The organism is Arthrobacter sp. V1I7, assembly GCF_030817015.1.
Lineage (GTDB): Bacteria > Actinomycetota > Actinomycetes > Actinomycetales > Micrococcaceae > Arthrobacter.
Genome location: NZ_JAUSYS010000002.1, coordinates 1 through 115037, shown reverse-complemented (window position 1 = coordinate 115037; position 115037 = coordinate 1). Strand labels below are relative to the sequence as shown.

Below are 115037 nucleotides of genomic sequence, written 5' to 3'. Positions count from 1 at the left end.
GCGACCCCGAGCGGTTCAAGGACACCTACTGGTCCCGCTTCGAGACCATGTACTTCGCCGGCGACGGCGCGAAGAAGGACGAGGACGGGGACATCTGGCTGCTGGGCCGGGTGGATGACGTGATGAACATTTCCGGCCACCGGCTCTCCACCGCCGAGATCGAGTCCGCACTGGTCAGCCACCCCGCCGTGGCGGAAGCCGCCGTCGTCGGAGCAGCGGATGAGACCACCGGCCAGGCCGTTGTCGCCTTCGTGATCCTTCGCGGGGATGCGGTGGACTCCGGCGACGAAATCGTCCAGGAGCTCCGCAACCACGTGGGCAAGGAAATCGGTCCGATCGCCAAGCCCAAGACCATCCTCGTGGTGCCCGAACTGCCCAAGACCCGCTCCGGCAAGATCATGCGCCGCCTGCTCAAGGACGTCGCCGAAGGCCGCGAGGTCGGCGACGCGACCACCCTGGCCGACAACACCGTCATGGCCCAAATCGCACAGTCGCTGAAGAAATAGCCCCCCGCAGGCCCGACGACGATGCCTCCCCAAGATTCCTGGAAGGAGATGGCGCTGCCGAGGACCCTGAACCGCGGCCAGGCGGCAAACCCGACGCGAACGAATGGTCGAGACGACGCCCCATGCCTTGGTTGCCTCTATGGTGCTTGCACCGGAGCTCGGAGATGACCCGAAATCGCGGTGCCACGGGATGCGCTAAGTTGACAGGCCGGTACCGTCATGCCCCGGTCTGGGACCAGCGCGGCCGTGTCGCCGGTGCGACCGCCCCAACTGTGCAGGGTGCCTTTCCAATTGACCCTTGCACAGTCTTTCCTTAGATCGCCCTAAATGACTGTGGTTGGGCGGCAGAGCATTTGGTCCATGATTAACCGGGTCATCGCTTCGAGAATATCGGCCTGATCCAAGCGACCGTCTGGCGAATACCACTCCACCACCCAGTTGATCATGCCCAGAATCGAAAGCCGAACAAGCGTTGGATCGCCGGCCGGGATCTCCTTCTCCTCCATCGCCCGCCGGACAATTTCGGTAAACAGGTGGTCATATCGGTCAATCCTGGACTGATGCAGGTCCCGATACTCCGGCTCCAGAAAGCGGCGTTCACGGAGAAAGACGGCGACTGCCTTCTGGTTATTAAGCACAAAATCCAAGTGGTTTTCCACGGCTCGGCGAAGCTTTGTCCTCGGATCCATCTCCGCCGCATCAATCTCTTCCAAGCGTGTCAGAAAGTTGGCCATACCTGTCTCAAGAACGCGGAACAGAAGCTCTGGCTTTCCGTTGTTGATGTGGTAGTAGAGGCTCGCGGTCGTCAGCCCCAGCGCCTGCGCCAGATCAGTCAGTGACGTACCGTAATAACCCTTCTCGGCGAACAACTCCGTCGCAACGGCGATGAAGGCCCGCTCGGTGGGCCGCGTGGACCGGCTCCCGACGTCTTGACTTTTTGGCATGACGTCAACCACTCCTAAGGTAACTTACTAACCGTCTAATAGAAATCGTAGCGCACTGTCCGCCCGCCGGTCTCGCACAACCCCGCCGATTTTTTGATGGGCCTTAACCTATGGGTGTCCGAGACTCCTGCGATGGCACCCCCAGGTCGGCGGCTTCCGAGGGGGACGCGAGTGCAGGGGCACTGTTCTGAAGATCTGCACGCAGCGCCAGGCCGTACTCCCGAGGATCGAGCTCCAGACCGTACCGGGGCTTATCCGGATACAGCGAAGCCATCCGGCGTTGTTCTGCCTGAAATGAGGCCCGCATCTTGTCTTCGCCGGGCAGCTCGATTCGTCCCTGGACGAGTGCGGCGAGCCACCTGCATTGGATGTCCATCATCCGGATATTGGCCCCACCGCTGACGTCGAACAGGCCGACGAAATAGAGCCCCTTCCAGTGGGGGTGAACCATCCTTCGGTAAAGGTCGATGCGGTGGCCGACCACCGGGGAGAGTTCGTCGGTGAGGAAGGGGAGGTCAACCTCATAACCGGTTGCAGCAATGATGGCGTCGTAGGAAGCCGAACTGCCGTCGGCGAAGCGCACTTCGTGGCCTTGGACTGCCGTGACGCCGGGACGCACGTCGATGCGGTTCCAAGCGATCTGGGAAATGATCGTCGGGTGGCTGGCCGGATGCGTTCGTATCTTGGGCGTTGAAAATCCCCATTGCTCCATCGATCCGTGGACGAGCCGGGTGACGAGTTCCCGAATTCTGCGCCTGAGCAGCCATGGAACCCACGGCCGCTCCACCTTAGCCAAGACCCGGGAAAGAGGCACACCGAGCACCATCCTCGGCATGATCAGTACGGGTGAGCGCGCCGAAATGGTTGTAGATTTTGTCACCGTGCAGACGTCAGCCGCAATATCAAGGCCGCTGTTTCCGGTGCCGATGACCAACACGTTCTTGCCCGTGAAGGGTTCAGGGGTGCGGTAGTTGAGGGAATGGAGGTACGTCCCGGTGAAATCCTTGGCGAACGGTGGGTCGGTCGGCACGGCCTGATGCCCGTTGGCAACGACTACTTGGTCGAAGACATCGCTCGAACCGTCATCCAGCGTGACCTGCCATGTCGGGTCTTCTGCAGCATCCATTGGCTCAATAGCCGTGACCTTCGAATTGAACCGGATACGGCTGGTCACACCAAAACGCTCGGCATAGGCTTCCAAGTACGCCCGGATTTCCTCGTGAGAGGGAAACAGAGCCGAATCCTTCGGCAAAGGGAAGTCCCGATAGCCGGTCACTTTGGCTTCGGAGTTGATATGAAGTGAACGGTAGGCCGGGCTTCGACCGCTGTCATTCTCATAGACCCACAGGCCGCCCACATGAGAGCCCAGCTCAAACACAGTGACATCCTGGTTGAGCGCAATGAGGTGTTTCGCGGCGCACAGCCCGGCCGCGCCGGCGCCGATTACAGCGATACGTTTGGGGTTAGAACCCATGTCATTTCCTGCCTTCAGATTGAATTGCGGAGCTTGCAGTTGCCAGGGCACGACGCAGGGCCGCCAGTCGGTTGCCACGGGCCGTCTTGGCCATATCGGCCCCCGGGGCGATCTGATCAAAGCCGTGATAGGCGCCGGGATACACGTGCAGCTCCAAGGGAACCCCACAATTTGCGAGCCGTTGCGCCAGTTGGATGTCCTCGTCGAAGAATAGGTCCAGGTCTCCTACATCCAGATACGTCGCGGGGAGGCCGGACAACTCCGTCTCTCGCGCCGGCGCAGCGTAGGGCGAGACATCAGAGCCGCCGACATCTTCGCCCAGCAGATGCCGCCAGGCTTCCAAATTCGCGGCGCGGTCCCAGACGCCCAAGTCCACAATTGCGTGCGAAGACGGTGTGGCGCTGCGGTCATCTAGCATCGGATAGATGAGCATTTGATACGTGAGCCGGGGTGTCCCGCGATCCCGGGCCAGCAGGGAGAGGCCGCAGGCAATTCCTCCTCCTGCACTGACGCCGAACACTGCCAGCCGGCCGACGTCCACGCCGATTTCCGAGGCTTGGGCCACTAGCCAGACGAGGGCGTCGTAGCAGTCTTCGACTGGTCCGGTGCCGGGATTTTCCGGGGCCAGGCCGTACCCAACGGACACCACTGTGCAGCCCACGTCCACGGCCAGAGCTGCTGCGTACGCGTCGTCCGCAGCGATGCTGCCCATCACCATGCCCCCGCCGTGGATGTAAAGGATCCCAGCCGACGGGGGCACCAAGGCCTGAGGCCGGTAGACCCGTACGTCCAGACCGGGCTTGCCGCTGCCCCGCGAAATGGTGAAGTCCTGCCGCTGCACCCGGGTTTCATCCGGGGCACGACCCGCCGCCATTTCCATAACCTCGGCATGGCGCTGCCTGCGAAGGTTCAAGTCTGGAATTCCCTGAAATCCGCCAGGCCCTATTGTGGCCAGCAGTCCTTCCAGCTGTGGGCGCATTTGGGGATCGATGCGCTCAATCGGTGCGGGCCATCCTGTCTGGTCCTCCACGGCCCTAGGCAACGGCACCTCCCTTCCGGAGCACCGCAATTCGCTGGGAACTTAGACCCGCCTCGGCGAGGATCTCGTCAGTGTGTTGACCCGGATCAGCGGCCGGCCGCCGGACGGACGCGGGAGTCCTGCTGAATCTCGGGGCTGGGGCGGGCTGGGTTATGCCGCCGATTTCAATAAAAGAGCCCCGGTGCACGTTGTGCGGATGGTGCGGGGCCTCCGACATGGTGAGTACGGGAGCGAAGCAGGCATCTGTACCTTCCAGGATTTCGCACCACTCGTCCCGAGTCTTAGTACGAAACAGCTCGCCGAGCCTTGCCTTCTCCGGCAACCACTGTGACTGGTCCCATTGCTCGGGAAGATCCTGTTGGTCCAGTCCAACACGAGTGATCAGTTCAGCGAAAAACTTGGGCTCCATTGCCGCAATTGAAACGTATTTTTCATCGGCCGTCTCGTAGACGTCGTAAAACGGAGCACCGCCATCGTTCATGTTGGCTTCCCGTTCCTCGTCCCACTGGCCGCGGCCCAACAGCTCGTACATCATCGTCATCAACAGTGCAGAGCCGTCCACCATGGCAGCATCAACCACCTGTCCATGCCCGGAGCCGCGTGCCTCGAACAATGCGGCCACCACCCCTAACGCAAACAACAATCCTCCGCCCCCGAAATCGCCCACCAAGGGCAGCGGCGGAACAGGCTTTTCCCCGCGACGGCCAATATGCGCAAGCACTCCGGACAACGCGATGTAGTTGATGTCATGGCCGGCGGTCTGGGCGTAAGGCCCCTCTTGGCCCCAGCCGGATATGCGGCCGTACACCAGCGCCGGGTTGCGCTTTTGGCAGATGTCCGGTCCCAAACCGAGCCGCTCCATCACCCCAGGCCTGAATCCTTCGAGGATCGCGTCGGCACTGGTGAGTAGATCAAGCAGAACCGCCTGACCTTCCGGGTTTTTTAGATCAACGCCGATCGAGCGGCGACCCCTCGCGAGGGTTCCCTGGGTCATGGCGGCGACAGGATCGGTCACCGGCTGCCCGACCATTGATGACCGATGCACCGTAATGACATCGGCGCCCATGTCGCTTAGAAGCATTGCACAGAAGGGCGCCGGGCCGATTCCGGCAAGTTCGATGATCTTTACGCCTGTCAGCGGTCCTGTACCGCGGCCAGCCCTCAGTCCACTTGTCATGTGATTGACTTCGATCCGATGCCGCCGGTGCGCTGGGCGGCGCTTGCCATGTACTCTTTCGCCAATGATTTCACTGTTTTGCGGGCAAGCTTGCCGGTATCGGTGCGTGGCAGTCCCTCTCGGGAAATAGCCATCCGGGCCGGAATCTTGAAGGATGCAATCCGGGAGCGGCAGTAGGCCTTCAGTGCGGCTTCATCAATCATGTCCGCGTCCGGGGCCAGAGTCACGAAGGCAACGGCGACCTCGCCCTTGAGGTCATCCGGAACGCCGACGACGGCCACTTCTCCCACGGCCGGATGCGTGCGGAGGAACTCTTCGACCTCGACCGGTGCGATGTTGATTCCACCTGTGCGGATCATTTCACTCGCCCTGCCGACCAGGTGCAAAAAGCCCTCCTCGTCAAAGAAACCAAGGTCCCCGGTACGGAATGCGCCGTCGTCGGTGAAGGCTGCTTGGTTCTGTTCCGGCGCTCCGAGATAGCCGCTCGTTACGTACCCGCGAACGGTGATTTCTCCGACCTCACCGACCGGCATGTCCTCACTGCTAAAGTGATCCCGGATGACCACGGTGTTGCCGCGAAGCGGAGGGCCCTGGCTGGCCATCTTCTTTTCAAGGTCCCAGTCCCAGGGTGTGACGGTACAGCCGCCGTAAAGCTCTGTCGAGCCGTAGGCGTTGCAGATGCCGGTGATGCCCAGGCCAACAGCTGCCGTCTCCACGTCCTTCGACGATCCGATGGTCATGCCCTTGGTCAGACTCCGTACCCGCTCGAGCGAAAATTCTTCGTGTTGGACCAGGGCAGCTGTGATATTCGGCAGCGTGTAGGCGACCGTGCACTGCTCCTTCTCAATGATGGCGAGGGCCTCCACTGGCTCGAAAACCTCCTGCAGGACCAAGGTCGCCCCTGCCGTGAGGCCGACCATCAACGCGTTGGCGCCACCATAGCTCCAGAAGAGCGGGACGGGAACCCAGATGCGGTCGTCCGCTGTCACCGCCATGCGTTCGGCTATGGCTTGGCCGTGGACAAGGGCTGTGCTGTGGTGGATGGGGACTGCCTTCGGCCGCGCTGTTGAACCGGAGGTGTACAGGACCAAGATCGGATCATCACCATTCTGGGGTTCCTGGTCCAGCGACTGGGCGTTGTCTGCCTCCGGGATGAGAAGGTCAGGGAATGAAAGCAGTCCTGGCGCCGGCTCGCTACCGTTGATCAGGACGATCTCGCGCAGACGGTGAAAGGCCGCCGACTTCCAGCCCCGCTGGCGTGCTTCCCACGCTTCGGGGACCAGCTCTTGTAAGAGCGGGTCTGTCCTGCCGGTCTTGAACCCGGAGAGGGCGATGAGCACTTCGCAGCCGCTCTCGGCCAGCAGGTGTTCAAGGTCCCACCTTTTGGCCCAGGTGTTGAACGCGGCAACCCGGCCCCCCGCCAGGATCGTTCCCAAGGCGGCGACGATCCATTCAGGGCGGTTGGTGCACATCAGGCCTACGGTGGTGCCGGGGCTGACGCCGATCCGGCGAAGTCCTGCCGCGAACTGGCGGGCCTGCCGGTGCAGTTCCTCGTAGCTCAATGTTCCGTGCGCCGAGACTATGGCGGCCTCGGGTCCGCGTGATAACGCGTGTCCGGCCAGCAGTCCCGGAATCCGGGAGATCGCTTCGTGGTTCACGAGCTCTTCACCTTGTCGTTCGCAATTGTCGAGTGAAATCATTTCGGTGCCATCCGGATTGCTCCATCTAGGCGGATTACTTCCCCGTTCAACATCGGGTTCAGAACAATATGTTCCAGCAGTGCCGCGTACTCTGCGGGTGCTCCCAGCCGGGCCGGGTGCGGCACCTGCGCCGCCACCGATAGCTTTGCCTTTTCCGGCATGGATGCCATCAGTGGGGTATCGAAGAGTCCGGGCGCCACCGTCATGACCCGGATGGCATGACCGGCGAGCTCCCTGGCCGCAGGCAACGTTAGGGAAACAACCGCGCCTTTGGAAGCAGCGTAGGCAACTTGCCCCACTTGCCCCTCATAGGCGGCAATGGATGCTGTGCAGATGACCACGCCGCGTTCCTGGTCTTCGGGTTCGTTGTAAGACATGGCGTGGCTCGCGTGGGACAGCAGGTTGTAGGTGCCTATGACGTTGACGTCGATAATGAGCTTCGCCTTGTCCCATCCGATCACGCCGTCTCGTCCAAAGAGGCGAACGGGCGGTCCGATTCCTGCCGCTGCCACGGCCACGCGCAGGGGAGCGAGGGCGACAGCCGTCTCGACTGCGCGTTCCACGTCCGCCGGTACGGTGACATCGCCAGCAACGAATTCGGCATTGTCCCCCAATTGTTGTGCCAATTCCTGGCCGGGGGAGCCAGGCAGATCCATGATCACCACTCGGGCGCCGGCGCCGTGAAGCTTGTCCACCGCGGCACGGCCCAGACCAGAGGCGCCACCCGTCACTACTGCCGAGCAGTTGGAAATGCGCACTATCTGCCCCTCCCAGTTGCCGAGGCGGTTGCTCGGACATGTCCTGCCGACTCAATGTTGTATTCGGCCACGTCTGCGTGGCGAAGCCTGTGCCAAAAGTCGACCACTTTGAACGGATTGTTCACCACTACACGGCCCCGTGAGTTCCGGTAGTAGACGTCCATGCCTGGGTGAGTCCAGACCATAGCATTGTGGGCTGCATCGACCTGTTCGTTGTACTTGTCGTGCACGTCCTGGCGGCATTCCACAGAGACATAGCCGTTTGCGAACATCTGCTTAAGCAGGTCCATGATGTAGTGCATTTGCAGCTCCATGAGGAAGAGCAGGCTTCCGCCGTGACCGAACTGCGTATTCGGGCCATAAAGGCAGAAGAAATTGGGGAACCCCGGGATGGCAAGGCCAAGGTACGCGCGGGCGTCATCGCCCTCCCACGTCTCGTCGAGGCTCTTCCCATTGCTTCCCGTGATCGCCATGGGGGCGAGGAAGCGCACGACATCGAATCCGGTCGCGAGAATGACGATGTCCACCTTGTGCTCGGTGCCGTCGGCAGTGACGACTCCTTCCGGCCGGACCTCGACGACGCGCTCCGTCACCGGCTTCACATTCTCCTTTGTCAGCGTCCGGAACCACCCGTTGTCGAGCAGCATGCGTTTTCCAAAGGGCGGGTATTTCGGCAAAACCGAATCCAAGAGGTCCTGGCGGTCGCCAAGTTCCGACACAATGTGCCTGGTGAAGTACCGCCGGTGCCCGTCATTTGCCTCGTTGATCGATCGCTCCGGGTGCGGCCAATCTGGGTCCTTCTGCAGCGATTCATGGATGCGGTCGTTGAAGACCCATGCAAGGCGCAGGCGGTACCACTCCTCATAGAGGGGCACAGCCAGGAAAAGCTGTCTCACCCGCTCCGGCACAGGAACCTTAAACTTTTCGAAAGGCGCAGCCCACTGCGGCGAACGCTGGAACACGACGAGAGACTCAACCGTGTCGGCAATGGCCGGAACGATCTGCATGGCGCTGGCGCCATTCCCGATCACGGCCACCTTCTTGCCGGCCAGCTCCAGGCTTTCCGGCCATCGGGCGGTATGGGCGACTGGACCATTGAAACTATCAAGACCCTTGATGTTCGGCATCTTGGGTTTGTTGAACGCCCCTACCGCACTGATCACGATGTTGGCGGTCAGTGTTTCGGTCGAGCCATCTTTCCTCCGGACTTCCAGTAGCCAGCTCGCTGCGTCGTCGTTGAATGCCGCTGAGGTTACCTCCAGGCCAAACCGTATGTTTTGTCGGACCCCGAAGTCGTCGGCCACCCGGTTGAAATACTCCCGCAGCTCCTCCTGGGCAGCGAAAAAACGCGTCCAGTCGTTCTTCGCAAAGGAGTACGAATAAAGGTGGCTGGGAGTGTCTACACCGGCTCCCGGATAGCGGTTTTCGAACCAGGTCCCCCCGACATCGTTGTTCCGCTCGATGATGACGTAGGGGATTCCGGCCTCCTGCAGTTTGACGGCTGCACAGATGCCTGACGCGCCTGCACCGATGATCACGGCGTTGAAGCCCTCCGGGACCGTCGTCGCAGTGGAGGCTGGGGTCAGCTCATTCGGTGGCCTCTCATCCAGCCCAAGCTCGTGGGCCATCATGTCGGCATACTCCAGCGGCACGTTCTCGCCTACCGAAACACCAAGCATGTCGACAAGCATCTGGCTTGAGGGAGCGGGAATTGCCAGGGGAGTGCCTCGGCGCCACGCCAGGATGGCCTCAAGCGCCCTCTGGCGGATCTCGGTCTGTACATGGCTGTCAAGGCCGCCGTCATCGTTGTCTCCCAAACCCCTGTTGCGGGTAGGGCGGTACGGGTCCTCCAGCCACCGCTGGTCGCCCGTCATCTGGACGAGGACCATGAGCAGCGTCGGGATATTGGCAATTTCGATAGCTTCGGCAATCTGCTGATCGCTCATGCCGGCTTGGCCGTCAAACATGGTTCTGCTCCTGGATAATGTGACTCAAGTACCCTACTTATTGATCGATTAGTAATTGAAATCGTATAGGGCTGTGCAGTCTCTGGTCAATAGAAATGCACAGTGGACAAGCACTTAGTGCTGTGCCCGGTCGGCGTATTTACTCCACCGCACCCGGACTTCCTGCTGGCAGCTGGTCAAGGCCTTTCAAGAGGGCTCCAAGAAAGGGTCTGGACCCGCCAAAGTTGCGCAGGATGCGTGCAGCGCCGCCAGCTTAAGGTTGTACCACACCAGGGCGCATGGACTGCGTGCCAGGTCAGCTGCGTGACGACTAGCGGCTTATCGGCCGAATGCATCAGCGCGTTCGCAGGCGCGACCCAACTCCACGTCTCCAAAAGCCTGTCGGGCAGGTGCGAGGCTGGCCTCTCTTCTACTACCCCGCCCCTGTGGTCCATGGGGCATGCGGGTATCCGCCGCTTGGCGAGCCTCCGGAGGGTCCGAGTGGGTATGCGTGGACGCGAAGCGACGCTTTGTACCGTTGATTTCAGGTGTTTGAATTTCATGTATGAGCAGAGGGAAGTTCGCGTAGCTGGGGAAGCCCTGTTCATGTTCATCGGCCGGCGCTTCCACGCCCGTCGGCAGAGCGGCGGTGGGCTGCGGCCATCGCCGAATGGAGCCCCTCCGACAGCGTCGGGTGGGGGTGCATGGTTGCGAGCACATCTTCAAGGCGGCTCGCGGTTTCGACTGCGAGGGCAGCCCCGGCAATGAGATCAGTCGCTCCAGGGCCGGCGAGGTGGACGCCGAGTATGATGTCTGTCTGGGGGTCGACGACAACTTTGACGAGGCCGGTCTCTTCGCCGAGGATGACTGCGCGGCCGTTGGACGAGAATCGGCTCCGGCCGACTCTGATTGAGCGCCCCTGCCGTTTTGCTTCCGCTTCTGTCAGTCCGACGGATGCCACTTCTGGGTCGGTGAATGCGATTAAGGCCGTCCGCGAGTCTGCTGCACTGGGCCGTCCGGCGAGCACTTCGGCAGCAACCCGTCCTTCTGCTAGTGCCCGATGCGCAAAGGGGAGTCCAGCAGTTACATCGCCCACCGCAAAGACGTGTGGCACCGATGACCTATTCTGCTCGTCAACCTCAATGTGGCCAGTCTCGCTTACCCGGACGTCGAGAAGGTCGAGCTGGAGGTCGTCTGTGAGCGGAACTCGGCCCACGTTTACCAGGAACTTTTCGGCGAGCACACGGTCGCTTGTTCCGTTGGATGCAACCAAGAGGTCGCCGTCCTCCATCCCAGTGGCCCTGGTGCTTAAACGTACATCGATACCAAGAGACCGGCCCTTCGCTATGACGAGCTGGGCGAGATCGCGGTCAAAGCCAGCAAGTATTGAGTCGCTCGATTCGATGATCGTCACCCGGGACCCGAACCGCGCAAACGCCATCGCCAGTTCCATCCCGGGGTAGTCACCGCCGACAATGCACAGGCTCTCCGGCACTTTCTGCAGGGCGAGCACACCGGTGGAATCAAGAACGCGCTCATTGTCGACTGTCAGGAAATCGAGCGTCGCGGGCGCAGAGCCTGTGGCGATGACGGCATGTTCGAAGCGCAGGTAGCTGGCGTGGGCACCGCTTTCGATGACGACACGGTTCCTGTCAAGAAACCGCGCCGTACCAGTTACGACCCGCACTTTGGACAGCATTGATCTCACTCCGCCCGCGAGTTGGGCGACGATCTCGGTACGTTGTGTCTGCAGCGCCGGCAGATCGATGCTCAGGTCGCTGCCCGACAGATAGGCCAGCGTGTTCGAACGCACGAGGTCGCGGGCTGCAGTTGTAAATACTTTCGAGGGGATGCAACCAGTGTTGAGGCAGACGCCGCCGAGATTACCCTGTTCGACAAGCGTGACATCCTTACCGAGCTCGGCGGCACGGGCGGCGGCACTGTAGCCGCCGGGTCCTCCTCCGATCACAAGAACGTCGATGGATTCAGCCATTTCACCAACGACCATGTCAGCGGCCTTCCACGAGTAGGTAGATGGGGTGTTCCAGCAGATCAATCACTGCTTGGCAAAACCCGATGGCAAGGTCACCGTCAACGATCCGGTGATCGGAAGAGTAGGAGATAGGCAGCATCATGCGCGCGACGATCTCGCCGTCACGCACCACTGGTTCCAGGGAAGCGCGTCCGAATCCGAGGATCCCGGACTCCGGTGTCCGAATAATTGGCGTACCGAATTTTCCGCCAAGGGGTCCGTGGTTTGTAATGGTGAACGTTCCATCACTCAAGTCCTCGAGAGCGATCCCGCGGACACGTGAGGCCGCGGCGAGTTCATTAAGCTCACGCGCTATAGCCAAGAGAGGTTTTTGATCGGCATCCTTGATGACGGGGATGACCAGTCCGTCCGGGGTATTGGTGGCGACGCCGATGTTCCGGCGGCCGCGTACGATGATTTCCTTCGCGTCGGCATCGAAGCTGGAATTAGCCATTGGGTAGCGGACGAGGGCGAGTGCCGTTGCCTTTATCAGGAACGGCGTGAGGGTGATGGGCGTGTCCGCTGCAACGTCCGATGCCTGCAGCGTCTTCCTCATTTCCAACAGGGAGCTGACATCAGCCGAAAGGAATGTGGTCGTGGCGGGAATCTGTTGGACAGCTTGAACCATCGCCTCGGCGGTTCGTCTCCTCACGCCACGGACCGGAATATGCTCATCCGCCCCGTGCCCGAATTTGGGGACCGCCCGTTCCGCTATAGCGTCGGCAGCGCCAAGGATGTGGGATTGGCCGGGAGATGCTGCCTTCGCACCGCTAGCGATGTCACTTTCAGCCGTACGACGAGCAGTCGCCCGGACGTCGTCGTCGGTAACTCGGCCGCCGGGGCCCGTACCTGGCACATCAACCAGCGTCACCTTGAGTTCCCGCGCGAGCCTTCGCGTTGCAGGGGTGGCTGCCGGCGATGGAGGCGCCTGCTCCGAAGTCGTGGCCGCTGGCAGTGGAGGCGCCTGCTCCGAAGGGGCTGTGGCGGGGGGCGCCGTCTTGGACTGCGTTGCATCGGTGGGGCCTTGCTCCTGGCTAACTCCACCGTCATCAATGATCAGGAACAGCTCGCCGACCTGCACTATGTTGCCTTCTTCGGCGCCGAACTGCGCAACTACGCCGCTGGCGGGCGCAGGCATAACGACGACGGCCTTGCCGGTCTCGATCTCAGCGACGGGCTGATCTTCTGCAACCGTGTCCCCGACGGCTACTAGCCATTTCACAATTTCGGCTTCAGCAATGCCCTCGCCTACATCGGGGAGGTTAAAAACGAATGGCATCTTGTGTGTCCTCAAAAATTTAGGGTGCTGCGAATTCCGCGCAGCACACGTTGGGCATCAGGAATGTAGTGGTCTTCGAGGTGGGGCACTGGGTACGGTGTGTCATAGCCGGATACCCGACACACGGGGGCCTTCAGGTAAAGGAATGCGTCGTTGGCTACTGATGCAGCAACTTCAGAGGCGAACCCTCCCGAGAGCGGTGATTCTTGGACGATCACCACCCGCCCGGTCTGCTTGACCGCATCACGGATCGTATCGGTGTCGAGGGGAACGAGTGATCGGAGGTCGATGACTTCGACGTCGGTCCCCTCTTCCGCGGCAAGTTTCGCCGCCTCGAGTGCAACTTGCACCATGGCACTCCAAGCTATGAGCGTGACATCCCTGCCCGCCCGTGCGATGCGCGCCTTTCCGAACGGCACTACGTGATCTCCGTCGGGAACCTCGTCACGTACGAGCCGGTATCCACGCAGCGGTTCGAGCATGAAAACAGGATCGGGATCCCTGATTGCAGCGGCCAACATCCCGCGCGCATCGGCCGCTGTTGCCGGGGCAATGAGCCGAAGGCCAGGACTGTGGGCGAAAAGGGCTTCGAACGCGTCAGAGTGGAGTTCCGGGGTGCGGACGCCGCCTCCGTACGGGGCGCGGATGGTGACCGGCATAGTCAAGGAACCCCTTGTCCGATACCGCATGCGGGCCAGTTGGTTGCCGACCTGGTGGAACGCCTGTTGTGTGAAGCCGAGAAACTGCATTTCGACAACCGGAATGAGGCCGGAGGCCGCCAGTCCGATGGAGGTGCCGATGATGCCGGCTTCGCTCACCGGCATATCGAATACTCGGCTCTTCCCATATTTCGCTTGCAGGCCGTCTGTCGCCCTGAACACCCCGCCCGACTGCCCGACGTCTTCACCGAGCACGATGACGCGCTCGTCCCTCGCCATCTCTTCGTCGAGCGTACGGCGTATGGATTCAACGACGGTCATTGTGCTCATAGCTTCTCCTGCATCTTCCTGAACTCGTCGCGCTGCCTGCGCAGACGCAGGTCGGGGTGCGCGACGACGTGGTCAAAGATTGTCTCGGGATCGGGGCGAGGAGTTGCATCAAAGGCGCGCACTGCCTCCTCGATCTGCTCGTCGCACCACTGGATGCAAAGCTGTTCCCGATCGTCGTCCCACAGTCCTCGTGATGCGAGCCATATACGGAAGCGCTTGATCGGATCCCGCCGCTCCGCCTCCGCAACATAGTCAGCCGGCACGTAGCGCGTGGGATCGTCAGCTGTGGAGTGGGCTCCCATTCGAGTGCAGCGGGCCTCGATAAGTGTTGGGCCCTCTCCTCGTTCAGCCCGGGCACGGGCTTGGGCTACCGCTGCGTAGACGGCGAATACATCGTTGCCGTCGACTGTGACTCCCGGAAAGCCATAGCCCGCGGCGCGCTGGGCCACGGATGTGGCTGCCGATTGCTTCTCCCAAGGGATGGAGATGGCCCACCCGTTGTTTTGGCAGACGAACACAACGGGCACGTTATGCACGCCGGCGATGTTGAGTGCCTCGTGGAAATCACCTTCATTGGAGGCGCCGTCGCCGAATTGGGTCAACACAACCCCCGGCTTCCCCTGCAACTGCAAACCCCAGGCTTGCCCGACGGCATGTGGCAGGTGCGCCGCGAGAGCGACCTGCTGGGGCCATAACCGTCCGTTTGCCGGAAGGTCCGCGCCGGCCGGATGTCCCATCCGATTGAGCAGGTAGGTGGAGAGCGGCAGGCCCCAATGGAACATCGCGAGTTGCTCGCGATACTGCGGAACAAAATAGTCGATGTCGAGGTTCATCGCGAACGCGCTGCCGACCGAGGCCGCTTCTTGGCCCGACAATGGAGGATATGTTCCCAGCTTGCCCCGACGCTGCAGGGCTATGGCCTTCTGATCGAGGCGTCGACCAAGGCACATCAGGCGAAACATGTCGGCAAGCCTGTCATCGGCGATCCCGGGGAGCTCGCCCACCAACTCTCCGGATTCGTTGAGTACCTGCGAAACCTTCAGTTCGTGCCGGCCAATTGGAGATACGGTACCGGTTTTCATGCCTTTTCCTCCTCGGCAGTAAGCGTTGGATTCCGCCGTATGTCGTCAGCCTGGCGGCTCCGTGTTTTCCTGCCCCTTCTTTGACGCGCCGCAACGGCATCGACGACCCCGACGAGGCCCTTCGGTGCGAACAACACGATAAGCACGAAGAACAGGCCAAGAATGAAGAAGGGCTCGGCAAGAACGTTGGCGACGCCCGTAGGTAGGCCGTCTAGAACGCCGGAGGTCGAAAGCTCAGGGAGCCGATACGTGATGATCACATACAGGAGTCCACCGATGGCCGCGCCCCACAACCGACCTTTCCCGCCAATAACCACCATCACAATCAGTGCAAGGCTGAACTGTACTGATGCGCTGGACGGGTTAGCGCCGCGCACAACAAGCAGGAAGACAGATCCGCCTATCGCGGCGAGAAAACCACTGAAGACGAACGCCATCAGTTTGTAACCATAGGGAACCATGCCCAGGGACTCGACACGCGATTCGTTTTCGCGGATGGCCTGCCAGACGCGTCCGGCGCGGGACCGTATGGCAATTAGCGCGAGCACGTAGGCGAAGACGGCGAAGAGCAAGGCCAGCCAGTAGAGCCACCGGGCGTCCCTCGCATTGGCCAATAGCCCCGGAACCTGCTTGAAGACCAACGGGAGCCCTTCATCGCCACCGGAAATATCGAATGAATCCGTCAGAAGCAAGATGAACAGCGCTTCGGCGAAAGCCAGCGTCACCATGGTGAAGGCCAAGCCTTTTACCCGAAGTGAGAGAGCCCCGAGACCTGCTGCGACGCCTGTCGACAACAGAACCGCCAACCCAGCCGCGATCCAGTAATTGAACCCTTGACCCATGACGATGTTGGTGCCGTACATCGAGATCGCGAACACCATCGCGTGCCCTGCGCTGAGGAGCCCCGTGTAACCAAAAACGACATCATACGAAATAGCCAGCCCAGCGTATACAAGCCCCACGGCAATGATGAGGAGAGAAGCCGGGCTGGATAATGGCCCAGGCAGCAGGATTGGCACGGTGACATTGAGTATTGGGAACACGGCAAAGAGCGCGAAGGCGGAGGCGCCGATGAGGATGGCAGGCGATGGGCGCTGTCCCTTGAGCAGAGACCTTGGCTTCAACGTTGGCGACGGACGCGACGTGTCAGCGATGATAGATGTGTTCATGCCGTCCTTCCGAACAGGCCTTGGGGCCGAATGAGCAGAACCGCAGCGAGCAATGCAACAACGGCAATGTCACCAAGGCCAGTGCTCAGGTAAAAATTCACCAGCTGTTGGATGAACGCCACAAGCACCGCGGCGACTGCAGTACCTGCGACCGAACCCAGACCGCCGATGATAACTACGATGAATGCGAAAATCAGCTGGCTCTGGCCCAGGCTCGGTGTAATACCGTTATAGAAAACGGAACCAAGAGCACCACCTATGGCAGCGACTAAAGCACCGATGCCAAAGACGACCGTAAACGTGCGTTCCACGCGGATACCCAGGGCACGTACCATCTGCCGGTTCTCAACTCCGGCGCGGATAACGAGACCGAACGGCGTGGAATTAAGGAACCAGAGCAGAGCGACCAGCACGATGAGGGCACCGCCAATGATCAGCAAGATGCTATTGGGAATTTCCGCGCCTGCGATGGAGACCACATCCCTAAACCACTCCGGCTGCTTCAGCTGCCGCGGGAAGTGTGTGAAGAGCCCGGCGAAGAGGCCTTGCAGTGCGAAGGCGAGCCCAAGCGTCACGAGGATCTGAGCGAGGTGATCACCATAGTTGCGGGCGATCATGATCTTCTCGATCAGCACTCCGCCCAGGAAACCTACCAGCGCAGCGGCGAGCACGGCAATGATGAAGCGCAATACAAGCGACGGAACCGGGAAATATTCCATTGTTGTCCAGGCGACGTACCCGCCGACACCGAAGAACGCACCGTGGGCGAGGTTGAGGACGTCCATCAGGCCGAAGATCAAAGAGAGCCCGGAGGAGACGAGGAAGTAGAGCCCGGCAACCCCGAGACTCGTGATGAGAATAACGACGGTAGTAGTCATGCGCTGTTATCCGTTCGAAAGATTCGTGGTTCGGACGTCGAGTTTGCTCACGCGTGTAGCGCCCGATACACCCAGATACAGGCGTGTCATTTCAGGATCGGCTACCAATTCGCTCATAGGCCCGGCAAATACGACCTTTCCGTGATCGAGCACGACGGCGTCGGTCGCCAGCCGCTGGGCGACTCTGACGTTCTGCTCGACAAGTAGAACAGTCGAGTCGGTTGCCGCATTTTCAAGGGCAGCGACCATGTCAGTCACGACGATCGGAGCAAGACCCTTGCTTGGCTCGTCGACTAGGAGCAGTCGGTTCCGATTCAGCATGGCCCGGGCAATCGCGATCATCTGCTGCTGGCCGCCCGAGAGGGATCCTGCGCGCTGTTGGCTGCGCTTGAGCAAGTCCGGAAACAGTTCATGAACTCGCCTAAGTCGTTCAGCTGATTCCGCTGACCGTGCCGCGAGTCTGAGGTTTTCGGCGACAGTGAGGCGAGTGAAAACTTCCCTGTCTTCGGGAACAAACCCAATACCCTCGCGGACGAGCATGTCGGTCGATCGGCCGATCGTCTCTTCACCGGCGATCCGGATACTTCCCTTCGCCTTAAGGATTCCAAGAATCGCGAGAAGGGTGGTGGTCTTTCCCGAACCGTTGCGCCCGAGCAGGGCCGTGACGCGGTTGGGTTTTACATCGAAAGAGACCCCGTGGAGCACATGAGCCTCACCACGGTAGACGTGCAGGTCCCGCACGCTGAGTAGCGGCTCCGTAGGCTCGGCTGACGCTTTCATAGTTCCGGCCCCAGATAGGCCGCTTGGACGCGTTCGTCAGCCATGACAACTGCAGGAATGTCGCAGACGAGTAATTGGCCGCTCTGCATTACCGCAACCCGATCGGAGACGTCGATCACCAGGTCCATTCGGTGTTCAACCATAATCACCGTAGTTCCTGAATCGTGCACGGCGCGGACGACATCGACCATTGAGTCGATGTCTTCCGCAGAAACACCGGCGGTCGGTTCGTCCAGAAGCAGGACGCTTGGCTGGCTGCACAACACAAGCGCGATCTCAAGCTTTCTCTTGTCGCCGTAAGGCAAATCGGATACTTGGTCTACCGCCCGGCGCCCGAGACCGACCCTTTCAAGACACTCACGCGCCTGGGAAGTAGCTCCATCGTTTGTCGATGGAGCCTTGAAGATATTCATGCTGCCCCTGATGTTTGCCTGCGCGGCTAACCTCGCGTTTTCCAGGACCGAAAGTCCTTCGAACAGACTCGACGTTTGGAACGTCCGGGCGATACCTCTCCGAACCCGGTGTGCGGCTCGAAGCTTCGTGACGTCATCGTCCTTGAGAAGGATCGAGCCGGCTGTCGGCCGGACTGCGCCCGATAAAAGGTTCACGAGGGTGCTTTTGCCCGCCCCATTGGGGCCGATCACCGAGAGAAACTCTCCCTCGCGTACATCAAGATCGACGCCATCAATGATCGTGAAGCCGCCGACGTGCCAGCTCAATTCGCGTGCGCTGAGCACAGTTGCCCGCTTCACCATGTCGGTGGACACCGCCGGCCCGTTCATTTCCTAATTTCGTTCTCGGGCGGTGCGATCTTGTCACCCGGAATGGTGTCTTTGACCGAGGCCGACTGGGTTCCTGAAGCGTTGTCCAGGGAGGCAAGGAACAGGTCTTGACCCATGGCATGATCTGAGGCGCGGATTGCCATCTTCCCCTTCGGGGCCTCGAAGGACCAACCCTCCAGCGCCCTAATCATGCCCGACACGTCGTCCGGTCCTGCTGTCTTAATGGCGTGGACGACCATCTGGGCTGTCACGAAGCCGTCGTGAGTCGAGAGGTCAGCCCCAGGTGCCTGTTCTGTGAGGCATTTGTTCAGCTCGCTGTCAGAAGCCCCCGGGAAGTAATGGCTCACGAAGGTAATGTCTTTTGCCGCCTCCCCGTAGACCGGCCAATTCTTCTTCTCGACGAGGAGCGTTGCCACCTTTGTAGAGGTGAGCACTTTTTGCTGGACGAGGGCTTGCCACATCGCCGCAGAGGTATCGCCGTAATACACGACGATCAGCAGGTCCGGCTTCGCTTCCACGACTCTGCGGGCATACGCGGTGAATTCATTAGCGTTGAGCGGAACAAGCACCGGAGTGACGGTCGCCTTGTCAAGGATCTTAGTCGCGGTCTTTACGTAGGTCTGCCCGAATGCATAGTCTTGGGCGAGAATGACTACGTTACCGGTGGCATTTGGGAGGACGCTGGCGAGGGCGGCCGTTTCTTGGTAGGCCTGCCGCGACGAGCGGAAAGCGTTCTCATTCAAGCCCGTCATTTCGTCCGTACCCGCCGCGCCTGAAATGAACAGCACGTTCTGCTCTTCGGCGAATTTCCCAATCTGCAGGGATATACCGGACGATGACGTACCGACGATTATGTTCTCGCCCCTGCCAACCATGCCGGTCGCGGAGGTGAGGGCCTTGGTGGCATCTCCGCCATCGTCCTGAACGTCGAACGAAACCGGATGTCCGTCGACGATGTTGGTTCCGTTCGTGCTGCAGAAAAGGCCTGCCTTGAGACCTTCCTGAATCATCTTCCCGTAGGTACCGAGTGGGCCGGTCAACGACGTCGGTACACCCACCACTATGGGTGTACCTCCGTCATTGACCGTTGTGCTGGTGCCTGACGCGCAAGCAGTGACCGCGACGAGCAGTGCCGACGTGCCAAGGGCACCCAGGATGCGGGTTTTGCGACTAATCATCTTTGACTTGTCCTTCTGTTGAGGGGCAGGCTTCCTGCGCTGGGCGGTGCCCGGACCGTGCTCGTCTTCAAAGGCGAAGACGCTGTTGCTGGAGTTCTTTGCTCATTCCGAATAGAACGACGCAGAAGTGTGCGCGATTGTCTGGCTTCCGTTCCCCGTCTGTGGTCGCGTTGCGCGATCCGCTGCTTGCTAAACGATCAATAAGTAACGTAATCGTGAGCCACACCACTGTCAAGACTTTCGCTCAAACGAGCATCTTTGTACCGGCAGGGCCCTTCACAATTGGGGGTCCGCTTGCCGAGGAAGGCTCGAACGTGTCTGCATAGCCCTCGGTATCGAACGGGGCATCTCGCAACTCGCTTGTCGCCTCGTCCTCCTTTGCCTGGACGAGACCAATTCGATTCACCAGGTCCATGCTTGCGCGGACGCTGTACTGGCACGCGTGCAGACCGTCGCAGCAAACTGATAGGCATACCGCGAGAGATCCTGAGGTTCCACTACCTCATCAAGCAATCCAGGGCGAGGGCCCGCTCCGCAGAAAGTTGAGACCGGACATGAGTAACCACGCGGAGGTCCGGCCAGATCAACCACCGTCCGGTCGATAGCAGGCTGTATACCAGCCCCAGCTTTCCCGGCCTAGTGGCGGAACGCGCTTCGTGTCAGCGAATCGCATGTCCCAGGCAAGGCCCAGTCCGGCCCCTACGCCTATGCAGGAACCATTGACCATTGCAATAGTCGGCTTTTCTCAGTGCCTCTAGGGCATCCTCGGCCTCGACCAATCCACTGGCTGTAATTGCGTGCGGCCATCGCGCTCACGCCCGAACTCGCCGACGTCGGCACCTGAGGCAAAGGAAATTTTCTCCGTCTCCCTGTACGACGACGACCTTCACCCACCCACGGATCCTCATTTAGGTTGGCCAAGATGTCCGGAAGTCAGGCATACATCCCACGGGGGGATCGAACTATGGCCCTTTGGCCTATTCAGTACGATGGTCGCTATTGCTCTTTGGCGCTCAATAACAATGTCATCCGTCACCTGGCTCCCCTTCTGGCGGCAGGGTTGCACAGACCAAGCAGCGCAGCTCTTTCCTTTGAGCGTGGCAGATAGAGGCGCTGGGGTCGCTTGGGCGATTATGGCGCATTCGGTGTTTTCGACTTGAGCCAAATTTCGTAGCCCTCAAACTTGTCTATCAGCACTCGGCTTTCCACTCCCTCGGGCGATAACCAAAGCATTCTCGAGTCGGCCGTTGCTATCTCCACACGTCCATCTCTTATAAATCGTCCATTTCTGCGTATCTCAACGTCTCTCGAGACCAGCCGACACCAATCTTCGACCCTGTAGAAACCCATTTACGCCCTTTCGAAAACTAGGAACGGAATCTGCAACTACGAATGGAAATTTCGTGGTCGCATTTCGAATAGCGGCAGATCACGACTCGCAGGTGCGGGCAAGAAGTGCCATCAATTTTAGGGCTGACAGTTGACAGGTTCACCCCAGAATTGGTTCTGTTGGATTTCCAGCCGCCCAGCGCTCATTTGTAAGAACGGGCATGCAATGCGTCGCCGGAGCAAGCGCTTGGTGGCTGGCGAACAAGATAGCGTCCACATCTCCCATGGGCGCACTCGCAGATCGCACATCAAACCGCGTATTTCGGACTTTCGTATTTTTTTCCGATATCTGTAGTCAATACGCTATTCAGGGAAGAGAACAAGGGATTTTCGAAAATACGAATCCGGAGGTGAGGGAGCACTTTTGCGGACGAAGCTGACCCCTGTGCTAACCGGTGTCCGCAACGCCGGGGTAGGCATCGCGCGTGCTGCTGCCCTTGGGCCTTGCTCCGCTGGTCACAGAACAGTTTTCGAAACCATCCGCGAAATCGGAAGGTCTGGCACCACCATGCTCCTGGTGGAAAAGAACGCCTCGCTTGAGCTGTCAACCGCGGAGTGAGGCTACGTCGTGGAACATGGCCATGTCTTGTTTCTTGGGTGATCGCGAGACTCTGAAGACTTTTCCAGCAGGGTGACGCGCGGTTTCAGCATGAGCGCACGGACGATGGCCGCCAGCTGCTGCTCGCGGCCGGACGGCGTCCCGGCCGCTTCGGCGGCGCTCTCCGAGCCCCGAAACAGCTCGCACTTCTGCAAGGGTCTGGGGTCCTGGTGGCTTTGGCCCGCCTCGACGTCCACCGACTAGAACGTTGCCTTCCACTGTCAGGATGCGAAAACCCGGCGGCCCGCGAGGCCCAGTGCTATCCCCCGCTCCGCAGAACCCTAGAGCTTTTTCACCCAACGCATGAGCCGCATCGGATGTGCCATCCGTGGGTGAGTAATCTTTCCGCTCCCAGAGCCAACGGTGGCGACCCGGTTCATCTAGGGAGCCGGCCAGTACCTGACGGGTTCTCCCTTGACAGAAGATCCCGACCGTGGCTAGCGTACTTATTGATCGATTAGCAAGTTGGTGAGGAGCGGCGAGATCCGAAAGGAGGAACGATGAAAGGTGACCGTCTGAAGCGGATCTTGAATGTACTGGAGCACCTGGCAGTAGACGGCCCTCAAACTGTCACTGGAGTCAGCACCTCCCTTTCTCTTCCCGTGAGCAGCACCCATGACCTGCTGAAAGCCATGGTTAAGGCTGGCATGGCCTCGCTTACCGAATCCGGGTACGTCATAGGCCCGGGAACTGCCCGACTGGCCATGAAGGTTCAGGCGCAATTCAGCATTGTCAATGTCGCTGGACCCGAATTGAAAAAACTTGTCGAGCGCATCGGATTCGACATCTACCTTGCAGTCCCGACCGGAACCCAGGTCGTTTATGCTGCCAGGTTCCGCGGACGCCAGGGGATCAACATCGACATTCCGCTCGGGATGCCCCTGTACCGTCATGCAACCGCCGTTGGCAAGTTGTTCGCAGCCTACGACAGGGAGATCCTCCAGGCTTTGCTCGCCGCCCCGCGGGCGGCCCATACCTCACGGACCAGGACCGACACGCAAGAGATCACCAAGGACCTGGCGGCCATCAGGAAACGCGGAATCAGCATCTCAAGGGAAGAAGCCGTAGTCGGAATCACCGGCATCGCTGTTCCTATCTGCAGCCCCGGCGGAAGGATCGTAGCTGCTGCCCACGTCTCGGCGCTCAAGGGCTCCCTGGCAGGCCCCCGCCTGAATGAAGTGTGTTCAGAATTAAGAAAATCTGCCGCGACGATCGAACAACCCCTCACCGGTGGGACGGCGGCTACCCCGCTGAAACGCCAATATTCAAACCAGCCGGGCCACCCATCCTAAGTGATGCCCTCGTCCAATACATCCACTGAAAGAAAGGGCCTATTGTGTCAAAACCAGCCCACCCAGAGGCGTCTCCCGGCCCCGCTATTGCTGTCGTTTCAGCATGCAGCACGGTCATAGAGCAGGAGACGACTCGCAGTCTCGAAGAAATGATCTTCGACACCACGACAAGGGCTCTGCAATCGGCCGGACTCGAAGCCCATGATCTGGACGGTATTGTCCTCAGCGGCAACGACGAGATCGATGGGCGAGTTATCTCCATCATGCCCTCCACAGGGCCTGCCGGCGGTGTGGATCGCGACACCACCATGATCGCCTCCTCCGGCGACCACGCCTTGATTTACGGATACCTCCGGCTGAAGGCGGGTCAGGGCAAGAACGTTCTGGTCGTCGGGTGGGCGAAGCCTAGCGAGTCCGTGGATCCGAACCGCGCCGAGCTCATGGCTGCGGAACCCTACCTTCTCCGGCAAGTTGGTATGAACAACACCATTGCAGCCGCCCTGCAGGCTTCCACCTGGGTTTCCCCCGCTGACGTACACATCTCCAATGCAACCACTGCATGGCCCCTGGAAAAAGAGGATCTGCCTGGCAGGGGAGACTCCGTGCATGCAGCCGTGTTGGCAGTGGACGGTGAGTTTACGGCCGGTGAGGAGCTCGCATGGATCGTCGACACAGGGTGGTCCACTGTCAGCTACGAAATCGGCACCCGGGATCTGGGCGATCTAAGCGCACTGCGCTTTGCCACTGAACAAATCGCGCGACGCAGCCCGGACGCAGCGCCAGAGCGATGGGACGCGGTCGAGATTGGCGGCGACAGCGAATACACGGTCCAGGCGGTCAGGCGTACGTTGTCGGTCCGTGAAAACGCAGAAATCAATGCCTCCGGCTCCCTTCAGGAACAGCTGACATCACCGCACGTTGCCGGGCTCGGGCGTATGTTGGCGGCCATCCGCGCCGTGGGAAAGTCTGCGGACAACGGCGACGGCGCACATGGCGGCCGCATCGTTGCGGGCGTTGGCTTCAACGGATATGCGGGACAGGGCGCGTCCGTGATGGTTTTCAGCAACTCCAAAGGAGCAACGGCATGATGAACGTCGGAATCGCTGGCTTCGGCCAGTCGAAATTTGTCACGACCCGGACGGACGTCACGTTTCCGGAACTCGTTAAGGAAGGCGCCGACCTGACGCTGGCTGATGCCGGTATCGGCATTGAAGACGTGGACGCGGTCGTCTACCCACTGGCCCCGGACGCGCTGATCGGCGTGAACAACGGGGAACGCTGGGTCATCGACGCCCTTGGTGCCACCGGCAAGCCGTTCATGCGTGTAAACAACGGCGGTGCCACCGGCATGAGCGCTGTTTTGGCGGCTTGGACACATATTGCCTCGGGCATGTTCGACGTAGTGCTGGTGGCCGGCGCGGACAGGGTCTCCGAATCCGGATCGGCGCAATCAGTCCTCAACAAGATGTGGGACATCGGTTACGAGCGGACCGTTCCGTTGAACACCATCACGATGTTGGCGCTGTCTGCCCAGCGGTACATGCACATGTATGACAGCGACGAAGTGGACATGGCCCGCGTGACAGTTAAGAACCGGACGCACGCCGCTCTAAACCCGCATGCACACCTGCGGACTCCCATCACAGTGGCCGAGGTCCTGGCCAGCCGAACACTGGCCTGGCCGATCAAGCTCGGCGACGCCTGCCCAGCCTCGACCGGCGCGGCGGGAGTTGTCTTGGTTTCCGAGCGCTACGCCAAAGCCAATGGGCTCGAGGTCGCGTGGATCCGCGGCATCGGTCAGAACAGTGAGACGTTCTGGATGGGTGACCGCGTTGGGCCCAAGACCCTGGGCGACCACGCGGACGCTGACGCGTTGGCATCGGCCTTCACTACGGCCTATAAGCAGGCGGGCATCACCAACCCGCTTGGACAGATCGACGTCGCCGAGGTCTATGCGCCGTTTTCCAGTGTGGAGCTGCACGTCATTGAGGCGGCTGGCCTGGCGGAGAAGGGCAAGTCCCCGGAAGCTCTTGCCGCCGGCCAATTCACCTTGGGCTCAGACGGCCCAATCGTGAACCCGTCAGGGGGCACACAGTGCACCAATCCAATCGCCGTGACCGGGACGATCCGCGTCGGCGAGGCGGCAAACCAGGTCCGCGGCCGGGCCGGGGCTCATCAGGTACCCGGTGCCCGCATTGCGGTGGCCAGTGCCATCGGTGGAGACCACCAGTTTTATTCAACCATGGTGCTCAGCACCGATTTGGAAGGGATCTAGCAATGACCAGCCAGGCTGTAAAGAACCAGTCATCACAGGAACAAGGTCCTCTGTTTTACGAGCAGACGTGGGACCTTTCCTACCGGCATGCATTGGGGGAAACAACTTCCCGGTTCCTCCACGGACTCACCGAAGGAAAGATTTTGGGCAGGCGGGCCACTGACGGGCGCGTCCTGGTGCCGGCTCGGTCCTACGACGACCGGACCCACACTGCCACAGGGGAGTGGGTAGAGGTGGGCACGACAGGCACGATTGAAATGTTCACCGTCGTTTACGAACCCTTCAAGGGGCTCCCGAAGCCCCCGTATGCCCTGGCCTACGTGCTTCTTGAAGGAGCGGACACGGCGCTGGTCGGCTACGTTCGCGGGCTGGACCTTGCGGACAAGGATGTCGCCGCGCGTTCCCTGGCTATCGGTACCAAGATGGACGTCCGATTTGCCGAGGAGCCCACCGGCACGGCAGCGGACTACTGGTTCGAGCCTTCCAGCTCAAGCATCAACTAGCTCCGAACGAGGGCCGGAACGGTAAAGCCGGGTCGAGAACTCAATATCCCCGGGACATGCTGGTCATGCACCTTGACGATTTTTGGGGGGCGGGTGCTTTTGCACCGCGTCGATCTGCAGTACCGGAACCGTCGGCCGGAGAATTTCTGGTCGGAGTGAAGGCCTCTGAAGTACGCAGGTGCGAAGCCTTGACCAGACAGGGATAGGTGGACGCCGGTTGCGGCGACGTCAACGGACATGAGACCGCCGGTGTAGTCGAGTCGGACGGCGTTCGGAGGGTGCGAGGAGTTTGTCCACGCCGACCCTCTGAACGCCGTCCGACAGCCACCACCGTTGATCTTATTGTGGCTGCCTTACTGTCCTCCTGCGTCGAAGCGAGCATCAGGACCCCCACGCCGCGATGCTCGGAATCGCTGCAATTTGATCCTGACTCGTCGACCTCTAGGAACTTCAAATGCTGGGTTCGACCACGCGAAGCGTGAGGGCTTGGCAGAACCCGTTGCTGCTCGAAGCCGGAAAACTTCCCCTCGTTGCAAAGACACTCAAGTTCAACGAGGGCCCTGGGCGCACGTTGCCCTTGAAATACGAACCCCGTTGGAAGAAGGGTAGGTAATTCCTTGAGCACTCTGACCAATGACCGCTACTCAGTCGGGCCGGTACCTTGGTCTCCAGGACAGATGCCTCCGGATTGTGCGACGCTGCCCGAACTTCTGGACTTCCAAGCGGCAGAGAACCCGGACGCGCCTGCCCTCGTGGCCGGAGACAGCCGATATTCCTACCGGCAGCTAGCGGACAAGTCCGCGACCTTCGCAGCTGTGCTAAGCGGACTGGGCGTGCGCAGCGATTCGCATGTCGCGCTGCTGGCGCCAAACATTGCAGAATGGGTCATCTCGGCATACGGAACACTCCGGCTCGGCGTGCGGCTAGATACTTTCAATACATGGGTGCGCTCCTGGGACCTGCAGCACCTGCTGGAGGCATCGGGAACAGAGGTGCTCATCATGGTGGGGGCAGTACGTTCCAGCGACATGTTGGGCGAGCTGCGTGAGCTAGTTCCCGAATTATGGTCAACAGAACCGGGCCAGCTCTCCTGCGCAAATTTTCCTTCTCTGAAGCACGTCATCGTCATAGGCGATGAATTGAAAGGCAGCACGTTCCCCTCGGGGGCACTCCGCTTCAACGAGCTGATGCAGCAGGCAGAAGGTGCCACACCGCCTCCGTGTGTAGCCGTGGGATCAGCGCCGGCACTGGTTCTTTACACGTCGGGAACAACGGAGCATCCCAAAGCTGTACCGCTCAAGCACCGGCACATGATCGAAAACGCGTTTGCCATCGGGACGCGCATGGGGCTGTCGTCGGAGGACCGCGTCTGGCTGAGTTCTCCTCTTTTTTGGAGCTTCGGCGGGGCGAACGCTGCGATGGCCACCATGACGCACGGCGCCTGCCTCGTACTGCAAGAGCGCTTTTCACCGCATGAGGCAGCAAAGGTGCTGGCCGCTGAACAATGCACAGCAGCATATCTCCTACCCAGCATCGCCCTTGCCCTGGTTGATGAGGCTGGATCAAGGGTCCGTGAAATATCTTCCCTTCGGACAGGCCTCATAATAGGCCGTCCCGAAGAGGTGGAGCGGGCCATGGTGGAACTCAACATCCCGGAACTGTGCAATATTTATGGATCCACCGAAGTGTATGGAAATTGTTGTGTCACGCCGCACACCCTGCCGCGCGCGGACCGTATCATCAGCCAAGGCCCTCCACTGCAGGGAGTCGAGATAAGGGTTGTTGACCTCCAAAAGGGCAACAGCTTGGCGCTTGGCATCCCGGGGGAGGTGCAAGTGCGCGGACGCGTGACGGACGGCTACCTTGGTAACCCGGAAGCGACTCGGGCAGCCCTGACGGAGGACGGCTGGTACCGGACCGGCGACACCGGACTGATCCGGCTCGACGGCACGATCCAATTCATTGGCCGCCACACGGACATGATCAAGACATCCGGAATCAATGTATCTCCATCCGAAGTGGAAGGCTTCATAGCCACTCATCCGGCGGTGGCCGAAGTCGCCGTGGTGGGAGCACCGCATCCTGCCCGCGGGGAAGTAGCGGTAGCCTTTGTCGTCCTGACTCCTGGGTTAAATACTTCCGGTGATGAACTGAGGGAATACTGCAAGAAGTCCCTGGCGGGGTTCAAGGTTCCATGGACCGTTCAGGTGATCGATGAGATTTCACGGACCCCGACGGGAAAAATGATGCGGAAGGATCTGCGGGAGCCTGCGGCCAAGGTCGTGGACTCCCTAATGAACGTGTAATCGAAATAGTTGGTGGACTTGGAGTCAGGTGTATGGCCATGAAAGACGTAGCAAGAAGAAACTGGGGACGCTGGGGAGCCGACGACGAACAAGGCGCACTAAATCTGGTAGACGCGAAGAAAGTGCTTGAGGCCGTCGATCTTGTGAGACAAGGTCGGATCGTTTCCCTTGCCCAACCGGTAGGGCCCAAAGCCGGCGCGCCGCCGCACCGGAACAGGGGTTCCCGCTTTATGGATCGGGACGCTGGCGACTATGCACTGGGAGCCCGCTCGCCGGGAGGATTCCGATTTGCGGAGGACACCGTACAGATGTCCACTCACAGCGGTACCCATGTGGACGCTTTGGCACACGTCTGGACTGGCGACAAACTGTACAACGGGCATCCCTCAACCCAGCTCCGCTCGACCACCGGTGCTCAGAAACTCGGGGCCGACAAGCTAAGACCGGTACTCACCCGAGGAATTCTCGTAGACCTTGTGGACGCGTTCGGCGGACCGCTGGAACCGTCGACGCCCATAGGATCGGCTGAATTAATTGAGGCCTGCAGCCGCTCCAACGTCACCCCGTTGCCCGGGGACGCCGTCCTCTTGCATACCGGCTGGTGGCAAAGCCAGGGAGGCAACGCCTCGTATTTTGATCTTGAACCGGGGCTATCGGACGATGGCGCCCGTTGGTTGGCCGACCATGACGTCGCCTTGGTCGGAGCTGACAACTACGCTGTCGAGGTCCAGCCGGATCCCGATGGCAAGAACTTCCCCGTTCACCTGAGGCTCCTCCATGGGGAAGGAATCCCGCTCATCGAAAACCTCGACCTGCACGAACTCGCCATGGCGGGAGCCCCGACTTTCCTTTTTGTGTTGTCCCCGATTCCACTCCAGGGATCGACCGGCAGTCCGGTAACGCCGTTGGCGGTCCTCTGAGACGTGGACCCGATGGCCCGGCAGCGCGTATTGAGACCGTTAGAGCGGGATTGTGGCGGCGGTGACCGAACGGCTCTGAGTAGCCTCGGAAGCGGGGTTTGAACGCGGTGCAGACGAGCAAGTAGCGGGAGTGGTCATGGAGGAAGTTCAGGGTCTCAGGGTCCGGCCCGTCGGCCCGACCCAGGGCATGAAGTCCGACCGCCAAGTCTCGTTGGGCGGGTGCGCCTCGAAGCGGTGCAGGGAGGCGCTATGTCGTTTCTTAGGTTCCGGATCGATGTGGCCTCCGGCGTGCAGGATCCGACCGGATGTTCGAGGTCGAGGACCGGGAGGCATTCGGGTTGAAGGTCCAGGCGATCGTGGACGGCCCGGCATCCAGCCCGCCGTGCGCCAGGACTTTGCGCAGGGCCAGGATCCCGCCGACAACGGATTCCGGGCGTGTCCGAGGTCGGTGAGCGGACGCCGAGAGTGGGGTTCGACCCCTGCCATTCCGTCAGCGAGGTAGCCCTTGAGCAGTTCGTGGACCCATTTCTGGCTGACCCCATGTCCCGACTCGCGTGTCAATCATGTCGTGAAGCTAGACAGTGCCTTCGGGCCTCCGTGCCATATCCGTACTCTGAATACCGGTCCGCAAAGGACCGTTTCCGCATGGTGCCGGAAGTTTCGCGGAAGTACCTTCTTTAAGGTCGTTCCTGATGGTCATGACTACTTCACCGAGTTATTCAGTGCATAGGGCGGGCGGCTCAGCCCGGGGATGATGCTTTCGGCGGGGTCGTTGCCGAGTTGAAGAAGCTTGTTGTGTTGGTCCACATGGACAATCTGGGGGCAGTAAGCTTTGGCCTCTTCTGTGGTCATGTTCGCGTAGGTGATGAGAATGACTGTGTCGTTTACATGGACTAGATGCGCGGCAGGGCCGTTGATACCGATCACACCGGAGCCTCGCTCACCAGCGATGGTGTAAGTCTCCAGGCGCGCGCCGTTTGTGACATCGACGATCGCCACGAGCTCGCCCGGCAGGATGTCGGCCGCCTCCAACAGGTCCAGGTCGACGGTGACAGAACCGACGTAGTGCAGGTCCGCATGTGTCACGGTAGCCCGGTGGATTTTGGACTTAAACATTATGCGAGTCATTGGGTGCATGGAGATTACATTCCCTAAAGGGTTCGTAGAGGTAGGTGGCGTGGCTGGATGATTTCGGTGGCGCAGAGGACACACCCCTAGAACAGGTAGACGGGGCGGGGACATCGGCGCCTGGACCTGACCTCGATTTATTGAGCGACTTCCGCGGTGGGTACGGATTCGTCTAGGGGCATCCTGATGTCGTGACCTTGCGATCGCAGGTAGACCAGATGACTTGCCGTTTCAGAGATAGCCAGACGGAGAGAGATACTACGCAGAGAGTCCCAACCCCGGGACCATGTCAGGCGCTGGGCGGTTTTCCAGATGCTGTCTGGATCGTGCGCCGCGAGGACTTGGACTACTTCGTCGGAGCGATGAGCATTATGCCGCAGGAGTTCGTTCACTCGCGTACGCATACCAATAAATCTGTATTCGTGTGCCGGGCATACTTCCATCTCGTCCTCAAACCCGATCAGATTCAGCGACTCGTAGTAGTCAGCCAACGGATTGGTCGGCCCTGGGACGTCGAAGGATATGTGCGGGGAGATGCGGGGCAGCACATGATCCCCGCTAAATATGAGGCCGCGGGCTTCATCTACAAGACAGATATGCCCGGGTGAATGACCAGGGGTGGTCACGACACGGAGCGGCCGTCCGGCCGCGGGCACCAGGCCGCCATCGACGAGACGAACGTCTGGTTCGGCGAGTTTCGACAGTACTGATAGGCGTTCCTCATTGAACGCGATTTCGTCGATTTGATCTGGCGGGACACCCCACAGGGCAAACCGGGCGCGATCGTCTGCGACTTGCGAAGGAGCGTTACCAGGGGCCACGACGGTGCGCACTTCATGTTCTCCCATGGCAACCCATGCGCCGGAAGCATCCCGCAGTCGTGCGGCCATGCCGAGGTGATCGGAATGGTAGTGAGTGGCCACAATTCCTGTGACGTCAGTGACCGCGATTCCAGCCGTTCGCAGGCCACCCTGGAGGTGCCTCCAGCCATCATCACTGTCCCAACCTGGATCTATAACGACGACATCATCATTTCCGATAAGCGCATAACTCAGCGTGTACCGCAGCGGATTGTTCGGGAACGGAATCGGGATGGACCAGACGCTGGCGCGGATGCGTTCAACGGGGGGCAGAATCTTGTCCCGCCAAGCAACTTTCTGTTGATGGCCGGTGACGATGATCGAGGGAGCGTTCATGGAACCTTTCCGGATGGGTGCGCTAGCAGACCTCCTGGTACTGCAAATTCATGCCCAATGACGACTTGGACAAACACGGCGTGGCCGGGCTGGCAGACACGAATACGTCCGTCCTTCTCCCGGGAAACAGGATTCCTCAAGGAAAGCGCCCCGACGGTGGACGCATATCAGGCATGTCTCAAGAAGGTGCCTACCGGAGGCCGCTCGGGGCGTGGAGGATCATTGCATCGCCTTGGCCGCCGCCGCCGCACAACGCTGCCACACCTACACCTGATCCGCGAAGTCCCAGCTGCAAAGCTATGTGCAGGACAACTCGAGCGCCGGAAGCTCCAATCGGATGTCCGAGCGCCAGCGCGCCACCGCTGCTGTTGACCTTGTCACTGCTTACGTTCAAGGCCCTTGTGCTGGCTAGTGCAACGGCGGCAAAGGCTTCATTGATTTCGATGAAGTCAAAGTCTGCAGGAGTCAATCCCTCACGTGCCGCGGCCTCCTCTATGGCACGGGCCGGCTGGTGCTGGAGTGCCGAGTCGGGGCCGGCCACGGAGGAAGAGGCGCCGATCTCCGCTATCCAGAAAAGGCCGAGTTCTTCGGCCTTTCGCCGGCTCATCAATATTACGACCGCTGCACCGTCCGATATGGGCGAAGCAGATCCCGCAGTGATTGTCCCATCCGGACCAAAAGCAGGCCGAAGTTTCGCCAGTGACTCCAAGTTGATGTCGTCACGGATCGCTTCGTCTTCGCTGACAGTCTCAGGTTCACCGCGCCTCTGGGGCACCTTCACAGCAGCGATCTCCCTGTCAAAAATGCCGTCCCTTCGTGCACGAACCGCCCTTTGATGGCTCATGAGGGCATATTCGTCCTGCTGCTGGCGAGTGTATCCCCCGAGCCGGGCGTTGGCCTCGTCGGTCAAAGCTCCCATCGACTGGTCCGTGTATGAATCCCAGAGACCGTCGTGCTTCATGGAGTCGACGGCAGCGAAGTCACCGTAACGGTTGCCGACCCGCGATGACGGTAGCAGGTGTGGGGCCTGTGACATGGACTCCATCCCACCGGCAATTACGATGTCTGCAGCCCCGGCGCGAATCATCCGGTCGGCGTCGGCGATAGCGGCGATTCCGGAGAGGCAGACCTTATTTATGTTCGTGGCAGGTACGTTCATGCTCAGTCCGCCGAAAGTGGCCGCTTGCCGGGCCGGGATCTGTCCGGCACCGGCGGTGAGCACCTGGCCCATGATGACGTGGTCCACTGCATCGGCCGGTACGTTACACCGCTCCAAGGCGGCTTGGATGGCAAACCCACCCAGCTCTGCAGCGGAAAACCCGGAGAGCGCACCCAGGAGCATACCGAATGGAGTTCGAGCGCCCCCGACTACAACTGTCCGCTCTGCGGCAGTGGGGGCGGTCCTTTGGTTTACGCTCATTGGTTTTGTTCCTATTCAATGAAATGCCGGGACGGGCGTTGATCCGGTGGAAATTTGTGGTGCCGAGTCTGCACGGACTGAGGCGGGTGCTCGTTTCCTGTCGCGATACCCGGCGGTTACTGGCGCTAGAGGGGATCGTCTTCAGCTCTTCAGGCTGCTCTCATAGGCTTCCAGTACCGTGCTGAATTCTGCCTCGGTCTTCTCGCGGATCTCCTCCACGGTGACGCCCGGGGCCAGTCGGGTGAGCGTGAGCTGGCGCCCGCCGCCTGGGCTCTTGTTCAGGTCAAACACGGCAAGGTCGCTGATGACGCGGTCAACGCAGCTCAGGCCGGTCAGCGGCAGGGTGCATTCCTTGACGATCTTGGCCGTGCCGTCCTTTGCGTTGTGCTCGGTGAGGACCACGACGCGCGGCGTGCCGGCTACAAGGTCCATGGCGCCGCCCATGCCCTTGACCATCTTGCCGGGGATGGTCCAGTTGGCGAGGTCACCGGCGCCGGAAACCTGCATGGCGCCGAGGATGGCGACCTTCACGTGGCCGCCGCGGATCATGCCGAACGACGTCGCGGAGTCGAAGATGCTGCCGCCGGGGAGGACCGTGACGGTCTGCTTGCCGGCGTTGATCAGGTCTGCATCTTCCTCGCCTTCGTAGGGGAACGGGCCCATGCCGAGCAGGCCGTTTTCGCTCTGCAGGACGACGCGGACGCCGTCGCGCAGGTTGTTGGCAACCAGCGTGGGGATGCCGATGCCAAGGTTGACGTAGTCGCCGTCGTTCAGTTCTTCGGCCGCGATGGCAGCCATTTCATTCCGGGTCCAGGCCATGATGATTCTCCTCAGGTGTGTGGCGGCGGCGGTTCGGGCCGGCGCAGTTCGGGAAGATGCGGTTCAGGCCGGCACGCCGGACGGCGCGGCCCCGGCGCGGGGGCGGACCGTGCGCTGTTCGATCTCCTTGACCCGGCCGGTGGCCTGGACCAGGCACTGGACGAACACGCCGGGGGTGATGACGTGGTTCGGGTCCAGCTGGCCCGGCTCGACGATCACCTCGGCTTCGGCGACCGTCACGGCGCCGGCCGTAGCCACCACCGGATTGAAGTTCTGGGCGGTGTACCGGTAGATCAGGTTGCCGTCGGTGTCGGCAGTGTGCGCGTGGACCAGAGCGACATCGGCCTTGATGGCGCGTTCCAGGACGAACGTCTCGCCGTCAAACTCCGCCAGCGGCTTGCCTTCGGCGACGAGGGTGCCCACACCGGCCTTCGTGTAGAAAGCCGGGATGCCGGCGCCGCCGGCGCGCAGCCGCTCGGCCAGCGTGCCCTGCGGGGTGAACTCCACCTCCAGCTGGCCGGCGAGGTACTGCTCGGCGAAGAGCTTGTTTTCCCCGACGTAGGACGCGATGACCTTGCGGACCTGACCGCCTTCGATCAGTATGCCGAGGCCCTTGCCGTCCACGCCCATGTTGTTGGAGACGATCGTCAGGTCCTTCACCCCGGAGTCCCGCACCGCCTCGATCAGGTCAGCGGGGATCCCGCTGAGGCCGAAACCGCCGACGGCGAGCGTCATACCGTCCCGCAATACGTCCTGCAGGGCGGCCGCCACGTTGGATTTAAGTTTGGACATTCGATCTCCTCATTGAGCTGAGCGTGTTCACTTTGTGGACACCTTCATTGAAGATTGAGCCTAGGGTGCCAAAAATGAAGACGTCAAGCCGCTATTGTTCCGGAAACGGCAGTTCGACCAGCATATGAACACCAAGATTTAGACTGTCCACAATATGGAGAAAACCTCAATGGAGCAAAATGAAAGCGAACACAATCCAGGGCACCCAAGTCGTCTCCCGAGTAGCAGCGCTGCTCAGGCTGGTCGCCAGGAAACCCTCGGGAAGTTCAATCACTGCCTTGGTCCGTGAATCAGGATTAACTCGCCCCACAGCCCACCGCCTTCTTAGCTCGCTTGGAGCAGAAGGTCTCCTCGACTACGACGCCGCCACCGGGCATTGGACGCTCGGACCGGAGGTACTCCTCATGGGATCAGTGGCCGCGGCGCGCTTTCCGCTTGAAGATATTGCCCGGCCCAGCCTGCGGCGACTTGCTGAAGAAACCGGTGAAAGCGCCTTTTTTTCGGTGCGCCGCGGTAACGAGACCGTCTGCCTCTTGCGCGAGGAAGGAAGTTTCCCGGTGCGCTCCTTCGTCTTGCACGAAGGTGTCCGCTTCCCTTTGGGCGTGGCGTCAGCCGGTACCGCAATCATGGCATTTCTTCCCGAGGAGGAACAGAAGGACCTTCTATCCAGCTGGGACATTCATGCCGGACCCTTCGCTGCCGGCCATACAGAGGCGGTAGCCCGCGCCAACTTAGAGCAGACCCGTTCCAAGGGGTACGCCATTAACCCCGGCCTGGTTTTGGAAGGCAGCTGGGGGATGGGTGCTGCAGTGTTCGATCCGGCCAAACGTCCGGCCTGGGCCTTGTCTCTGACCGGAATTGAGCCGCGCTTCCGGGAAGACCGGCAGGAGTTCCTGGGAAGGCTCCTGATGGAAGAAGCCCACCGAATTACCAGCCAGCTCCAATGAGCAACGCGGCGGTCCGGGTGTCCTGCTGCCCGAAGTGTCGCGAAGCTTCTTCGATCCGGCGGGCTCTGCGTTCCAAGAGCGGAGGCCGCGTTGTCGTACTCCGGGCAAGATAGGCGCGCGTCCGGCTTGATGCCCCTTGAGTGCCGGGGGAGTGTGGGCCGGTACCGGGGCGGGCGCTATCTGGTCAGCGCGTAAAGTACGACGGCGGTGGCTGCTGCGAGCAGTCCCAGCAGCAAATACGCGATGCCCCTGAGCCGGCGGGTGCGTCGTTGCTCTTTCGCGAAGTATCGGTAGCGCATTGGCTTTATTTCCATCATCCCCGTCCTTCCCGAGGATATTTTGATATCACCCTAAGGCTTCCCAAAGTTTGACAAATAGATAATAAAATAGACCGACTTGAAGGTGATTCATATCACAATCGAGCCGTCGCGCCCCGAAGGAAGTCCTGCTACCTTGATTCTGCGTCTTCGACATTTTTCCGCATTGGAGGCGTGCTGCGGAGGAAGGCCCGCTTTCGATCCCCCAAGTCGAGGACCGGGTCTTCCTCTGCGTTTGTCTGCACAGCACCATGTCGAGGCCCTGGGCGATACTTGGACGGGTACGGCCCTCGGCGGAGGTGGATTGGGCAATGGGTCTCGGGGGAAATTAAGCGTTTGAATTACTCATGAATTATCAAGACCATTACCGATGCAGATGCGCTGAAGTTGTTCCCTTGAGCGAAAGGACTTCTTCCTTTCATTCCGGTCTACGCTTATTGGGCAGCGTCAGAGTATTAACTTGAGAGGAATATTTCGGGTCGAAGGTCTCCCGCACGAATTTCATTCCACTGTCTCAATGCCGCCGAAATAGCGTATTTTGAACTGGAGGTTTGATGAAGATGCATTTTTGGATGAACGCGGTGCGGTCTCTCTACGGACGTGCCCGTCTGGCCTCTGACGACAGGCCGGGCCGGGGAGGCGCGCGGAGCACAGTGCTGGACCGGGAAGGGCTTGTGGCGGGGCTGGGTCCCCATGCTCTGCTCGACCACGCCCTGGATGCTCTTTCTGAGGGCTCACTCATGACCGACGCTCAGCGCATCGTCTACGCGAATGCTGCTTTCACAGCCGTCACAGGATACAGCGCGGAGGAGGTTTTGGGTCGCAACTGCCGTCTACTCCAGGGGACCGGATCCGACCCAGCTACGGTCGCGGCGCTGCGGACCACCCTCGCCCGCGGGGAAACTTTCCGGGGTGAGATCCTAAACCACCGCAAAGACGGGACACCCTTCTGGGATGCCCTCCCTGTCTCTCCGTTGAGGGATGACACCGGCGCGGTCACGCATATCCTTAGTGTTCAACGGGATGTAACGGCACAGAAGTCAAGGCAGGACCGACTCCGGTTCCTGGTTCTTCACGATCCGGTCACGGGTCTGCCGAACAGGACGGCGTTGGACCAGCATCTGTCCGGACTCGCCGAGCGCAGCGTCAACAGCGCGGGACAAGCCGCAATCGCGGTCATCGATCTTGCCGACTTCAAACTCGTCAATGACATCTTCGGACATGAGGCTGGCGACGCCCTCCTGGCCGAATTCGGCCGCCGGCTTCGAGGAAAGCTGCGCGGGACGGACTTTCTTGCGCGCCTCGGCGGAGACGAGTTCGTCCTGGTGATCGAGGACCTGGACGCGAACACCGCCGAGGAACAGATCGGGACTATCCTCACCAGCCTTCACCGGCTTGTGGACACCGCATTCGTCCTCGGCCCGACCGTCAGCGTCCCCATTGAAATGAGTGTCGGCGTGGCACTTTGCCTACCCGGCCGGGAGGACGGCAACGCTGTCCTTCGACGGGCAGATGCCGCCCTTTACCACCTCAAAGACCGCAAAGACGTCCGCAGCCAATGGTGGCACCTGGACAACACACCCGCCGCTGGGGTCCCCGATGGCCACGGCCCGCAGCCAGTGGCAGCAGGACCGGGCACATCCGGGCCGCGTCTGACCCGGTCCGTAGACGACGCACAGGCGTACCGGCACAGGCTCTTCACTGGTGGCCTGCGCATGTTCTTCCAGCCCGTGATCGACCTGAAAACCGGAAAGATCCATTTCCTTGAGGCCCTGGCCCGGCTCACCCTCGAGGACGGGACCATCATCCCGCCCGATGTCTTCCTGCCTCTGCTCACCGACGATGGCATTGTTCGGCTGTTCAAAGCAGGGCTTGAACAGGTTCTGAACCAGCTCGCGGTCTGGGACAGCCAGGGACACGGGCTGCGAGTGAGTATCAACCTCCCACCCACTGTCCTCCGGAACCCGGGCTGCACACGATGGGTCGCGTCCACCCTGAACCGCCACAACATCGCGCCGCACCGGCTGGTCCTCGAGCTCCTAGAGAACCACTTCGAGGACTGTGACATTCAGAGCCGGGCCTTCAACGACCTCCTGGCGCTTGGCGTGGGGATGGCCATGGATGATCTGGGCGGCGGCCACAGCAGCCTTCGACGGCTGACCGCACTGCCGTTCACCACCGTCAAAATAGACCACCGGATACTTGCCCAGCTCAGAACATCCCCGATCCGCACCCTGACGTTCCTCACCACGATGATTCAATTGGGCCAAGACATGGGATGGGATGTCATCGCAGAAGGCCTCGAAGACGCCGGAATCACCGAAGCCGCGTCCACCCTCGGAATCCCATACGGCCAAGGCTATTACCTTGCCCGTCCCCTGCCAGCCGAGAGCGTCCCGGCCTGGATCGCGGACTTCACAGCGCCATCCCGTCATGCGCCTTTCCACACATTCCCGGGCGCACTGGCCTACCACTGGCAGTTGGCCCGCCTCGAGTCCCCGCACCCGGGCCCGCTCGATGCCTGTCCGATGAATTCGTTCCTGTCCGCTGAGCCCTCCGCCGAGGCCGCGATAGAGTGGCACGAACAGCAGCACTCAGGCGATTTCGATCATCGCGAATCCGCCTCTGATCTCCTGAACTGGCTCACTAAACAAATCACCGGCAACGACCCCACCGGGGCTTGATACCATCAGTCGCCGGCCAGCTCGCAGGCGACTACACGCACCAAAACAAGCTGCACAGGGCCAGGTGGCCGACGCCGTCCTTGAAGAAGCGGCAGTCCTTTCCCGCCTTTTGGCCTCCGACTGAGTCCGCTGGCACAATGACGGGGGCACCTACTTTGTTTCTGCCTCCCGAGGTGTGCTGCACGGCGAAATGCCCTCCAGCGATCATCGTGGCAAAGCCCAGGACACCGACAAGGACGGCCGGAACGGCGCCCTGAAGTGTTGCACCCAGCACCACGAGCAGTATGCCGGCCGCGATGGAAGTCGGGCCGATGGCAAGGCGGAGGGCGGACCGCTTACGTGCCGGCTCCGGTTCCATTGCGTTGGCGAATATGGGGTCGTCCTCTTTGAACTGTTTCTCGAGCTGCTCAAGCAGACTCTTTTCGTGTTGCGAGAGGGGGCTGTGGGACATGGTGTGCCGATCGGTCAGGGTGAGTGGTCTGGGGCTAGAGGTCAGGAAAACGCAGGGATCCGTACAGTCGTCTTATCCAACGAGGTGGACAGCACCGACGACGGCGGCGGCGCCGCCGCAAGATTGCGGAGACGACACCGCCGCCGGAGTCGGGACAAACTTCTAGCGGGCCGGGCGCCCGTAGGTTTCGAGGAGCCGGAGCCAGACCTCGTTGACTGTGGGGTAGGCCGGTACGGCATGCCACAGGCGGTTGAGCGGGACTTCCGAGACGACCGCGACGGTCGCGGCGTGCAGCAGTTCGCTCACGTCGGGACCGACGAAGGTCACGCCGAGCACGACTTTGCGCTTCTCGTCCACGACCATCCGGGCGGTGCCGGTGTAGCCGTCGGCCCGCACGCTCGCGCCGGCGACGTGCCCGATCTCGTAGTCGACCACCCGGATGTCATAACCGCTCCTGCGCGCGGCCGCGGCGGTGAGGCCCACGGAGGCGATCTCGGGGTCGGTGAACGTGACCTGCGGGACGGCCTGATGGTCGGCGGTGGCGACGTGGGTTCCCCAGGGCGCGTCCGATACTGGTGCTCCGGCCGCGCGGGCGGCGATGACGTCACCGGCTGCGCGGGCCTGGTACTTTCCCTGGTGGGTGAGCAGCGCACGCTTTGTCACGTCGCCGGCGGCGTAGAGCCAGTCGAAGCCCGGAACCAGCATGGTGTCATCGGTCTCGATCCAGCCGCCGGGCGTGAGCCCGACCGCGTCCAGGCCGATATCCCCGGTGCGGGGGGTGCGGCCGGTGGCGACGAGGACTTCCTGGGCGGTGATGGTGCTGCCGTCCCCGGTCTCGAGGGTGACACCGTGTTCGTTCCGGGTGACGCGGGTGGTTTTCGTATCGAGCATCACGGTGACACCCTGCTCACGGAGGGCATCGGCGACCAGCTCCCCGGCGAACGGCTCCATGCCGGAGAGCAGCCCGCCGATGGAGATCAGGGTTACTGCCGTGCCAAAAGCTGCATAAACCGTTGCCATCTCGGCACCGACAACGCCGCCGCCGATGATGGCCAGGCTCTCAGGAACCGACCGGGCGCTGGTTGCCTCGCGGCTGGTCCACGGCCGGGCATCAGCGAGTCCGTCAATGTCGGGCAGGAGCGCGTCGGATCCGGTCGTGACGGCCACGGCATGGCGTGCGGTCAGCTTCGTGATGGTGCCGTCGTAGGCGGTGACGGTGACCTGCTTGGGTCCGGTGAGCCGGCCGTGGCCGCGGACCAGGGCAATGCCGGCGCTGTCGAGCCACCTCACCTGCCCCTTGTCGGACCAGTTGCCGGCGAAGGAATCCCGGCGTGCCAGCACTGCCTGCACGTCGAGGTCACCGGTCACGGCCTGCGCGGCGCCGGGGACCTGCCGGGCTGCGCGCAGCACCTGGGCCGAGCGCAGCAGCGCCTTTGAGGGCATGCATGCCCAGTAGGAGCACTCGCCACCGACGAGCTCGTTCTCGACAATCACTGCGGTCAGGCCGCCCTGCACCGCGCGGTCGGCAATGTTCTCTCCCACGGCACCGCCGCCGAGCACGATCAGGTCATATTCTGCTGAACCGTTCGGGTTGTTCATCGGCCGGGCGCCCGGGTGTTGATTTCCTGCAGGAACCAGGTGTTGCCGTCCGGGTCACTGAAGGTTGCAAAGGACTGGTAGTCGGCGCGTTCCGGGTGCGGGCCGGGAACGCGGTGCTGGTGGTCGAGGTGGAAGATGAATCCGTCCGCGTAGTGGAAGACCTCGGAGACATCGGCGCCCTTTGCAGCAAGGTCGGCCCGGGTCGCGACGATGTCCTTCACGGCGAAAATCGTGTTCTGGAGTGATCCGGGTGCGGCTGTGGTGACGCCCTTGCCGATGATGATGGATGCTTCCGACCCGGGAGGGGTCAAATGCGCCAGCCGGAACTCTTCGCTGGCGACGTAATCGACATCGAGGCGGAATCCGAGCGATTCGTAGAAGGCCTTGGCCCGATCGACGTCGGAAACGGGAACGAACAGTACTTCAAGCTTCAAATCCATGATGATAAATCCCTTTTGTTTGTTTAGTAGTTGGTTGTGCGCTCATCGCCCGGGTGCCCGGGTGTTGATTTCCTGGAGGAACCAGGTGTTGCCGTCCGGATCGCTTCTTCGTCACCGCTTCAACTGGTAACGATATTTGCACGCGATGTCGTCACCTGTCAAGGGGGTTACTCGGCTGCTCTGGCAGCTGGTGGATCCGGCATGCTCGGCGACGGCCACGCCAGAAGCGGCAGGGGGCCCTTGGCGGCCGGCAGCCTGGCACGCCGGCAGTAGGCCCCGGTCTTCTCACTACTAAAGCTTGGAAGTCAGAAACGTCGGGCGGGATCGGCAAAGCAAGCCCGGCGTCCCATGCGAACCAGCCCCCGCCATCGTGCCCGTGGCCTGCGATGTGCCGGCGGCGGGCATCGTCTCCACGCTGCAAGAACGAGGCGTGCATCCAGGGGCCCGAAACTGGCGGGCGCAGGGGTACCCTCTCGATGCAGCCGGACCGGCAGGGATCACGCCCCTGCACGTGTTGCTCAAATGACTTGGGGAGATCCCGTTGATTGCAGCAGGTGGCATTGTCACGGGGCAGATACGCTGGCTGCGGTTTCGCGGGAGAGGGCCCCCGCCCGGATCAGAATGGCCTCGTCAAGGTCTGCCGGCTGAAATTTGATGTCTCCGTCGACGATCCCGGATTCGCAAAACGAGGAGTCCAGGCTCTCCGGCGACGGGAACAGTTCGACAGGCGCCCCAAGCCGTGAGCCAAATGTGGAGGCGAAGTCGAGGGCCGCATTGCCGCAGACGAATGAATGTTTCGTGTCACCAGCTTGACAGGTGACTACTTGTAATGCGACGATCGTCACCTGCTTAACCAGTCACGCTTCCCAATCGGATCCCCGTGTCCCTATTACCCGTTCTACGAAAGGCAGCAAAATGCTTACCATCCAACTCGACGCACCGAACGACCTCAATCTCCGCGACCTGCCTACGCCAGTACCTGGCCCGGGCGAGGTACTCATCCGGTTCAAGGCATCGGCCATCAATCCTGCGGACTTGAAGATCCGCAACGGCGCTATCGTTCCGCTAAGCGGCGACTATCCCTTCATTTTGGGCTGGGACCTGGTCGGGCAGGTCGCGGGACTCGGCCCGGAAACGGTGGGCCCTGCCGAGGGCACTCGAGTGCTGGCCATGTCCAACATGGCGGTCACCGCCCGAGGCACTTGGTCGGAGTATGTCGTTCTGCCAGCTTCGTCCATAACCCCGGCCCCCGAGGGCATCGAGTCGGCCGTGCTGGCGCAGTTGCCCTTGGTCGGACTCACGGCACTCAAGGCTGTAGAGGACTTAGCCCCCGCTGCCGGAGATCGGATTCTGGTGGTCGGAGCGGCAGGGGCCGTGGGTTGGATTGTCGTTCAACTTCTCCTGAACCGGGGGCTTCAAGTTCACGCACTCGTGCTCAGCGAGTCGCAGGCGGAGCCGTTGCGCACCGCCGGGGTCAGCGAAGTCTATGTGGACGATGTGCCCTCGAATTCCTTCGACCGGATCGTTGACGCTGCCGGTATTGACATCGCCGAGGCGCTTCGCCCGGGCGGAACCTACGTGTCGGTCGTCCCAGGTACCGAACCAGGAGGGGACTCGATGGAAGGCAAGACCGGAACAGTGGTGCGGATCGAAGAATCCGGTGAACGCCTCGCCGTTCTGGCTGGCCACGTCGAATCCGGAACGCTGACCCTGCCGGCGCCAACCGTCTTCGGACTCAGGGACATCCACAAGGCGTTCGAATCCTACGAGACACGAGCCGGGGGCCGGACCGTTCTAGTCCTCTAGGCCCGATGCTGACAGCCTACAAGCTGCCCGCAGAGGTAGTAGAAGGAGACCGTCAATGACCCGCCCTGTCACCCGACGCAGGATGATGTCGTCCTCTACGAGGTCCTTGATAATGTCGCGCTAGTACTGCTGAACCGCCTGCGGTCCTTGAACGCGGTGAACGCCGCCCTCGGCCACAACTGGCGGCTGATCGCGACGTCCGGGTCGCGTGCTGACCGGTGCAAGCCGGGCCTTCTGCGCCGGGACGCACCCGAAGTCCTTCGCCAACGGGGAATCGGTGGAGCCCCAAGGTCATCCGGAGTGGGGTTTTGGAGGGTTTGCGCGCCACTTTGTCGGTGAGCTTCTTATCGCGGCAATCAATCGATTGGCCCTGGCCGGAGGTGCGGAACCGGCTTTAGCTTGGATCTCAAGCAACCCCCAGCAGGCACTCCAGGTGGTCTTGGACTTCTCGGAAGAATCTTGACCTTGCAAGCTCGCCGCACGGGCATGCGCGCTCGGTGGGGACAGTAATAAGATCGAACCCGGAGCCGGCGGCGACTACAACAAGCGCCGCGACCCAGAGCTCGGTGGTCCAGCTGGATGGCTTCCACGTAACCGCCGCCCCCACCGCCGTTCCCGAAGGAGCCTGAGATGCCCCGCCCTTACACCCTGTTCACCGGCCAGTGGGCCGACCTCCCGTTCGAGGAAGTTGCGCGCCTGGCCTCCGGCTGGGGCTACGACGGTCTGGAAATCGCCGTCTCCGGCGACCACCTGGACGCCTGGCGCTGGGACGAGCCCGGCTACGTCGAGTCCAAACTCGCCGTGCTGGAGAAATACAACCTCAAGGTCTGGGCCATCTCCAACCACCTCAAGGGCCAGGCCGTGTGCGACGACCCGATCGACTTCCGGCACGAGGCCATTGTGGGGGCCAAGGTGTGGGGCGACGGCGACCCCGAGGGCGTCCGCACACGCGCCGCGGAGGAAATGCAGCAGACCGCCCGGCTGGCCAAGGCCCTCGGCGTGGATACCGTTGTCGGGTTCACCGGCTCCTCCATCTGGCAGTACGTGACGATGTTCCCGCCCGTGCCCGCCGCGGTGATCGACGCCGGCTACCAAGACTTCGCGGACCGCTGGAACCCGATCCTGGACGTCTTCGACGAATGCGGCGTCCGCTTCGCGCACGAGGTCCACCCCTCCGAGATCGCCTACGACTACTGGACCACCGTCCGGACCCTCGAGGCGATCGGCCACCGTCCCGCGTTCGGCCTGAACTGGGACCCGTCCCACTTCATGTGGCAGGGCATCGACCCGGTCTCCTTCATCTGGGACTTCAAAGACCGGATCTACCACGTGGACTGCAAAGACACCAAGCTCCGCCCCACCGGCCGGAACACCGTCCTGGGCTCACACCTGCCCTGGGGCGACCCGCGCCGCGGCTGGCACTTCGTCTCGGCCGGCCGCGGGGACGTGCCGTGGGAATCCTCCTTCCGCGCCCTGGCCGCCATCGGCTACGACGGCCCCATCTCCATCGAATGGGAGGACGCCGGCATGGACCGCCTGCACGGAGCTCCGGAAGCCCTCGCCGCGCTCAAAAAGTACGACTTCCCCGTATCGCAGACCAGCTTCGATGCCGCCTTCCGCGCCAAGGACTAAGTTCTGATCGCCGGGCCAGGCTGAGCCGCTGTGGTCCGAAGATTGAGCCCGGACAGGGCGTCCCTGGTGGCCTGACGAGCATAAGTAGCTGCTTCAATGAACCCTGCCTCCGATGAGGGAGCCACGTTCTCCACACTCCCAAACGCCACGATTCCGTGGCTGGCCAGCTCCTCAGCGATTAGCCTGATGCGCCCGGCGATTGCCACGACGGGCAGCCCAAGGGCATGGGAGCGGTCCGCCACTCCCATCGGCGCTTTACCGAAGCGGGACTGCTCGTCCAGTGAGCCTTCCCCTGTGAGTACCAAGTCCGCCGACTCAATGGCTGCCTGGAGATCAAGTACTTCGGCCACTACGTCAAATCCCCGTTCGAGAGTGGCACCGGCCAGCGCCATGAACGCCGCCGGGAATCCGCCAGCGGCGCCGGCGCCGGGCGACTGGACGTCAATGCCTGTGCTGTCCCTGAGGAGATTGGCCCAGTGCCGCAGCCCTGCATCGAGGTCCGCGCGGACTCTCGTGTCGGCCCCTTTCTGGGCGCCAAAGACATGGGCGGCTCCGTCGGGACCATGGAGAGGGTTGTTCACGTCCACAGCCAGGCGGAGCGGGGTCCGGCGCAGCCGATGGTCCACCCCGTCAACGATGAGCGACGCGGCGGATGTAAGATGGGCGCCCCCCATCGGAATGTCAGTTCCGTGGATGTCCAACACCCGCAGGCCCAAAGCGCGAAGCGCCCCGGATCCGCCGTCCGTCATGGCCGATCCGCCCAGCCCCACCACTATCTCGGTTGCCCCCGCGTTAAGTGCTTCGACTATTAGCTGCCCGGTTCCGAAACTGTGCGAGTTACCGGCAGATTCCAACGTTGGGTAGATATGGGCCAACCCGCTCGCTCGGGCAGATTCGATCACGGCTGTACTACCGAGCAGCGCCCATTCAGCGATCACCGGCGCCCCCAGGGGATTTTGAACGCATGCGGTGTGTCTTATTCCGCCGCTCACAAGTACAGCCTCCAGCGTTCCTTCGCCGCCGTCGGCAACGGGCAGCTGCGTCAGCTGGGCACCGGGCAGAATGTCATGGACGCCGGCAGCCATCGCCTTCGCTGCCTCCATCCCGGAAAGTGAGCCTTTGAACTTATCAGGGGCAATGAGTACGCGCACAACGGTTCCTTACTAATGAGGGCCGGCAATGGGACTGCCCGGGCACTGTTGCAGCATGCGGTTCAGCATGCTCGTCGCGGCGTAAACGTGCTGCCCGCGGGGAAATGATGTGCAGTTCCTGGACACGTTCCAGTAAGGAAGGCCCGATCGGGGGTGGCAAGTCTGCATCTATGTCCGTGCTGCGAGGAGCCGGCCGCTGGATCCGCGCACGAGCAAGCTGGTCCTCAAGGTCGATTCCCCCCAGTGGCGTCACCGAGCCGGAAACTCCACCCGGCCCCGGAAAGGCCGCCAGCAGTTGTTCCAAGGCCGCTACGCTACAGACGCTGAACGGGGAAGCGATCGTCGTCAGCGCAGACGTGGTGAAGTCCGCGCCGAAGATGTTGTTGAATCTGACTACGCTGGAGTGGTCCGGTACCGTCACAGCTGCTGCCTGCAGTTCCCGCATGAGGCCATGGCCAGCAGGTCGTTGTAGCACATGGCGGCGGTGGCTCCGGACAAGATCAGGTCCCGGGCAGCGAGTCTTCCGCCCTCGGTTGTCGGTGCCGTGGTCGGTATCAGGTGCGCATCCCGTCCCGTCCATTCACAGGCCGAGCTCAAGCTGTCCCACCGGCGTGCGGACATCCACGACACGCCAGTCGGTGGAGGCTCTCCGCCAGGTGTACGTTCTTTCCAGCGCTGGTGCTGACGAACGCGGCCGGGCGCGTCACAGCACCGCCCTTCTGATCGGTCTGCCGGGCGACAGGCGACAGCGCAAGCGCAGAGGCGGTGAGGTGGAATTTCAGGCCTGGACGTCCTCAAAGCGGTTGCTTCCTGTCCTGGGTTCTACATGGTCGTACTTGCCGGCGAGGACATCGTCGATCAGAACCGGCTGTCCGATTGTGGCGGAAGCATACAGCGCACGCACTGTCGCCAACGCGGTGACAGCGTCACGGATGGTGACGCCGGCGGGCCGGTCTGCTTGGATCGCGTCGACGATGTCCCGGTATTGGCGGATGTGTCCCGCAGGGTACACGGTTGGATCGAGATTCTCGTCCTCCGGCTGGACGGGGAACTTTGCCAGTTCGTCAGGGGCTTGGTTGCCCCCGCCGAGCAGCCCCATGGTGCCGCCATCGACACCGGGTGCGGCATCGGAGGCATGGAAGTACTCCAGATGGTCATTGTCGATGACCGCCGAGCCTTTGCTCCCCATCACCTGCAGCCGCACGGTCAAGCCTGGGTACGCCGCTGTGGTGGCGTGCAGCACGGCAAGCGCACCGGACTCGAACGTCAGCGTCGCTACTGCCGTGTCTTCGACTTCGACGTCTTCATGGGCAAGGAGCGCAGTCTTGGCGCTGATTTCGACGGGGCGTCCGAGGAACCATAGGAGCAGATCCACGGTGTGGACGCCCTGGTTCATCACGGCGCCACCGCCGTCCATCGCCCAGGTGCCGCGCCAGGCGCCGGAATCGTAGTAGTCCTGGCTGCGCCACCAGCTCACCGACGCGATGGCGGATGTTAGGCGGCCGAAGCGGCCCTTGCGCCGGGCTTCGTCGACAACAATGCTGGCAGGGTCGAACCGGTGCTGGCTGATGACGCTCGCCACGAGGCCCTTGGCCTCAGCTGCCTTTGCTGCGGCAAGAATGTCGCATGAGCGGTCCATGGAGACGTCCAATGGTTTCTCGATTACGACGTGCTTGCCGGCATCGAGCACCTCCAGTGCCTGATGGATGTGAAGTCCGCTGGGGGTAGCCAGGATGACCACGTCGACCTCGGCGCCGGTGAACGCTTCTGTGAGGGTGCGGAAGGTGCCAGGACGGGCCGAGCCGTTGTCTTCGATTGATTGGGCCAGGGACTCCGCTGCCTCTGCGATGTCATCCACGAGCGCGGTCACGTGCAGTTCCGGGATCGCGTGGACTGCATTGGCGTGGGTGCGGCCGATGACGCCACAGCCGGCGATCGCCGCTTTAAGGATTGGCTGTTGCTGGTTTGGGGTCTTGGCTTCGGCAGCTGCGCTCATTTGGTTCCCACCCCTGCCGCAGCAACGACCTTGGCAAAGGCGCGGGCTGCCAGGCCGAACGCCGTCGGTCCGGAGTAGCCGCCCAGACCGTGGGCGCCGCTCAGGTGCGGCTCTAGGCTTGCGAAGCCGGTGTAGCCGTCGGCTTTGAGTGCCTCGACCGTACTGAGCAGGTCACCATCGCCTTCGCCGGAAGGAACGACGACGCCATCAGCAAACCGTGCATCCTTGACCTGAAGATACTCGAGGTGTGGACGCAGCTTGGGGTAGCCCTCCGCGAAGGGCTTGACGCCTACCTGGACAAAGTTGGCGGCATCCCAGGCGATCTTCAGTGCAGGAGACGCGACAGTTTCCATGATGTCCAAAACACGCTCCGGGATGTCCCCGAAGATGCCCTTTTCGTTTTCGTGCAGCAGGACGATCCCGCTCTGTTCGGCGACGGTAGCCAACACCCGCATGCGTTCCATGACGGCGTCTCGGATCGTCTCGACGGCCACGCCCTCTCCGTAGAAGAAAGAGAAGATGCGGATGTAGCGGGCGTCGAGGACCTTTGCAGCCCTGGCTGTCCGGCGCAGCCGCTCTACTTCGTGCTCCACGGGCAGTGTCACATCGACCTTGCCGATGGGTGAGGCAATGGCGGAGACCTTCATGCCGGCACTCTCAAGCAGTGCCTTCAACCGGGCGAGCTGGTCATCGTCGAGGTCCACGATGTTGGTGCCCCAGGCGCTGCGGACTTCAATGTAGTTGGCTCCCAATGCCTGCAGCACGGCGATCTGGACTACGGGGTCATCATCGATCTCGTCGCCGAAGCCGGACAGGATCCACTGAACGCTTGGTGCTATGGTCACTACTGTTTGACTCCTCCGGCGGTCGGACCGCCCGTTAGATACTGCTGCAAATAAGAAATGAAGGGATGGCATGGGGCATTGGCCACGCTGAGGTCGGCCACCGCCCGGCCCAAAGGTGGAGGGTGTGGCTGTGATGTTCACTTGTTGCCTCCAGTGTCGGCGTCGTCCAGACTGCCGCCGGGCGGGTTCGGTGATTCTTTCTTTCTGTTGTTCTTTTCGGACGGGAATGATGGGGGTCGACGTGTCATGACGTGTTCGGTTACCCGACCCCATCTTGCGCGTATGTATTTTCATTCGATGACGACCGGTTCCGCGGTGTCCAATGGGACCAGTCCGCAGGAAGCACGGAAGGTCGTCCCAAGAGGTAGCCTTGGCCGGCGTGAACTCCCAGTGCGGTAACGGTGGAGAGTTCTGCGTGGGTTTCGATGCCCTCGGCGACCAGGCTTGCCCCGATTTGTGACGCGAAGCTGAGCATCGCCGCGCACAGGGCTTTCTGGTTGGGCTCCTTGTCTATTCCCGCAATGAGTGTCCGGTCGAGTTTGACCAGCTCTGGGCTGAGCCTCAGGATGTGGCGCATGGAGGAAAACCCGGCGCCCACATCGTCTATAGATATGCGTATGCCTGCGCTTCTGAGCGGGTCGAGCGCTGCGGAGAGGCATCCGTAGTCTTCGACCGCTGAGCGTTCGGTCAGCTCCAGAACCATTCGTCGGTGCTTCAGACCGGAATCCCTCACTATGTCGTTCAGCCTCGGGTCAAGGCATGCTGCGGGGGAGAGATTGACGGCAACATAGAGGTGGGCAGGGAGATCCGCTGCAGCCAGCAAGGCCGTTTCCAATGCAAGAAATTCGAGTTCGGTGCCACGCCCGATTGAATCGGCCTCGACGAACCATCGGCCCGGAGGCGTCTCCGGCGAACTAACGAAGCGAGTCAGCGCCTCGGTGCCGACAATCTCGCCGGTTCCCAAATGACAGATCGGCTGAAAAGCTGTGAGCAACGTCCGGGTGGCGAACAGGTGGTCAAGACGCGCTGTGATTTCCTGGTTCGCCGGCACCTGCGCCATGCAGTCATCCATCGGACGCACGATGCCCTCCAGTCCCGGTCCCTGGCCGCCTCTGACCGAACTGCGTCTGCCGACGACCTTGAGGCTCAGGAGACTCTTGCAGCGGTGTCGGACGGATAACACACGCCTGGTAACGCTTGGGGTTCGCCGGGTCGCCGAACACGAAAGGCAGGAGTACTGAGGCCGCCGGGGAAACCTTGAGGGACAGGACGGTCAGCAACCGTCGACCGTCCTGTTTTGTCCGAACCTGGTCCGCATTAAGCGACGTGGAGACCTTACCCGCCGGCGGCCGCGAAGTGACGTTCCCAACGGCGGCAGGGCACTGCATCACTCGGGAGGGGGCGTATTGACGTAACGCCGCAGGCAACATGCGAGTCCTCTTCCATGTTTGGTTCGGTCTCGGGTCAGAATCGGCCGACTCCACCTGCCGCGGGCGGTGACGCTTCAGGCAATGTCCGGGGTCGCCCGTCCCCAATATCGGGATTGACGCTGCCATGGTCCTACCCGATCTCGCGTTCCAGAGTGGTTCCATAGGGGACGTCAGCGCTCAGAGCCACCGTGAACGAGTTCGGCCCGTGGCGCGTCACGAGGATCCCGCGCACGCCCTCCTTGAGGGCCTGCTCTTGGGCTAATTGCTCAGCGAGATCGAGGCTTTCGGCGATCTCCTGTGGGTCGCCCGCCGTGACGTGATAGATAGGCCCGGAGGCAAGAGTGATCATTGGTCTTTCCTGTTCTGGGTAACACTGATTTACGGTCATCCGGACAACCGACATCACGGGACCGGGACGATGCATACGAACGGACGGGCTCCTACGATTTGCAGGGCCCTGGATGCTTGAAAGGTGGTCCCCGTCCTGGTGAGGATCAAGCCGGCTGGTCGCTGTGGATCCCTAGTGGGAGGCTGGCGACGGACGGCGCTGGAAGCTCTTCCGAGGCAGCCGAGATTAGTTACCGATGCGGGCAGTGTGTACGGGCGATGGGAGCGAGCGGGCCCTCACGGGCGCGCTCCACCTGACGGCGTTGGCCAGGACCTGGCGGATCGGTTGACGGTAGTAGATGGGGTATTTCTGGTCGCCTGGGCTGAAGTAGAAGATTTTTCCGTAGCCGCGGGTGAAGGTGACGCCGGATCGGAAGACTTCCCCGCCTTCGAAGGAACTGAGGAAGACCAGCTCGTCGGGTGTGGGGATGTCGAAATATTCGCCGTAGGTTTCGTGCCGGTCGATGACGATGGGTACGTCGATGCCAGCGGCGATCGGGTGGTGGGGGGCCGTCGTCCAGACCAGTTCGCGGTCCCCGTCGTTACGCCATTGAAGAGAGCAGGTGGTGCCCATTAACCGGGTGAAAATCTTCGAGAAGTGTCCTGAATGCAGCACGATGAGACCCATGCCTGCGAGGACGTGGCGTTGAACACGATCGACCACATGGTCCGAGACCTGGTCGTGGGCGATGTGGCCCCACCACAGGAGGACGTCCGTGGAGGCAAGGACCTCTTCCGTCAGTCCGTGTTCGTCGTCTGACAGTGTCGCGGTCCGGATCGCGGCCTGGTCACCGAGGATCTCTTCGATGCCTCCGGCGATCGCTCCGTGGATGCCGTGCGGGTAGTGCGCGGCGATCTGCGGCTCTGAGCTTTCGTGTACGTTCTCGTTCCAGACTGTTACCCGGACGGGTGTCGCAGTGGATGTCATGCGGTCATTCTCCATCGATAAGTCGGGTCTGAAGGTCCAAGCACAGCGCGGCCGTCCAGCTGAAAATTCTGGTGCCATGGGGTTCGCCGGTGTGGGGGTCGACGTACTCGGGGAAGTCGTTGAGGACGGCGAGTTCGGCCATGGATGAAGCCAAGGCTCTGGCCTCAGCACCGGCTCCGCGGCCCGTCAGTGCTTCCACGAGCAGCCATGCGGTGTTGAACCAGGACGGTCCACGCCAGTACCGCGAGGAATCGAACGTCGGCGCAAGGAGGTCGTGGCTTGGCACGAGGCAGGAGGTGCCCAGCTCAAAGTGCGGGCCGCGCAAGAGCGCGTCCAGCTCATCCCCGCGGCGGATTTCCGGCAGGAGCAGCGGTATCAGGCCGGATACTGTCCGGTACTTCTGCAGGTCACCGGTGATGGCGTCGCGGGCCACGTAGGTGCCCAGCTCCTCGTCCCAGAGGGATTCCAGGGCTTCCGTGATGTCCCGGGACCGTTGCCGGTGGTCATATGCCGGAGCGATTCCCAGTTCTTCAGCGATGCCCGCCAGTGCGAGCTCGGATCGTGCCCAGATGGCGTTGAAGGCCGGATCCTCGACTCGGAACGGGCACGCTGCAGCCGAATCGTCGCAGTTGGCGTCACGGTATCTCGCTGCAAGGTACAGGTACTTGCCATATTCCCTGTTAGACGGGCGTTCTGTGGCGTCGGCGTGTTCCAGGTCCGGGCGCGGCACGTCATCTCCGAAGGACCCGGCCACATTTTCCAGCGGGCTGTCCCAGTAGGGTGAATTGTCCAACCCGCTCTCCCACGGATGCACGACGGCGGCAAGGCCGGTTTCAGGTGAACGGCGACGCGAATGCAGGTACTGATGCCACGCCACAAGACTGGGGTAGGCCCGGCCCAGAAAACGGCGGCGGCGGGATTCGGACGGGTTGGATTCGTGGACCAGCAGCGTAGCCCAGGCGTGGTTCGGCGGTTGCACCAGCCCGGCCGTGGAGACCGGAGGCGACCCGGGAATGCGGTCGCTTCGCCAAAACTTGGCGCCGGGTGAGTAATCATCCCGCGTCGGGTCGAAAACAATCTGCGGAAGCCGCCCGTCGGCCCACTGCGCGCTGAACAGGGAGTCCAGTTCCTGCTGGGCGCGGCGGGGAGAGAGGTGCCGCAGGCCGATGGCGATGAAGGCCGAGTCCCAACTCCACTGATGGGGGTAGAGCCCGCCGGCCGGAACCGTATGGCGGCCTCTCCAGTTTCTTACAAGTACAGCCGTCGCGGCGGACAACACTGCATCGTTCACAGGAACCTCCGCAGCAGTACGGGGCTCGCCGGCAGGACATCCTGCGCGGGGCCCGACAACCGGCTCTCCAGGGCGACCGGTCCGGTGTAACCGATGGCGCGGACCGTGGAACCGAACAGTGCCCAGTCAATGTGACCGGCGCCCGGTTCAAGGCGGTTGGAGTCGCTGGCCTGGACATGTCCGATGTAGGGGCCGGCGGCCAGCAGCGCCGCGGCCGGGTCTGCTTCCTCAATGTTCATGTGGTAGGTATCAGCAGCAACCTTCACCGAATCGAGCCCGATTTCCTTGATCAGGGAGACCGCGTCGTCGAGCCTGCGGACCATGTGATTCTCATACCGGTTCAGCGGCTCGAGATACAGTTCCACACCCAGGGTGGCGGCGTGCGCGCCCAGCTGGCCCAGCCCGTCGATGAGAACCGCGCGGTCCTCTTCGGTGCTGCGGGGAGCCACGAAGGGAGGGAGCCGGTCGGAGAACATTCCATAGGAGGCCGGTGTCATGGCTCCCCGCCCGCCGATCTCCGCCATGACATCGAGCAGCGATTTCATCTGCACAATCGCGTCCTGGCGCTGTGTGGCGTCAAACGCCCCGATGAAGTGCAGCATCTCGACGCACACAGTGGGCATCGGAATTCCGCGGGCTGCCGCTTTGCGCAGTTCGGGCAGCCGTTTGCGGAAGCCGAAGTCCCCCTTTCCGCGCAGCTCGATCCCGTCGAAGCCCCACTCCTGCGCGGTTTCCCACTTCTCCTCCATGGAGTTGCCCGGCAGGTGCTGTTCCTGCACGCAGATCATGTTCATTTTTTGCTCCAAGAATTGTTGTGTGCCGGCCTAGGGGCCCGGCGTGTCAGAAGTAGGGTCCGGAGGGTGGGCCTGCCGGTGGCAGTGCTGCACAGGCGGGTCATCATTCGCCGGCCTCTTTCCCGGATGCCTCGCAGCTCAAGACCACCTGGAGGGCATCCCGGGGATTCCCGTCCAGCATTTCGAACGCCCGGGCGGCTTCTTCCAGCGGAATGGTGTGGGAAATCAGCTCCGTGAGCCTGAGCCTGCCCGAAACAGCGAGATCAATGACGGTCCGGTTCAGCCGGTACCTGTCCCATCGGTGTTGCAGCGACGGTGCCGGCCCGGAAATCTGGGAGGAGACAACCTGGACCCGGTTCATGTGGAACTCCTCACCCAGGCGCAGTCCGTCGCCGTCGCCCTGCAGGAATCCCGCCGCGCAGACACGCGAGCTGTAGGCAACCGAGCGGATTGCCTCGTGCAGCGCACGGTAGTTTCCGGAAATCTCCAGGCAGACGTCTGCGCCGCGGCCACCGGTAAGCTCCCGGATTTTGGCGGCGACGTCGCCATCCGACGGGTCGAGGACGACGTCGGCGCCCAGGTCCTTGGCCAGCTGGCGGCGTTGTTCGATCCCGTCGACGGCGATGACGCGGGCGCCGTTGAGTCTGGCCAGCTGGGCGACGATCTGTCCGGGCACGCCCAGGCCGAAGACCGCGACTGTTTCGCCGATGTGGATGTCGGCGTCCAGGACGACGTTCAGTGCGACCGCTCCGATGTGGGAAAACATGCCGATCCGGGGGTCGGCGTCGCGGTCCAGGATGCGCGCCGCCGCGTATTCCTCGGTCTGGATAGTGGATGTCCGGTGGCCCCAGATGCCCCAGATGCGATCGCCTACAGCGACCTTCGTGACGTCGGCGCCGATCTCCACGACTTCGCCGACTTCCTCGTAGCCCACGCCGTCCAACGGGTAGCTGAGCGAGGAGGTGCCGTCGACGAAGAGCTTGTGCTCCTTGTTCCACTGTTTGCTCAGGTAGGGGTTGGTGCCGCGGTACGAGGCCAGCTCGGTACCTGCGGAGATGCCGGTGAACAGTGTCCGCAGCCGCACCTCCTGGCTTCCCAGGGGCGGGTCCGGCTCGCTGATTACCTCTGCAACCCGGGGCGAAGTGAAACTGACCATAAAACCCATATTGAAGATCTCCTTGCGATCGCTTTGAGCGAGTCGCCTTGTTTAGCGTTGGTGTACGAAAGAGCCAGCACCGGCCCTCCGGCGTCGTCAGCCCTTAACGGCACCGGAAATGAAGCCGGAGGCGACCTGGCGCTGCATGACCAGGAAGAGCACGATGACGGGCAGGATCGTGATCAGGGTGCCGGCCGCAAGCGGGCCGACGTCGATGGACCGGCCGCCGGTGAACTGGTACAGCCCGGTGGTGAGGGGCCGGAATTCCCCGCCCGGGAGGTAAAGCAGCGGGACCAGGAAGTTGTTCCAGTTCTGCAGGAACGTGAAGACACCGAGTGCCGACGCGCCCGAACCAACCAGCGGAAGCATGACCTTGAGGAAGATCTGCCACTCGGAGCACCCGTCCACCCGGGCTGCCTGCTCCAATTCCGTAGGCAGGTCCGAAAAGAACGCACGCATGAAGAACGTTCCGAAGGACACACCCGTGGACGTCAGGATCAGGATCGCGCCGGCGAGCGTGTCCAGCAGCGCGAGGCCGCGCAACTGGAAGTACAGCGGGATCATGTAGGTGAAGAACGGCACCAGAAGGCCCAGCACGACCAGGTAGAACGCCACCGACCGGCCGCGGAACGGCAGCCGGGCGAAGGTGTAGCCGGCCATCGTCGAGAGCACCACGACCAGAAGGGTGCTGGGAACGGTCAGCAGGAGGCTGTTGCCCAGGTACTCCCCGAAGTGTCCCTCCGTCCAGGCCGTCGTGATGTTCTCCAGAGAAAATGAGGAGAACAACGAGAACGGATCCACCCGCACGTCCGCTTCCGTCTTCAATGCCGTGGAGATGATCAGGATGACCGGGAACAGCGAAATGAGTGCCAGCGCGATCAGCAGTACATGCTTCCCGGCCAACGCTGTTTTCCGCCGCGGGCTCGCGGCATTCTCCTCCGTGGCCGCCGGCCGGTTCAGCGCCTCGGGCAGCTGCAGCCTGTCACGCTCGGATACTGTGATGTCGATCATGCGCCTGTTCCTTGAAGAGAGAGCCGTCGTTGCAGCCGGTTCAACAGCACCGCGCATGGCACCGAGAGCGCCGTGATCAGCAGGGCCAAGGTCGTTCCGTAGCTGATGTCGCTCACCTTGAAGGCACTGTTGTACGCGTAGGTGCCCATCACGTTGGTGGCGTTGGCGGGGCCGCCGCCGGTCATGATGAAGATGATGTCGAAGACACTGAAGCCGCCGACCAGGGTGATCGTTGTGACCATGAGGAACACCGGCATGATCTGGGGCAGGATGATGTGCCACAGCCGTTGCGCGGCGTTCGCGCCGTCCAGGCGGGATGCGTCGATCTGTTCGGTGTCAACGTTTCGCAGTGCTGACAGGAAAATGATCAGTATGAACCCGGTGGAGGCCCAGATCGCTGTCGCCAGGACGGCGTACAGGGCGCTGTCTGGTTCACCGAGCCAGCCGGTCGCCAGGTGTCCGAGGCCGAAGCTTTGGAGGGCCTTGTTCAACCATCCGTTGACGGGGTCGTAGATCCAGCCCCAGACAATGCCGATGGCGATGCCCGGCAATACGTAGGGCAGGAAGAACGCCAAGCGGTAGAACATGTTTCCTCGCTTGACGTTCCACAGGAGCAGTGCCAGAACAAGGCCGATCGCGAGCGGGGCCGCCGTGCCCAGGACGATCCATATTGCGTTGTTGCCCAGGGCGTGCCAGACCTCCGGATCGGTGAACATGCGGGTGTAGTTGTCCAGTCCGACGAACTCCGGGTTCGGATTGATGCCGTCAAAATCGACGAACGAATAGTAGATGGCGCTGCACATCGGCAGGACGAAGAACACTGCGACCAGGATCATCAGCGGTGTGATGAGGGCGATGCCCAGGCGGGTTTGGGCCCGCCTGGTCACCGCTGGCGTGGTCGAGGAGATACCGGAGCTCATGTTATTTGCCTTCTGCGGCAGACTTTTCAAAGGCAGTCTGCAAATCCTGGGAAACCTGCTCCGGAGATTTCTGCCCGGTCAGCACCCCCTGGAATCCGTCCCACAGCGCCGTGTTGAACACGTCGGTACTCAGGGTGTCGATGCTGTAGCCGAAGTCACCGCTGCCGTCTGCGATCTTGGCCGTGTCCTGGAGGACCTGCGCGAAAAGCGGTGAGGCGTTGGTGCCGGATGTTTCGACAGGGAACGCCGGAATGGCGTGCACTTCTTCGACCTGCCAGCGTCCGTGTTCCGGGGTCTGCAGGTAGTCAAGGAACTTCAGGGCCGACTCACTTTTCTTGGTCTGGGCCGACACAAAGGTGCCCGATCCCAACCCGGCGCTGAAAATTCCCTTGTCATTGGCGCCAGGGAACGGCATGAACCCAACGTCAAACGTCGCGCTCTTCTGGACGCCGGTGATGAGCCAGCTCCCTGTCGCGGTCATGGCGGCCTTGCCGGAGTAGAAGAGGGCATTGCCGTTGTCATAGGAGACAGCCGGCGGAGAGGGCGTCAAGTATGAATCCTTGTTCAGCTGGCTCCACGCGTCGAGTGCCGCGACGACGTCCGTGGAGGTCCACGGAGTCGTTCCATTGAGCAGATCGCTCATGCCCTTGGAGCCGGCCCGGCTGGCGAGGGACATGCTCAACAGGTGGCCGCCCTGCCAGCCCTCTTTATCGCTGACGGCAAGCGGAACGATTCCCGCGTCCTTGATGGTTTTCGCAGCAGCCTGGAGGTCGGCAAAGCTCTTGGGCTCAGAGATGCCCAGCCGGGAGAAGATCTCTTTGTTGTAGAAGACGCCCAGTTCCTGGATCAGGTCGGGAACGCCGACGGTCTTGCCATCGAAAGTCACCCGGTCTTTGGCGAAGTCGTAGATCTTCCAGTTGCGGGTCTTGTAGGCGTCGGTCAGGTCATACAGGAGGCCCGACTGGGCCAAGGCGCCGGCGAAGCCAGGGCCGGTGTCGTAGTTGAAGACGTCCGGGCCGTCGCCTGAACGGAGCTGGGTCTGCAGGACGGTGCGAAGCTGGTCGACCGGCAGGACATCGAGCTTGACCTTGATGCCTGACTGCTCCTCGAACTTCTTGATGTCACCCTTGAGTAGTTCCAAATCTTCCGGTGCCTCCGGCTGGCCGAGCAGATAACGGATCTGCTTTTCATCGGAGTTGCCGCCGGAGACGGGTGCGCCGCCGGTGCATCCGGTAAGGGCCAGCGCCAGAACTGCTGTGAGCGCGGCCGCCGCTTTGAACGGGAGTTTTATCACTGTGACTTCCTTGTCTTGTTTACTGAGAGAGAGAGCTGCTGCTCCGCTTAGTGCTGAACGTCAACCCATGAATTTTTTTGCGCGGAGGTGAGGACTGCATCCGTGATCACGGCAGCCCGAACACCGTCAGAGAAGGTCGGCATCCGCTCCTCGGATCGGCCGGCCACAGCTGCATAGACGTCCATCACGAAAGCCGCAAAACAGTCGTTGTATCCCTGGGCGTGCCCAGGGGGGAGGTTTGGCAGTGCAGCGGCCTCAGGAGAGAGGAACGCCGGATCCCTCAGGACGGTTTGGATGCCCGACCGGCTTCCAACCCACAGGCCCTCCGGCTGCTCCTGATCGAAGGAAATTCCTGACTCGGTACCGCTGATTTCAAACCAAAGGCGATTCTTGCGCCCCGGGGAAACCTGACTGACGACGACCGTTCCAACCGCGCCCTTGTCCGTCCGGAAGTTGACACATGCGATGTCCTCAGTCCGGGTCGGGTCCTGGGCGGTACCAGCAGCGATCCGGTCCCGTGGCACCGTCTGGGTCATGGCCTGGACTTCCGTGAGGCGGTGTCCGCTTACCCACTCGACGACGTCGCACCAGTGAGATCCGATGTCCGCGAAAGCCCGCGATGCTCCGCCCCGGGCTGCATCGACCCGCCAGTTGTGAGCCGCCGGATCGGACAGCCAGTCCTGGAGGTACGACCCGTGGATCAGCCGCACATCGCCGACGTTCCCGGTGCGGGTCCTGGAGCGTGCCTCGGCTACCAGCGGGTGATAGCGGTAGATGAAAGGGACGGCGGCGACGAGTCCGGAGCGGCCAGCCAGTTCGGTCATTCTCCGGGCGCCGGCAAGATCGAGGCTCAGGGGCTTCTCGCACACCACGTGTTTGCCAGCCTCCAAAACCCGGGTGGCAAACGCCTCATGAAGGTGGTTAGGCACGCACAGATGGACAACGCTCACCACCGGGTCGCTGAGCATCTCCTCGACCTGCATGGCCCGGCCTTCGGAGGCCCAAGCCTCCACCGCCGCCTGGGCGGAGTCCACTGAGGATCCACTGACGCCGATGATGAGGGCCCCGGAACGCCGGGCGGCGTCGGCATGAACTTGGCCGATCATGCCCGTGCCGATGATGCCTACACCCAAACGTCCCATTGCAATTGCCCCTGCCGAATGCCTGATTTCTTACCCTTTCGATGCTAAGTCCCCTAGCTTATGCACGCAATATAAAAAAGTTATGTTTTTTTTATCAGAAGTATGAGAGGCTGGAGGCATGAGCATCGGCAGAGAGGTTTCCGAACGGAAACACATCCCCTCCAGTAACGACCGCCTGTCCAGCGTGCTTCTGGAAGCGATCGCCCGCACCCCGGGCTGCACCAGAAGCTTCCTGGTGGACGTGTCGGGACAGTCGCGCGGGACAGTGTCCCAGCGGTTGGACGGAATGATCGAAGCCGGACTGGTTCTGGAAGAGATCGGAGCTTCGACGGGCGGTCGGCCAGCCGGGCAACTCAGGCTGAACAACGAAGCAGGGGTGCTCCTGGCAGCTGATCTGGGTGCCACCCAGTGCTCAGTGGCAGTGACGGACCTTGCGGCCTCAGTGCTCGCATCCAGGACGTACGACCTGCGCATCGCGGACGGACCACACGCGATCCTGAGCGGAATGGACGAGGTGTTCAGGGAACTGTTGGTGGAAGCAGGCAAGTCGCCCTCAGATGTACGCGCCATCGGCATCGGTGTCCCCGGTCCGGTGGAGCACTCAACCGGCACCGTCGTCCGGCCGCCGATCATGCCGGGGTGGGACGGCTACCCGATTCCTGCCTTTTTCGCCCAGCGCTATTCAGCGAACACGCTCGTGGACAATGACGTCAACCTTGCAGCTCTGGGCGAATATTGGGCCCGCGCCGAGGGCGACAGCCACATGTTGTTCGTCAAAATCAGCACGGGAATCGGCTGCGGCATCGTCAGCAACGGCAAGCTGCACCGGGGAGAACAAGGTGCCGCGGGGGACATCGGCCACATCCAAGTGCCCGAAAGCGAAGGGGCGATTTGCTCCTGCGGAAACTCGGGGTGTCTCGAAGCCGTGGCGGGAGGCGAGGCCTTAGCCCGGAATCTCAGAGAGCTTGGAGTAACCGAAGCCCTGACCGCGCGTGACGTGAGGCGTCTTGCCGCGGACGGAAACATCTATGCCCGCCGGGAAGTCCGCGAAGCATCCAGATGCATCGGAAAAGTTCTGGCTGCGGTCGTCAGTTTCTATAACCCCACTACTATCGTCATCGGTGGTCCCTTTGCGGACCTCAATGACGCATTCCTGGCCGGCATCCGCTCCGAGATTTACCAGCGCGTCCTTCCCTTGGCCACCCGCACGCTACGCGTGGAGAGCAGTCGGCAACACGAGCGTGCCGGCATCCTCGGTGCCGCAGTCCTGGCTCTGCAATTCATCCTGTCCCCCGAGGGGGCGGCGTTTCTGCTCAAGCGTCCCGACACCGACAGCAACCCATCAGTTCGGAGGGCTGAACTTCCAGGCTAAGAGCGAAGTTTCGAGTTAAGGCCGAAATCGCCAACACTATTCCCAAGGAGATCGTCGTGGTTCGCCCGTTCACCCTGTTCACCGGCCCGTGGGCCGATCTGCCCTTCGAGGAAGTCGCCCGCCTGGCCTCCGGCTGGGGCTACGACGGCCTGGAAATCGCCGTCTCCGGCGACCACCTGGACGCCTGGCGCTGGGACGAGCCCGGCTACGTCGAGTCCAAGCGCGCCGTGCTGGAGAAGTACAACCTCAAGGTCTGGGCCATCTCCAACCACCTCAAGGGCCAGGCCGTGTCCGATGACCCGATCGACTTCCGCCACGAATCCATCGTCGGGACGCGCGTCTGGGGCGACGGCGACCCCGAAGGCGTCCGCACCCGCGGCGCGGAGGAAATGCAACACACCGCCCGGCTCGCCAAAGCCCTTGGCGTCGATACGGTGGTGGGGTTCACCGGGTCCTCCATCTGGCAGTACGTGGCGGTGTCCCCGTCCGTCCCGGAAAAGGTCATCGAGGCCGGCTACCAGGACTTCGCCGACCGCTGGAACCCCATCCTGGACGTCTTCGACGAATGCGGCGTCCGCTTCGCCCACCAAGTCCGGCCCTCCGAGATCGCCTACGACTACTGGACCACCGTCCGCACCCTCGAGGCGATCGGCCACCGCGAAGCGTTCGGCCTGAACTGGGACCCGTCCCACTTCATGTGGCAGGGCATCGACCCGGTCTCCTTCATCTGGGACTTCAAGGACCGGATCTACCACGTGGACTGCAAGGACACCAAGCTCCGCCCCACCGGCCGGAACACCGTGTCGGGCTCACACCTGCCCGGGGCGACCCGCGCCTGGGGCTGGGACTTCGTCTCCGCCGGCCGCGGCGACGTGCCGTGGGAATCGTCCTTCCGCGCCCTGGCCGCGATCGGCTACGACGGCCCCATCTCCATCGAATGGGAAGACGCCGGCATGGACCGCCTGCACGGAGCACCGGCAGCCCTCGCCGCCCTCAAAAAGTTCGACTTCCCGGCGTCGAACGACCCCTCCCCCTCCGACGCCCGCCTTCAAGCACCACACCGACTGATCCTGGCTGAGTGACCGTAAGCCAGCGAGGAAACGCCCGTCGTGCCGACGCGACGACCATAACCAAGACCAGGACGCGCCTACGACCGCCTTTGCCCTCAATCTCTCAGACCAATTTGAGGCTCGATGACATGGCTCAGCCACGCGCTTGGCGGCCGTAGGTTTCGAGGAGTCTTAGCCAGATTTCGTTGACGGTTGGGTAGGCGGGAACGGCGTGCCAGAGCCGGTCCAAGGGGACTTGGGCGGTGACGGCGATCGTCGCGGCCTGGAGCAGTTCGCTGACATCGGGGCCGACGAAGGTCATGCCGAGAATGACCTTGCGTTCCTCGTCGACGATCATCCGTGCGGTGCCGGCGTAGCCGGCAGCCCGCACGCTCGCGCCGGCGACGTATCCGATCTCGTAGTCCACGACCCGGACGTCGTAGCCCGAGGCGCGGGCCGCCCGGGCGGTGAGTCCAACGGACGCAACTTCGGGATCAGTGAAGGTGACCTGCGGAACGGACTCATGGTCCGCCGTCGCGACGTGATCACCCCACGGGGCATCGGAGAGTGGCGACCCGTTGGCGCGCGCCGCGATGGCATCTCCCGCGGCGCGGGCCTGGTACTTGCCCTGGTGGGTGAGCAGTGCCCGGTTGGTTACGTCACCGACCGCGTAGAGCCAGTCGAAACCGGGCACGAGCATCGTATCGTCGGTCCCGATCCAGTCCCCGGGCGTCAGCCCGACCGTCTCGAGGCCGAGGTCGGCGGTACGCGGCGTCCGGCCGGTCGCGGCGAGCACCTCCTCTGCGTTGATTTCGGTGCCGTCAGCGGTCTGGACAACAACGCCGTCCGCCGAGCGGGTGACCCGCTTGGTTTTCGTGTCAAGCAGAACGGACACGCCCTGCTCCCGTAACGCCTCGGCAACGAGCTCCCCCGCGAACGGTTCCAGAGCGGTGAGCAGCCCGCTGCGCGCGATCAGCGTGACCTCCGTCCCGAAGGCTGCGTACGCCGTCGCCAGCTCCGCCGCGACCACGCCGCCGCCGAGGATGGCCAGGCTCGCCGGAACCGACCGGGCGCTGGTTGCCTCGCGGCTGGTCCACGGGCGGGCCTCGCGCAGCCCCTCGATATTGGGGATATACGCGTCGGAGCCGGTCGCGACGGCCACGGCATGGCGTGCGGTCAGGTCCGTGGTGGTGCTGTCGTGGGCGATGACGGTGACCTGCTTGGGTCCGGTGATGCGGCCGTGGCCCCGGACCAGTCCAATGTTGGCCTTCTTCAGCCACTTCACCTGCCCCTTGTCGGACCAATAGCTGGCGAACGAATCCCGGCGGTCCAGTACGGCCTGGACATCGAGCTCGCCCCTTGCGGCCTGCGCCGCACCGGGGACCTGGCGCGCGGCGCGCAGCACCTGGGCCGAGCGCAGCAACGCCTTTGAGGGCATGCAAGCCCAGTAGGAGCACTCGCCACCGACGAGTTCGTTCTCGACCAGGACGGTGCGCAGGCCGCCCTGTACGGTACGGTCGGCCACGTTTTCACCAGCAGCCCCGCCGCCTAGAACGATCACGTCATACTCCGTCGACGGTGTCTGTTCCTCGGTAGACGGTCCAAAGATGCCATGGGGTGCGCCTGATTCTGGTGGATGGTTGACGATGTAGGTTAGGCGCTTCCGGGCTTAGTCCTGTTTACGGCTGATCTGGTAGCCGCTCTCGGCCATGGCGCGGGCCATGTGTTCGGCGTACCACTGGGGCCATTCTTCGTCGCGCACCCCGTTCAGCACTTCCGTCTCGTAGACGCCGTGCGCCGTCTCGGCACGCGCCATCAAATCGCGGAGGATCTCAATCGTGCCCGCCGTGTCCAGGCTGCCCTGCCCCGGCGTGTCCGTAGTCATCGTCCCGGGCCCTTGGTGAGGACTTCCTGCAGGAACCCCCTGCCGCCGTCCGGGGCGCCGACGGAGGCAAAGTCAATGCCGGAGACGTACAGGGTCAGAGCTTCGAACTTCATATCCATGAGGACAGTTCCTTTTCTTGCTTGGTGCTTGGTGGGTTGGTTGCTAACACTGCGGATAAGGCAGCCGCCGAAACCGGCTGGTCGTACGGGTGGAAGGCGGTTTCGGCAGTCCCGCATTCTCAACCCACAGTCGAAGCGGAAAACCCTTGGTCCGTCAGTATCGATTGCAACCGTTTTTTTCGATAGGGCGTGCTGGCACGTACGCATTGGGCATGCTCGTCATGGCTGGCCTGTGTGTGCAGAAACTCCCTCCCTTCTCGCCCTGCGAATTGGGAATCGTCACCGTCCGGGTTGGCGTTCGGTGACCTCCTGCAGCAACCACACGTTGCCGTCTGGGTCGCTGAACGAGGCATATGACCCGTAGCTGGTACGGTCTGGGGCATGGCCATAGACCCGTTCCGGAGTGCCGGTGTCATAGAGGTTGTGGAATACTTCGGTCACGTCAGCGCCTCTGCTGATCAGGTCGGCGCGGGCGCGTTCAATGTCGGAGACCACGAGGTAATTGCCTTGCGCGGATCCCGGCGCCGATGAAGTGATACCGCGGCCGATATGAATAGAGCATGGCGAGCCCGGTGGCGTCAGTTGAACGATGCGAAATTCCGGGCCGGCCTCGAAATCTGCGTCGATCCGCCACCCCAGACCCTGGTAAAAGCCTAAGGAACGGCCTACGTCGCTTACTGGTAAAACGAGGACCTCGAGCTTCATTGGCTGCAGCTCTTCGGTTGTCTCAGACATATCTGTCTCCCTGCCGTCGACATTTATTCTGCTCTCTGGTGGCGATCGCGAGCGTCGCTTTACCGGCTCAACGGGCGGGTCGTAGCTTGGCGATCGGCAAACCGGTACGCGGGGGATGACGCTTTGCTGGCGTTTCATCACCTGAATTGGAGACGAGGCTGGCAACTAAGGTCCAACCTCAATAAGGGAGAATCAAATCACCCAGAACAGAAATTTACCACTCCGATAACCACTTGCACAGGCTAATCTGGAGCAGCATCCGACTGCCCCGGACGCCGTCCCGGCCCCACAACAGTCCGGCTAGATGGAAGATCGGAATCACGACACGCCCCTGGAGTTAAGGGCGGGGCCATCAGCCTAAATTGCAGTCGCGCGTCGCCCTTCTCGGGACGTCTCAACCGAGACAACGAGGGACATCACATCTCAGCGCACAAGCTGTTCAGCAAGACACCCCTCAATTCCCGCACTCCTCTGGCAGGGGCTCACGCCCTCCTCTACGGCGCGCCTTATGAATAGACGAGGTATCTGCCAAAAGCCTGGAAACAGTCCGCTGACACCCCCGCAAGCCGCCACAAACAGGGTCCACTGCACTTGACCAAATTCGTCGCTACGCCGGCCGTGGCGGCCGCCCAGTTGCTCCCTCGGTCGTTCTTTCTGGCTAGCCGGGCGGATCGCTCGTCGAGATGCCTGCGACCGGATCTCTAGGGGTCCTCCGCAGCGCTTTTCCGCTCAGGCCGGTCCGGGGACCCGGGTGGTCCCGGCCACGACCCGTTGCAACAAGTTCCTCTCGCCTTCAGACACCGCAAAAGCCCCAAGTTGATTACAGCCCACATGCAGCGCCAACGACGTGCAGCGCGTTCTGAATTTGATTGTGGTCTGGATTCTTCCCGCAAAAGGTCGTGGAGACTCTTAGGGACGACCGGCGCCGGACAAACCCCACGGAAATTACTCAATGGCACGTCCGGTTCCGGCACACTGAGACTAGAATTGCTCACACCGGTTCCCCCACGGCGACAACGCCGTTGGGGCGGCTCCGGCCCTCCGATGACGTGCGAAACGATTAGCGGGGAGTGCACATGAAGAGCTTTAAGTGCTGCCCAATTCGAAGAATCTCGGTGCCCGCCGCCGGCGCCGGCGCGAACGATGCCGCACCACTCCCTGGGGCCATACGGCCGGCCATGAGGTCTTTGCGATGAGCACGCTGCCCATCTCGGACTACGCGCTCCTCTCCGACAGGCACTCTGCGGCGCTGGTCAGCAGCGCCGGGTCAATCGATTGGCTGTGTTTTCCCCGGTTCGACAGTCCGTCAGTTTTCGCAAAGATTCTGGGAGATAGTGCAGGTCACTGGTCACTCCAGGCTAGACGCTGCACCCGGACGGACCGGGCCTACGTGGAGGACGGCATGGTCCTCCAGACCATGATCCACACGGAATCTGGCATGGCTGTTCTGACAGACGCTATGGAAGTTGGCGACTCCGAGGATCCCCACCGGCTGGGAGAGTGGGCGCCGCACACGGTTCTGCGGGGCGTCACCTGCACCAGCGGCCGGGTGACGCTTGAAATGTGCTTCCGTCCCCGGCCCGAGTACGGCGTCGTCACCCCCTTGATGAACCAGATCGACTCCGGCATCGTGGCCGCGGGAGGATCCGGGCGGCTTCTCCTCAGCGCTCCAGGACCGGTGTCTATTGCTCACAGCGAAGCCACGGCCGTCTTCGAGATGGCAGAGGGCGAAAGCATCTACCTCGCGTTGCAGCACTCCAAGCTGGGCACTCCGCTGCCAAAACCGTATAGCCAAAAGCAGATCAAGACAGCCCTCCGCACCACCGAAAATGCCTGGCGGCATTGGTCAGACATCCACCAAAGCTACAACGGACCGTGGCGGGAGCTAGTACATCACTCCGGTTGCGTTTTGGAAGCGCTCAGTTACCAGCCCACCGGAGCCATCGTTGCAGCCCCCACGACCTCTCTTCCCGAAGAGATCGGCGGTGAACGCAACTGGGACTACAGATTCTCGTGGGTCCGTGACGCCAGCTTCACCATGCAGGCGCTCTGGGTCGCGGCCTGCCCCGACGAAGCCCATGAGTTCTTCGGCTTCATGACCGCGGCAGCGGCTCATTCCCGACCGGAGCGTCCCCTCCAGATCATGTTCGGCATACGAGGCGAGCACGACCTGTCCGAACGCGTCCTTCCCCAGCTCAGCGGGTGGAAAGGCAGCCGCCCTGTCCGGGCCGGAAACGGCGCATGGGACCAGCCCCAACTAGACGTCTATGGCGAAATTCTCGACGCAGCCTTCTGTCTCCGCCGGCAGCTTCGAGACCTCGACCAGGGCGCCTGTGATTTTCTTGCCGATCTTGCCGATGCGGCAGCCCACCAATGGAGCCTGAAGGACAACGGCATCTGGGAGATCCGGGGCGAGCCGCAGCACTTCCTTTACTCCAAGCTGATGTGCTGGGTTGCCCTGGACCGCGCCGTAAAACTGGCTCGCCAGATTCATGCAGCGGACCGTGCTCCGGAATGGGAAGCCGCGGCGCGGGACATCCGCGAAGCAATACTGGAACACGGCTGGAACGAGGAAGTCGGGGCATTTACACAGCACTTTGACTCGGCGGACCTTGATGCCGCGGCCCTGATGCTTCCTATCGTGGGGTTCCTTCCCGCCTCGGATCCCCGGGTGCTCGCCACCCTGGACGCCATTGAGGAGCATCTTATGGACTCACGCGGCCTGCTGCTGCGCTACCGGACCGACACCGGCATCGACGGCCTGGGTGGCGATGAGGGAAGCTTCCTGCTGTGCACATTCTGGCTCGCCCAAGTCTTCGCCCTGGCCGGCCGGACCGACCACGCGCGAGAGGTGTTCGAACGCGCCACAAGCTATGCCAATGATGTGGGACTGCTTAGCGAGGAAGTGGACTCCACCAGCGGCGAACTGCTTGGCAACTTCCCCCAGGCCTTCAGTCACATAGGGCTCGTCAACGCCGCGTGGGCCATCCACCAGGCGGAAAGACGCGCAAGACGCAAATCATAGGAGCCCTACCAGCGATCGCGGCGTAGGAACTTTGACGAACTCCGCGAACGGCAATGCGGGACGAACCCCCCGAACGGTCCGCTCCCCTTCGCCTTGTTCTGCACTATCCGCTGCAAACAGCTCAGAAGTCGGAGCAAAGGGTGGGGCCAACTCGCACATAACAAGGCCGAGGGGGGAGTGAAACATTCCCGTTGAGAGTTGAAATAGGGAGAGAACGCATCTGCCCCCGCTTTGCGTGCGGTCGAGAATTCTCCCTCCAGGACGCTGACCACTCGCCAAGTCGCATCCGACGCTGCTTCGACGTCATCTGAGCAGACAGAGGGACCGGCAATCGGTAGCGTTCGTGGGCTGCACGTACGACACTTAGGTCCTCTCTACCACCTGCGCGACCAGGATCGAAGCGGCTAGGAGCTCCTCCCTGCGGGAGGCCGGAGGCCGCTTCAACTCTCAGACCGTACATTGCGGCAATGACGTACCGCGACAGCGCGGCGCAGTCGGTGCCGGCCGGCAATCGCCGCCTGCCACGGCCTAGTCGAACCGATCCAGACCGGCCCGCCTCATCTCCTCGCGGGCCACCGCGAAGAGATCGACTATTTCATGGTGCGGCTCTCCGGATGCCAATCCCGCCTGAACTGTCATGCAGCCGGCGGGCTGCACCGGGGCGGTAAACACCTCAACCAACCCCGTCAGGAAGGTCTAACACAGCCTGGTGAGCAGCTGGCTGCGCCTCCTCCCGGCGTCTGGGAGTCAAGCGAATGTGTGGGCACCGCCGCGGTTTCAGTCAGCTGCGGTCTCGCAATACCAGCCGGCCCATGGCGTATGGGTCAGCTCGCAATCCCCGTGCTCAAGGTGAGCAGTCACGACGGCGCCTTGAGGGGCGGCTGTGGCGTGGGTTTCCGTCGCCATGGCGACTCCTTTGTTGACTTGCTTGCCTAGGTAGGTGAAGGCGGGGCCCTCGGTGATGGTGAGGGGCCTAGGGCTGATGTCGGCCAGGCTGTCCAGGTGGAAGGGTCCGGCGAGCATGGTGTGCATAGTGATCTGCTTTCTGTGAGCGGCATTCCCGGCGGTTCGGGCCGATGGTGTCGTGTTGTGTTCGCGGGGGAGTGGTGGCCGGGAGGGTGCGGGGTGTCGGGACCGCTGCACCTCCCGGCGTTTGGTGGATCAGGCGAAGACGTCCTGCTGGAGCGCGCATCGGCCGCGAGCTGGGCAAACCCATGTCAACCGGCCACGTCATCGCTGCCGGTCCGCTCGCGGTAGACGGTCGAATGCCTATAGGTGTGGGGAACAAGTGCTTGGAGGCAGGGCACTCAGATGCGATGCAGTCGGCCGTTGCGTTGGTGTGGTCGTTCGGCCGGCGTGGTGTCTTCTCCGCACGATGGGAGAAGACACCGTGCTAACCCAGCGGGCGTCTAGTTGGAGGGGCGCCCGTAGGTTTCGAGGAGCCGGAGCCAGACCTCGTTGACTGTGGGGTAGGCCGGTACGGCATGCCACAGGCGGTTGAGCGGGACTTCCGAGACGACCGCGATGGTCGCGGCGTGCAGGAGTTCGCTTACGTCGGGGCCGACGAAGGTCACGCCGAGCACGACTTTGCGCTTCTCGTCCACGACCATCCGGGCGGTGCCGGTGTAGCCGTCGGCCCGCACGCTCGCGCCGGCGACGTGCCCGATCTCGTAGTCGACCACCCGGATGTCATAACCGCTCCTGCGCGCGGCCGCGGCGGTGAGGCCCACGGAGGCGATCTCGGGGTCGGTGAAGGTGACCTGCGGGACGGCCTGATGGTCGGCGGTGGCGACGTGGGTTCCCCAGGGCGCGTCCGATACTGGTGCTCCGGCCGCGCGGGCGGCGATGACGTCACCGGCTGCGCGGGCCTGGTACTTTCCCTGGTGGGTGAGCAGCGCACGCTTTGTCACGTCGCCGGCGGCGTAGAGCCAGTCGAAGCCCGGAACCAGCATGGTGTCATCGGTTTCGATCCAGCCGCCGGGCGTGAGCCCGACCGCGTCCAGGCCGATATCCCCGGTGCGGGGGGTGCGGCCGGTGGCGACGAGGACTTCCTGGGCGGTGATGGTGCTGCCGTCCCCGGTCTCGAGGGTGACACCGTGTTCGTTCCGGGTGACGCGGGTGGTTTTCGTATCGAGCATCACGGTGACACCCTGCTCACGGAGGGCATCGGCGACCAGCTCCCCGGCGAACGGCTCCATGCCGGAGAGCAGCCCGCCGATGGAGATCAGGGTTACTGCCGTGCCAAAAGCTGCATAAACCGTTGCCATCTCGGCACCGACAACGCCGCCGCCGATGATGGCCAGGCTCTCAGGAACCGACCGGGCGCTGGTTGCCTCGCGGCTGGTCCACGGCCGGGCATCAGCGAGTCCGTCAATGTCGGGCAGGAGCGCGTCGGATCCGGTCGTGACGGCCACGGCATGGCGTGCGGTCAGCTTCGTGATGGTGCCGTCGTAGGCGGTGACGGTGACCTGCTTGGGTCCGGTGAGCCGGCCGTGGCCGCGGACCAGGGCAATGCCGGCGCTGTCGAGCCACCTCACCTGCCCCTTGTCGGACCAGTTGCCGGCGAAGGAATCCCGGCGTGCCAGCACTGCCTGCACGTCGAGGTCACCGGTCACGGCCTGCGCGGCGCCGGGGACCTGCCGGGCTGCGCGCAGCACCTGGGCCGAGCGCAGCAGCGCCTTTGAGGGCATGCATGCCCAGTAGGAGCACTCGCCACCGACGAGCTCGTTCTCGACAATCACTGCGGTCAGGCCGCCCTGCACCGCGCGGTCGGCAATGTTCTCTCCCACGGCACCGCCGCCGAGCACGATCAGGTCATATTCTGCTGAACCGTTCGGGTTGTTCATCGGCCGGGCGCCCGGGTGTTGATTTCCTGCAGGAACCAGGTGTTGCCGTCCGGGTCACTGAAGGTTGCAAAGGACTGGTAGTCGGCGCGTTCCGGGTGCGGGCCGGGAACGCGGTGCTGGTGGTCGAGGTGGAAGATGAATCCGTCCGCGTAGTGGAAGACCTCGGAGACATCAGCGCCCTTTGCAGCAAGGTCGGCCCGGGTCGCGACGATGTCCTTCACGGCGAAAATCGTGTTCTGGAGTGATCCGGGTGCGGCTGTGGTGACGCCCTTGCCGATGATGATGGATGCTTCCGACCCGGGAGGGGTCAAATGCGCCAGCCGGAACTCTTCGCTGGCGACGTAATCGACATCGAGGCGGAATCCGAGCGATTCGTAGAAGGCCTTGGCCCGATCGACGTCGGAAACGGGAACGAACAGTACTTCAAGCTTCAAATCCATGATGATAAATCCCTTTTGTTTGTTTAGTAGTTGGTTGTGCGCTCATCGCCCGGGTGCCCGGGTGTTGATTTCCTGGAGGAACCAGGTGTTGCCGTCCGGATCGCTTCTTCGTCACCGCTTCAACTGGTAACGATATTTGCACGCGATGTCGTCACCTGTCAAGGGGGTTACTCGGGTGCTCTGGCAGCTGGTGGATCCGGCATGCTCGGCGACGGCCACGCCAGAAGCGGCAGGGGGCCCTTGGCGGCCGGCAGCCTGGCACGCCGGCAGTAGGCCCCGGTCTTCTCACTACTAAAGCTTGGAAGTCAGAAACGTCGGGCGGGATCGGCAAAGCAAGCCCGGCGTCCCATGCGAACCAGCCCCCGCCATCGTGCCCGTGGCCTGCGATGTGCCGGCGGCGGGCATCGTCTCCACGCTGCAAGAATGAGGCGTGTCAGTGACCGCGACGGTGGTCTCGCGCGCCGAAGCGAAGCTGGCGATGGCCGCAGGGGCGGACGTGCTCTGCATCCAGGGCCCAAAAGTGGCGGGCAGGGGTGCCGTCGATGAAACCGGACCGGCCGGGAGGACGCTCCCGCACGTGCTGCTCAATGACTTGTCCGACCTGGGAATCCCGTTCATTGCAGCGAGCGGCATTATCGCAGGGCAGATACGCGGGCCGCGGTGTCGCAGGGTGCGGCGGCAGTCCAGGCCGGCACGGCGTTTCTGCGGGCAGACGAAGCCAGCATCGGAGCGGCGCATCGGGCCGCCCTCTCCTTTGCTGGATTTACGTCGGCGGCCGACACGAAGGCTGGACACCGAAGATATCGGCGTTCAGTTCTCCGGGAGGTATGCGCGGGGCCTGTACGACGACTTCACGACCCAGCCCGCCTCGCGGTGCCCTTCGGATATCCGGAAATTCATCACCTGACCCGTCCCCCGAGGGCCGCCGCGGCCGGGGCCGGTGATCCCGGCCGGACCAACCTCTGGGCGGGCACCGGATTTAATCCAACCTCGCCCCACCCACCACCCGGGCGCAGGAAGCTCCGCTGAAGCGTGGCGGCTATTTGCCGGCCGCCGGGAGCTTCTCTTCTCGTTTGCGGGCACGGTAGGCGGCCGCTTTCATCATGTTGCCGCACGGGTCCATGGCGCACCACTCCCGGCGTTTGCCCCGGGACCGATCGATGTAGACCCGGGTGCACTCGTGCCTCGCGCACTCCTTGAGCAGCGGCGCATCGGAACCGCCGAGGACCTCGATAGCGTGACGTGCCACGGCCGACAGCGCCTGGGCCGGGGTTGCTTCGGTCACTCGACCATCCCGCGTGAGCTGCAAAACGATGGGCGGCGTGCGGGCCGCGTCGTTCACGATGGAGAGGGCATCGCCGTCGAAGGCGTCCCCGGCTATCCTGGCGTGCACGAGTGAGTAGATGGCATCCCGGACCACGATGGCCTGCTCAAGGTCTGCCGGTTGAAATTTGGTGTCCCCGTCGACGATCCCGGATTCGCGGAACCAGGAGTCCAGGCTCTCCGGCGACGGGAACATTTCGACAGGCACCCCAAGCCGTGAGCCAAACGTGGAGGCGAAGTCGAGGGCCGGATTGCCGCAGACGAATGAATGTTTCATGTCACCAGCTTGACAGGTGACGGCGGTTAAAGCAATCGTCACCTGCTAAACCAGCCACGGTACCCACCGACAAAGAGCGGACGCCGGACGCATCCGCGAAGCAATGCTGGAACACGGCTGGAGCGAGGAAGTCGGGGCATTTACCCAGCACTTTGACTCGGCCGACCTTGATGCCGCGGCCCTGATGCTTCCCATTGTGGGGTTCTCCCCCCCGGATCCCCGGGTGCTCTCCACCCTGGACGCCATCGAGAAGCATCTTATGGACTCACGGGGCCTGCTGCTGCGCTACCGGACCGACACCGGCATCGACGGCCTGGGCGGCGATGAGGGAAGCTTCCTGCTGTGCACATTCTGGCTCGCCCAAGTCTCCGCCCTGGCCGGCCGGACCGGACACGCACGAGAAGTGTTCGAACGCGCCATAAGCTACGCCAATGACGTGGGACTGCTCAGCGAGGAAGTGGACTCCACCAGCGGCGAACTGCTTGGCAACTTCCCCCAGGCTTTCAGTCATATAGGGCTTCTCAACGCGGCGTGGGCCATCCACCAGGCGGAAAGACGCGCAAAACGCAAATCATAGGAGCCCTACCAGCGATCGCCGCGTAAGAACTTTGACGAACTCCGCGAAACGGCAATACGGGACCAATCCACCGAACGCTCCGCTCCGGCCATGCGGCCCCCTGCCGCTTCTGGCGTGGCCGTCGCCGAGCATGCCGGATCCACCAATGGTCGAGCACGCATCGTCACCCACTTGACAGGTAACGATTGGGTATGCAAATATCGTTACCAGTTGAACCGGTGACGCAAAAGCGGCTACCGCACTCCTCAGCTCTTCCCTGACAATCCCGCCAGCTCTCGCCTGGCGGCGCAAGCACCTAGACCGTCGAAACCAACCGATAAGGAACCACAAATGGCGCAGTCCACCACCGAGAAGCCGACAGACGCACTGAAGCACGCCCCGAACGGTTCGGCGGAATATGACCTGATCGTGCTCGGCGGCGGTGCCGTGGGAGAGAACATTGCCGACCGCGCGGTGCAGGGCGGCCTGACCGCAGTGATTGTCGAGAACGAGCTCGTCGGTGGCGAATGCTCCTACTGGGCATGCATGCCCTCAAAGGCGCTGCTGCGCTCGGCCCAGGTGCTGCGCGCAGCCCGGCAGGTCCCCGGCGCCGCGCAGGCCGTGACCGGTGACCTGGACGTGCAGGCAGTGCTGGCACGCCGGGACTCCTTCGCCGGCAACTGGTCCGACAAGGGGCAGGTGAGGTGGCTCGACAGCACCGGCATTGCCCTGGTCCGCGGCCACGGCCGGCTCACCGGACCCAAGCAGGTCACCGTCACCGCCTACGACGGCACCATCACGAAGCTGACCGCACGCCATGCCGTGGCCGTCACGACCGGATCCGACGCGCTCCTGCCCGACATTGACGGACTCGCTGATGCCCGGCCGTGGACCAGCCGCGAGGCAACCAGCGCCCGGTCGGTTCCTGAGAGCCTGGCCATCATCGGCGGCGGCGTTGTCGGTGCCGAGATGGCAACGGTTTATGCAGCTTTTGGCACGGCAGTAACCCTGATCTCCATCGGCGGGCTGCTCTCCGGCATGGAGCCGTTCGCCGGGGAGCTGGTCGCGGAAGCCCTCCGTGAGCAGGGTGTCACCGTCATGCTCGATACGAAAACCACCCGCGTCACCCGGAACGAACACGGTGTCACCCTCGAGACCGGGGACGGCAGCACCATCACCGCCCAGGAAGTCCTCGTCGCCACCGGCCGCACCCCCCGCACCGGGGATATCGGCCTGGACGCGGTCGGGCTCACGCCCGGCGGCTGGATCGAAACCGATGACACCATGCTGGTTCCGGGCTTCGACTGGCTCTACGCCGCCGGCGACGTGACAAAGCGTGCGCTGCTCACCCACCAGGGAAAGTACCAGGCCCGCGCAGCCGGTGACGTCATCGCCGCCCGCGCGGCCGGAGCACCAGTATCGGACGCGCCCTGGGGAACCCACGTCGCCACCGCCGACCATCAGGCCGTCCCGCAGGTCACCTTCACCGACCCCGAGATCGCCTCCGTGGGCCTCACCGCCGCGGCCGCGCGCAGGAGCGGTTATGACATCCGGGTGGTCGACTACGAGATCGGGCACGTCGCCGGCGCGAGCGTGCGGGCCGACGGCTACACCGGCACCGCCCGGATGGTCGTGGACGAGAAGCGCAAAGTCGTGCTCGGCGTGACCTTCGTCGGCCCCGACGTAAGCGAACTCCTGCACGCCGCGACCATCGCGGTCGTCTCGGAAGTCCCGCTCAACCGCCTGTGGCATGCCGTACCGGCCTACCCCACAGTCAACGAGGTCTGGCTCCGGCTCCTCGAAACCTACGGGCGCCCCTCCAACTAGACGCCCGCTGGGTTAGCACGGTGTCTTCTCCCATCGTGCGGAGAAGACACCACGCCGGCCGAATGGCCCCAGGGTCGGAGGGGCACATGGGCATCGCAGCGGCCTCATCAGCCTGAGCCCCGGAACTCACGGAGACACCACTCTGCGGGGAGCCTCCCGCGTGGTCATGCCCCTGCCTCCAGTCATAACTGCGGCCGAGATCGCCGGGCATGCCGTAGCCGGCCTTTCCCGTTCCGGGGATACATCCGTAGAGCACCTAACGCTTCACTTCTGAATTCTTCCTGCTACCAACAAGTAGGGGTAACAGGAACCCGTGTCAGTTCGAACAACAAGCCCTCCACATTCCAGGCAGACGTTCTCCAGAACGACCGGCCTGTCCACGTGGACTTCTGGGCACCGTGGGCCCCCATGTCGTGCGGTTGGTCCCGGGCTCGGCAAGTCCAGTCCCTATGAATAGGCCTACGCAGTGGCGGTCTCGATCAAACTGCACGCTTTTGAAAGGAAAAAATACATCTTGTTCTCTCCCATGACCCTGTGCCAGCTCGAGGACGATCCCGCTGTCCAGTCCAGACCCGAATTGGCAAAGCAGATGGCAGAGCTATGTGCTGAAGCCGACATGCCTGAACCTCGGAAGGAAGGCCTGCTAGCAAAGGCGGCCGGGGCGATGACGGCTGGGCTGGCGACGAGTGCTGGACTACAGATCATTCCTGCCCTGCAGAAGTTCATTCACACCATCATCGGTGGCTGACTCAGCTGGTCCTCAGCAGCCTCGGCGGAGCACCTCAGCTGGTTTTCGGCTCAGCCGGGGAATTCCTACACGAACAACTGCTGCTCATCCATGCCCGTCACATCGGGGGCAGAAGCGCCACATGGTGCGTGGGACGGTACTTCCACCCCGAAGCCGACTCCCCAGCTAGCTGCCCGATTTCTGAGAAGGCCAGCGGCTTGGTGGGCATGCGCTAGTCCTGCACTCAGTAATAGGTACGCCCACCCACTTAGGGCGGTCGGAAATACTTTTTGATAAAGAGAATCCACATTATGGATGATCGAGGAGAAAATGAACCAGATGCCCGTTCAGGGAGTCGTGAGCCGCGTCGCCGAACTGTTGCGCATTGTGGGCCGACGCCCCGAAGGAAGCTCCCTTGGGAAAGCCGTGCGCGAATCCGGGCTCACCCGGCCCACGGTCCACCGGCTCCTCACCTCACTGGCTGCCGAAGGACTACTGGACCGTGACGCCAAGACCGGCAAATGGGTCCTCGGCCCGGAGATCCTGCTGGTGGGATCGGTGGCCTCGGCGCGTTTTCCTGTGGAGGAAATCGCCAGGCCCAGCCTGCGCCGGCTGGCCGATGCAACCGGCGAAAGCGCATTCTTCTCCATCCGCAGGGAAGCCGAGACCGTCTGCCTGCTTCGCGAGGAAGGCAGCTACCCGGTGCGCTCGTTTGTGCTGCATGAGGGCGTCAGGTTTCCCCTCGGCGTAGCCTCTGCAGGCACCGCCATCGTGGCATTCCTGCCGCAGGGTGAACAGGAGCAGATCCTGGCCGACTGGCCCGCCCACGCCGGCACGTTTGCGCAGGGGCACAGTGAGGCCGTGGTCCGGGCCAACCTGCAACGAACCCGTGAGACGGGGTACTCCGTCAATCCCGGGCTGGTGCTGGAAGGCAGCTGGGGGATGAGCGCTGCGGTGTTCGACCCGGCCGGACGCCCGGCCTGGGCTTTGTCCCTGACCGGAATTGAGCCGCGCTTCCGCGAAGACCGGCAGGAGTTCCTGGGCAGGCTCCTGACGGAGGAAGCCCACCGGATTACCCACCAGCTCCAACAGTTGGATGAGGATACCTTGCATGGCACTGCCTGGAAGGCGGGGCTTGTTTGATTTCCCGAAGGTATGCCCGCGGGTTCAGCTCTGGAGCCGCCGCCAGTTGACCTTTCGGGAGCGAGTCGGATTGATGGGTCTCGCGGCGGCTAGTAGTGCGATCCCTGATCCAAATCTGTATGTCAACCTTCGAGCAAGAACCCTCAAATTCCGCGATCAGAGTAGCCTGCTCAGCGGCAAGGACTGCAATCTCTGCTCGAGTCAGGGCGCGGGGGCAGACTCGGTCCTTGGCGGATCTGAAGCGAGTGTGGCTGCCCCCTCGAGTCCGTCATGTTCGCTCCGCCTCAGGTTCATCTTGACATAGGGGACGGTATGGACGGAGATCCATGCGACACGGGGTGGGGGAGACCGCGTACCGCTAGCTCGAGCTCGACGATCCCTGGCACCCTGCCACCAAGGTTCATCTTGCCGTACGTACTGAGGTAACTCCTCCGGAAAAATCGCCGCCAAACGGGCCTTACTTCAGGATCCTTCTGATCGAATGCGCGTTTCGCTCTGATAATGAGAGCAGATAGCAGACGCCGATAACGGGCGTTATGTAAACCTACGGCTGAAAGTGAGCCGAAAGGGTCCGGGCATTGCTAGCCACACCGTCCCACGGCCCAATTAACGATTTTGGCCGGAAGGTCCGGGGTTCCTTGCCTCAGCCGACAGCACCAGCCGGACCGTCCAGAACACCAGCCGGACCCCGCCCGCTGCGACCAGCAGGACGTCCGGCAAGCTGAATGCTCGGTCCGCAAGCCGGGACACGGCCGGGAAGATAACAGTTACGGTTACGAAGATGTCCAACCAGCCGGCGAGCCGCGTTCCGTAACGTTCGTTCGGCGGCTCCGCCAGCAGTCCCGGATCAATCGTTCCCGGACGTTTCGGCAATCGAGCCATGTCAGGGACGGTTCGGTGTGGGGGGGCCGGCACGTTGATAGCCCTGCGGGGCTGCCGGCCGGGCCGAACCACTTTTTATCGTCCCCATACTCCCGGGGTGACAGGGCGAACCTGTCCGACGGGAGCCGTGGCGGTCACGAACACCGCCTCCCCGTTCGCCCACTGTCCTGTCCGGGGATCGATGGTCCGGGGGTGGAGGCAATGGTGCAGCGGGGAAGAACCGTCCTGGGTCCGGTGGAGTGCAGCTCGTGGCCCGCGGTGAGGTTGCCGACCACGGTAATACCGGTTCCGCCGCTCATGCGGGGCACCTTTGGGGGGAGCCAACTTCCATTCCGATGACTCGGGCGATTTTGTCCGGGTTTAGCCCGGGCCAGTGGGCTTGGCTGTTGTCCTTGTCATAGACCATTGAGTGATCGTCTGCACCCTTACGAGGGCTATCTCGCCAAGAGATTAGAAAAAATTCCTCGGATGAAGCCTTGGTTTCGCTGCAAATTAGCCGAATTTGAGGCTTCCTCTTCCGCTGAAAGGACTGCACGAAGCGCCACTTCAGCGCTAAGTTCTTCGACTGCTGCGGCAGCTCGCAACTTTGCCTCTTCAGCGGCCTCCGTCAATCGGGCCAGCTCACCCAGGACCACTGATTTCCCGAGTCCAAGGCCTAGTGACAGGCTGAGATATAGGATGAAACAGAGGCCGAGAGTGATTAGGCACTGTCCGAGCTTCAACGAGGGCTGATTAACAGTGCCCTCTACGGCAAGTAGTGCCCCAACAGTAAACACTTCCCCTCCCCGGATGAGACCGAGCGGCAAAACAAGTCCACGAGAGGGGGCCAACAGCTGAGCGCGCCGCCGCATTTTCAGCGTAAAAAGTTGACACAGCACTACCAACCCGCCAAGAGACAACAAGGGTGTCCAAAAAAGGTAATCAATACCTTGATGGCTGTAGTAAAGCTTCTGCCACTCCGCCTCGCCCAGAGTAATCAGCGTCAACAATGACAGTGCAAACTTTAGAGCTACTAGGACAACGGTGAAAAATATAGGGCCCGCCATGTACGTTTCGGATGATTCAAGCTTTTTGGGAAGCCGCGCTTGCAGGCGGTCAGGTAGAGAGTCACGGAAATTGTCTAGGGCAGTCCGAGACTCGAGGTACAGAATCTGAGCTACCCCGGCCTCCATTTCAAGGGTTCCCAACCGCCCAGCGATCCGCACATCCGAGGCGGCTAGCGTTACGAGTGCGACGGCAAGAAGAACGAGGCCCAAACCTATCTCAGTCGGAAACCTTGTTCCCGCTACGACCAAGGCTGTGACTCCCGCGAGAGGGGCCAAAATCTCCATCTTCCGTTGCCAGCGGGCCAAGTCCATTTCGCCACGCAAATCTCCAGAACGGCCGATTCTTGCGGCAAAGACCGCTACATTTATGGTTAAGACAACTGCCGCCAAACCGCCGACGATAGCTGATGCATCAGCATGATCGATACCCAGTTTGGTGTCCCAGACTCCAGGATTCCCGATCCCCCATCCATGAGCCAAGTTGAGGCCGACTTGAAGCAGGGCGTATAGAAAAAGTGCGAAGCCTGCGTGTCGCCGCAGTCGCCGACTCGAAGCCCTGGAATTCTTACGTCCGGCGTCCAACCACGCACGTGTCGCTGGACCAGGTGAGAGCAAGGTCATGGTTGAGAATAACGGATACAAGCAATTTCGGAACCCACTTGCTAGTTTTTCGCCGCCGACGACACGGCATGCAGAGGAGTACCAAGCAGGAATGACACACCCGCACTCCTGTAAGCAGCTATTCCAGATCCGCGACAGCTCCTCCAGCTAGGGCAGGAGTACCGTTGGGCCGTATCCTAGCCGGGCCGCTGCGGCAAATGCACCCAAGTGCCGTCCGGCAGTCCCTATTGGTCTTGCGGTGCCGGGTCCTCCGGTTCGGCCCATTCCAGTGCTGCGAAGAGGTGCCCTTCGTCGGGGAGAGCTTGTTGTTCGGCCGGTGGGAGTTTGTCGTAGGTGTAGGCGGCGACGGCCATGGGTGAGGTCGAGCGTCCCAGGCTGTACCGGACGCTGCGGTCGTTCTTGGTGCCGCAGATGAGGATGCCGATGGTTTCGTTGTGGCGGTCGCGCCGCAGCACGTCGTCGACGAGTGCGACGTAGAAGTTGAGTTTGCCGGCGTATTCGGGCTGGAACTTGCCTGTCTTGAGTTCGATGACGACGTAGCGGGATTGTTCAATGTGGAAGAAGAGCAGGTCCACGTAAAAGTCATCCCCGTCCACATCAAAGTGGACCTGGCGCCCCACGAAGGAGAATCCGGGGCCGAGTTCTCGGAGGGTTTCGGTGATTCTGCTGGTCAGAGCGTTCTCGAGGTCGCGTTCGGCGACCTCACCGGAGAGACCCAGGAATTCGAAGTTGTAGGGATCCTTGGCGATCTGCTGGGCCAGCTCTGAATCCGGTGCAACAAGCTGTTGCACAAAGTTCGAGGGCGCCGCGCCCGTCCGTTCCAAAGTCTTGTTCATCATCATGTTCATGAGTACGTTCCGGGACCAGCCATACTCGACGGCGGCAGAGGCATACCAAGACCGCTGTTCCGGGGTGTCGGCCTTGTCCAAAAGCACGGTGATGTGGCCCCAGGGCAATTGTGCAACAGGCTGTTGCACAATTGGTTCCGGCCACGATGCGGCGAAACCACGCATGTAGAAGAGGTTGCGCCGGGACAAACCCTTCATCTCCGGGAACTCCATCCGCAGGTCATCTGCCAGCCTGCCAATGACCCCGCTCCCCCAGTCCTCCACGTCCTGGCGCTCCAAAATGGTCGTGCCGATGGACCAGTACAGATCGATTAACTGAGTGTTGACCGTCCGCAGCGCCGTGGTGCGCGCGGCCCTCACTCGGTCCTTGAGCTCACCGAGGAGGTCGGTGTATCCGGTCGGGAGGGCGAGGTCGCGCGGTCCTGTCATGGGTTCCATCCTAAAGAGCCCCATGGACAGGCGATCACTTGCTCCTCCTTGCGTGCGGCAAACCCTTAGCGTTCGAGTCCGCCGCGTTCCAGAATTTTGCCGTTGCCGCCCTGCTTGGCGATCTTCGAGGTCTTGGCAAGCGAGGGCTTGTTGGCCAAGGCCGCCGTCGCCGGCACCCCTTGGTGCTTATCTGCCAGGAGCCGAGAGTTGACCGCCTCGCGGTCGCCCTTGCCTTCGAGGCTTTCTGCCAGTTGCTGACGCCGCTCAGCGGAGTCGAAGGCAGGTTCTTCCTGTGCTTTTTTAGTGACCGTATCCTGCGTGTTGGCGCCGGCGACGGCGGCTCCAACTACCACTTCATCCGTGCGTGCGGCGGAGGCTTTGGTCCGTTCGTTTTCTGCTTCATGGCGGGCCTGCTGGGCCCGGGTGAGGGCTTCGGAAACGGAACGTTCGTCGGCGCCGGTGTTGTTTACGTCGATGCCGTACCGGGCCTGCACCTGGTCCCGGATCCGCTCTGATGCCTGGGAAGCCTCGGGGTCATAGGCTTTCCACGCCGTAGCTGTCTCATGGACTCGTTCGATCATTACGGGGGTGGCTTTGTCCCACCAGTCATCCCGGGTGGCCGGTGCGAGGTGGGCGCGGGCCGCTGCCCGCTGGGCGTCGAAGCGCTCCTGCAGCTGCCGGGCTCGTTGTTCCTCGGAGGCGGCGATGGTGCGCTGGTCTTCTTCCCGCATTCTGGCCAGCTGTTCGCCGATGCGGCTGGCGACCATCAGCCCGGTACGCATTGCGCCGTCTACTGCTTCGTCCATTCCGTCTGCTTCGCTCATGCTCTTTCCCCTATCGCTCGATGCCTAGATTCGGTTTGTGGTCCCGGGTGGGTTCTTGCGGACGGCTTGGCCCGGCTCGCTGCAATGTCTTCTCCGGGCGCGTGAGTGTCGTAGGGACGGGCGAGCCGCCTCGTGAGCGTTCGGCGATGAGCCGTGCCTGGAGGGCTTCTTCACTGGCTCCTGGGTGCTGTTCGCGCAACGCTTCCATCGTCACCGGATGTGCCCTGATGGTGTGCGCTGTGGCGCTGGCTTCCACGGCTTTGCTGGCGGCGGTGACGGCGGCTGCGAGGCCTCGGACGCGGCGGAGGTCATCGGTGGCTTTGTGCATGTCGTGGATGGCGCGGGCGGTCTGGGCGAGCTGCCGGAACATCAGTGCGTAGGCGGCGCGTTCGCTCTTGGACGTCGCCGCAAGCAGGATCATGGTGGCACCGCGTGCAGACGGCAGGGCAACCGCAGACCGCGACGGGTAGCGGCGGAGCTGGGCGGATTTGGACAGTTCCCTGGCGGCATCGGCCAGGGGCCCGGGCGTGGCTTCGATGCGTTTGGACCATGCACCGAACGCGGCCGATGTTTCCCGGGCTGCCTGTGCCCAGGCGGCATGGTCAGCGTGCGGGGTGGTAGCCAGTTTCTCGCGGAGGGCGCTGACGTCTTGGGTGTACTTGTTCCATAGCTCGGCCGAGGGCTGCAGCGTTTCCCGGCCGGGGTTTACCGGCCTGCGGTTTCGTGCTGCGGCGTTCCATTCCTCGACGGCGGCCGTTGCTGACTCCGGGGTGCTTTCCCAGTCGCTGCGGAGCTTGGGCAGGGCGAGGTCACGGCCCAGGGAGTTTCCGCCGAACCAGACGGCACGCTCCCCCTTGCGGGGACGTTCGGCCACGGAGTATCCGGTCACGACGTTGGTACGGCCAGCGGCATAGCGAGGGCGCACCAGCAGGCCTTCCTGGCGTGCGCGGCGGACGAACTCTGCTTCATCCGTCGAAGCCGTTGCGCAGGTGCGTATCGTCCGTGCGAGGCTGTGGCGCTCGACTTCGGGCAGTCCCTGGCGGACGGCCTTGGCCTGTTCCGCGGGCGTGTATCCGCGTTCGGCACGGAGATCCCCGAGTTCGTTGAGGCCGTACTTTTTCTCCAGGGCCCGGGCGACCTGTTGGGACTTGTATTTGCTCTTCCAGCTGTTCCATTTGGTGCCGTCGTCGCGGACCATGCTGGCCACGATGTGGATGTGGTCGTTGCCGTTCTTGCTCAGCCCGTGCCGGACGGCAACCCACCGGGCCGGCGCCTTCCCGCCGTCCTCGGTGAAATCCATGTCCTTCATGAAGTCATTCGCGATGGCGCCCCACTGCGCGTCGGTGAGCTGGCCTTCTTCTGCGGACAGGCTCAGTGAGCAGTGGAAGACGTGACCGCCGTCCACCTCGGTCTTGTAGAACTGCTGGGCGCGGTCCAGGGCGTTGGCGATATCCAGGGCCGCGTCCCGATTCAGTTCGTTGTCGTCGTGCCAGGCCATGAGTGCGGAGTCGCCGGCGACAAGGTGGGGTTCCTCGTGTTCGTTGGCCCGTCCCGGGCCAGCGAGGTACATCATCAGGCCCGCCATGCGGTCGCCCTGGGTGATGTTCGGAATCACGGCAGGTTCACCGGCCGGCCATGTCGGCGAGCTGCCGGTCGATCCGGACGATCACGGACTTCGCGTGGGCGATCGTTGCTGCCGCTTCGGGCGGCACTTCCCCTGTCGAGTTGGCGTGCCGGGCGATCTGGTTGACGTTGTTCGCGACGGAACCGATGAGGCGCTGCAGGTTCGACAGCTGCATGAACTGGTCCCGCCGCTCCGAGGGGCTTTCACTGTCTTCATTGAGCGCCGCTTCGATCAGAAGTCTCGGTATCGTGACGCGGTGTTTTTCCGCGAGGGCGAGAAGCTGAGCTTCTTCTTCTGGGCTGACCTTGACCTCGTGACGGTGCATCCTGCCGCCGTCGACGTTGGCCCGGCGGCGGCGGGACTTCCACCCGGCGAAGCCGTTGCTTTCACTCACGTGTCCCGCCTTCCGTTTTTGCCAGCGCAGCGACCCGGAAATCCGGGACCAGACTTCAGTCTGCCGCTGACCGGATGCAAATCCGTGGAGCGACACGAACTTAGCCCGGCTAAGTTCCCAGCTTGCTCCGCTCTTTCTGCTTTCCGCCCGTCGGTTTTCCGTAGGCGGAAGTTCTGCAAAGCAGCCGTCAGCGGCATGCAGGGTCGCTGCCCCGAATCGTCGTACCGGCGGGCTAGGCTGGTCGCATGGCAACCATCGACATTGAACAGACTCGTAACCAGGCCAAAGCACTCCTGAACTCACGCATCGATTCCGTGACCGAACTGGTCAAGACCCGTCAGCGGATCACCGACCTGCGGGAACAGCTCGCCGAGGCAGAACGTGAAGACAAGCGCGCCTACGTCCGCGCCACCAAGGACGGATGGAGCCCGGAGGAGCTGAAAAAGCTGGGCCTCGAATCCGGCGCTGCAGGGCGTCGCCGTAAGGCCGCGAACCGCGCCACCGGCGACAGCGCCGCGGCCACTACGGAGGACGAAAGTCACGGCGCCCAGTAGCGTTGCCCCTCGCCCGCATGGGCACGGCAAAAGCCCAATCGCTCCGCTGCTTTTCCCGCACACATGTGGACGACGGGACCCGGCTGACCGGCTGCACACAACCGCCAGGTATCCTTGGGACTCGTCACTCACCACGGTGTCCGGCGATCATGCACAGCCTGGACATTGCCCGGTCACCAGCGGCCACGTTTCCCATGGACCAAGACACGCCGCTCCCGCCGCCGGTGGACGCTGCGGCTGGCTCTTTTCAGCCATAGACCACAAGAGGCTCCGGTGGGCAGATACGACGAAGGCCGGCACCTTTTCGAGGTGCCGGCCTTCGTCGTATCCGTGTTCTCTTTAGTCTTCCGCGGTGACGTCATCATCCTTGATCTGACCGGCCGCGATGCGCTCCGCGGTCTTCGCGAACGCAGCTTCGATGTAGGCCGATAGATCGCTTTCCCGGACCCGCCACACACCCCGTCCACCGAACTGCCCGGCGGGAAGCTCGCCGCTGCGAACGAGCGAATAGACCAGTGCGCTTTTGACGTTCAGAATCTCCTGAATCTGCTCCAGAGTCAGCATCCTGGGGAACATGGGTCCCGTTGTCGGCGCAGGTACCTCGCTCAAGTTCTCTGTCCGTTTCGGCATTCTCAATCCACCTCGTTCCGGTGTTGCAGCTCGTCCCTGGTGCGCTGTCCGCGGCGGAGGGATCCGGCCGGCGCCGGTTCCCATTTTCTGCCTTGGTTGTGTTTTCGTTCGAGTCGTTTCACTTCGCGCATCGTCGCTCGAACGATGAAGTCCGATACGCTCGCGTCCCTCTCCAAATGCCCGGCGGCAAGGAACGCAGCCCGGACCCGGCCGGCCTCGTCCTCCGTGAAGTAGGGAGTGAAAGCAGCGATCTTTTTAGACGGCACGAAGGCTCCGTGGCCACGGGTGGAGGCTGTCGAGGTATCCGGGGCGAAGCGTCATGCTTCCGTCGTCGTTCTCGTGGATATCGGAGTGCTGGTGGCTGCCGCCGGCGTGGGCAATCGCGGCGAGAACCAGATCAAGGTTCTGCCGGTCCAAGCCTGGAACGACTTCGCTCAGGACGACAGGCACGTTCTCCGCCAGGGACGCCGCAAGCAGCAGGAATCGCCGCTCCCCGCCGGAGTAGGGTCCGTTGTTGGCGTGCTCTCCGAGGGCTTCGAAATCAATCCAGGCGTTCTCGATGTATCCCTCGGTGGATGTGCCGCTGGCATGGACCCAGGGGTTGCCGACGGCTGCGTAGCGGCCGCCGAAGGCGCGCAGCAGCAGCTCAGTTCCGGCCTCGGAAGTGTAGGAGCCTTTTGCCCAGCTGCGGAGATCATCTTCATGCGTCATAGCGGTTTCCTTGGTGTCTCGTAGGGCGCGGTGCATCGATTCCTGGAGTCAGCGTAGCCGCTGGCTCTGACTGTGGTCAGTACGCCGGTTCGGGGTCCTGGGGGCGGGTGCTAATGCGCCCGGCGGGGTTGGCATCCATGCCAAACCACAGGTCGTCGTCGGTGTACCCGCGGGCGCTGAGGCTGAAGTGACCAACGGGGTGGATTTCCTCACTGCGGCTTTCTTCTTCCGCCGCATCTGCGGATGCGCGGGATGAGCCGTGCACGGCCGCTGCCGCGTATCGCAGGGACGGCCCAATCTCTTCGACTTCGAGTTCGAGCACGGTGCGCTTCTCCCCCGTCCTTGTCTCGTAGCTGCGGGACTTCAATTCACCCGTTGCGATCACGCGCGTGCCCTTGGTCAGGGACCCTGCGGCGTTCTCGGCCGCTCCCCGCCAGATATGCGCAGGCAGAAACTGAGTCTCCCCGTCCACCCACTCGTTGCGCTCGTTATCGAACGCCCTGGGCGTGGATGCGATGGTGAAGTTCGCGACGGCCGTGCCGGCTGTGGTGAACCGCAGCTCGGGGTCGGCAGTAAGGTTGCCGGCCACTGTGATGCTGGTATCGCCTGACATTGATTACTCTCCCCCGCCCGTTCCCCAGGCTTCGCGGACGGCGGATTCGATGGCGATGATTTGCTCGATTCCGCCCGGGTTCAGACCGGACCAGTGGTTCTCGGTGCCGTCCTTGTCGTACACGACTACGGGGACCCGGGAGTAGCCGAGCTCTTCGGTGATGTACTCGAAAGCTGCCGGGTTGCTGGTGACGTCGACCTCGTGGAAGTCGATCCCGGCCTCGGCGAATTTCTGCTTGGTCTTAGCGCAGCCAAAGCATCCGGCGGGCTTGGTGTAGATGGTGAGAGTCATTTTCAGTCCTCGGTTTCGTATCACGTTAGTTAGGTTCGACTGCTTAGTTGCTACTCCCATTTTACCAATCATTCAACTGAATGAATAGGTGTTTTTCCGCTATTTCTGGGGGTTTCTTCGGGCAAGTTTGGTGAGCATAGCGGGAGTCTCGTCCGTCAGCAGACGGTGCTACCTGTCACTTTCAGAAGCTAACTGCACAAAATGTCCAAAGTCGTCTGCACAGCCACTACGTGCCCGGAAGGGGATCCCCGAACGACACGATTCGCTGCGTGAATAGATCAGGCCCTACGCTCTACCCATGATCGACGTAACGGTGGTTATCCGACCTGCTGGCGCTCGGACCGAGATTCAAAATCTGCCGTACGAGGGCAAGGGCGCTGGCTACACGATCCTGGGTGACATGTTCAACGCATCACGCAGGGGCCAGGTGGAGTACAACCGTGGAGTCTGGTCCGTATCGCGACCTCACACGAATGAGGTCACTCTAGGGCTGGTTGAGCGCTACGGGCGGGTCAAGGTCATCCAGCACGGCGGCGTCGACAAGTGCGTCAAGCAGTGCTGGGACCGCGGCAATCCGGAGAATGTATGGCTATGTGAATGCGCCTGCGCAGGCAGGAATCACGGATCCGGCGTGCCATACGCGCACACGGTGGGCGGCAACGGACCGGGTGGAGCGCTCTCGGTACAAGCCAGTGAACCTCGTGAGTTTTACGTGCCCTAATGGGCTCCGTCTAGATACGCCTGCCCTCTTGCCTGCACTGTCTACTGGTAGTCCGGGTCCGCTCACCTCTCGCTATCTCTCGAAGCTGCTGTCGCGTGAGTGGTCGTGAGCGGGTCCGCTGGGTCCTTGCGGCGTCGGGTGTGTCTGAGTCGGGCGGGTGTTCCTGGGGGCTACCGGGAAGCTTGCGGCTTGCAGTCTGCGCAGTCGCGCAACGGCCGGGTCCACGTCCGCCTCGGGGGCCGAAGCCGCGGTTTCCGGCGCTGGCTTGGGAGGTTCGATGGAGGCTTTTAGTTTTTCGTCCAGTTCCGCGCACTTCGCACGTGCGGTGACGAGTTTGTCCTCGTACTTGAACGGTTTTCCGGCCTGGCTCTCGACGTCGGAAAGCACCGCCTGTTTTTCCGTGATGGTTTGGCGCAGCTGGGCCTCGTAGTCAGGAAGGCCTGCCACTTTGTTCTCCAGCCGGGTGATGATGCCGACGCTTCCTTCCAGCAGCTCCAGTCGGGTAAAGACAAGCGGTGGTGCGGGCACGTCTTTGATGGTGACGGCGAGGTCCTGGTAGGAGCCGAGGCGGGAGTCGTCGGCCGCGTTGCGGACCTGCAGCTCGTGGCCGCCGAGGGTAGCCATCGTGCCGTGGTCCTGTTTTTGGCGGTAGTAGTTTCCGTATTCCGGTGTGTGGGTACGGACCCATTCAGAGATGGCCGCGACGGCTTCCGGGCGTTTGGTGTAGCTCTTGCCGTCGATGGTGGCGGTGAAGGCCTCCCCTGCGGTCGGGGTGATGCGCGGGAGTGCCGCCTGCAATGCGGGCAGCTTGCTTTCGGCTTTGGTGATGCTGGTTTCGGCCGCGGCTCTGGTCCAGGAGAGGGTGCTCTGTCCTTTCTCGTGGGCGCGTTTGAGTCGTTCGAGTTTGGTCCGGGCGGCGTCGGCCTCGATCTTGTCCATCACCAGTGGGTTGCCGCTGGTCGCTGCTTTGATCTGTGCGGCGTTGAGGGCAAGGTCTCCAACGTCCTCGATCTCGCGGATGTCGAGGCGTCCGCGGAGAACCTGCTGGATCATGGTGGCCTTGCGCTGGATCCCGTCCCAGACGGCACTGTCGTAGCTGCCGACGGTGGCGTACTGGAAGTTGTGGACCTCCGCGTTGGCGTTGCCTTGGCGGATGATGCGTCCGTCGCGCTGGGTCAGGTCAGCCGGTCGCCAGGGACACGTGACGTGGTGGATCGCTTTGGCGCGGAGCTGGACGTTGGTGCCGGTTCCCATCATGGCGGTGGAGCCGATCAGCACGTCTACTTCCCCGGTGCGGCATTGGGCGAAGAGCTGGGCTTTCTGCTCGGGCTTGGGTGAGTCCTGGATGAACCGGATCTGCTCCGCCTGGATGCCGCCGGCGACGAGCTGGTCCTTGATCTGCTGGTAGGCCGTCCAGACCGGTTTGCCGTCGGGTCCGGTGTTCTTCGAAGGCGTGCTGAGGTCACAGAAGATGATCTGCAGGGCGCCCTTGTTGGCCGAGAGGGTGCCGGATTCGAAGCTGGTTTCGTATTCGTTCTCCCGGTTCTCTTCCCAGACTTTCAGGGTCTTGGCGACAACCTGGTCCAGTTTGGTCGCGGATTCGGGTTCGATGCCGACCATGCGCAGGTCCAGCGCGGCTTTGCGTCCGTCGTTGTAGACACTGAGGGCATTGTCCGCGCCCTTCTCTGCCCAGCCGGAGAGGGAGTCCAGCCGGTCCGCGAGGCCCTTCATGTATTCGGCCAGTTCGGGCGGCTGCGGGATCAGTACCAGTTCCGGCTGCCGTTCCCCGTCGCCGGGCCGGCGGGCGAGGTCCGGGGTTTTCAGATTCAGGTCTTCGGAGAGCTTCACGTCCGCGAAGACGTGGAAGGACCGCAGCATCTCTGGGACGTTCTTGAACTTCGCAAAGCGCGGCTTGTTCTTCAGCCGGCCTCCGGCGTCCATCTCGATGGCGGTGACGGTTTCCCCGAACGTTGCCCCCCAGACGTCGAAGTTCTCCACACCCGCGGCCTGGAGCAGGTCCGGGCGCAGGTAGCGCTGCATGACGTGGGCTTCGGTGATGGAGTTGGCAATCGGTGTGCCGGTGGCCATCGTGACGACGCGTTCCCCGTGGGTGCTGCGCAGGTATTCGAGCTTCAGGTGCATGTCGGTGGCCCGGATGGACCCGGCAATTTCTGCGCCCTTGATATTGGTGACTGTGCGGAGGTTCTTGTAGTCGTGCGCTTCGTCCACGAACAGGTAGTCCACCCCGGTGTCCTCGAATGTCAGTCCAAGGTCCGGTGCGGTGTCCATGAGCTTCTTCATGCGCTCTTCTTCGGCCTGGAGCTTGGTTTCAAGCTTCTTCACCGTGGTCCGGTCTTCGCCTTCGGCCTGGGCGTTGACGATGGTCTGCCGGACGTCGGCGATGATCGACTCCTGGTAGGCCTCAATGGTTTCGGCTTTCACGCCGATGCTCTTGAAGGCTTGCTGGGTCATGATGATGCCGTCCCAGTCGTTCGCCGCGGCGCGGGCGACGAACTGCCGGCGCGCGGTCAGGTCTCCGCTGTTGGTCTTGATGTCATCACTGCCGGCCGAGAGCAGGCGGGCCTGCGGGTACAGTTCCAGCCACTCGCGGGTGAACTGCTCCAGCATGTGGTTCGGGACGACAACCATGGGCTTGGAGGCCATGCCCAGGCGTTTGAGTTCCATCGCTCCAATCACCATTTCGGCAGTCTTGCCGGCCCCGACTTCGTGGAAGAGGCCCACGGCCGGTTCGGAGATGATGCGCGCCACGGCGGTGCGCTGGTGCGGGTGCGGGGTGAAGGACTTAGCGAGCCCCGGAAGGGTCAGGCGGCCGCCTTCCTTGGTGTAGTCGCGCAGGGCCAGGGAGTTGAAGCGGCGGTTGTATTCGTCAATGAGCCGGCTGGCACGTTCGGGGTCTTCCCAGACCCACTCGGCGAAGCGTTCCTGCAGGGCCTCGGCCTTTTCCTGGGCCGCTTCGGTTTCTTCGAGGTTGGCGACGGGTTTGCCGTCCTCGTTCTTGTCCTCGACCTGAATGCTCTTTTGTTCCAGGATGCTTTGCAGCAGATCCGGGGCGGGCCGGCGGCCCGTCCCCCACTCGTTCGTGGAACGGACTGTCCCACGGTTGGCTTTGACCCGCCAGATGCCGCTGCCGACGCTGGTCACGCTGGCGTTGGGATCGGCCAGGATGTCCTGGACGAAGCGTTGGTGTTCCTCGGGGGAAATCCAGACCGCACCGATGCGCGCCTCGACGTCTTCCATGCCGACCCGCGGCGGCTGGACTTCCTCCAGTGCGGTGACGTTCACGCTCAGGCGCTCGTCCTCGGCCGCCGCAGCGCGGGCGGCGTCGAGCTTGGTCCGGACGTTCCCGGACAGGTATTCCGGTGCGGTAACGAGCTTGCCGGTTTCCGGGTCATCGAACACGAGCGTGCCCAGCTGCTCGCGGGCTTCCCCTTCCGTGACGCCCAGCAGGTCCGCGATCTGTTCCAGCTCCGGGGCACCGTAGGTGTCCAGGGCGATGGCGAGGGCTTCGTCAACGGTGTCCGCGCCCATGAGCGGTTTGCGGGCCACTACCTGCCGGTGCTGAAGCAGAGCCGCGGGTGCCGCGGTCTGCGTCTCCTCGTTGAACCTCTCCAGGGCCGGCGGCAGAGTGCCGAAAGGGTCCGTCTGGCGCAGGATCCGCACGGCGGGTGCTGCACGGCGGGTGATGATGTTCTCGCCCGTTTCTTTGTCCGTGCGGACAGATTCCGTGAAGCGGTTGAGCGGTCCATATTTGGCGGCATATGCCGTGTACTGGTCAGCCAGGGCGGTTCGGTGAGCCGACATCGCAGGGGTGTCTTCGCTGTCGGAAGCTTCCATCTCCAACAGGGCGCGTGCTCCGTCGCGCATTCCCAGCAGGTCGCTTAGCTCCGCTGCGTGTGCTTTGGGTACAGGGAACGGGACCTGTTCCCCTGCACGGGCAACGGTGAAGGTTCCGTCTTGTTGGGCGGTGATGGTGCCGTCCCATTGCTGCCCCGTGGACGGCAGGAGTGCGGCTGGGGTTTTCCCCGGGGCCGGCTCGGCAGGGGCGTGGTTCAGGCCGCGGTCCAGTGCTTCCTGCACGACGGCGTCGAGCCGCCGGGCGAGTAGCTGCGGGACGGCGGCGAGGTCGTCGGCTTTGACGCTGACGGTTTCCTCGCCGTACATGCCGTTCCCGACGGTGATCTGCCCGAGGACGTTTTGCGGGTTCAGGTCAAAGTAGTTGTTGATCTTCACGTTGCGGCCGTCGATGATGACGGGGCCGACCTTTTCCCAGTCCGTGTAGGCAGGCTCCCGGCCCGGCTCGCGCTTGCGCAGCAGCAGCAGGTCGGTAAGTGCTTCGGTGCCCGCTGCGCGGCGGTGGGCGCCGGTGGGCAGGCGCACGGCTCCCACCAGATCCGCCATGGCGCTCATTTCCCGCCTCGAGGTGGGGTTGGTTGCGTCCATGGTGAAGCTGGAGGTCAGCACGGCGACGTAGCCGCCGGGTTTCACAGCGGTCAGGCTCTTGAGGATGAAGTGGTTGTGCATGGAGTGCCGGGAGTCGGCGTTGTGGGTCTTGTCATAAAGCGTGTTCTTGCTGAACGGGACGTTGCCGACGGCGAGGTCAAAGGAGTTGGTCTTGATCGGGGTGTCGGCGAAAGACTCGCTGCGGATCGTCGCGTCGGGGTAGAGGCCACGGGAAATTGAGGCTGTCAGCGGATCAAGCTCTACGCCGGTCATCCGGGCGCCTTCCGGGGCGAAACCAATGAACGTTCCCGCGCCGGATCCGGGTTCCAGCACCTCTCCCCCGGTGAAGCCGAGCCGGTCGACGGCGGACCAGATTTCTTTTACCAGGGCGGCGTCGGTGTAATACGCGTTCGTCGTGGTCCGCGACGCTGCGGCATACTCGCGGTCGCTCAGGACTTCCTGCAGCTGGGCGCGCTCGGCCGCCCATTCGGCCTTGTCGAACAGCTGAGGCACCGCTCCCCAGCTGGACCACCGCGCCAGGGAACGCTGTTCTGCCTCGGTGGCCGGCCTCTGCTGGTCCTCCAGCTCCCGGACGATGCGGATTGCTTCTACGTTTGCTGCGAAGCGGGCTTTCTGTCCCGAGGGGGCAAGGTCAGTCTGGGATGCAGGGCGGAACCGTCCGGCCACCGCAACCGCTGCCGGCTCAGGCTGAGGTTCGGCCTCTAGTTCTCCTCGTCCTCCTGGGCCCCGTAGGTCGGCTCCATCTCCTCCGGCTCCGCGGGAAGGCTGGCGTAGATCATCTCCTGGTACACCATCTCGCGTGCCTGGAGCTTGGCCATGTTCGCCAGCCCGATGTACTCCAGCGGCGGTTCCGATCCCCTGGTTGGTGTCAGCTGTTCGCTGAGGTCCCAGATCGCCTGCTGGATCTCCTCCCCCAAAGTCGAAAAGTGTGTCTCGGGGTCCGCTATCTGCGCGAAGCTCTCCGGGTCGTGATTCTTCATAGTTTCCATGGCGTGTCTGCCGTGCTCGTTCATTGACTACCTCTTCCGGTTCGGCCCACAAGGACTCCAGACTCAGCTGACCCTCAATGTGGTTCTTAGATTTCCTCGGTGCCATGTGTGTGCGCCGTCCCCCTCCGTTTGCCTCCACGCTAGCGAAGGCACCGATGGATTAACAGCCGCACCCTTACTCCTCCGGTGCGCGGAGCGTTTCCGCTGTGGTGCGAGGTCCCGGCCGGCTGTTGCTTCTTCGTCCGTTTCGTACCATGCATCCGGTAGGCGGGAGCAGTATCCGCTGTTCCCTAACAGACATAATCGGTTTCAGATGGGCTTTCCTCCGACACCAACAACGCCCTAGACGGCGTACAGTTTTACGATTTCCAAAGGAATTCGGAATCCCTTCGCCCGTTGGTAGCTGCTGATGCTCATGTCGTAAATTGGCTCCAGCAATTCCTCCGCATCTTCCGGAAGTTCACCCGAATCACGAAGTGCCTGGGTCGCCCGGTTAGTGGGACGCGTGAACCCCTTGAGACTCCGGCTCTCGTCGTAGGCGCCGAGTTCGTAGACGTCTTCTCGACTGACTGCTCCACCATGCTCAATGGCGAACTTCACAACCTTAATCTGCACGTTCGCCCTAGAACCGGCGAGCAGTTCAAAGGCCTTCTCAACGAGTTCCTTGGTCCATCCCGTAATTTCGATCTCCTCATCCGACGCGGTGTCGATGTCGACCTCGAGCGACTTGATCGCATCCATCAGCCGGTCGATGCGACCATGCGACCACCCAGTGACATTCGTGACGACATGCAGCTCAGCGCTGGTACTCTTCAGTTCTCTCATAGCAACTTCTTTCAGTGTGGCTGGGCCTAGTCGTACTCCTAGGCGGTTCGGAATTTAGTTTCAAACTGTACACGTTACAGATGCAACTGTAACAGCAGGAGTTGCGATGTGCTCCGCGTCAGCCAAAGTAAGAATCCCGACGCGGCGTCTCGGCAAAGGATCCTTTATCAAGACAGGAGGGCCGGCTCATCTTAGGCTGGTCGAAAACCCGGTAATCCCGGAGTGTGACTGTTGGTTCTGATTGGGATTTTTCGCAGCTCGGTTTGGCGGTTTAGCTGATTCCTATGACGAGGGTGGAGCGTCCGGCTTCAATTACGTCGTGATCCAGGACCACAGGGACGGACTGATCCAAGACCGCCCACGGTCTCATCGGAATCGTCCGGTGAGGGATCCTCAATCGGAACCCGCAATCACACGGTGCTGAACGCAACTCGGCACCGCTCGCGCATCGACCGTTGTCGGCAAGGGGCGATCAAGCCCTCATTTTGTAGACTGTGCAGATGAAGGATGATGACCTCACGCCCTACGAGCAGGCGGGACGCAACCTCGGTGAGCCCGCTGGATGGCAGTTGGCTGAGGATGAGGGGCGTCTAGAGGCCCAGGACGTCCTGCAGCGACTCGCCAGCATGGCGTTGTATGAATTCGGCGAGAACAAAGACGACTGGCCAACGGCCTTCGACGAAGAGGGATTCCTCACCTCTTTAACTGCGGAGGGGAAGAGTTTCGATGGTGGCATCAGCATTCGCGTGTGGCCGAATGACCATCCGCCGCCACATGTGCACATCCTGAAGAAATCTGAGCCGGACAGCGAGTACGTGAAGATCAACCTCGAGACTGGCGAATCCGAGGGCGCCCTTCCGTCCTGGGCAAACCAGAAGCAGCTCAAGAACATCAAAGCGCTCATCGTCAAGCACCATGAGCTTTTCGTGGGCTGGTGGCAGAAGAATCATGGAGACACCGTCACAATCCTCGACTAGAGCTTCGGTTCGTCGTCTTGTACGAAGGGGCATCCCTCTACGGGATGGAAGTCGGCCCGCCGACCGGGTAGAGGCTATCCAGCCGGCTCACGATGAGCAGAGTGAAAGCGACAGTGAACGGGCGGGGCCAATAGTGGGCCTGACCGTTCCCAAAGATTGACGCGGCTTGTAGCCTCAGCACATGAGCGAGGCTAACGGGTCCAAGAGGTTGCAACCCAAGATGACCCGTGGCGGCTTTCGGGTTCAGTTTGTCTTGTGGTCGCTCTGGACCGCCTTGCAGTTGGTGATGGTTGTCGGGAATCTGGTCATGGGAACTGTTTGGGATCTGGGGGATTACCTTTCACTTGCAGGGTTGATCCTGGGCGCGGCGTTCCTTGGTTTCCTTGTGTACGTTCGTCGTCATGACGGCCATTTCTGGGAAGAGGAAGAGGCCAAAAGAGCTGATTGGGACCGGCGGGGGCGGGCACTCTGACCCAGGTTAACCGCAGCGATCGACTGACCCTCGCTCGCCGCTATCTCTTTGAGATCCCGGGGTCCAAATAGCCAAACGCTCTGCGGGACACACTCAAGCGCAACGTCGCTACTCGTGCGACGACTAGCCTGAAGGGATGAAGAAGCTGGCTGTCATCACGGGTGCCAATCGAGGACTGGGGCGTTCCCTGGTGCAAGAGTTCTCGGCGTCCAGTTGGAACGTCATGGCCATCACGCGTTCACCCGAGGTCCTGAAAGCCCGAGCCGGGTCTACGGACGTCGTAACGGTCCAGCAGGATGTGCGGTCCGAACCCGGCCCTGAGTTGGCTGAAGCTCTGAACGGCCGCCCAGTGGACTTGCTCATAAACAATGCCGTGCAGGGAGCGCCTCATGCGGAGCTGGGAACTATCCGGGCTGAAGGGGTCCTCAACGCCGTCGATGTGAACGTCGCTGGTCCGCTGCGCCTGGTGCAGTTCCTGTTGCCGAATCTGCTTGAGGCACCTGATCCGATCATCATCAACGTGTCGTCGCGACTAGGGTCTCTGGCTGCCCAGGCAAACCGTGATTTCTCCGGTCTCTCGACGAGTTACGCGTACAAAATTTCGAAAGCCGCTCAGAACATGCTGACCGTCTCCCTAGCCCAGGACCTTCATGGCCGTATCCCGCTGCTGGGCAGTTCACCCCGGCAAACTGGCAACAGCCATGGGTCAAACTGACGCGTCCAAGGATCCGCGATCGGCCGCTCGCCAGATGCGCGAGCTCGTTGACTCAGGGGATCGGGCGTCGCCGCGCTTCTGTTCCCTTGGGGAGCAGGACCTCCACTGGTAGCAACATAAGGAAGCGGTCCCTGATCAGGGCCCGCTCAGGGATCCTCGAACGGACCGGCCTACGGACGAGGTTCCTAGAGTTTCTGACAAACTGGCCGCATGACCACGATCTTCACGCATAAGCCGACAATCGAGGGCCAACGCGTCAAACTGCGACCGATTCAGGCTCAGGACGCACCTACAGTGCATCGGATGCTCCAGGACGCAGAAGCTGCAATTCTGACCGGAACAGTGCACTCCAGCAGCCAGACAACGCTGCCGTGGACTGTTGATGACCTCCGCGAGACGTACGAACGCTGGAGCTCCGCCGATGACCGTCTCGTCCTCGCCGTGATCGATCAGGCGACGAACGCGATGGTTGGAGAAGTCGTGCTCAACGACTGGAACGAGTTGAATCGCTCATGCGGCTTCCGTGCTTTCCTTGGCGCCGAAGGCCGCGGCCGGGGGCTTGGCAGTGAGGCGACCGAGCTGATTGTCAGGCACGGCATACACGAGCTTGGTCTTCACCGAATAGCTCTTGAGGTTTACGCCTTCAACCCGCGCGCCCGGCATGTCTACGAGAAAGTAGGGTTCCGCTACGAAGGAACGGGCCGGGACGCGCTGTGGTTCGACGAGCAATGGATTGACGTCCACTACATGTCGATCCTTGAAGCCGACGTACCACTGAGTCAGTAGAGGATCGGCTTGCGGGACGCAGCCAGGACGCGAAGCACCGCGAAAACGACGACATTGAGCGGAGCTGTCCACAGCAAACCCTTTTGTAAAGGACACAGATTACAATGGCGTCGAGCAGCTACAACCCGAACAGGTAGGACTCCCGGCATGGCCCACATCAGCGTCCCCGCCTTCGGCACCGTCATGATTTTTCGGGTTCCCGAGGATGCCGACATGAGCGGATTCAGTTTCGCCGGCTTCCGGAACCGTGCCGATGCTCAACAGCAACTCAACACCTACCTCGAGGGCCTGGGCTACGACGTGAGCCAATCCTATTTGTGGTGATCGTGCCGGATGACGGTAGGGGTTCCGGACGCACGAGACCCCGGCCGCCGCTCTCTCCCCTTCAGCAGCACCTGTCGAGGGTGTCTCCTCGGCCGATCGGCTTACGGACGGTCAAGGCATTCTTCGTCCCAGTTGGTGGCAGACTAGCGTGGTGCATGTCACTGAAAAATACGTTTCAAAAATGCGAAATCTGGCCGTCTCGGATGTCGATCTAGAAGTAGACGCTCGTTTCGTCGACATGCTCATCCCCCGCGGAGCGCGAGTGCTTGACCTAGGCTGCGGTATCGGCTCTGCCGTCAAAGCGCTGAGGCAGCGTGGGCACGAGGCCTATGGAATTGATCCATCGGAGCCTGCACTTCAGGTCGCCGCCGACCTGTTCGATGCAAGTTGGTACCGCCAACTGAGGGCCGAAGATGCCTCCAGGTCTTCCTTGGAAGAACTTGGGCTGCCGCTCAGCTACGAGTGCGTCCTCATGGCCGGAAACGTACCAGCCTTCCTGACTTCCACTGAGTTGCAAGCGGCCTTCCACAACACGGCCAGCATCCTCACTCCTGCGGGCCTTCTAGTAACCGGTACCTCAACCAACTCACGCGGCGGTCCTCGTGATCAGGACGAAGCCGCAGACGCTTCGGGCCTAGCCCTTCACAGCCGGTATTCGAACTGGCACGTGAGCCCATTCACCGACGACCCCTGGTGCGTGAGCATCTACAAGGCTCCGGGAATCCCTGCAACATCTGAGGGGCCGGATGGCATGTTCATCCTGCGTTCCTGGAACCCTTAAAAGCCGTACCTCTGAGGGATCCCTCAGCGGACATATGTGAGGGCGTTCCTGGCATCGGACCCAGGCGAGGAGGCCACGCCAGGCCTACTTCGCCCTGAAACGGAGGAAGAGTGGGGATACGACGCCGTAGATGATCTTGGCGTTATCAACAATTGAGTTGAGGGCCACGGTCGTGCGACCCGTCGCGTGATCCACCTCCTCGGCTTTCTCGGCCAGGACTTGGGCGACCTTGACGACATCGATTCGGAATCGTTGCTTCATGCTTACTCTCTTTTCTCCTGAGGGGACCCTCGGCACTCGCGAATCGAGGGAACGGCTGGTAGATTACACAGTACACAAGGTAATTGTGCTGTGAAATCGAAGATACACGATGCGCTAGGAGTTGTCAGGTGAAATCCGGTTCGAGTTCCGCAATAGCTTTCGGGACCGTGTTGCAGGTTGTGAGGAAAGGCTTGCCGAGGAACCAATCCGATGTGGCTGCTTCTTTCATCCCCAAGTTATCCGTTGCTGCTGTCTCAATGGCCGAGAGTGGAAACCGTCCGCCCAAGACCGAGGCGGTGATCCGCGGCTACGCTGATGCGCTGGAACTCGATGCCGATGCACTGCTTGAACTCTGGTGGGCCTTGCAGGGGATGGTTGAGGACCCGACGGACGAGCGCCCGATCCGCCGATGGTGGCGCGAGCTGGAGGCAAGTCCTCAGCTCCAGTTCGACTATCAGGACGCGAAAGATTTGGCTGAGGACGAATCGCGTTGGATCGGCGAGAAGTGCGCTCCTATGGTGGACTCCCTTGTGCTCGCCGACCGGATCTGCACAATCCTTAGGGGCCTGGTGGGTGACACTTGGCTGGTTGACTACAAAATTCAATTTGGCCTCAGCGACCCTATCGACGCCTGGCCGGCGACAGTCAAGATCGAACTGCGGTCGGTTCCGAATGAGGGCGACTTGGGGAGGGGCCAAGAACTGGTCGGCACCTTCTCATGTCCGGAACCCGTGACGCGACCTGTCACGCCGGATGTGACGATACGACCCAATTCCGAGACCATCTCGCCAGACGTGGCATGGATACTCTCATCGGTCGAGGCAATGCCTGTCCGGGAACGAGCAGCTGTCGCCGGATTCATCCACGGACTGCGGCAGGGAGCTAGCCTCTACCCCGAGGCCCCGATGCCCCCTCACCCTGCCCGATAGACGGTCCGTTAGAGGAACCTCATCCGGGACGCTGCAACGTTCCGGTAGCGGATCTTTTTACGCGACGTTACCAGCAGCTGGGCCGGGACCTTTGTCAGCTATCCGCTAGTGGAATCGGGATGGGTGTGATGTCGCCTTTGATCACAATGCCCATGTTGGCCGCCTCGGCCCGGAGCCACTTGTGGCCTTCGTCGCCAAGGTACCGGAGGTCATCTCGGACTTCGATGGCGCCACGACGCCCTGGTCGGATTACCCAGCCGACCACGTCTTGGCCGCCCCGCGGGTACCCGGCTCTGAGTGCGGCTCGATGGATGTCCTTCGCGGTGGCTCCTGTGCCGAGTTCAGCGTTCAGCCGGGCAACCGCGCCTAGGAAGGCAACCGTGACCATCTTGTCCTCACCTTCCGAGCCTCCGTGTTGCTTGAGCCGAGGAGTGATCGGTGGTTCGTCCAGGAGCGGGTCGTACTCCGTTTGTGAACCGGCACCCGATGCGAAGACCTGCTGCGTCGACGCTTGCGCTGATCGGTCGACCTCGTGGCGGTCATCCAGCACGTGCAGAAAGGCGCGAGCGGCCGCAGCCAGCGCATTGGTAAGACGGGCTATTTCATTCATATCGAAATCCTCGTTTCTCAGGAGGCTCCAGACGTCCTCCTAGGACACTGTAGAAGGCTCTAGAGTCACTGTCAATGCCTTGGGCTTGGTACGGCCCGTAAGCCGGCCCTCGACCGGTGGCACACACCGCTGAACTGCATCATTGCGAGCTGGGGCCCACCAACGTCCCGTAAGACCCGTCCGGTGAAGCGACCGGTGACGGGGGGGGTGAAAAGAACGCCGGCGAGGCCCGATGCGCTGGCCAGGGGCGGTGCCGGCCGCTGTTTGTGCAGGCGGTTCTATTGCGACTTCAGGAGCTTCGCGCCGTCGGGCCGCAGCTCCCCGCTCGGGGAGACGTGGCGGTAGAGGGTTTGGCGGGTGACACCCAGTTCCGTGCAGAGGGCACCGACCTTGGTTTCCTTGTGCCCCATGGCGGCCATGGCCAGGCGCACCTTGGCCGGGGTCATCTTGTACGGGCGGCCTCCGGTGCGTCCGCGGGCCCGTGCCGACGCCAGGCCGGCGACGGTGCGCTCGGAGATGAGGGAGCGTTCGAACTCGGCCAGGGCGGCGAAGATCCCGAACACGAGCTTTCCCGAGGCCGTGGTGGTGTCGATGGCAGCGCCCTCGCCGGTGAGGATCTTTAGCCCGATGCCGCGTTCGGTCAGGTTGTGGACGGTATTCACCAGGTGGCGCAGGTCCCGGCCCAACCGGTCCAGCTTCCACACCAAAAGGGTGTCGCCGGCATTCATGCCCTTCAGGCAGGCCGCCAGTTGGGGGCGGTCGTCCTTCTTCCCCGAGGCTTGGTCCTCGTAGAGCTTCAACGGGTCGACGCCCGCGGCCAGCAGTGCGTCGCGCTGCAGGTCGGTGCTCTGCGACCCGTCTGCCTTCGACACCCGCATGTAGCCGATCAACATGGCTTGGACCCCCTGTCATTTATACGTTCGTTTAAATGACACCACTCCCCCAATCCACGGAAGTCGGCGTCAATGTCACTTTACCCGTCATCTTATCTACGTCTTGTAGACGTGACCGCGACGAAGATTGAGTGACACGACAATAGCCGCCCACAGAACATGCATAAAGGGTCGTTTTTGCTGACGTTCCGATAACGTCTTCCGCGGCCGGCATCAGGCTTGGCTGCTAAGGAGGCTCCAGGGATGTTAGCTACAAACCGCTCCATGACGATGAGCCCGTGGCTCGAGCATCCTGGTCGAACAAACGAGTTGAGGGGATGTCGTGATTGAACCGACAGAGGATTTGGTCCGGCCAGCCTAGGGTGTTGCGGACGGTTTGGGCTCTGCCTTCTCCTCGGGAAGGTCAAACGTTGCAGTGTAGCCAGCTCCATCCCATTTCGCGGCCAACGTCACTGACCGGCAGACAGCGTCCGGGAGCGTGATGGCAGTTACGCTGGCACCAGCTACGCCCAGTACGAGTGCGTCCACATGTTGGTCACAACCCACCACCTTCTTGTAGAGGGCTGCGCCGGCAGGACTCTTAGGCGCATATATCTGAATTTTGTCGTGTGTCGTCACTGCAACGGGCGAGGAAGGCACTCCGCGCGGTTGAAGGGCTGCCGCGTAGGTGACTATCCCGATTGCAGTCGCTGCCCCAAATAGGGTCATCAGAAAGGCAGTGACCGCGAAGTTCCGCCGCAGACGTTGAAAACTCGCTACCTCGATAAGCGAGTGCAACCGGGCGTCGTACCAGGTCGCCTTTCTATTCGCAGCTTTGTACTTAGCGTATGCGGCCGAATCGTCTGGTGCGGCAGCAGCGGCGTCGGCTTTATCTCGCTCGTCCTTCAGCGCCAGGTCAACGGCGGCGCTAAACGACGCTAGGTCGTCAAACCCGGCGAGATAACCGTTGGACTTAGCACCAACAGTTTTATACGCATCCATAAATCCAGGGCGGAGCAGCCCTCGCCACCACCGTCCCTTCTTGTTATCAAGCGATAGCATCTCGTCCATTGACACAGCAGACGAGGAAGAAAGGCGCATCGCAAGCGCGAGCATCACGACCACGCCCAACGTTGCAGTCAATGCTCCCTTAACAGCGACAGCAAAATTCGGTGATTCTGGGTCCAATGTGCTCAAAGCGGTGAGGCTTAGCCCGGCAACAACGGTCACAGCGACCGCCCCAAGAGATGCCACGAAGACTCGGGCCGTCGAACGAAGTCGCTCAGAAGCTTCTCTCCAAGGAGACGCCGGAAAAGCGGCCTCCGGCTTCGGCTCCTTTTCGTCAGACATCTCGGTTTGGCTCACCCAAGGCCCCGACACCACCGTGCCGTACCGGGGGACGATCATCGACATCTCCAGCATTGGTGCCCGTACCACTGGTCCAAGTCGGTTCGGATGGCTTGATTGGCCGGAGGACAAGGACAAACTTGTCGCCCGGTCTCACCTCCGCATCCAGTGTGTCAGCCATTTGCAGTCTGGCCACACCGGACTCCGTGACATCAACAGTCAGCGTCGTATCACGGTCCACACTGACTTGAAAACTGTTTTCCGCCATGAAGACCCCTGTCCCTCCGCATTTCCTCGCGGTGAACCTCTAACAGTGTTCACTGTTTCTAACAGTGTTTCACTGTTATGGCACAGTTAGGGGCATCCACAATACTTATTTCCTAGATTAGGGATCCGAGGGCAAGTAGCCACTCGGCGAAGTGTCCGCTTGCGGGCTGCATTAAGCGCCAAATAGCGCAGTGAAAAGCAGGCCCTTTTTATCGGGAAAGTGACACTTTCAGTGGAGGCGGAAACAAGGAAGCAAGGGCAAGCCCGTCGGGAGCTTCTCGAGCTTGCTGACGATCTCCGAGACCTATTCCATTAGTGTCCGCGGGGCTATCCACCGGTAGTCCCTACTGCAAACGGTCGTTATTGACTACCGCCGAATTGGTGTCCGAGCAGCCGGTGAACAACGCCCTCAATCAGCCACTCCCCCCCATTGCGCCAAACCCGCCCCAGAAACCGTCGTTTCTGACTCGACCACCCCTTGCTCTATATTCGAGGAATACCCTCCATAGTGCGGCTCTTGCCAGCTCTAGCCGCTTGCGCAGGGTGTTCCACCCAGCAGTTCGCAACTGAGAGTGGTGGAGAGCAGGGCGCTCCGAGTTAAAAGAACGATGGCGTGATGGAGGATCCGCGTGGCGCTCGAGTCTCAATGATGACCAGGCGGGTCAGCAAGGATTTGCGGCATGATGCCTGTCACCCTGGTACCTGGACTCTCACTTCATCAGCGGCCGCCACTCCCGGCCGTGCACTACGAAGATTTCATTTGGGGATTCGATTGCCGGCGCCTTCGGGTTTCCTCCGCAGGAACAGTGACGCTGCTCGAGTTGAACGCTTCTTTTGGAGTGCTCATTGGAACAGGAGTTTCCCAGCCGGATGCAGGCTGATCGAGGTCTCTCCGCGACACCTGCCTTCTACTGCTCGAACTTTGATGCGGGACATTACATGATGCATTTAGATTGCCCATCGGCTGCGGCTGAGTTTGATCCACGGATTCGCTAAGGAGTCTTATGGGTAACGAACGAGGACATAGTCAGTGGACGATTGCCGTAGTGACTGCGGTCATTGGGCTAGGTGGAGCATTCGGCGGGGCTTGGGTCGGAGGCCAGGCGGCTAGTACTGCTGCAACAAATCAAATCGAGGCGGCCAACGCAGAGCGTTACAGGGAAAGCCGCGCCGAAGCTTATATGGAGCTGATCGATGTACTCGTGGACCTTCGGTCAAGCTGGACGTCTTGGTCCCGAATTTATCCAGCCACGACACCAGACGAGTCCTACACCCAGACATACCTTGTTCCTGTCAACCGCGAACTCACAGCGAACATAAACAAGTTCACTAAAGCAGTTACCCGAATCGAAGCCTTTGGATCAGCCCGCGCCACAGTACTCGCTGGAGACATGAGCAGCTGTGTAAATCGTTTGGCCGATCAGGGCAGAGGCTATGGTCCGTGGGGTGGGCCGAAGCCTCCGACCGCAGATGAGCTGGAAGCGCATAGCAGCTGCCTGTTCAACGGAGCGGTCGAACTAGCCAAGATCGCGGAACAAGAGCTTTCACCCAAAGAGAATCCGGACCTTTCCGTAAACCCGGAGTAGCCACACTCACAGAAACGAAGGGGCAGTGGGCTTAAAGCCTTGCCCGTTCCGGAACGGGTCGTTTTTGATCATGCCGCTTCAATTGAGGAAAAGGGGCGGCGGGGCGGAGCGATATAGAGCTAAACCGTCGGACAGTCGACGTACACTAGCGCCTATGGAAAACGCAGTGATTCAGGGCGATGTCCTTGAGTGGGCGTTAAACGACGCGGGGGTAGATAGAGAAAAGGTCCTCGCATCCCTCGACGCCAAAGAAGTCCTGGGTGCGCGGCTCTCTGGCCCCATTCCTATCTCGTTCGAAGACCTTCAGCGAATTGCGCAGGCGACTCGGCGTTCGGCCTACTTCTTCGCCCTTCCGAAGCCCCCGCGGCGGGAAAAAGAATCAGTTGGCGCAAATTTTCGGGCTCCGGCATCCAATGGTGGCAAGCCAAGACCCCTGAACCCCGACGAACGGGCTGCTGTCCGTCAGGCAAAGCGACGCCAAGACATAGCCGCAAAACTGTCTACAAGTCTTGAATTTTCCCCCGTCCAACTCATGGGACTGCGGCCAAATGAATCACCCCAGCACGCCGCGGCGCGCGCAGCCGAGTGGCTTGGTTGGGACCGCAGAACGCAGTACACACTGCTGAAGAGCAAAACCAAGGTCTTCGTCGCCCTCCGAGAAGCGCTGGAAGCGCGCGGTGTCCTCACAAATCTAATCAAGGTAGAGGGCGACTCTTTCCGAGGTTTCACACTCCATCACTCGCACGCCCCCTTGATCTTCGTCAACGCAACAGTCAAGAGTCCAGCAGCCCGTTCATTTACACTTCTCCACGAACTAGCCCATCTCCTGCAAGGCGTCGACAAAGCCTGCGGTAAACATGATCTGCAATCCCGTACCAGCTCCGAGGCTTGGTGCAACCGCTTTGCCGCTTCGTTCCTCATGCCTCAAGCCGATCTAAAGCGGTACATGAACAAGCAACTCAAAAAGGACTGGGTTGAAGCAGGAGATGAATATTCGTTGGGGCGTATCTCCAACTACTTCAAGGCCAGTTGGTTCTGCGTGGCGATCCGCCTCAAGGAAGAGGGCTTCGCCGATGACTCTCTGGTCAAGTACGTTTCTGGGGACTTTCAGGAGCAGGAAAAACCAGGACGCGCTCCCGGAAAAACCCGTGCTCAGAAACGACTCGCTGAATTTGGTTACGGTTTCGCCCGACTGGTGGATGCCGGGCTTTCCAGCTCCCGCGTTTCTGAGATGGAGGCGCGTAAGCTCTTCCGCCTGAACGGGGCGGAACTTCGCTCCTTGCTGGCCCTCGGTCAGGGGTCCGACTAGACATGGGCGAAGTCTACGTATTGGATAGCTCCGCCATGGAGACGCTTAATTCCTTGGTCACGGCCGGTCATTCGATCTTCGACAAGTTGGACGAGCTCAATGAGGACGAGTCCATCCTGTTTTGCGACACCGTCAAGGATGAGTGTCGAACGCTGTTTCAGGGCGAAAAAATTGCTATTTGGGTCAACCCCGTCTGGCGTACTTTTCGTGGCCGTGGAGCTGTTGCCTATACGGACTGCCAGGAGGTACTTGCCGAGGTTGAGGACCTCCTGGATGACGATCAGGATGAGTCTGAGGCTCAGGCGCTGAGAACGATGGCCTTGGCCTACAAGTGGGCAGAGCACCATACGGTTGTCGTCGTCTCAGATGAGGAGACGACTCTGGAGGATCGGTGCACCGTCAGGGAAGCGTGCGATGCCCTCCAGATGAAGTGCATGACGGTGGCGGAGTTCCTGGCGCGGATCTGAAATCTGACCCCCTACGGCCTCTCGATCAATCCGTCCTCTTGGGGTACGTAGCGAATGTGCTGTTGCTGGATTTTTTCCAGATAGCCAGCCAACCAGTCTATTTCAGCGTGCTTTCGCTCGCTTAGTGCTTTTAGGGACTCACGAACAAACAAGAGCATGGCAGCACCATGATCAACTCGCACCTGGTCGCCTTTGGGTAAACCAATGGGCTTCCAGGAGCCCGGTCCTGCAGTCGCGGGATCATTGAAAGGATACGTATCTGTTTCTCCAGGGGCCGGTGCGATGGGCATCACGACGCGGTACCCGCCGCCTATTGACGCGTCAGCCACCCCAAAAACGGCAGAATCATTCACCAGGAAAAACTCAGGCCGACACTGAGGTTCTAGGTCAAAAAACCATTTTGCTATGGTTTTCGGCGTTCCGCCAGCTTTGTGTGCGAAGACGGCGAAGGATGGAACTTCGCCCGTGGAGCTCTTGAGCTTCCGGTGCTTTTGCACCTTCTTCGCGATATCGGCAACTTCCTCCGAAGTAAGAGTGGATTTCACTTCGACGCAGAGCAGAACCGATTCGACCGGGAATAGCATCTCCTCTGTCTGCGCAAAGAGTATGGGATGGACCGTGTTCGAGAGAACCAGGGTATCGATTTGAGGCGACGCCCCACCTTCTGCATCGATGATCTCTCCTGTCGCTACCCGGACCGACGGAGGCAGCATTTTCACAAAGAGTGCTCCAAAAGAATCCTCGTTGGCGCGCCCACGTTCCCCGTTATGGTTGATGAGCCCCGCCATCTCGCGTGATTCAATGCCGAGACGTTTGGCTACGGCGGCCCAGTAGCGCTGCACCTTTGGCTCACCCGGTTCCTGCTTCACATCACTAGTCACCACTGCACCTTACAAGTTCCGCCCCCGGAGGGGCCGATAGCAAGTCCTAAACCGTGAAATCGACATCTTAACAAAGGCAGGGCCGGCGTGTGCCGGCCCTGCCCTGGTTTCCCTCTGCAAAGGAAATATGTGGTTCAGCTTAGCTGAATGGTTTGTGGTGCTGCCCCGGGCTCGGTACCTCGTTGTTCCTGGTCCCGCGGCTGATGGTCCACCGGTCGCGTTGTCGCGGTTAATGGCGGTCCGTCGCTGGTGAGTGGCTGCTGTGGTTCGCCCTGGGCGGCGGACCGCCCGACCTCTGGAAGGTTCCTGGCCCTTGCTGGGGTGAGTGGGCCGGGCGGCTGCCTTTGGGGTCGGCCGCCCGGCTCACTGTCCGGTTACTCGGTGTCGGTGGTGTGCTTGTCGATGATGATCTGTTCCACGGCGCTTGCGGTGTAGCCCCAGATGGTGAGCTGGTTCAGGTAGTGGAAGTGCCGCTTTTCGGCGCTTCGCCATGAGTCTTTTTGGATGGTCTTTTCATACCCGGCGCAGATTAGGGCGATCAGGGAGAACTCGGGCCGGGCGGTGGTTTTGGCGGTGTGGTCCCGCAGCGGGTTCCAGCCCCACCGGTCGGTGTCCTCTCCGGTTTTGGCCCCGATCATTTCGGTGGCGACTTTGCCGTCGTAGCTGCTGGCGGTTTCGGGGTCGTGGGTGATGGCGTGGACGGTGAAGTACTGCCAGCCCTTCGGCGCGGTCTTCCGCGACAGCAGGGTCTTCACAAATTCACGCCTGACCTTGGTGGCGCTGTCCATCTCGCGGCTGTTCGCGATCAGGGTCTTCCGCTCGCTTTTCTGTTCCTCGGTCATCGGGCCTTTCTGGGCCTGGGTGCCGCCGTCGTGGCGTTCGTACTTCGGGGTGAAACCGAGGTTCTTCCAGCCGGTGATGACGGGGTTGGCGTTGTGCTGGCCCCGGTAGTCGGTGCTGATCAGGTAGGCGTTGGCGTCCTCGTCGGTGGCCGGTTCCCCGTCGGCCCGCGTGGCGGCCGCGACGTACAGGTTCTCTTCGTTGGCGTAGTGTCCGGCGTCCTCCACGATGGTCTTGCCCTGGGCTTCCAGCTCGGCGATGAGTGCGGCGAGGGCGGCGGCGCGGTCGCGGCGGTCCCGGAGCATCTGCGCGACGTGCAGGAGCTGATCGGGTTCGTCCGCGATCACGGACTCTAACTCCTCGGTCGCGTCCTGGTTCCCTTCAAATTCGGCCATGATGAGCGCTTCATCAATGGTGTATCCCTTGCCGAGGGCGGCGGATCCGGCGTCGGAGGACTTGGCTTTCAGTGCCCCTTCCACGGTGGTCTTGGTGCGTCCGGTTTTCTTGGCGATCGTGGCGGCGGAGACGCCGATCAGCGATAGCTGGTGGTAGGCGTCCGCTTCGTCCGCTTCGGTCAGTTCGGCGCGCTGGATGTTCTCCACGACCTGGGTCACGATGCGTTCGGCTTCCTCGGGGGATTCGATGATCATTACCGGGATGCTGGTGCGCCCGGCTTCGACAGCCGCGCGGGTGCGGCGCTGTCCCATCAGGACGTGCACGGTCCCATCGTCCTTGCGGTGGGCGATGACGGGTTCCAGCACGCCGTGCTCTTTGATGCTGGCAATGAAATCGGCGGTTAGGGCGGCGTCTTTGCGGACGTTGATGTCCACGGTCAGGGTGGCCGGGTCGAGCATTTCGAGGGTGGGTGTGGTGTTCATGGTGGTGCTCCTTTTGCAGAGGATTCCGGTGGGTGGGGCGGCTCAGGTGACCGGCCAGCTTCCCCTTTCCCCCCGACGCTTCTATGTCTGTCAAGCGGTTGGAAACGGGTGCGGGCGCGGACCAAGTTGTTTTGCCGGTGGCGGGGCGGCTCGTCGTGACCGGCCAGCGTCCCCTCTCCCCCATTGTTTTGGCTGCTGGCGAAGCTTGCGGAGCTGTGGCCGACGGAGGCCTGTCTACCCGCAGGGCAAAGGGCTGGAAATTCCCGGAGGAAATCAGCGACGAAGGAGCGCCGCAGGGAAATTCCTGAACCGCAGGCCCCGACGAAGGAGGGGCTAGACGGGCCGGAGCGGACACGTACAATCCGACAGGACAGCAGCCAAAACAAAAACGCTTCTACAGCCCGAGCGAAGCGAGGCCCTTGTCAGGGTTTAAAAGGGCTGAGGCCGGCCCCGTGGGGCCGGCCTCAGTTTTCCCTCAGCAAAAGGAAACCCAGTGGTGCAGCGTCATCGCGGCAGAAACTTACAGGTCCAGCGGGGATTTCTCCCAGGAGATATCAACGATGCGGGCGCCCGGCTGCGGCATGGTCAACATCGAGAGCTCGAGGATGTCCTGGGCCTGGGTGGCATCGGCAGGTGCTGCGTCATCGTCCGTCAGGATGTACTCGTGGCTCATGTGCTGCCCCCAGGCTCTTAGTGGATCGTGTTCCTTTTCCACTGTAGCCCGGCGGCAGGCCGTTGCCCGCTGGTGGTGCTGCGCCCGCGGCAGCGTGATCGGCGGCCGGAGGAGCGCATGCGGGGGAGGCCGCCACCGCACCCAAGGGGCCGGACCGTTTTCCCCGGTCCGGCCCCGTTGCTTTTAGCAGTGCCGCTTATAGGCGGTTACCTGGTTCTTCGCGACCGGGGCGATGGTTCCCCGGCTCACCAGCTGGTCCATCAGTTCCGCGAGCCTGTAGCCCGGCGTATCAGCCAGAGCAAGCCTGAAGTGGTCCGCAGCTACTGACGACTGACCTTTCAGGTACGCCAGCCATCCAATCAAGGTCAGCAGGGGCGCCCGGTAGCCTTCCGGCGCGGCGTCGATGAGATCCCGGGCGGTTTCCTGCGCCCGGTCCACCCGGTTCCAGTCCGGGGCGATACCCTCCCCCATGAGCAGATTCCCGCTTCCCTCGGCGTCCGGCAGCTCCGGATCGATGACATTGCAGAGCAACGTGTCCCGCAGGTCCGGACGCTGGAAGCACGCCAGCAACTCCACCGCTGTCTGCGGATCCGTCCAGCCGTCCCGGGTCAGGGCCTCTGCCCACAGTTCCCGGCCCGGACCCAGCTCCGCGCCGAGCACTCCCGGGAGCGCGTGACGGATCTGCTCCTCCCTGTCTGCCGGGCCTGCGAACGGCGTGTAGCTGGTGCCGGGCGCCTTTTGGTAGCTGCTGCCACGGAACACCAGTTCCGCGTTCAGCTGCCCGTCCGTGATGGATTCCAGCGATTCGGGCGCGCAGCACCCGGCGTCGCTGTCACACAGCAGGTTTTGCCAGTGGGACGGGGTGACCAGCCACGCGTCCTGCAGCGGGGTACCTGCACTGTCCAGCGCCTCAATGACGGCCTCGACATAGTCGTGGAAGGGGCGGGGCTGTCCGAGGGCGAGGGTGCTGGCCGTGTAGATGGCCAGCAGCACCGCCGTGGCCTGAGTGTCCAGCGCGAGGTAGTCCACCATGGTCCGGGCGAAACCGGCGGGTTCCGTGGACACGGGGACGTCGACGCGGAGCGTCGCGCCCAGCGTCTTGCCCCGCATGGTCAGGAACACGAAGGATTCCCGCGGTACGAACCCGAGGGTGTGCGGGATGAAGCCGAGGATGTCGGCCGGGCTGGAGATGCGGATTGCGTCGTTCATGTTGAAAGTCCTTTGCTGAGGATGATGGTGAGCGGGGCGGCTCGTGGTGACCGGCCAGCGTCCCCTCTCCCCCCGTTGTTTTGGCTGCTGGCGAAGCTTGCGGAGCTGTGGCCGACGGAGGCCTGTCTACCCGCAGGGCAAGGGGCGGGAAATTCCCGGAGGAAATCAGCGACGAAGGAGCGCCGCAGGGAAATTCCTGAACCGCAGGCCCCGACGAAGGAGGGGCTAGACGGGCCGGAGCGGACACGTACAATCCGTCAGGACAGCAGCCAAAACGTCGTAGAGAGAACAGGGCCAGGGGCGGCGGAGCCCTGCGGAGCCGGCACTGGACCCACAGCCGGCCGCGCCAGCGGACGCCCTTTTCCTGGTGAGCCCTGCGAACCCTCCATCAGCACCCCGAGTCTCCATTCGGCGTCCCTGGCTTCGGCGGCCGCGCGCCCCCGGTCGCCGGCACTGAGTATGCGAATGGCGGTCCGCCGCAGCCGACCCACCGCGCAAGTCGGCCACGACGGCGGACCGCCAGCGGTGACCGCCCCGGCAACGGGACGGCCACCTGAAGGGACTAGCCTGCGAGCAGTTCGGCCAGTTCGACCGCATCGGACACCAGCACCGCCGCGCCTTCTTTCAGGAGCCGGTGGCATCCTGCCGAGTTGGCGCTGTGTACGCTTCCGGGGACGGCCGCGACGTGCCGGGCAATAGTCTCCGCGTGGTGGGCGGTGTTCAGCGCCCCTGAGCGCCAGCGGGCTTCCACGACGCAGGTAACGCCTGCGAGGGCGGCGATGATGCGGTTTCTCTGCAGGAACCTGTGCCGGGTCGGGGCGGAACCGGGCGGGAGCTCTGAGAGGGTCAGGCCGTTGCTGCGGATCGCGGCTGCGAGGTCCGCGTTCCCTGACGGGTAGTCCCGGTCAAGGCCGCCGGCCAGTACCGCGAGGGTTGCCGGTCCTTCTCCCTGGCTTCCGGCCAGCGCGGCCCGGTGCGCGTGCGCATCGATGCCGTAGGCCAGCCCTGAGATCACGCAGATTCCACGTTGGGCCAACCCGTATGCCATGTCTCCTGTAACGGAGGCGCCGTAGCTGGTCGAGTCCCGGGAACCGGTCAGGGCCACACACTTCGAAGGTGCCGGGATGCCGTTGTCGATGTTGCCCCGATACCAAAGCCCGTACGGGGCGTCGGGCAGATCGTCCAAGCCTTCCGGCCATTGTTCATCCCCCGGAATGAGGAACCCGCCGCCCAGGCGTTCGATGGTTGCCAGGTCCTTCTCCGGGTCGACCTCCGGAACCCGCGGAGCCCACCGTCTCAACGCTTCTGACAATTCTTCGACCGTTGCCTCCGGAATGGCGTGTACGGGCTGGGCGCCGGTGGCAAGCCTCAACGCGGCATACGCGCCGAGCCTGCCTACGAGGGCCCGGCCGACACGGTCGCCGGGTTCGAAGAGTCGGGTCAGGGCTGCGCGTGCAATGCGATCGTTCATGTTTCTCTCGTCCTTTGCTGAGGATCCGGTGAGTGGGGCGGCTTTGGTGACCGGCCAGCTTTCCCTATCCCCCGGTTGTTTTTGCCTGCTGGCGGAGCAGCGCGTAGCTGTGCCCGACGGAGCCGGGGCAACCCGCAGGGCAAGCAGTGGATGGGTTGTGGGAGGAAATAAGCGAAGCGCCGACACGAGGCATCGGCTGCGCAGCCGTCCGCAGGACGGTTGAGCCGGTGGAGCGGGCACGTACGATCCGGAGGACAGCAGCAAAAACAGAAAAACGCTTCGACAGCCCGAGCGAAGCGAGGTCCGTGCAGTAGACCTGGGCGCTAGCTGGGCAATGTCCGGAAACCGGAGTCCTCAGGCAGGGCGTGGTTTCCGGTCTACGTTGTGGTGCTCTCGCGTGCAGCGCAGGCTTGCTGGTGGCGGTAGAGCATTGCGCGGCTCCAGCCAACGAGACGCACGGCGTCCTCGGCGGTGCGCCCTTGAGACGCGGGTGTCCTGGGAATGGCGGTCTTTTTACAGCCTAAGTCGCACTCTTAACAGGGAGCGCCACATCGGTCTTCACATGATGCGCCTTTGGAGCTCGCGGTACACCGTCGTCCGGGATACCCGGAACAGTTCGGCCAGTTCGGCCTGCGTATGCTCACCGGCGTCGTGCAGTGTCAGAAGATGCTTCCGCTGCGTCTTGGACAATTTTGGCTGCTTGCCTTTCAGTCGGCCCTTCGCTTTTGCGACCGCCATGCCCTCGCGGGTGCGCGCCCGGATCAGATCTGCCTCAAACTCGGCCACCATTCCCAGGACGTTGAACAGCAGCCGGCCTACGGGGTCAGTCGGATCGTGGGTGCTGCCGCCGAGACTGAGGACTACCCCTTTGGCCGTCAGCTCGTCGGCTATATCCCGGGCATCGGAAAGGGAACGCGCCAAACGGTCCAGCTTGGTCACCACCAGCGTATCGCCGGCTCGGCATGCCGCCATCGCTTCACGGAGTCCAGGGCGCACCCGGGTAGATCCCGTCAGTCCGTGATCGACGAAGATCTGCTTCTCTTCAACACCAAGGGCAAGGAGAGCGTTTCGTTGGGCGGTTAGGTCTTGGTTGTTTGTCGAGACCCTGGCATAACCGATCTTCATTCCAGTCATGAGGAACAGGGTTGCAGTAATCCCCCCGTCACCGTGCATTTGATCGTGCGGGTCTTACGTACGTGGCCCAGGCCAGTAACTGCACGGGACGTGTGGCACGTTTCCGGGGCACGGCGATCGACCGGCTTACGGGAACGAGGGAAGAGCAGGCACAACGCCGAGAGATTCCGTTTTGGCGTAGGCACTCTCGGTATTGACGGTGGTGCAAGGATGATGAGATGTCCTTCTTTGATGATCTTCCGGCCCGGCCCGAGAGGCCACGCCAGCCGAAGCCCGTGCCACCCGTCTGGGCAGGTCCGCCATCGGATGAACTGCCCGCCGTTGTCTCATTGGGGCAGTTCTTTCACCGGTCCGCACAGATGGTCATGGCCGCAAAAAGTGTCGAAGTTTTCTCCACAGGTTGCTTGATTGAGGTCGTATGGTCTGTCCGTCGGGCGGATGAGTCAGACAGTGACTGGAGCAGAGTCATTGACCAGTGCTTCAATCGTGGCCCCTACAGATTGGATTCGGACAACGGCCGTGGTGGCGCCCTTCGCTTCGGTGTTGCCTTTCCCGACGGACGGAAGACGACGACCGCTCAGTTGCACCCAGGGATGTTTGAAGGAGAGGAACCAGTAACGGGGCCGGTATTGATGTCGGCGGGCGGTGGAGGCGGATCAAGCAATGACGACGAACTGTTCTGTTCAAACAAGTTCTGGCTTTGGCCGTTGCCCCTCGGCGGGGACACACGAGTCGTGGCGCAATGGGAGGACCTTGGCCTGAAAGAGGAATCCGTTCTCATCACCGGCGAACAACTGGGAACGGCGGCCGCAAACGTGCAGAAATACTGGGTTACCCCGCTTCCTGAACCGGGAGGATGAGCATGTCGGCTCTGGTGTTTGGTGTAGTCGTCATGCTCGGGGGCCTATTTGTCTTGGCAATCTCCAACCCGCTAGCCAAGCTGGTGACTAACTGGAATCTCTTCATCCATCAGGACCCAGGCGTTCTGGAGGCCTATAGAAGTAGAAAACGTCGCGGCATACGACTGGTTGCGAAAGTTTTCCTGGTGTGGGAGGCGGCTTTATTATCGGGGGCCTTATTGGGTGGAATCTAGAGCCCCATAGCCCGCCGGCGACCTCCAGCCTGGAGATATTCCGATGAATCAGGCCCTGCGTCAAACTCGTCGCCGTCCTTCGGCTCCCTGATTTCGGGAACCACCCTGGCGTCCGGACTTCGACGTGTCCCGTGCTCGGCCTGTAGAGCATTCGCTGGCACTGGCCAGCGTCCTCGGTGGCCTTGGACCGTGGCTGGAGTCGTAGAAGGGACTGCTGAAAGGTTCGGTTACGTGGACGAGGGGATCTCAACGAGATACCGGCGGGCGACGGTCAGCGGATCGCTGCGGTTACCCTGGGTCAGAGTGGCCCGCCCCCGGAATGGTCTGTTTTGGGATGTGACCATGTGGTTTACGCTCTGGTCATGACAAGCAGCACGGAAGCACGGTGAGTTCCGGGGAGAAGGGACGGAAGCCACCATTCGAGGTGCTCTTCGCTGTTTGGGTGATGATGGCGGCCATAGCAGCGTTTGGCGTCCTTGGCGTTCTGGCCATCGTAGAAGTGGCCAAGGAACCGAAACCGGCATGGGTTCCTTGGCTCTTCGGATTCATCTTGATCCTACTTTCCGTGATCGCCGCCAGCTTCGTGCAAACCCTCAAAGACGGCGATCGGACCATGCGGTAATACTTGAGCCTCGCCGTCCCGCTGTGGGTGTTCGGCTTCTCCTGGCCGCCGTCTTGGAGTTGGCTGCCCTTCCTGGTCCCGATTGCTATTGTTGGCCCACTTTGGCTGCCGCGGGCTCGTCGTTTCTTCGACGAAGCCTCGGATGCGTCCTCTATCGATACTGCGGGCCCGCGTGCGCCCGGGCCTACTCCATGAATACGACGGGAAGTATTTCTCGAACCGCCGGCATCGTTCCCACTGGGCTCCTCCACTGCTGCATCGGTTCCGCCGGGAAAAGCGCCCGGTGAAGGATCCATATACGGACATGTCAGCTACTGGTTCACTCAGCGGTTACGTTGGTAGCCAGCGTTACGAGGTCGGTTCGTCGTCTTCGTACCGATACTCGTGACGGAGGGCTTTGACCAGCTTGTGTCCGGTGAACAACGAGAGGCCTGCACCGATGAAGAGCGCTACTGCGCCAAGAATGTTCAGGCCCGTCGGATCGCGTAATAGTACAAGTCCGAGGACCACCAAGAGGACAGCAAGGTAGGACCACTGGCTCCGAAGCCACCAAGTGCCGCGGCGCACAGCGGGGTGATTTCGTGCGTCCATCACTGTATCCCCGTCATGAATGAGACGCTATCAGGGCTTCCCCCCTGTATGTACGTCTGCACACTTGGGGATCCTTTACCGGACACCACCTGAACCGTAAATCAAACTGAAGCCCGGCATGCTCAACCGGTGCCCTTATTCCGCAAGGGTCTGCCCCGGCAACGTGGGGGCTGGGGCCGGTGCCTCGGTGGCGTAAAGGGAGTTGAGTTGGCGGTAGAGGATTCGGGCGATGTAGCGCTTGAGGGATCTGCGGATTTCGCGGTAGCTGCGGCCTTCTTGGGTGCGTTTGGCGACGTAGTCCCGTGTTCCGGGGTCGTGGGCCATCCTGGTCATGGTGATGGTGTGCAAGGCTCGGTTGAGGCGCCTATCACCGCCCCGGTTGAGCCTGTGCCGGACAGTGTTACCGCTTGAGGCTGGCAAGGGATTTACCCCTGCCAGTGAGGCGAAGGCAGCTTCGCTTCGAACCCTTCCTGGATGCGACCAAGCTGTCAGGACGGTAGCGACTGTGACAGCCCCGGCGCCCACCATCTCCAACAGCGGTGCCGCGGGGCTTTGCTGGATCAGCTCTGTCATGCGCTTCTGGTTCGCAGTCAGCTGGGTGGTCACTTCGAGAACGCGGCGCGCCAACCGGACTGCTTCCTCGCGCGCGATCGATAGTTCGATCTGTTCCTGTCGTTCCCGCCATCTGGTGATCGTGGCGATCTGGGCGGGAACCAGCGGTTTACGAGCGTCGATTCCCAGATCGTGTGCCCGGAGTAAGGCGATGAGTGCATTGACATTCATTGTTCGTTCCCGGGTCAACTGATCCCGGGCTGCGCTCAAGATCCTGAGTCCGGCACGGGTTCCTTCATCCCGGCGGGGGACTCGAAGCTGGGACTCCTCTAAGGCCAGGACTGCGGTTCCGATGGCTGCGGCGTCTAGCGGGTCGGATTTGCCGATCGCCCGGCGCCCTCGGGCGTTCATCCGTGGAGCTTCGGCGACGTCATAGCCAGCGTCGGTTACTGCCCTGGCCAGACGTGCCCCGTAAGAGCCGATGCCCTCAACGGCCCATAGACAGGCGACATCGCCGTCTGTCCGTCGGCCGACCCACGCAAGTGCCCGGGAAATCCCTGTCGAGGTGGTCGGAAACTGCTCGCACGCGACCTGTTGCTTGGTACTGGCCTCGATGATGGCGTAAGTGTGGGTGCGGGCGTGGCAGTCCACGCCGATTACAAATGGGCGGGTCTGCGCAACGATGGTCAACGCGGCCACCCTCCTTCCTTTCGAACGGGCAAGACTGGTCGCATCGCGACCGGCACTGGACCTGGGAAGAGTCACTTCGAGGCAATACTGTGATGAGCCACAACCGCAGAGGCTGGGCAAGCTTCTAATCAAGCCACCGTCGTGGGACAGGTCAACGCCGGTCACTCCACCCAGCGCGGACAAGTCGGGGGAAATGCACCCTCAAGGGGCAATTGTTTTTTCGAGTCACCCGCCAGATAGAACGACCGGCATCAACACTGCCAGCTAGTCCCAGACCAGCCACTGCAAGACTCACAGTTGTTTTTTGGTTGCTGGCAAGC

The 115037-nt window shown here is 62.1% G+C and carries 104 protein-coding genes (1 of these 104 running past the window's edge); 33 read left to right on the top strand and 71 right to left on the bottom strand.

Translation table 11 applies throughout. The annotated features are described in order from the left end of the window. Nucleotides 1-506: the final stretch of an acetate--CoA ligase gene (gene acs, locus QFZ69_RS22985; RefSeq protein ID WP_307000722.1), read on the top strand. The gene continues 1495 nt to the left of window position 1, outside the view; the window shows 506 of its 2001 coding nt (coding positions 1496-2001); the start codon falls outside the window, past its left edge; the stop codon is at nucleotides 504-506. A gap of 323 nt (nucleotides 507-829) precedes the next feature. Here the strand turns inward: acs and QFZ69_RS22980 are convergent, their stop codons facing one another. The 16 genes from QFZ69_RS22980 to QFZ69_RS22900 all read right to left on the bottom strand — a co-directional run bounded on the left by QFZ69_RS22980 (nucleotide 830) and on the right by QFZ69_RS22900 (nucleotide 19713). Continuing rightward, nucleotides 830-1462, bottom strand: a complete 633-nt coding sequence (locus QFZ69_RS22980) for a TetR/AcrR family transcriptional regulator (protein WP_307000720.1) — start codon at nucleotides 1460-1462, stop codon at nucleotides 830-832. Nucleotides 1463-1553: 91 nt separating this feature from the next. After that, entirely contained in the window at nucleotides 1554-3002 is a 1449-nt protein-coding gene (locus tag QFZ69_RS22975) for an NAD(P)/FAD-dependent oxidoreductase (RefSeq protein WP_307000718.1), read from the bottom strand. Continuing rightward, entirely contained in the window at nucleotides 2926-3798 is an 873-nt protein-coding gene (locus tag QFZ69_RS22970) for an alpha/beta hydrolase (protein WP_307000715.1), read from the bottom strand. Before QFZ69_RS22970 ends, QFZ69_RS22975 begins: the two co-directional genes overlap by 77 nt. 160 nt (nucleotides 3799-3958) lie before the next feature. Further along, nucleotides 3959-5140, bottom strand: coding sequence for a CaiB/BaiF CoA-transferase family protein (locus QFZ69_RS22965; protein WP_307000713.1), 1182 nt, complete (start codon nucleotides 5138-5140; stop codon nucleotides 3959-3961). Then, a complete protein-coding gene (locus QFZ69_RS22960; protein ID WP_307000710.1) occupies nucleotides 5137-6798 on the bottom strand; it encodes a class I adenylate-forming enzyme family protein in 1662 nt (553 codons plus the stop codon). Before QFZ69_RS22960 ends, QFZ69_RS22965 begins: the two co-directional genes overlap by 4 nt. Before the next feature lie 38 nt (nucleotides 6799-6836). Further along, complete coding sequence (locus QFZ69_RS22955; protein WP_307000708.1) at nucleotides 6837-7598, bottom strand: SDR family NAD(P)-dependent oxidoreductase; 762 nt, start codon at nucleotides 7596-7598, stop codon at nucleotides 6837-6839. Next, nucleotides 7598-9565, bottom strand: a complete 1968-nt coding sequence (locus QFZ69_RS22950; RefSeq protein WP_307000706.1) for an NAD(P)/FAD-dependent oxidoreductase — start codon at nucleotides 9563-9565, stop codon at nucleotides 7598-7600. The genes QFZ69_RS22955 and QFZ69_RS22950 overlap by 1 nt, the downstream gene beginning before the upstream one ends. A 589-nt stretch (nucleotides 9566-10154) precedes the next feature. Next, on the bottom strand, nucleotides 10155-11552 hold the full coding sequence (gene lpdA, locus QFZ69_RS22945) for a dihydrolipoyl dehydrogenase (RefSeq protein ID WP_307000704.1): 1398 nt from the start codon (nucleotides 11550-11552) through the stop codon (nucleotides 10155-10157). A 1-nt stretch (nucleotide 11553) separates the two neighbouring features. After that, the gene (locus tag QFZ69_RS22940; RefSeq protein WP_373463164.1) at nucleotides 11554-12855 is read right to left on the bottom strand and encodes a dihydrolipoamide acetyltransferase family protein; all 1302 of its coding nucleotides are present in this window, start codon (nucleotides 12853-12855) and stop codon (nucleotides 11554-11556) included. Nucleotides 12856-12866: 11 nt separating this feature from the next. Further along, nucleotides 12867-13844, bottom strand: a complete 978-nt coding sequence (locus QFZ69_RS22930; RefSeq protein WP_307000702.1) for an alpha-ketoacid dehydrogenase subunit beta — start codon at nucleotides 13842-13844, stop codon at nucleotides 12867-12869. Beyond that, nucleotides 13841-14926, bottom strand: coding sequence for a thiamine pyrophosphate-dependent enzyme (locus QFZ69_RS22925; protein WP_307000699.1), 1086 nt, complete (start codon nucleotides 14924-14926; stop codon nucleotides 13841-13843). The genes QFZ69_RS22930 and QFZ69_RS22925 overlap by 4 nt, the downstream gene beginning before the upstream one ends. Beyond that, on the bottom strand, nucleotides 14923-16095 hold the full coding sequence (locus QFZ69_RS22920; RefSeq protein ID WP_307000696.1) for a branched-chain amino acid ABC transporter permease: 1173 nt from the start codon (nucleotides 16093-16095) through the stop codon (nucleotides 14923-14925). Before QFZ69_RS22920 ends, QFZ69_RS22925 begins: the two co-directional genes overlap by 4 nt. Continuing rightward, complete coding sequence (locus tag QFZ69_RS22915) at nucleotides 16092-16973, bottom strand: branched-chain amino acid ABC transporter permease (protein WP_307000694.1); 882 nt, start codon at nucleotides 16971-16973, stop codon at nucleotides 16092-16094. The genes QFZ69_RS22920 and QFZ69_RS22915 overlap by 4 nt, the downstream gene beginning before the upstream one ends. Before the next feature lie 6 nt (nucleotides 16974-16979). After that, entirely contained in the window at nucleotides 16980-17753 is a 774-nt protein-coding gene (locus QFZ69_RS22910; protein WP_307000692.1) for an ABC transporter ATP-binding protein, read from the bottom strand. Then, complete coding sequence (locus QFZ69_RS22905) at nucleotides 17750-18520, bottom strand: ABC transporter ATP-binding protein (RefSeq protein ID WP_307000689.1); 771 nt, start codon at nucleotides 18518-18520, stop codon at nucleotides 17750-17752. The genes QFZ69_RS22910 and QFZ69_RS22905 overlap by 4 nt, the downstream gene beginning before the upstream one ends. Before the next feature lie 11 nt (nucleotides 18521-18531). Continuing rightward, nucleotides 18532-19713, bottom strand: a complete 1182-nt coding sequence (locus tag QFZ69_RS22900; RefSeq protein ID WP_307000687.1) for a substrate-binding domain-containing protein — start codon at nucleotides 19711-19713, stop codon at nucleotides 18532-18534. Nucleotides 19714-22200: 2487 nt separating this feature from the next. Between QFZ69_RS22900 and QFZ69_RS22895 the strand changes: the two genes are divergently transcribed. The 6 genes from QFZ69_RS22895 (at nucleotide 22201) to QFZ69_RS22870 (ending at nucleotide 28996) form a co-directional block, all read left to right on the top strand. Next, nucleotides 22201-22992 carry an IclR family transcriptional regulator gene (locus tag QFZ69_RS22895; protein WP_307000686.1) on the top strand — a complete coding sequence of 264 codons (792 nt, stop codon included), beginning with the start codon at nucleotides 22201-22203 and terminating at the stop codon, nucleotides 22990-22992. Between the two features lie 149 nt (nucleotides 22993-23141). After that, nucleotides 23142-24080 (top strand): hypothetical protein, encoded by a 939-nt coding sequence (locus QFZ69_RS22890; protein WP_307000684.1) that lies wholly within the window; start codon nucleotides 23142-23144, stop codon nucleotides 24078-24080. Beyond that, nucleotides 24077-25267 carry a thiolase family protein gene (locus QFZ69_RS22885; protein WP_307000682.1) on the top strand — a complete coding sequence of 397 codons (1191 nt, stop codon included), beginning with the start codon at nucleotides 24077-24079 and terminating at the stop codon, nucleotides 25265-25267. The genes QFZ69_RS22890 and QFZ69_RS22885 overlap by 4 nt, the downstream gene beginning before the upstream one ends. A gap of 2 nt (nucleotides 25268-25269) precedes the next feature. Then, the gene (locus tag QFZ69_RS22880) at nucleotides 25270-25770 is read left to right on the top strand and encodes a Zn-ribbon domain-containing OB-fold protein (protein ID WP_307000680.1); all 501 of its coding nucleotides are present in this window, start codon (nucleotides 25270-25272) and stop codon (nucleotides 25768-25770) included. A gap of 617 nt (nucleotides 25771-26387) precedes the next feature. Further along, complete coding sequence (locus QFZ69_RS22875; protein WP_307000678.1) at nucleotides 26388-28076, top strand: class I adenylate-forming enzyme family protein; 1689 nt, start codon at nucleotides 26388-26390, stop codon at nucleotides 28074-28076. A 32-nt stretch (nucleotides 28077-28108) separates the two neighbouring features. Next, complete coding sequence (locus QFZ69_RS22870; protein ID WP_307000674.1) at nucleotides 28109-28996, top strand: cyclase family protein; 888 nt, start codon at nucleotides 28109-28111, stop codon at nucleotides 28994-28996. A 702-nt stretch (nucleotides 28997-29698) separates the two neighbouring features. Here the strand turns inward: QFZ69_RS22870 and panD are convergent. From panD to QFZ69_RS22845, 5 genes are all read right to left on the bottom strand, one after another. Then, the gene (gene panD / locus QFZ69_RS22865) at nucleotides 29699-30124 is read right to left on the bottom strand and encodes an aspartate 1-decarboxylase (RefSeq protein ID WP_307000671.1); all 426 of its coding nucleotides are present in this window, start codon (nucleotides 30122-30124) and stop codon (nucleotides 29699-29701) included. 137 nt (nucleotides 30125-30261) lie between these two features. Further along, on the bottom strand, nucleotides 30262-31320 hold the full coding sequence (locus QFZ69_RS22860; protein ID WP_307000668.1) for an MBL fold metallo-hydrolase: 1059 nt from the start codon (nucleotides 31318-31320) through the stop codon (nucleotides 30262-30264). 190 nt (nucleotides 31321-31510) lie between these two features. Further along, the gene (locus tag QFZ69_RS22855) at nucleotides 31511-32740 is read right to left on the bottom strand and encodes an acetyl-CoA C-acetyltransferase (RefSeq protein ID WP_307000666.1); all 1230 of its coding nucleotides are present in this window, start codon (nucleotides 32738-32740) and stop codon (nucleotides 31511-31513) included. Nucleotides 32741-32881: 141 nt separating this feature from the next. Next, nucleotides 32882-33559 (bottom strand): CoA transferase subunit B, encoded by a 678-nt coding sequence (locus QFZ69_RS22850; RefSeq protein ID WP_307000664.1) that lies wholly within the window; start codon nucleotides 33557-33559, stop codon nucleotides 32882-32884. 63 nt (nucleotides 33560-33622) lie between these two features. Further along, entirely contained in the window at nucleotides 33623-34351 is a 729-nt protein-coding gene (locus tag QFZ69_RS22845) for a CoA transferase subunit A (protein WP_307000662.1), read from the bottom strand. Between the two features lie 179 nt (nucleotides 34352-34530). Between QFZ69_RS22845 and QFZ69_RS22840 the strand changes: the two genes are divergently transcribed. Next, complete coding sequence (locus tag QFZ69_RS22840; RefSeq protein ID WP_307000659.1) at nucleotides 34531-35298, top strand: IclR family transcriptional regulator; 768 nt, start codon at nucleotides 34531-34533, stop codon at nucleotides 35296-35298. 176 nt (nucleotides 35299-35474) lie between these two features. On the opposite strand, the gene QFZ69_RS22835 is transcribed toward QFZ69_RS22840, so the two are convergent. Beyond that, nucleotides 35475-35615, bottom strand: a complete 141-nt coding sequence (locus QFZ69_RS22835) for a hypothetical protein (RefSeq protein WP_307000658.1) — start codon at nucleotides 35613-35615, stop codon at nucleotides 35475-35477. A 554-nt stretch (nucleotides 35616-36169) separates the two neighbouring features. On the opposite strand from QFZ69_RS22835, the gene QFZ69_RS22830 reads away from it, so the two are divergent. Beyond that, nucleotides 36170-38299, top strand: coding sequence for a bifunctional diguanylate cyclase/phosphodiesterase (locus tag QFZ69_RS22830; RefSeq protein ID WP_307000653.1), 2130 nt, complete (start codon nucleotides 36170-36172; stop codon nucleotides 38297-38299). A gap of 31 nt (nucleotides 38300-38330) precedes the next feature. Here the strand turns inward: QFZ69_RS22830 and QFZ69_RS22825 are convergent, their stop codons facing one another. The 4 genes from QFZ69_RS22825 to QFZ69_RS22810 all read right to left on the bottom strand — a co-directional run bounded on the left by QFZ69_RS22825 (nucleotide 38331) and on the right by QFZ69_RS22810 (nucleotide 41634). After that, the gene (locus QFZ69_RS22825; RefSeq protein ID WP_307000650.1) at nucleotides 38331-38750 is read right to left on the bottom strand and encodes a DUF3040 domain-containing protein; all 420 of its coding nucleotides are present in this window, start codon (nucleotides 38748-38750) and stop codon (nucleotides 38331-38333) included. 162 nt (nucleotides 38751-38912) lie between these two features. Further along, nucleotides 38913-40349, bottom strand: a complete 1437-nt coding sequence (locus tag QFZ69_RS22820; protein WP_307000648.1) for an NAD(P)/FAD-dependent oxidoreductase — start codon at nucleotides 40347-40349, stop codon at nucleotides 38913-38915. Continuing rightward, entirely contained in the window at nucleotides 40346-40789 is a 444-nt protein-coding gene (locus QFZ69_RS22815; protein ID WP_307000594.1) for a VOC family protein, read from the bottom strand. The genes QFZ69_RS22820 and QFZ69_RS22815 overlap by 4 nt, the downstream gene beginning before the upstream one ends. Nucleotides 40790-41352: 563 nt before the next feature. After that, a complete protein-coding gene (locus tag QFZ69_RS22810; protein WP_307000646.1) occupies nucleotides 41353-41634 on the bottom strand; it encodes a hypothetical protein in 282 nt (93 codons plus the stop codon). A gap of 70 nt (nucleotides 41635-41704) precedes the next feature. Between QFZ69_RS22810 and QFZ69_RS22805 the strand changes: the two genes are divergently transcribed. Both QFZ69_RS22805 and QFZ69_RS22800 read left to right on the top strand, forming a co-directional pair. After that, entirely contained in the window at nucleotides 41705-42595 is an 891-nt protein-coding gene (locus tag QFZ69_RS22805; RefSeq protein WP_307000643.1) for an NADP-dependent oxidoreductase, read from the top strand. A gap of 630 nt (nucleotides 42596-43225) precedes the next feature. Further along, nucleotides 43226-44227 (top strand): sugar phosphate isomerase/epimerase, encoded by a 1002-nt coding sequence (locus tag QFZ69_RS22800; RefSeq protein WP_307000641.1) that lies wholly within the window; start codon nucleotides 43226-43228, stop codon nucleotides 44225-44227. Here QFZ69_RS22800 and QFZ69_RS22795 read toward each other — a convergent pair. The 13 genes from QFZ69_RS22795 to QFZ69_RS22735 all read right to left on the bottom strand — a co-directional run bounded on the left by QFZ69_RS22795 (nucleotide 44224) and on the right by QFZ69_RS22735 (nucleotide 58572). Continuing rightward, nucleotides 44224-45378: a glycerate kinase gene (locus tag QFZ69_RS22795; RefSeq protein ID WP_307000639.1), complete on the bottom strand. Its 1155-nt coding sequence runs from the start codon at nucleotides 45376-45378 to the stop codon at nucleotides 44224-44226. The two genes, QFZ69_RS22800 and QFZ69_RS22795, sit on opposite strands and share 4 nt — an antisense overlap. Nucleotides 45379-46156: 778 nt before the next feature. Beyond that, entirely contained in the window at nucleotides 46157-47374 is a 1218-nt protein-coding gene (locus tag QFZ69_RS22790; protein ID WP_307000636.1) for a Gfo/Idh/MocA family protein, read from the bottom strand. Beyond that, nucleotides 47371-48219, bottom strand: a complete 849-nt coding sequence (locus tag QFZ69_RS22785) for a sugar phosphate isomerase/epimerase (protein ID WP_307000634.1) — start codon at nucleotides 48217-48219, stop codon at nucleotides 47371-47373. Before QFZ69_RS22785 ends, QFZ69_RS22790 begins: the two co-directional genes overlap by 4 nt. A 259-nt stretch (nucleotides 48220-48478) precedes the next feature. After that, the gene (locus QFZ69_RS22780) at nucleotides 48479-49279 is read right to left on the bottom strand and encodes an EAL domain-containing protein (RefSeq protein WP_307000632.1); all 801 of its coding nucleotides are present in this window, start codon (nucleotides 49277-49279) and stop codon (nucleotides 48479-48481) included. Nucleotides 49280-49779: 500 nt separating this feature from the next. Continuing rightward, nucleotides 49780-49998 (bottom strand): hypothetical protein, encoded by a 219-nt coding sequence (locus tag QFZ69_RS22775; protein WP_307000630.1) that lies wholly within the window; start codon nucleotides 49996-49998, stop codon nucleotides 49780-49782. 225 nt (nucleotides 49999-50223) lie between these two features. After that, a complete protein-coding gene (locus tag QFZ69_RS22770) occupies nucleotides 50224-50964 on the bottom strand; it encodes a ThuA domain-containing protein (protein ID WP_307000628.1) in 741 nt (246 codons plus the stop codon). Nucleotides 50965-50968: 4 nt separating this feature from the next. Next, entirely contained in the window at nucleotides 50969-52255 is a 1287-nt protein-coding gene (locus QFZ69_RS22765) for a hypothetical protein (RefSeq protein ID WP_307000626.1), read from the bottom strand. After that, nucleotides 52252-53049: a sugar phosphate isomerase/epimerase family protein gene (locus QFZ69_RS22760; RefSeq protein ID WP_307000624.1), complete on the bottom strand. Its 798-nt coding sequence runs from the start codon at nucleotides 53047-53049 to the stop codon at nucleotides 52252-52254. Before QFZ69_RS22760 ends, QFZ69_RS22765 begins: the two co-directional genes overlap by 4 nt. 103 nt (nucleotides 53050-53152) lie before the next feature. Next, nucleotides 53153-54214 (bottom strand): zinc-binding dehydrogenase, encoded by a 1062-nt coding sequence (locus QFZ69_RS22755; protein ID WP_307000622.1) that lies wholly within the window; start codon nucleotides 54212-54214, stop codon nucleotides 53153-53155. 87 nt (nucleotides 54215-54301) lie between these two features. Then, a complete protein-coding gene (locus QFZ69_RS22750; protein WP_307000620.1) occupies nucleotides 54302-55216 on the bottom strand; it encodes a carbohydrate ABC transporter permease in 915 nt (304 codons plus the stop codon). Beyond that, entirely contained in the window at nucleotides 55213-56136 is a 924-nt protein-coding gene (locus QFZ69_RS22745; RefSeq protein WP_307000618.1) for a carbohydrate ABC transporter permease, read from the bottom strand. Before QFZ69_RS22745 ends, QFZ69_RS22750 begins: the two co-directional genes overlap by 4 nt. Nucleotide 56137: 1 nt before the next feature. Further along, nucleotides 56138-57430 carry an ABC transporter substrate-binding protein gene (locus QFZ69_RS22740; RefSeq protein WP_307000616.1) on the bottom strand — a complete coding sequence of 431 codons (1293 nt, stop codon included), beginning with the start codon at nucleotides 57428-57430 and terminating at the stop codon, nucleotides 56138-56140. Between the two features lie 47 nt (nucleotides 57431-57477). Then, nucleotides 57478-58572 carry a Gfo/Idh/MocA family protein gene (locus QFZ69_RS22735; protein ID WP_307000613.1) on the bottom strand — a complete coding sequence of 365 codons (1095 nt, stop codon included), beginning with the start codon at nucleotides 58570-58572 and terminating at the stop codon, nucleotides 57478-57480. Nucleotides 58573-58690: 118 nt separating this feature from the next. On the opposite strand from QFZ69_RS22735, the gene QFZ69_RS22730 reads away from it, so the two are divergent. Then, complete coding sequence (locus QFZ69_RS22730) at nucleotides 58691-59944, top strand: ROK family transcriptional regulator (protein ID WP_307000611.1); 1254 nt, start codon at nucleotides 58691-58693, stop codon at nucleotides 59942-59944. A gap of 56 nt (nucleotides 59945-60000) precedes the next feature. Next, nucleotides 60001-61026 (top strand): sugar phosphate isomerase/epimerase, encoded by a 1026-nt coding sequence (locus QFZ69_RS22725; RefSeq protein ID WP_307000608.1) that lies wholly within the window; start codon nucleotides 60001-60003, stop codon nucleotides 61024-61026. A 121-nt stretch (nucleotides 61027-61147) separates the two neighbouring features. On the opposite strand, the gene QFZ69_RS22720 is transcribed toward QFZ69_RS22725, so the two are convergent. From QFZ69_RS22720 to QFZ69_RS22710, 3 genes are all read right to left on the bottom strand, one after another. Beyond that, nucleotides 61148-62554, bottom strand: coding sequence for an NAD(P)/FAD-dependent oxidoreductase (locus QFZ69_RS22720; protein ID WP_307000605.1), 1407 nt, complete (start codon nucleotides 62552-62554; stop codon nucleotides 61148-61150). Between the two features lie 108 nt (nucleotides 62555-62662). After that, nucleotides 62663-62878 (bottom strand): hypothetical protein, encoded by a 216-nt coding sequence (locus QFZ69_RS22715; protein WP_307000602.1) that lies wholly within the window; start codon nucleotides 62876-62878, stop codon nucleotides 62663-62665. A gap of 398 nt (nucleotides 62879-63276) precedes the next feature. After that, nucleotides 63277-63732, bottom strand: coding sequence for a VOC family protein (locus QFZ69_RS22710; RefSeq protein ID WP_307000600.1), 456 nt, complete (start codon nucleotides 63730-63732; stop codon nucleotides 63277-63279). A 1192-nt stretch (nucleotides 63733-64924) separates the two neighbouring features. Here QFZ69_RS22710 and QFZ69_RS22705 point away from each other — a divergent pair. Continuing rightward, nucleotides 64925-66757: a glycoside hydrolase family 15 protein gene (locus QFZ69_RS22705; RefSeq protein WP_307000815.1), complete on the top strand. Its 1833-nt coding sequence runs from the start codon at nucleotides 64925-64927 to the stop codon at nucleotides 66755-66757. A gap of 777 nt (nucleotides 66758-67534) precedes the next feature. Here QFZ69_RS22705 and QFZ69_RS22700 read toward each other — a convergent pair. From QFZ69_RS22700 to QFZ69_RS22690, 3 genes are all read right to left on the bottom strand, one after another. Further along, entirely contained in the window at nucleotides 67535-67789 is a 255-nt protein-coding gene (locus QFZ69_RS22700) for a hypothetical protein (RefSeq protein ID WP_307000598.1), read from the bottom strand. A gap of 377 nt (nucleotides 67790-68166) precedes the next feature. Continuing rightward, nucleotides 68167-69603 (bottom strand): NAD(P)/FAD-dependent oxidoreductase, encoded by a 1437-nt coding sequence (locus QFZ69_RS22695; protein ID WP_307000596.1) that lies wholly within the window; start codon nucleotides 69601-69603, stop codon nucleotides 68167-68169. Beyond that, nucleotides 69600-70043 (bottom strand): VOC family protein, encoded by a 444-nt coding sequence (locus tag QFZ69_RS22690; protein WP_307000594.1) that lies wholly within the window; start codon nucleotides 70041-70043, stop codon nucleotides 69600-69602. Before QFZ69_RS22690 ends, QFZ69_RS22695 begins: the two co-directional genes overlap by 4 nt. A 660-nt stretch (nucleotides 70044-70703) precedes the next feature. Between QFZ69_RS22690 and QFZ69_RS23440 the strand changes: the two genes are divergently transcribed. Then, on the top strand, nucleotides 70704-71072 hold the full coding sequence (locus tag QFZ69_RS23440; RefSeq protein WP_373463163.1) for a nitronate monooxygenase: 369 nt from the start codon (nucleotides 70704-70706) through the stop codon (nucleotides 71070-71072). Between the two features lie 10 nt (nucleotides 71073-71082). Here the strand turns inward: QFZ69_RS23440 and QFZ69_RS22680 are convergent, their stop codons facing one another. Further along, the gene (locus QFZ69_RS22680) at nucleotides 71083-71643 is read right to left on the bottom strand and encodes a CGNR zinc finger domain-containing protein (protein WP_307000589.1); all 561 of its coding nucleotides are present in this window, start codon (nucleotides 71641-71643) and stop codon (nucleotides 71083-71085) included. A 103-nt stretch (nucleotides 71644-71746) separates the two neighbouring features. Between QFZ69_RS22680 and QFZ69_RS22675 the strand changes: the two genes are divergently transcribed. From QFZ69_RS22675 to QFZ69_RS22660, 4 genes are all read left to right on the top strand, one after another. After that, nucleotides 71747-72220 carry a glycoside hydrolase family 15 protein gene (locus tag QFZ69_RS22675; protein ID WP_307000587.1) on the top strand — a complete coding sequence of 158 codons (474 nt, stop codon included), beginning with the start codon at nucleotides 71747-71749 and terminating at the stop codon, nucleotides 72218-72220. A gap of 330 nt (nucleotides 72221-72550) precedes the next feature. Then, a complete protein-coding gene (locus QFZ69_RS22670) occupies nucleotides 72551-74026 on the top strand; it encodes an NAD(P)/FAD-dependent oxidoreductase (RefSeq protein WP_307000585.1) in 1476 nt (491 codons plus the stop codon). Between the two features lie 466 nt (nucleotides 74027-74492). Beyond that, on the top strand, nucleotides 74493-74774 hold the full coding sequence (locus QFZ69_RS22665; RefSeq protein WP_307000583.1) for a hypothetical protein: 282 nt from the start codon (nucleotides 74493-74495) through the stop codon (nucleotides 74772-74774). Nucleotides 74775-75083: 309 nt separating this feature from the next. Further along, entirely contained in the window at nucleotides 75084-75896 is an 813-nt protein-coding gene (locus QFZ69_RS22660; protein WP_307000581.1) for an IclR family transcriptional regulator, read from the top strand. 1316 nt (nucleotides 75897-77212) lie between these two features. Here the strand turns inward: QFZ69_RS22660 and QFZ69_RS22655 are convergent. The 5 genes from QFZ69_RS22655 to mobC all read right to left on the bottom strand — a co-directional run bounded on the left by QFZ69_RS22655 (nucleotide 77213) and on the right by mobC (nucleotide 82564). Next, entirely contained in the window at nucleotides 77213-78304 is a 1092-nt protein-coding gene (locus QFZ69_RS22655) for a hypothetical protein (protein ID WP_307000579.1), read from the bottom strand. 365 nt (nucleotides 78305-78669) lie between these two features. Further along, nucleotides 78670-79722, bottom strand: a complete 1053-nt coding sequence (locus QFZ69_RS22650) for a YhcG family protein (protein WP_307000575.1) — start codon at nucleotides 79720-79722, stop codon at nucleotides 78670-78672. A 65-nt stretch (nucleotides 79723-79787) separates the two neighbouring features. Further along, entirely contained in the window at nucleotides 79788-80546 is a 759-nt protein-coding gene (locus QFZ69_RS22645) for a hypothetical protein (protein ID WP_307000573.1), read from the bottom strand. A 10-nt stretch (nucleotides 80547-80556) separates the two neighbouring features. Then, a complete protein-coding gene (locus QFZ69_RS22640; RefSeq protein ID WP_307000572.1) occupies nucleotides 80557-82161 on the bottom strand; it encodes a relaxase/mobilization nuclease domain-containing protein in 1605 nt (534 codons plus the stop codon). 7 nt (nucleotides 82162-82168) lie between these two features. Further along, nucleotides 82169-82564, bottom strand: coding sequence for a plasmid mobilization relaxosome protein MobC (mobC, locus tag QFZ69_RS22635; protein ID WP_307000570.1), 396 nt, complete (start codon nucleotides 82562-82564; stop codon nucleotides 82169-82171). A gap of 245 nt (nucleotides 82565-82809) precedes the next feature. On the opposite strand from mobC, the gene QFZ69_RS22630 reads away from it, so the two are divergent. Beyond that, on the top strand, nucleotides 82810-83118 hold the full coding sequence (locus tag QFZ69_RS22630; protein WP_307000568.1) for a hypothetical protein: 309 nt from the start codon (nucleotides 82810-82812) through the stop codon (nucleotides 83116-83118). 339 nt (nucleotides 83119-83457) lie between these two features. Here QFZ69_RS22630 and QFZ69_RS22625 read toward each other — a convergent pair whose 3' ends face one another. The 5 genes from QFZ69_RS22625 to QFZ69_RS22605 form a co-directional block, all read right to left on the bottom strand. Further along, complete coding sequence (locus QFZ69_RS22625; protein WP_307000565.1) at nucleotides 83458-83682, bottom strand: helix-turn-helix domain-containing protein; 225 nt, start codon at nucleotides 83680-83682, stop codon at nucleotides 83458-83460. Between the two features lie 68 nt (nucleotides 83683-83750). Next, nucleotides 83751-84014: a hypothetical protein gene (locus QFZ69_RS22620; RefSeq protein WP_307000564.1), complete on the bottom strand. Its 264-nt coding sequence runs from the start codon at nucleotides 84012-84014 to the stop codon at nucleotides 83751-83753. After that, the gene (locus QFZ69_RS22615) at nucleotides 84004-84459 is read right to left on the bottom strand and encodes a hypothetical protein (RefSeq protein ID WP_307000562.1); all 456 of its coding nucleotides are present in this window, start codon (nucleotides 84457-84459) and stop codon (nucleotides 84004-84006) included. The genes QFZ69_RS22620 and QFZ69_RS22615 overlap by 11 nt, the downstream gene beginning before the upstream one ends. A gap of 76 nt (nucleotides 84460-84535) precedes the next feature. Beyond that, nucleotides 84536-85072, bottom strand: a complete 537-nt coding sequence (ssb, locus tag QFZ69_RS22610) for a single-stranded DNA-binding protein (protein WP_307000559.1) — start codon at nucleotides 85070-85072, stop codon at nucleotides 84536-84538. Between the two features lie 3 nt (nucleotides 85073-85075). Continuing rightward, on the bottom strand, nucleotides 85076-85363 hold the full coding sequence (locus tag QFZ69_RS22605) for a glutaredoxin family protein (RefSeq protein ID WP_307000556.1): 288 nt from the start codon (nucleotides 85361-85363) through the stop codon (nucleotides 85076-85078). Between the two features lie 298 nt (nucleotides 85364-85661). Between QFZ69_RS22605 and QFZ69_RS22600 the strand changes: the two genes are divergently transcribed. Continuing rightward, nucleotides 85662-86084, top strand: a complete 423-nt coding sequence (locus QFZ69_RS22600; protein ID WP_307000554.1) for a hypothetical protein — start codon at nucleotides 85662-85664, stop codon at nucleotides 86082-86084. 72 nt (nucleotides 86085-86156) lie between these two features. On the opposite strand, the gene QFZ69_RS22595 is transcribed toward QFZ69_RS22600, so the two are convergent. The 3 genes from QFZ69_RS22595 to QFZ69_RS22585 form a co-directional block, all read right to left on the bottom strand. Next, on the bottom strand, nucleotides 86157-91232 hold the full coding sequence (locus QFZ69_RS22595; protein ID WP_307000552.1) for a helicase-related protein: 5076 nt from the start codon (nucleotides 91230-91232) through the stop codon (nucleotides 86157-86159). Nucleotides 91233-91267: 35 nt separating this feature from the next. Continuing rightward, entirely contained in the window at nucleotides 91268-91579 is a 312-nt protein-coding gene (locus QFZ69_RS22590; RefSeq protein ID WP_307000550.1) for a TnpV protein, read from the bottom strand. A gap of 318 nt (nucleotides 91580-91897) precedes the next feature. Then, complete coding sequence (locus QFZ69_RS22585) at nucleotides 91898-92380, bottom strand: hypothetical protein (RefSeq protein WP_307000548.1); 483 nt, start codon at nucleotides 92378-92380, stop codon at nucleotides 91898-91900. Between the two features lie 500 nt (nucleotides 92381-92880). On the opposite strand from QFZ69_RS22585, the gene QFZ69_RS22580 reads away from it, so the two are divergent. From QFZ69_RS22580 to QFZ69_RS22555, 6 genes are all read left to right on the top strand, one after another. Next, nucleotides 92881-93357, top strand: a complete 477-nt coding sequence (locus QFZ69_RS22580; RefSeq protein ID WP_307000546.1) for a DUF4160 domain-containing protein — start codon at nucleotides 92881-92883, stop codon at nucleotides 93355-93357. Between the two features lie 181 nt (nucleotides 93358-93538). Next, nucleotides 93539-93829 carry a hypothetical protein gene (locus QFZ69_RS22575; RefSeq protein WP_307000544.1) on the top strand — a complete coding sequence of 97 codons (291 nt, stop codon included), beginning with the start codon at nucleotides 93539-93541 and terminating at the stop codon, nucleotides 93827-93829. A gap of 136 nt (nucleotides 93830-93965) precedes the next feature. Further along, nucleotides 93966-94544, top strand: coding sequence for an SDR family NAD(P)-dependent oxidoreductase (locus QFZ69_RS22570; RefSeq protein ID WP_307000542.1), 579 nt, complete (start codon nucleotides 93966-93968; stop codon nucleotides 94542-94544). Between the two features lie 210 nt (nucleotides 94545-94754). Beyond that, nucleotides 94755-95330, top strand: coding sequence for a GNAT family N-acetyltransferase (locus tag QFZ69_RS22565; protein WP_307000540.1), 576 nt, complete (start codon nucleotides 94755-94757; stop codon nucleotides 95328-95330). Between the two features lie 147 nt (nucleotides 95331-95477). After that, nucleotides 95478-95654 (top strand): hypothetical protein, encoded by a 177-nt coding sequence (locus QFZ69_RS22560; RefSeq protein WP_155855702.1) that lies wholly within the window; start codon nucleotides 95478-95480, stop codon nucleotides 95652-95654. A 151-nt stretch (nucleotides 95655-95805) separates the two neighbouring features. Further along, a complete protein-coding gene (locus QFZ69_RS22555) occupies nucleotides 95806-96435 on the top strand; it encodes a bifunctional 2-polyprenyl-6-hydroxyphenol methylase/3-demethylubiquinol 3-O-methyltransferase UbiG (protein WP_307000538.1) in 630 nt (209 codons plus the stop codon). Nucleotides 96436-96519: 84 nt separating this feature from the next. On the opposite strand, the gene QFZ69_RS22550 is transcribed toward QFZ69_RS22555, so the two are convergent. Then, the gene (locus QFZ69_RS22550; protein WP_307000534.1) at nucleotides 96520-96696 is read right to left on the bottom strand and encodes a hypothetical protein; all 177 of its coding nucleotides are present in this window, start codon (nucleotides 96694-96696) and stop codon (nucleotides 96520-96522) included. A 128-nt stretch (nucleotides 96697-96824) separates the two neighbouring features. Between QFZ69_RS22550 and QFZ69_RS22545 the strand changes: the two genes are divergently transcribed. Further along, a complete protein-coding gene (locus QFZ69_RS22545) occupies nucleotides 96825-97625 on the top strand; it encodes a hypothetical protein (RefSeq protein WP_307000530.1) in 801 nt (266 codons plus the stop codon). Between the two features lie 94 nt (nucleotides 97626-97719). On the opposite strand, the gene QFZ69_RS22540 is transcribed toward QFZ69_RS22545, so the two are convergent. From QFZ69_RS22540 to QFZ69_RS22530, 3 genes are all read right to left on the bottom strand, one after another. Then, nucleotides 97720-98235: a hypothetical protein gene (locus tag QFZ69_RS22540; RefSeq protein ID WP_305943367.1), complete on the bottom strand. Its 516-nt coding sequence runs from the start codon at nucleotides 98233-98235 to the stop codon at nucleotides 97720-97722. 278 nt (nucleotides 98236-98513) lie between these two features. Then, nucleotides 98514-99128 carry a recombinase family protein gene (locus tag QFZ69_RS22535; RefSeq protein ID WP_307000526.1) on the bottom strand — a complete coding sequence of 205 codons (615 nt, stop codon included), beginning with the start codon at nucleotides 99126-99128 and terminating at the stop codon, nucleotides 98514-98516. A 357-nt stretch (nucleotides 99129-99485) separates the two neighbouring features. Next, nucleotides 99486-100529, bottom strand: a complete 1044-nt coding sequence (locus QFZ69_RS22530) for a hypothetical protein (RefSeq protein WP_307000524.1) — start codon at nucleotides 100527-100529, stop codon at nucleotides 99486-99488. 1196 nt (nucleotides 100530-101725) lie between these two features. Between QFZ69_RS22530 and QFZ69_RS22525 the strand changes: the two genes are divergently transcribed. The 3 genes from QFZ69_RS22525 (at nucleotide 101726) to QFZ69_RS22515 (ending at nucleotide 104083) form a co-directional block, all read left to right on the top strand. Beyond that, nucleotides 101726-102307, top strand: coding sequence for a hypothetical protein (locus tag QFZ69_RS22525; RefSeq protein WP_307000521.1), 582 nt, complete (start codon nucleotides 101726-101728; stop codon nucleotides 102305-102307). A 154-nt stretch (nucleotides 102308-102461) separates the two neighbouring features. After that, nucleotides 102462-103616 carry an ImmA/IrrE family metallo-endopeptidase gene (locus tag QFZ69_RS22520; RefSeq protein WP_307000519.1) on the top strand — a complete coding sequence of 385 codons (1155 nt, stop codon included), beginning with the start codon at nucleotides 102462-102464 and terminating at the stop codon, nucleotides 103614-103616. 2 nt (nucleotides 103617-103618) lie between these two features. Then, nucleotides 103619-104083 carry a DUF4411 family protein gene (locus QFZ69_RS22515; RefSeq protein WP_307000518.1) on the top strand — a complete coding sequence of 155 codons (465 nt, stop codon included), beginning with the start codon at nucleotides 103619-103621 and terminating at the stop codon, nucleotides 104081-104083. Nucleotides 104084-104094: 11 nt separating this feature from the next. On the opposite strand, the gene QFZ69_RS22510 is transcribed toward QFZ69_RS22515, so the two are convergent. The 6 genes from QFZ69_RS22510 to QFZ69_RS22480 form a co-directional block, all read right to left on the bottom strand. Then, nucleotides 104095-104964 carry a DUF6602 domain-containing protein gene (locus tag QFZ69_RS22510; protein ID WP_307000515.1) on the bottom strand — a complete coding sequence of 290 codons (870 nt, stop codon included), beginning with the start codon at nucleotides 104962-104964 and terminating at the stop codon, nucleotides 104095-104097. 374 nt (nucleotides 104965-105338) lie between these two features. Beyond that, a complete protein-coding gene (locus QFZ69_RS22505; RefSeq protein ID WP_307000512.1) occupies nucleotides 105339-106682 on the bottom strand; it encodes a ParB/RepB/Spo0J family partition protein in 1344 nt (447 codons plus the stop codon). Nucleotides 106683-107202: 520 nt separating this feature from the next. Next, on the bottom strand, nucleotides 107203-107355 hold the full coding sequence (locus QFZ69_RS22500) for a hypothetical protein (RefSeq protein ID WP_307000240.1): 153 nt from the start codon (nucleotides 107353-107355) through the stop codon (nucleotides 107203-107205). Nucleotides 107356-107538: 183 nt separating this feature from the next. Next, entirely contained in the window at nucleotides 107539-108564 is a 1026-nt protein-coding gene (locus QFZ69_RS22495) for a DUF4192 domain-containing protein (RefSeq protein ID WP_307000242.1), read from the bottom strand. Between the two features lie 562 nt (nucleotides 108565-109126). Continuing rightward, complete coding sequence (dprA, locus tag QFZ69_RS22490) at nucleotides 109127-110035, bottom strand: DNA-processing protein DprA (RefSeq protein ID WP_307000244.1); 909 nt, start codon at nucleotides 110033-110035, stop codon at nucleotides 109127-109129. A gap of 558 nt (nucleotides 110036-110593) precedes the next feature. After that, the gene (locus tag QFZ69_RS22480) at nucleotides 110594-111160 is read right to left on the bottom strand and encodes a recombinase family protein (RefSeq protein ID WP_373463155.1); all 567 of its coding nucleotides are present in this window, start codon (nucleotides 111158-111160) and stop codon (nucleotides 110594-110596) included. Between the two features lie 227 nt (nucleotides 111161-111387). Between QFZ69_RS22480 and QFZ69_RS22475 the strand changes: the two genes are divergently transcribed. Together QFZ69_RS22475 and QFZ69_RS22470 are read left to right on the top strand one after the other, a co-directional pair. Next, nucleotides 111388-112029 (top strand): hypothetical protein, encoded by a 642-nt coding sequence (locus QFZ69_RS22475; RefSeq protein WP_307000248.1) that lies wholly within the window; start codon nucleotides 111388-111390, stop codon nucleotides 112027-112029. A 618-nt stretch (nucleotides 112030-112647) separates the two neighbouring features. Then, complete coding sequence (locus QFZ69_RS22470; RefSeq protein ID WP_307000250.1) at nucleotides 112648-112884, top strand: hypothetical protein; 237 nt, start codon at nucleotides 112648-112650, stop codon at nucleotides 112882-112884. 348 nt (nucleotides 112885-113232) lie between these two features. On the opposite strand, the gene QFZ69_RS22465 is transcribed toward QFZ69_RS22470, so the two are convergent. Next, nucleotides 113233-113475 (bottom strand): hypothetical protein, encoded by a 243-nt coding sequence (locus tag QFZ69_RS22465; RefSeq protein ID WP_307000253.1) that lies wholly within the window; start codon nucleotides 113473-113475, stop codon nucleotides 113233-113235. A gap of 135 nt (nucleotides 113476-113610) precedes the next feature. After that, a complete protein-coding gene (locus QFZ69_RS22460) occupies nucleotides 113611-114717 on the bottom strand; it encodes an IS110 family transposase (RefSeq protein WP_307000474.1) in 1107 nt (368 codons plus the stop codon). Nucleotides 114718-115037 lie beyond the last annotated feature (320 nt).

Bases quoted from the DNA above. Each gene is read 5' to 3' on its own strand.
- QFZ69_RS22970 (WP_307000715.1), bottom strand. From the start codon at position 3,798: ATGGCGGCGGGTCGTGCCCCGGATGAAACCCGGGTGCAGCGGCAGGAC.
- QFZ69_RS22965 (WP_307000713.1), bottom strand. From the start codon at position 5,140: ATGACAAGTGGACTGAGGGCTGGCCGCGGTACAGGACCGCTGACAGGC.
- QFZ69_RS22950 (WP_307000706.1), bottom strand. From the start codon at position 9,565: ATGTTTGACGGCCAAGCCGGCATGAGCGATCAGCAGATTGCCGAAGCT.
- lpdA (WP_307000704.1), bottom strand. From the start codon at position 11,552: ATGGTCGTTGGTGAAATGGCTGAATCCATCGACGTTCTTGTGATCGGA.
- QFZ69_RS22940 (WP_373463164.1), bottom strand. From the start codon at position 12,855: ATGCCATTCGTTTTTAACCTCCCCGATGTAGGCGAGGGCATTGCTGAA.
- QFZ69_RS22930 (WP_307000702.1), bottom strand. From the start codon at position 13,844: ATGAGCACAATGACCGTCGTTGAATCCATACGCCGTACGCTCGACGAA.
- QFZ69_RS22925 (WP_307000699.1), bottom strand. From the start codon at position 14,926: ATGAAAACCGGTACCGTATCTCCAATTGGCCGGCACGAACTGAAGGTT.
- QFZ69_RS22920 (WP_307000696.1), bottom strand. From the start codon at position 16,095: ATGAACACATCTATCATCGCTGACACGTCGCGTCCGTCGCCAACGTTG.
- QFZ69_RS22915 (WP_307000694.1), bottom strand. From the start codon at position 16,973: ATGACTACTACCGTCGTTATTCTCATCACGAGTCTCGGGGTTGCCGGG.
- QFZ69_RS22910 (WP_307000692.1), bottom strand. From the start codon at position 17,753: ATGAAAGCGTCAGCCGAGCCTACGGAGCCGCTACTCAGCGTGCGGGAC.
- QFZ69_RS22900 (WP_307000687.1), bottom strand. From the start codon at position 19,713: ATGATTAGTCGCAAAACCCGCATCCTGGGTGCCCTTGGCACGTCGGCA.
- QFZ69_RS22895 (WP_307000686.1), top strand. From the start codon at position 22,201: ATGAAAGGTGACCGTCTGAAGCGGATCTTGAATGTACTGGAGCACCTG.
- QFZ69_RS22890 (WP_307000684.1), top strand. From the start codon at position 23,142: ATGATCTTCGACACCACGACAAGGGCTCTGCAATCGGCCGGACTCGAA.
- QFZ69_RS22885 (WP_307000682.1), top strand. From the start codon at position 24,077: ATGATGAACGTCGGAATCGCTGGCTTCGGCCAGTCGAAATTTGTCACG.
- QFZ69_RS22880 (WP_307000680.1), top strand. From the start codon at position 25,270: ATGACCAGCCAGGCTGTAAAGAACCAGTCATCACAGGAACAAGGTCCT.
- QFZ69_RS22870 (WP_307000674.1), top strand. From the start codon at position 28,109: ATGGCCATGAAAGACGTAGCAAGAAGAAACTGGGGACGCTGGGGAGCC.
- panD (WP_307000671.1), bottom strand. From the start codon at position 30,124: ATGACTCGCATAATGTTTAAGTCCAAAATCCACCGGGCTACCGTGACA.
- QFZ69_RS22860 (WP_307000668.1), bottom strand. From the start codon at position 31,320: ATGAACGCTCCCTCGATCATCGTCACCGGCCATCAACAGAAAGTTGCT.
- QFZ69_RS22855 (WP_307000666.1), bottom strand. From the start codon at position 32,740: ATGAGCGTAAACCAAAGGACCGCCCCCACTGCCGCAGAGCGGACAGTT.
- QFZ69_RS22850 (WP_307000664.1), bottom strand. From the start codon at position 33,559: ATGGCCTGGACCCGGAATGAAATGGCTGCCATCGCGGCCGAAGAACTG.
- QFZ69_RS22845 (WP_307000662.1), bottom strand. From the start codon at position 34,351: ATGTCCAAACTTAAATCCAACGTGGCGGCCGCCCTGCAGGACGTATTG.
- QFZ69_RS22840 (WP_307000659.1), top strand. From the start codon at position 34,531: ATGAAAGCGAACACAATCCAGGGCACCCAAGTCGTCTCCCGAGTAGCA.
- QFZ69_RS22835 (WP_307000658.1), bottom strand. From the start codon at position 35,615: ATGATGGAAATAAAGCCAATGCGCTACCGATACTTCGCGAAAGAGCAA.
- QFZ69_RS22830 (WP_307000653.1), top strand. From the start codon at position 36,170: ATGAAGATGCATTTTTGGATGAACGCGGTGCGGTCTCTCTACGGACGT.
- QFZ69_RS22825 (WP_307000650.1), bottom strand. From the start codon at position 38,750: ATGTCCCACAGCCCCCTCTCGCAACACGAAAAGAGTCTGCTTGAGCAG.
- QFZ69_RS22820 (WP_307000648.1), bottom strand. From the start codon at position 40,349: ATGAACAACCCGAACGGTTCAGCAGAATATGACCTGATCGTGCTCGGC.
- QFZ69_RS22815 (WP_307000594.1), bottom strand. From the start codon at position 40,789: ATGGATTTGAAGCTTGAAGTACTGTTCGTTCCCGTTTCCGACGTCGAT.
- QFZ69_RS22805 (WP_307000643.1), top strand. From the start codon at position 41,705: ATGCTTACCATCCAACTCGACGCACCGAACGACCTCAATCTCCGCGAC.
- QFZ69_RS22800 (WP_307000641.1), top strand. From the start codon at position 43,226: ATGCCCCGCCCTTACACCCTGTTCACCGGCCAGTGGGCCGACCTCCCG.
- QFZ69_RS22790 (WP_307000636.1), bottom strand. From the start codon at position 47,374: ATGAGCGCAGCTGCCGAAGCCAAGACCCCAAACCAGCAACAGCCAATC.
- QFZ69_RS22780 (WP_307000632.1), bottom strand. From the start codon at position 49,279: ATGGCGCAGGTGCCGGCGAACCAGGAAATCACAGCGCGTCTTGACCAC.
- QFZ69_RS22775 (WP_307000630.1), bottom strand. From the start codon at position 49,998: ATGATCACTCTTGCCTCCGGGCCTATCTATCACGTCACGGCGGGCGAC.
- QFZ69_RS22770 (WP_307000628.1), bottom strand. From the start codon at position 50,964: ATGACATCCACTGCGACACCCGTCCGGGTAACAGTCTGGAACGAGAAC.
- QFZ69_RS22760 (WP_307000624.1), bottom strand. From the start codon at position 53,049: ATGAACATGATCTGCGTGCAGGAACAGCACCTGCCGGGCAACTCCATG.
- QFZ69_RS22755 (WP_307000622.1), bottom strand. From the start codon at position 54,214: ATGGGTTTTATGGTCAGTTTCACTTCGCCCCGGGTTGCAGAGGTAATC.
- QFZ69_RS22750 (WP_307000620.1), bottom strand. From the start codon at position 55,216: ATGATCGACATCACAGTATCCGAGCGTGACAGGCTGCAGCTGCCCGAG.
- QFZ69_RS22745 (WP_307000618.1), bottom strand. From the start codon at position 56,136: ATGAGCTCCGGTATCTCCTCGACCACGCCAGCGGTGACCAGGCGGGCC.
- QFZ69_RS22735 (WP_307000613.1), bottom strand. From the start codon at position 58,572: ATGGGACGTTTGGGTGTAGGCATCATCGGCACGGGCATGATCGGCCAA.
- QFZ69_RS22730 (WP_307000611.1), top strand. From the start codon at position 58,691: ATGAGCATCGGCAGAGAGGTTTCCGAACGGAAACACATCCCCTCCAGT.
- QFZ69_RS22715 (WP_307000602.1), bottom strand. From the start codon at position 62,878: ATGACTACGGACACGCCGGGGCAGGGCAGCCTGGACACGGCGGGCACG.
- QFZ69_RS22710 (WP_307000600.1), bottom strand. From the start codon at position 63,732: ATGTCTGAGACAACCGAAGAGCTGCAGCCAATGAAGCTCGAGGTCCTC.
- QFZ69_RS22705 (WP_307000815.1), top strand. From the start codon at position 64,925: ATGAGCACGCTGCCCATCTCGGACTACGCGCTCCTCTCCGACAGGCAC.
- QFZ69_RS22700 (WP_307000598.1), bottom strand. From the start codon at position 67,789: ATGCACACCATGCTCGCCGGACCCTTCCACCTGGACAGCCTGGCCGAC.
- QFZ69_RS22695 (WP_307000596.1), bottom strand. From the start codon at position 69,603: ATGAACAACCCGAACGGTTCAGCAGAATATGACCTGATCGTGCTCGGC.
- QFZ69_RS22690 (WP_307000594.1), bottom strand. From the start codon at position 70,043: ATGGATTTGAAGCTTGAAGTACTGTTCGTTCCCGTTTCCGACGTCGAT.
- QFZ69_RS22680 (WP_307000589.1), bottom strand. From the start codon at position 71,643: ATGAAACATTCATTCGTCTGCGGCAATCCGGCCCTCGACTTCGCCTCC.
- QFZ69_RS22675 (WP_307000587.1), top strand. From the start codon at position 71,747: ATGCTGGAACACGGCTGGAGCGAGGAAGTCGGGGCATTTACCCAGCAC.
- QFZ69_RS22670 (WP_307000585.1), top strand. From the start codon at position 72,551: ATGGCGCAGTCCACCACCGAGAAGCCGACAGACGCACTGAAGCACGCC.
- QFZ69_RS22660 (WP_307000581.1), top strand. From the start codon at position 75,084: ATGAACCAGATGCCCGTTCAGGGAGTCGTGAGCCGCGTCGCCGAACTG.
- QFZ69_RS22650 (WP_307000575.1), bottom strand. From the start codon at position 79,722: ATGACAGGACCGCGCGACCTCGCCCTCCCGACCGGATACACCGACCTC.
- QFZ69_RS22645 (WP_307000573.1), bottom strand. From the start codon at position 80,546: ATGAGCGAAGCAGACGGAATGGACGAAGCAGTAGACGGCGCAATGCGT.
- QFZ69_RS22630 (WP_307000568.1), top strand. From the start codon at position 82,810: ATGGCAACCATCGACATTGAACAGACTCGTAACCAGGCCAAAGCACTC.
- QFZ69_RS22625 (WP_307000565.1), bottom strand. From the start codon at position 83,682: ATGCTGACTCTGGAGCAGATTCAGGAGATTCTGAACGTCAAAAGCGCA.
- QFZ69_RS22615 (WP_307000562.1), bottom strand. From the start codon at position 84,459: ATGACGCATGAAGATGATCTCCGCAGCTGGGCAAAAGGCTCCTACACT.
- ssb (WP_307000559.1), bottom strand. From the start codon at position 85,072: ATGTCAGGCGATACCAGCATCACAGTGGCCGGCAACCTTACTGCCGAC.
- QFZ69_RS22605 (WP_307000556.1), bottom strand. From the start codon at position 85,363: ATGACTCTCACCATCTACACCAAGCCCGCCGGATGCTTTGGCTGCGCT.
- QFZ69_RS22600 (WP_307000554.1), top strand. From the start codon at position 85,662: ATGATCGACGTAACGGTGGTTATCCGACCTGCTGGCGCTCGGACCGAG.
- QFZ69_RS22590 (WP_307000550.1), bottom strand. From the start codon at position 91,579: ATGAACGAGCACGGCAGACACGCCATGGAAACTATGAAGAATCACGAC.
- QFZ69_RS22585 (WP_307000548.1), bottom strand. From the start codon at position 92,380: ATGAGAGAACTGAAGAGTACCAGCGCTGAGCTGCATGTCGTCACGAAT.
- QFZ69_RS22580 (WP_307000546.1), top strand. From the start codon at position 92,881: ATGAAGGATGATGACCTCACGCCCTACGAGCAGGCGGGACGCAACCTC.
- QFZ69_RS22575 (WP_307000544.1), top strand. From the start codon at position 93,539: ATGAGCGAGGCTAACGGGTCCAAGAGGTTGCAACCCAAGATGACCCGT.
- QFZ69_RS22570 (WP_307000542.1), top strand. From the start codon at position 93,966: ATGAAGAAGCTGGCTGTCATCACGGGTGCCAATCGAGGACTGGGGCGT.
- QFZ69_RS22565 (WP_307000540.1), top strand. From the start codon at position 94,755: ATGACCACGATCTTCACGCATAAGCCGACAATCGAGGGCCAACGCGTC.
- QFZ69_RS22560 (WP_155855702.1), top strand. From the start codon at position 95,478: ATGGCCCACATCAGCGTCCCCGCCTTCGGCACCGTCATGATTTTTCGG.
- QFZ69_RS22550 (WP_307000534.1), bottom strand. From the start codon at position 96,696: ATGAAGCAACGATTCCGAATCGATGTCGTCAAGGTCGCCCAAGTCCTG.
- QFZ69_RS22540 (WP_305943367.1), bottom strand. From the start codon at position 98,235: ATGAATGAAATAGCCCGTCTTACCAATGCGCTGGCTGCGGCCGCTCGC.
- QFZ69_RS22535 (WP_307000526.1), bottom strand. From the start codon at position 99,128: ATGTTGATCGGCTACATGCGGGTGTCGAAGGCAGACGGGTCGCAGAGC.
- QFZ69_RS22530 (WP_307000524.1), bottom strand. From the start codon at position 100,529: ATGCTGGAGATGTCGATGATCGTCCCCCGGTACGGCACGGTGGTGTCG.
- QFZ69_RS22525 (WP_307000521.1), top strand. From the start codon at position 101,726: ATGGGTAACGAACGAGGACATAGTCAGTGGACGATTGCCGTAGTGACT.
- QFZ69_RS22520 (WP_307000519.1), top strand. From the start codon at position 102,462: ATGGAAAACGCAGTGATTCAGGGCGATGTCCTTGAGTGGGCGTTAAAC.
- QFZ69_RS22515 (WP_307000518.1), top strand. From the start codon at position 103,619: ATGGGCGAAGTCTACGTATTGGATAGCTCCGCCATGGAGACGCTTAAT.
- QFZ69_RS22505 (WP_307000512.1), bottom strand. From the start codon at position 106,682: ATGAACACCACACCCACCCTCGAAATGCTCGACCCGGCCACCCTGACC.
- QFZ69_RS22500 (WP_307000240.1), bottom strand. From the start codon at position 107,355: ATGAGCCACGAGTACATCCTGACGGACGATGACGCAGCACCTGCCGAT.
- QFZ69_RS22495 (WP_307000242.1), bottom strand. From the start codon at position 108,564: ATGAACGACGCAATCCGCATCTCCAGCCCGGCCGACATCCTCGGCTTC.
- dprA (WP_307000244.1), bottom strand. From the start codon at position 110,035: ATGAACGATCGCATTGCACGCGCAGCCCTGACCCGACTCTTCGAACCC.
- QFZ69_RS22480 (WP_373463155.1), bottom strand. From the start codon at position 111,160: ATGAAGATCGGTTATGCCAGGGTCTCGACAAACAACCAAGACCTAACC.
- QFZ69_RS22475 (WP_307000248.1), top strand. From the start codon at position 111,388: ATGTCCTTCTTTGATGATCTTCCGGCCCGGCCCGAGAGGCCACGCCAG.
- QFZ69_RS22465 (WP_307000253.1), bottom strand. From the start codon at position 113,475: ATGGACGCACGAAATCACCCCGCTGTGCGCCGCGGCACTTGGTGGCTT.